The organism is Flavobacteriales bacterium (genome assembly GCA_016713875.1).
Lineage (GTDB): Bacteria > Bacteroidota > Bacteroidia > Flavobacteriales_F > PHOS-HE28 > PHOS-HE28.
The window spans coordinates 2,171,032-2,286,374 of sequence record JADJOI010000003.1; the positions used below are offsets into that span (position 1 = coordinate 2,171,032).

A 115,343-nucleotide genomic window follows, 5' to 3' on the forward strand; every position below is an offset into this window, starting at 1 on the left:
GCTCCCCGCTGCACTGGCGCAACCCACGCCTGGGGGCTGAGGAGGGCAAGGATCAGTACCTGGCGTGGCCACCCCGAACGGGCGAGCGCCAGTGGGAGAGGGAAAGGACGAACGGCGGTGAACGGCATGAGCGTGGACGCTCGCGCCAGAGGGGGGGTGGGATGATCAGCGTTTGGTGAAGCGGACCATCCGCACGCCCGGAAAGGCGGTCAAGGACTCCGCTCCTTCACCGTTCCTACTCCCCGCGTAGCTTCATGATCCGCGAGGCGATGGCCGAAGGCTGCCGTTGAAGCACATCACTGATGGCCAGCCGGGCCATGCCTTTATCCAGCATCTCCAGCACCAGTGCGTCCTCAGCGGCTGTCCAGCGCAGATAGGCGCGCGGATGCTTCCGGCGCACTTTGTCCATCGTGCTGAGTTCAGCGCCTCCAGCCTCGAGTGTTGTGATTATCGCCTGCGCCCGCTGCGCCCATTGCGTGCGCGTGGCCTCCATGCTCCTGTCGGGGATCAGTCCGCGCTTCCGTGCACATGGCCCCATAAGCCTCGACATCCTCCGCAGCGCTCAGCAGGACACCCATCTCCCGGTTGTGCCGCTCCGATCCCCCGAGCAGGTTCAGGCTGGTGATGACGCCCTCCCGTTCGTTGAAGTAGCACTTGGCATGCAGCTCCTTCAGGAAGTAAAGCCGCATGTTCGGCAGTTCGCGCAGGTCGCGGAACACGCCCTGGTCCATGGGCTTCTTGCCGAACAGGATGGTGATCTCCACCCCCCTCTCCGCGGCATCCTGCAGGCGCTGCAGGTGTACGATCCGGGGGAAGACGAAAGCGCTGATGAGCGTGAGCGCTCCGTGTGCATCACGGATCACCCGCTCGATGGCGGCGCTTCTGTCGGTGGCGGTGAGGAAGCGGGCCATGGATCACGGTCGAACGCGATCATCACTTCAGTTCCACCGGACGCACATTGTGATCTTCCATGTACCGCTCCACCTCCTTCACCTCGACGCTGGGCACCACGGTGTATCGACTTTGTGCCCGGAACGCCTTCCAGGTGGCGTGTTGCTTGGGATGCGTGCCAGCGTGCGGTTCATCTCCCACCACATAGGCCTTGCCGAGGCGCTTGCCCTCGCTGATGGCGCGTTGCACATCGTTCAGTTCATACAACTGGTTCTCCAAATGGTAGTTCGGCCGCATGAAGTCCACCACCTCGCCGATGACGTCCAGGTCGTTGCGGCCATGGAAGCCGATGGTGACCGAGGGCATGAGCAAACCAGGCAACTGCGCCTGGGTAAGCGTTACCTCCCATGAAAGCCGATGCGCCGTGCGGGTCCGCAGCCCATCGCGCACATCATCAATGTCCGAGGTCGCAGGTATATTGCCCATCTCCTGGTCATCCACCAGCAGTTTGAAGAGCGCAGCGAACCGAGTTTCATCAGCCTCCACATCAATGCGCGTGACCGGACCGAACGTGAGCAGGTTGCGGCTGTACTTGCTCAAATACTCGAAGTAGGGCTCCTGCAACAATTGCCCGGCGAGCTCTCCGGAGTCCACTTGGCTGAAAAGGCCCGTGCTCAGCTTCGCATCAGCGGTGGTCTCACGAGCGAGGGCTTTAAGGTTCATCACCAGCATGCGGTGGGCATCGCGTCCCAGCAGGTCGCGCACAACGCCCACCCTGTTCCGGCTCCACGCAAAATGAGGCCGTTCGGCACCGCGCATGAAAAGCCCTACCGCGAGCTTATCGCCGGCCACGGGGTTGATCCCGGCGTAGATGATGGAATAGAAGCTGCTCATGAGTTCAGCGCCGAAGCCCGGCGCAGGCATTGGTTCAGCATTGGGCCAACAAGGCGTGGAAATGGTCGAGTACGGCGGAAAAGTGCTGCGGATCGAAGAGCCGATCCTGCAGCCGCTGGCGCAAGTTGGCTACATCGATGCCCCAATCGGCCGGGAGACGGGAAAGGACCTCATCGGTGCGCTGTTCGCAATTGTGCATCCAAAGGTAGGCATCCTGCACCGCATGGGCTACCAGGTTGCCATCCCTGCTGAAGCTTGCACCCAGCAAGGCAGGAAGGACGGAGTGGGCCAACAGGCTGTCCTCCATGGTCAGTAATGGCAGGGGTTTCTCCAGCACGTTGGTGCCGAAGATGGCCTCGTGGTCCATCACCCGGAAGGTGGATCCTTCGGGGTCTGCCGTCACCAGGATGTTCGGGTTGTTCTGTGTACGATCCTCGTTAGCCAGCCAGATGTCGAAGAGGGCGATCCGCAGCAGATCCTCCTTGTTGGCATAGTGCCGCCGTTCGTAGGCATTGGCGGTGCGCAGAAACCGGTTCAGCTCTACTGAGTCCCTGCGAAAGACCGTGGCCCAGCAGGTGGTCTTGAAATAGCCCGGCTGCCGGTCGCCGGCCACAAAGCGACCCACATGGTCAGGATCCACGTCCATAAGTGCTGCCTCCAGCACGGGAAGACCCCAGATCCGTGCGTAATGGTGCGCCAAGAGCTCGTTCACCAAGCGAGAGCATACCCGGTGCCCCCCGCCATGCTTCGCCACGTAAGCACGCAGGTCATCCCCCACCACCAGTATCGGGCGCATACCGGTCTCCCAAGCACCTTGGGCCTCGGTTATGCTATGGCGCAGGGGAAGTGGTTCCATGAGCATCCATGACTTCACACATCCATTCATCCAAAAGGCCAAAGTAGTAGGCTTTGGCTGCTTCGATAAGGCTGATCAACGGCCGGTCACTAGTGATGGTGTACTTCATGAAGAACCCCGGCTTTCCCTGCTTGGAGGCATGCAATGATGGTTCGCATGCTATCCCTGCTTCCTTCCGTAATAGGGACTCAAAACCATCCTGTCTTGCATTCATGTGGAAACTCCCCTCGCCGTTATAGGCGTAGTGTGCAAACTGATTGCGAAGGGTGAGGTAGAACTCAAGCCGTCCCTTCAGCGGGTCGAGTTTGGACGCGGTCTCTCGGGATAGGAATTGGGGTAGGACGCGAAGTGCGCCACCCGTATCGTCGGCATAGCTCACATCCTTCCCAATGATCCTCCCATAGACATCGAGAGACAGCAACGCCCATTGATCGAACTGGGCGAACACATGAATGAACGCATAGCGCACCATATGGCCCATATACGACCGGATGGCATGCAGCTCGGCGATATGTTCATCGGTAGACTCGTGACCCGGATCGGCAATTGCCTGCATTCGTTGATGGGCAGGTATCATTCCGACACTGAGCACCGACAAGAAGTGCTGCAGTTCTGCTTCGAATTGCACCTTCCCGGTCGCAACATGGGTTCTGAAGAACGAGACCCGGTCTTCAATGTCCATCGGCCTGTAATAGATGGCTTGCCTTGGCCGCTTTGAACCCTTCATACCACCCCCACCTTATCCACCTCCTCCATACACCTCCCCGTCTCCGTCAGCGCCACGATCATCCGCTGGTAATGGCGTAGGTCATCCGTTGACAGCACGCGCCCCACCCGGTCCTTCAGCCACTTCTGCGCGGGTTGATAGCCACCGATGTAGAAGTTCCAGGCCACCTCGGGCACGTCGGCGAAGTACTGGTCGTCGTTGATCCAAACCTTGCCCAGGCCCTTTGCCGGTGGACTCATAGCCGGGGCTCTTCGCCGTCATCTTGCGGGTAATGGTGTTGTCGCCCGGTGCGGGGAACTTGGTGATGAACTGCTCCACGGCGGGGTCCTCAAGCAGGTGCAAGCGGCGCAGGCGCGCACCCAGTTGCACCAGCGCGCGGAACTTCTTTGCATCGGTAGGATACGGGATGCGCGGGAAGTCGCTCTTCAGGAACTCCTTGTACTTCTCCCGGTAGGCTGGGCTATGCAGCACCGCGTAGCAGTAGTCCAGAACATCCAAGGGCGTTAAGTCCTTTGCCTTGCCATGCGCCCACAGGTCGTTGGCATCGAAGCGATAGGTGAGCCCCGCGCCCTTGGCCAGCTGCTCCACCAGCTTGGCATCCAGGTTAGGATGAACCTCTTGTACCAATGCACTTGTTTGATTGGTCGTATCGGGAAAACGATATAGTGGGAACAAAAATCCTGAGCCGAATTTTCCCGCCGTCCCAGTCAAGTTGAAATCTGTCATTGCCTTAGTAGCCAAGACATAACGCCATTCATCAGCACATTGAGCTCCAACCGCAAGACCAATGTTCTGGTTGCCGAGAAACTGACGCATGGTGTTCTGCCGCATTCTGAAGACAAGGTTGTCTTGGTAATAGATGTACCTCATTTCAAATGGGCGATAGTAGATCTGCGTGACGAGTTTCTCATCGAACTCAGGCGACATCCGGCGCTGCTCTCCGACCTTCCAGGCGTAGTTCTCCGTGAGGTGATACCTTGCTTGGAACTCTTGGAGAGAGAGCTCCTTAGAGCAGAAGTCCTTAACCCGTTCTATGAGTTGCACTCTTGAGTGATCTGTTGCGAAGTCGTCGCGTGATGTTGTGATACCAGGGGCAGACAGACTGAAAAGTTGATTGATGGGAACAAGTCTTTCATACTCCTCACGGGATGTTTCATCCTTCGGAAGCATGAAATAATAGGGCGGGGTATAGTCAAGTATTTTGAAGTCTAATCCATGCATTAGGCGCTCCTTCAACCCATTGTACTTGCTATCTCTGGTTCCATAGAGCTCGGCATGGTGAACCTTGCCAAGCTGCCCCTTCTTCTTCTGTGCCGTCCGGACGAACAGGTTGATGCTAACACCCTGCTGGATATCGAAGACATTCTCGTCAGCTAAGCCATCTGGTGCTCGTTCGCTCTTAATGCTGTTCCCGTGCAAGTCGATGATGAAGATCTTGTCGAAGGTGTTCAGCAGGTGCCAGCGCATACCCCGGAAGGTGGGGTTGTCCAGGAAGCTATGGTTGTTGATGTACGCCAAAACACCTTCCCCGGTCTTCTCAATGAAGTGCTCACCGTAGCGAATGAACTTCACGTAGTCGTCATTCAGCCAGTGAGTTGCGCTCACCAAAGTGCTCGCCGTCCTGGTTCTTGCTTGTACGGTGCGATAAGCTCATCAACCCACTCGCCCGTTGGTGCTGATGCCGCTGTACGGCGGGTTCCCCAGCACCACCATCACAGGCGTATCGCGCTTCACGGCATTGGCCTCGTTGGCCTCCTGGCTCAGCCAACTGGCGAAGAGGGTGCCGGTATCGGGGTGCGCTTCTTCCAGGCTGTTGGTGAGGAACACGCGCAAGCGCTGCTGCTCCTGTCCGTGGCCCTTGGCCTTGGGCGTGCCGTGCGGCTTGCCCATGTCGTAGCCGGTATCGCGCAGCACCAGGTCCAGCTTCAGGTGGGCCATGGCGTAGCTGGCCATCAGCAGCTCGAAACCGTTGAGGCGCGGGATCAGGTGCTGCTCCACGTATTGCGGCCACATGCCCTCCTGCCCTTGGAACTTGGCATGCACCTGCCGCACCACTTCGGCCAGGAAGGTACCGGTGCCCGTGGCGGGGTCCAGCACCTGCACGCGGTGTACCTCTTCCTCCACCTGCACCTCCTTCACCTTGGCGTTGCCGTGCAGCCCCTGCGTCACCACCTTCCGCTGGATCTTCACGGTGCTGCTATCGGCCAGGCCCATCGGCAGGCCGAACTCGGTCTTCAGGATGTCGTCCACCGCCCGCACGATGAAGCGCACCACGGCATCGGGGGTGTACCACACGCCGCGGCTCTTGCGCAGCTTGGGGTCGTACTGCGCCAGGAAGTCCTCGTAGAAGTGCATGAAGGCATCCTCGCGGCCGCTGCCCTTGCCGAAGCCGCTGAGCAGCCTGGCGATGTCGGTGGCGCGGAAGATGTCCGCCAGCGCATCCACGATCCACACGATGCGCTCATCGAGATCGGGCCCGCTGATGCTGTGGAAGAGCTTGCGCAGGAAGGGGTTGCTCTTGGGGATGAGCACGGCCGCTTCCATGCGGTTGAAGCTGTCCAGGCTGGGGTCGTGCAGCCGCGCGGCGAACATGCCGTAGGCGATGGTCTGCGCGTAGAGGTCGGCGAAGGCCTTGGGCGTGATGTCGTGGATGAGGATGTGCTTGAAGGCTTCCAGCTGGTCCTTGAGGTCGGTGTTGGCGCGGCTTTCCTCGTCGCTGGTCACGGCCTTCTCGATCACATCGGCCAGCAGGCGGGCCTTGCCCGCCATCATGCTCGCCAGTTTCTTGGGGTTGGTGATGGTCTGCCCCTGCCACGCGGCGAAGTCGGCGATGAGGGCGGTGAAGCGGTCGAACTCGGCGGGCAGCGGTTTCACCTTACCGCCGCTCACCTCCCCGATGCGGATGCTGGTGGTGGGCTCTCCGTTGCGGAAGAAGCGGAACACGAGGTAGTCGGTGATGATGAGGTTGTCCAACGAGCCCCGGTAGCGGTCGAACTGCTCCTTCAGGCTCTTGCTGTCCATGTCCACCCCGATGTCCTTGGCCTCGATGTAGCCGACGGGGATATCCTTCTTGGTCAGGATGTAGTCCGGCGCCCCACAGGCAATGCGTTGAGGTTCGTTGGTGACGCTGACGCCGGGGCAGATGGAGGCCAGTAGCTGTTGCAGGTCGCCCCGGTAGCTGTGTTCGGTGGCGCGGCCGCTGGCGTGGAGCTTGGCGAGGGCGGCGAGGTATTCGGGGAGGGTCACGGGGTGAAAATAGGAAGCCCCATCACGTGGGGCTCCCTAGTTGAGCATACCGATCACGAAGATCCGGGTAGGGTTGTTCCGATGCTGCGGGTTCAGGTTGTGGGGGAGGACCGCTGACCACGTGCGAGCAGGAATGCGTTGACCGCGAGCAGAACTTGTTCCAAGGAAAGGGAGGAGTAGAGTTCGGGCAACCAAGGGAGGTTTCCACCAAGGACACTGACCAACTCCTTGGCGATCATGCCGGCGTAGAAGATCGTACCGGCGATGTAGAACCGTTTTGTCCATGTGTCGCTGTGGACCTGCGGCTTTCGACGCACCCGATTGGATGGGCCTCGGCGGGGGGGTGTCTGTTTGAAGACATCAAACCGGCATCCTGAAGAGGTTGCTTGGGCTGATCGAAGTAAGCCGACTGGTGCTCGAGCGAAAAACCACGATGGCCGGTCCGTTAAAAGGCTTCGGTCCCTTCGCCTTCCTTGGTTTGCAGCCCTCCATGGATGGCGTTGAGCCAACGGAATTCGATCGTAGAAGAGCCACGACGACAAAACCGAGGCCGATGGTCCATTCGTCGGGCTGTTTCCTTGATCCGTCCAATTGGTAATGACTTGTCCACTTTCTCACTACCTTGATCGATCCACTCCGGACGAACATCATGTTGATGTCATCGGCATTGTCCAAGGATGAACCTTGGAAGGCAAGTGCCATTTAGAGGTCGCAACAGCACGCGCTCCCGGACCGATCGCCCGGCCCACGCCGTTCTCCCCCTCCCTTCCCGATCTTCGCCCCGCGCCCTGGCCCTGTGCCCTGGCGCAGCACCCATGCCCAAGCTCATCCTCATCACCGGCGCCACCAGCGGCTTCGGTGAGGCCACGGCGCGCCGCTTCGCCGCCGAGGGCCACCGCCTGATCATCACTGGCCGCCGCAAGGAGCGGCTCGAGGCCCTGCGCCAGGAGCTGGAAGGCCTGCACGGCACCCTCGGCGCCCACGACCGCGTGCACGCCCTGCACTTCGACGTGCGCGACCACGACGCCACGGTGCGCGCCATCGCCTCGCTGCCCGCGGCCTGGCACCCCATCGATGTGCTGGTGAACAACGCCGGGCTGGCCGCGGGGCTCGACCCCATCCAGGAGGGGAACCTGCAGGACTGGGAGCGCATGCTGGACACCAACGTGAAGGGCCTGCTGCACGTGACGCGCGCCGTGCTGCCGGGCATGATCGCCGCCGGGACCGGCCACATCATCAACATCGGCAGCACCGCCGGCAAGGAGGTGTACCCCAGGGGCGCCGTGTACTGCGCCAGCAAGCACGCGGTGGACGCCCTCACCAAGGGCCTGCGCCAGGACCTGCTGCCCCACGGCATCAAGGTGACGCAGATCGCGCCCGGCCTGGCCGAAACGGAGTTCAGCGTGGTGCGCTTCCACGGCGACGAGGACCGCGCGAGGCAGGTGTACCACGGCCTGCAGCCGTTGCGCCCCGAGGACATCGCCGAGCTGGTGCACTACGTCACCACCCTGCCGCCCCACGTCTGCGTCAACGACCTGGTGGTGACCCCCACGGCGCAGGCCAACAGCATGGTGGTGCAGCGAACGGGCTGATCCCATGTGCGCATGAGCACATGTGCATACGTGGCCTCCTACCTTCGCCCCACACCCCGTTCCGATGAAGAAAGCGCTGAAGTGGATCCTGCTCGGCCTGGCCGTTGTGCTCATGGTGGTCTTCGCGGGCTTCCAGTTCATGAAGTACAACACGAAGAAGGCGAGCCCCGAGGACCGGGTGCAGTTCACGCAGGGCGACCTGGAGCTGGAGGTCTTCTACAACCGGCCGGGCAAGAAGGGCCGGGTGATCTTCGGCGAGCTGGTGCCCTACGACCAGGTGTGGCGCACGGGGGCCAACGAGGCCACGACCTTCACCACCAACAAGCCCCTCACCATCGATGGCAGGGTGCTGAAGGCCGGGGCCTACACGCTGTGGACCATCCCCGGCCAGGACGGGTGGACGGTGATCTGGAACGACCGCATGTACCCGTGGGGCGTGGACTTCGACCAGAAGGCGCAACGCCGGCCGGAGCACGATGCCCTGCAGGTGCAGGTGCCCGTGGAGCGGCTCGCCGGGCCGGTGGAGCTCTTCACCATCGCCGTGCAGGAGGCGCCGCTGGCGCTGACCCTGAGCTGGGACGATGTGCGGGTGACGGTGCCCATGGCGCACTGAGGGCGGCCGTTCCGCGGCCTACTTTTGCCGGGCATGCAGTTCTCCGCCGGACAGATCGCCGAGTTCCTCCAGGGGGAGGTGGACGGTGATGCGCAGGTGCTGGTGAGCGACATCAGCAAGATCGAGGAGGGCCGCCTGGGCACGCTGAGCTTCCTGGCCAACCCGAAGTACACCGAGCACGTGTACACCACCGCGGCCAGCGTGGTGCTGGTGGAGAAGGGCTTCCACCCCACGCGCCCCATCCCCAAGCATGTGACGCTGATCCGCGTGGCCGACCCGCGCGCCTGCTTCTCGCGCCTGCTGCAGATGCACGACGCGCACCAGTACGAGAAGAAGGGCTATGAGCAGCCCAGCTACATCAGCCCGAAGGCCACCATCGGCAAGGACGTGTACATCGGCACCTTCACCCACATCGGCGACGGGGTGGTGATCGGCGACGGGGTGAAGATCCTGCCCAACTGCACCATCGGCGACAACGTGGTGATCGGGGCGGGCACGCGCATCCACGCCAACGTGGTGGTGTACGGGCGGAGCGTGATCGGCCGGAACTGCATCATCCACAGCGGCACGGTGATCGGCTCGGACGGCTTCGGCTTCACGGTGAACGCTGCCGGCGAGCAGGAGAAGATCCCCCAGATCGGCAACGTGGTGATCGAGGATGACGTGGAGATCGGGGCCAACTGCACCATCGACCGGGCCACGCTGGGCAGCACCATCATCCGCCGGGGCGCCAAGCTGGACAACCTGATCCAGGTGGGGCACAATGCGGAGATCGGGTCGCACACGGTGGTGGTGTCGCAGACGGGCATCGCGGGCAGCAGCCGGGTGGGCGCCCACGCCATGATCGGCGGTCAGGTGGGCATCGCCGGGCACCTCACGGTGGGCGACCGCGTGAAGGTGGCGGCGCAGAGCGGCATCGGGGAGAACATCCCGGACGGGGTCACTGTGCAGGGCAGCCCGGCGTTCGCCATCGGCCCCTACAAGCGCAGCTACGTGGTGTTCCGCAATCTGCCCGAGCTGCAGCGGCGCGTGGCCGAGCTGGAGCGCATGCTGGCGGAGCTCCGCAAGGAGGCCGGCCAGGCGGGCTGAACCCGCGCTTCGCGGCCGCGCCGTAGCTTCGGCCGGCGATCCCGGGGACCGCGACGGCCCGGGCGCGCGAACGCATGAGCGACAAACAACGCACCCTCAAGCAGACCGTCTCCATCACCGGCGTGGGCCTGCACACCGGCGAACCGGTGACGCTGACGCTGAACCCGGCCCCCGAAGGGCACGGCTACAAGTTCCAGCGCATGGACCTGGACGGCGCCCCGGTGATCGAGGCCGACGCCGACCTGGTGGTGAGCACCGACCGTGGCACCACCCTGGGGAAGGACGGCGCCAAGGTGAACACCACCGAGCATGTGCTGGCAGCACTGTACGCCCTTGGGGTGGACAACTGCCTGCTGCAGATCACCGGGCCCGAACTGCCCATCATGGACGGCAGCGCGCTGCCCTTCGTGCTGGCCATCGAGGAGGCCGGCATCGTGGAGCAGAAGGCCGACAAGGACTGGTACGTGCTGAAGGAGCCCATCTGGTTCGAGACCAAGGAGCGCGGCACCGAGATGCTGGGCGTGCCCACCCCGGGCGGCGAGTTCCGGCTGACGGTGATGGTGGACTACAACAGCCCGGTGCTCGGCACGCAGCACGCCAGCATGTACCACACCGGCGAGTTCAAGACGGAGATCGCCCCCTGCCGCACCTTCGTGTTCCTGCGCGAGCTGGAGCAGCTGGCCAAGGCGGGCCTCATCAAGGGCGGCGACCTGGACAACGCCATCGTGATGGAGGACCGCGAAGGCACCAGCAAGGAGCAGCTGCAGGCGCTGGCCAAGCTGCTGGGCAAGGAGTACCGCGACGTGGAGATCCGCCGCAACGGCGTGCTGAACACCACGGACCTGAAGTTCTTCAACGAGCCGGCGCGGCACAAGCTGATGGACATCGTGGGCGACCTGGCCCTGGTGGGCCGACCGATCAAGGGCCACATCCTGGCGGCTCGACCGGGGCACTTCGGCAACACCAGCTTCGCCAAGCGCATCAAGGAGGCGATGCGGCTGGAGCGCAAGGCCGCAGGGTTCCAGTACGACCTGTCGCGTGAACCGCTGTACGACATCAACGCGATCGCGCGGATGCTGCCGCATCGCTACCCCTTCCTGCTGATCGACAAGATCATGGAGATCACGGAGGACACCATCATCGGGGTGAAGAACGTGACCATGAACGAGCCCTTTTTCCAGGGCCATTTCCCGAACAACCCGGTGATGCCCGGGGTGATCCAGATCGAAGCCATGGCACAGGTAGGCGGGGTCTTCGCCCTCAGCCAGGTGCCCGACCCGGAGCACTACACCACCTACTTCCTGAAGATCGACGGCGTGCGCTTCAAGCGCAAGGTGATCCCGGGGGACACGGTGGTGTTCCGCCTGCAGCTGATCACGCCCATCCGGCGCGGCATCGTGCACATGAAAGGCGTGGCCTACGTGAACGGACAGCCGGCGATGGAGGCCGAGATGATGGCCCAGATCGCCCGCGACAAGGCCCCCGAACCCAGGACCAACGCGGACACCCCGGCGCCGAAGACCTCGGCGGTCAACGCATGAGCATCTCCCCCCTCGCCTCCGTGCACCCCGACGCGAAGCTCGGCCGCGACGTGGTGGTGGAGCCCTTCGCCACCATCTACGCCGACGTGACGATCGGCGACGGCACCTGGATCGGGCCCAACGCCGTGCTGATGGACGGTGCCCGCATCGGCAGCCGCTGCCGCATCTTCCCCGGCGCGGTGATCGGCGCCATCCCGCAGGACCTCAAGTTCGCCGGGGAGTACACCACCGCCGAGGTGGGCGACGGCACCACCATCCGCGAGTGCGTCACCATCAACCGCGGCACGGCCGACCGCCAGCGCACCGCCGTGGGCAGCTACTGCCTGCTGATGGCCTATGTGCACCTGGCGCACGACTGCGTGCTGGGCAACAACATCGTCATCGCCAACAGCGTGAACCTGGCCGGCCACGTCACCATCGACGACTGGGCCATCCTGGAGGGCAACGTGGCCGTGCAGCAATTCCTGCACATCGGTGCCCACAGCTTCATCGCCGGCGCCAGCCTGGTGCGCAAGAACGTGCCGCCCTTCGTGAAGGCCGCACGCGAACCCCTGAGCTACGTGGGCGTGAACGTGGTGGGCCTGCGCCGCCGCGGCTACACCGACGAGCAGGTGGCCCGCATCGAGGACATCTACCGCGAGATCTTCGTGCGCAACAACAACGTGGAGCGCGCCGTGCAGAGCGTGGAGCAGACCCTGCCGCGCAGCCCCGAGCGCGGCCAGATCCTGGACTTCATCCGCAACAGCCCCAAGGGCATCATGCGCGGGCTGGCGGAGTAGGCCGCAATGTGGAGATGGGCGAATGTGAACATGTGAAGACCCTCTAATGATCGACCTTCGACGATCGCCACCTCCACTCATTTCCACATTCCTACATTCCCCGTATTCCTCTGAATGGAAGTCGCCCTCCGCTCCGTCACCAAGCGCTTCGGGCGCGAGGTGGTGTTCCGCGAAGTGGAGCACGTCTTCGCCGCCGGCAGCCGCACCGCCTTGCTGGGCCCGAACGGAAGCGGGAAGAGCACCCTGCTGCAGGTGATCGGGGGCGCCCTGTCGGCCACCTCGGGCACGGTGCTGCACCAGCTGGACGGGCGCGTCATCGACCCCGAGGCGGTGTACCGCCAGGTGGCCTTCGCCACCCCCTACCTGGGCCTGTACGAGGACCTGAGCCTGCGCGACACCCTGGCCTTCCACCGGCGCTTCAAGCCCTTCCGGCCGGGCCTTGCCGACGTGGACGTGGCCCGCGCGGCTTATCTGGACAAGGAGCTGGACAAGCCCGTGCGGCAGTTCAGCAGCGGCATGAAGCAGCGCTTGAAGCTGGTGCTGGCCGTGATGAGCGACGTGCCCCTGCTGCTGCTGGACGAACCCACGAGCAACTTGGACGCGCGCGGGACCACCTGGTCCGTCGAGCTGCTGCAGGCCCACGTGGAGGGGCGCACGCTGGTGGTGGCCAGCAACCGCGTGGAGGCCGAGACCGCCCTGTGCACCGCGCAGCTGGACGTGCTGGCGTGGAAGCCCGGCGCCCGGGGCTGAACCGATGTCGCCGGCCTTCGGGCCGATCCCCTATTTTCGCGCCCGCCTTCCGGAAACGAAGGCCGCATCCCATCCCGCCATGGCCACCACCGCTGACGTCAACATCGGCTCTTACATCCGCTTCAACGGCGACATCTGCCAGATCATGGAGTGGCAGCACCGCACGCCGGGCAACCTGCGCGCCTTCTACCAGGGCAAGATGCGCAACCTGCGCAACGGCAAGCTGGCCGAGAACCGCTGGCGCAGCGGCGAAACGATCGAGGTGCTCCGCGTGGAGGTGCACGAACTGCAATACCTCTACCGCGAAGGCGACAACCTGGTGTGCATGGACCAGGAGAGCTTCGAGCAGAAGTACATCCCCGTGGGCCTCTTCGGCGGCGCGCTGGGCTTCATGAAGGAGGAGATGGTGGTGCAGATCGGCTTCGAGAGCGAGCAGCCCATCTTCGCCCGCCCGCCGAAGACGGTGGAACTGAAGGTGGTGTACACCGAGCCCGCCGTGAAGGGCGATACCGCCAACAAGGTGATGAAGCCCGCCAAGCTGGAGACCGGCGTGGAGATCAACGTGCCCATCTTCGTGGAGGAGGGCACCGTGGTGCGGATCGACACCGAGTCAGGGGAGTACATGGACCGCGTCAAGAAGTAGGGACGACGATCGGGTCGCCGCGCACCGACGCGGCTCCTCATCCCCGCCCCGGACCCCGCCCTGCCCCCGCAGCCGGCGGGGTCCGCGTTTCCGGCCCTGAAGGCCGCGCGGTTACCTTCGTGCCGATGGACCTCACCGAGCCCTGCACCGCCGCCGAACTGGCCGCCCTGCTGGGCGTGCGCGTGGCAGGTGACGCCACCCGCACCGTTACCGGCATCAACGAGATCAACCGGGTGCGCACCGGCGACCTGGTGTACGTGGACCATCCCAAGTGGTACGCGAAGGCCCTGGAGAGCGCCGCCACCACGATCCTGATCGACAAGGAGGTGGAGGCCCCGGCGGGCAAGGCCCTGCTGATCAGCATCGATCCCTGCGGTGACTACAACCGGCTGGTGCGGCACTTCAGCCCGCGCAAGGCGTGGAGCAAGGCCCGGCCTGTGGTGGGTGCCGGCACCGAGGTGCACCCCAGCGTGGTCCTCGGCCCCGACGTGCGCATCGGTGCGGACTGCCTGCTGATGCCCGGGGTGGTGATCTACGGTCCTGCCCAGCTCGGCGACCGGGTGACGGTGCACGCCAACACCGTGATCGGCTCCGACCCCTTCTACTACAAGAAGCGCCCCACCGGCTACGACAAGATGGTGCCCTGCGGCAGCGTGCTGATCGAGGACGACGTGGAGATCGGCGCGCTGTGCACGATCGACCGCGGGGTGAGCGCCGACACGCGGATCGGCGCAGGCACCAAGATGGACAACCACGTGCAGGTGGGCCACGACACCCTGATCGGCCGACGCTGCCTGATCGCCGCGCACGTGGCCATCGCCGGCGCCGTGGTGATCGAGGACGAGGTGACGCTGTGGGGCCAGGTGGGCATCCCCAGCAAACTGCGCGTGGGCAAGGGCGCCGTGCTGCTCGGGCAGAGCGGCATCATGAGCGATGTGGAGGGCGGCCGCAGTTACCTGGGCTCCCCGGCCACCGAGGCACGCCAGAAGCTGCGCGAGATCGCCCTGAGCCAGCGCCTACCGGACATCGCGCGCAAGCTGGGGCTGTGAGCATGACCCGCCTCGACCGCCTCACCGAGCGCCTCGGCCTGAAGGAGTTCCAGCTGAAAGCCCTGCTGGAGGTCACCAAGGCCATCAATGGCAACGTGGACCGCGCCGGCCTGCTGCGGCTCTACGGTGGCATCGTGCACCAGGAGCTGGGCATCACCCGCCTGCTGCTGTATGAGCGCACCGACCGCTGGCAGCTGGCGCTGAGCCACGGTGTGGGCCACACGCCCCCGTCCATCGACCTCGATGTGCTGGCCACCGCCGGCGAGGGCATCCACCTTACCACCGCCCAGGAAGAGGACCGCCTCGCCGGCTTCGACGTGGTGGTGCCCGTGTTCCACGAGCAGCGGCCGCTGGCCTACCTGCTCATCGGCGACCTTGACGAGGACGAACAGCGCATGAGCCCCTCGGTGAAGCACCTCAACTTCATCCAGACGCTCACCAACCTGATCGTGGTGGCGCTGGAGAACAAGCGCCTCGCCGCCCAGGCCCTGCAGCAGGAGCGCGACAAGCGCGAGCTGGAGCTGGCCGCCGAGATGCAGGGCATGCTGGTGCCGCAGGAGCTGCCGCGCACCGACCGCTTCGAGGCCGCCGCCTGGTACCTGCCCCACCGCCAGGTGGGCGGCGACCACTACGACGTGGTGCACCGCGGCGACCGCATGGTGCTCGTGGTGGCCGACGTCAGCGGCAAAGGCATGGCCGCCGCGCTGCTGATGAGCAACTTCCAGGCGACGCTGCGCGCGCTGGTGGAGTACTCCAACGATCCCCTCGACGCGCTGGTGCGCGACCTCAACGACAAGGTGTACGGCAACGCCCGCGGCGAGCGCTTCATCACCTGTTTCCTGGCCGACCTCGACCTGCGCACCGGCGCGATGCGCTATGTGAACTCCGGGCACAACCCGGTGCTGTTGCGCACCGCGGAGGGCTTCACGGAGCTTTCCACCGGCAGCATCGCGCTGGGCATGATGCCGAAGTTGCCCTTCCTGCAGGTGGGCGCCACCACCCTGCCGCCCGGCAGCCTGCTGCTCGCCTACACCGACGGTCTCGTGGAGCAGGAGGACGTGCACGGCCAGGCCTTCGAGCTGGACCAGGTGCGCCGCGCGGTGGACGAGGTGCGCCACGCGGGGCCGGGCGCCGTGATCGAAGCGGTGGTGGCGCGTTTCGAGGCGCACCGGGGCGGTCAGCCCTACCTGGACGACATCGCGCTGCTCAGCTGCGCGCTGCGCTGAGCGCTTCACGATCGCGCTGCACCTTCGGGTGGCGCAGGTCGAACAGCACCACCATGGCCGTGAACATCCAGAAGGGCACTGCGGCCTTGTCGGTGTCCAGGAAGTTGTTCAGCGCACCGTGCAGGTAGTAGGTCACCAGGCCCAGAAAGGCCACCACCAGCAGCGTGCGGTCCGGGCCCTTGGGCATGCGCGGATACAGACGCATCACGGTCCACACGGTGACCACCACGAGCAGGACCATGAGCAGCATGCCGGGCACGCCCTGTTCGGCCAGCGGGCCCAGGTACTCGCTGTGCGCATTGCCGCCCGTACCGAAGTTGGTGCTGATGATGGTGCGGTCCTCGCTGGCCTGGAAGGGGGCGTACTGGAACATGTAGGTGCCGGGCCCCCAGCCGAACACCGGCCGCTCCTGCCACATGCGCAGGGCCGAGTTCCACCGGTTGAGGCGCTCCAGGTTGCTGGCGTCGCTGCTGATGTTGCTGATGCTCTGCACGTGCTCCCCCAGGTCGTCGCTGCTCTCCTCGCGGTTGCGTTCCAGCGCCACGGTGATGCGGTCGGCGTTCACGGCATAGAGCGCGCCGCCGGAACCGAGCACCAGCAGGAGCGCCCAGGGGGGGATGCGCAGGCGCAGGACCATCAGCATGCCGAAAGCGCCCACCAGGCTCACCCAGGCGGCACGGGTGTAGCTGAACAACAGCCCCGCTGCGAAGAGCAACAGCATCACCCCCGCATAGCCACGCATCGTGCGTGGCGTCTCCGGCATGAACGGTGCGGCCACCAGGAAGGGCAGGAAGAAGGCGATGATGGCCCCGTAGCTCGTGTGGTCCTTGAAGAAGGGCGTCATCACCCAGTGCGCGGGGTCCTGCTCGAAATGATGTTGCGCGTGGTTGATCAGCGTGTACACGATCACCCCGGCCATGGCGGTGATGAAGAGCCAAATCATGCGCTTCATGTTGCGGCCGTCCTCGAACAGGCGCGTGGCCATGAAGTAGCAGGTGGTGACGAACCACAGGCGGGCCAGGAGGAACTTGAAGCTCACCAGCGGCATCGCGCTGGGCACGATGCACGCCGTCATCCACACCAGCTGGGCCACGATGATGCCGGTGATGGGGTGGCGCAGCACGCCTGGCGCGATCACGCCTTTCTCCAGGGCGACCTTGAGCAGGAAGAGCACGGTGAGCCCCACCATGAGCGGTTCGGTGGGCAGGCTGATGCCGATGCCCCCCAGGTCGAGCTGTTCGAGGTTGATGGACAGCGGCGTGGCGAACACGATGAAGAGCAGCAGCTTGTCGGCCGCGGCCAGCATGGCCCACACGGCGATGAGGGCCGCGGGCAATAGCGCAAGCCAGGGCATGTCGCGGGCCGTCAGCAGCAGGTTGAGCAGCACGAAGGCGGCGCACACCACCATGATCCACTGCCGCTTCAACGCCTGCACCATGGCCTACGGACGATGGCGGAGGGCCAGCAGCACGTAGGCCAGGAAGAGCGCGCTGGCCATGCTGATGAGGACGATGAGCCAGCGCACCGGGAAGACCTTCTTGTCGGCCACCTCGGGGTAGCCCACCACGTTGGTGTAGGTGAGCACCTTGTTCACGTCGGTGCGGGCCTTCTCCACGTCGTTGAGGCGGGCCACGTAATTGTCCCGGAAGATGGTGCTCAGCTCGGTGAGCTGCCGGAACTCACCGCCCTTTTCGCCCAGGGCCTTCAGCAGGCCGCGGGCCTCCTCCCGCGCGGCACCGGAAGCACCGCCGCTCTGCATGCGCAGGTAGCCGCGGGTCACCTCCTCGGTCTGGGCGTCGTAGTCCAGCAGGCCGGTCTCGCGGCGCAGCTGGTCGAGCCTCGTTTCCACGCTGTCCAGCTTGTGCTTGGCGATGGCCATCTCGCGTTCGGAGATGGCGAGCAGTTCGTGCGACTTCTCGCGTTGCAGCCTGCGGGCCAGCAGGTCGGTCTGTCGCAGGATCTCCTGCACCATGTCGCGCGCCAGCTGCGGGTCCTCGTCGGTCACCTCGATCTGCACGCTCTCGAAGCGCGTCTTGCCGATCTCCACGCGGTCGTGGTATTCCGCGTCCAGGTAGAACCGCCCCGGCGGCTTGGTGATGTCGATCTCGTAATGGCGGGCCAGGTCGAAGCGCTGCACGAGGCTGTCGCGGATGCTGTTGCTCTCCAGCAACTGCAGCAGCTGGTCCGTGCGGGTCTCGATGCTGTAGCTCGTGAGGTTCACGGGGAACACCGTGGCGCTGGAGCGGTAGCGCGGGGCGATGAAGGTGGGCCCGCTGAGCACGGCGCTGAGCACCAGGGCCACCAGGGCGGTGAGGGCCATCGTGCGCCAGCCGCGGCGCAGCACGGTCAGCGCATGGGAAAGGTCGAGCTCAGCGGCCATGGTGGGTCTTGATCTTGCGGACGTTCTCCTGCACCACGATCAGCAGCAGGGCCAGGAGGAAGGCGCTGATGGTGCTGACGGCCACCACGAGCCAGCGCACGGGGTAGCTCTTCTTGTCGGCGGGCTGGGCGTGGTTCACCACGAACTTGTGGGGCAGGTCGCTCTCGTGGTCGGCCTGGGCCTGCTCCAGCTTCATGCGCAGCACGCTCAGGCGTTTCACCTCGTTGAACTGGCGGTCCTGCAGGGTGACGTAGGCGCCGCCGTACCGGGCCAGCACCTTGAAGCGCTCCTCGAACTCGCGCACGGCGCGCTGGTCGCCCTTCACGATGGCGGCGCCGAGGTACTCGTTGTAGCGCTCGGTCTGGGTGTGGTAGTCGTGCACGCCCAGCTGGCGCAGCACCCGCATGCTGTCCTCGATGGCGGCGATCTCCCGCTCCAGCATGGTCACCTTCTCGGCCACCAGCTCCAGACCTTTCTCGGCGCGCTCGCGGTTCATGTCCTTCCACACGCTGTCCACCTGCGCGGCGATGTAGTTGGCGATGAGGGCGGCGGTGTCGGGCCGGGGATGCAGCACCTCCACGCGCACGCTGCCGAACTTGGTGTACTCGAAGGTGATGTGGTCCTGGAACGCTTCGCGCAGGTCGGTATTGCGGGTGCGGCTGTCGGGCTTGATGCGGAACGCCCGCATCAGGTCGAAGGTGGTGGAGGTGCGTTCGCGGATGAGGTCGCTGTTGAGCACCTGCAGCAGCTGTTCGGCGTCCTCGGCATCGCCCAGGGCGAGGATGTCGTCGCGGCCGGTGCTCTGCTCGGTGAGCAGCGCCTTGCTCACCGAGTTGGTGATGGCCGGGAAGAGGATGACCTCGCTCTTGTAGAGGGGGCGGATGATGAAGGCGGCGGCCACCCCGGCGACCATCCCCAGCAGGGTGATGCCGAGGATGAGGCGGCGGCGTTCCCAGAGGAAGAGCACCAGGTCGAAGCGGTCGTCCGGCCTGGCGCTGCGGGCGTCGGTCATGGAAGGGGCTTGGAAAAGGAGGCCTAAAGTACGGATCCGGTCCCGCCCGCTGCCGGAGCGCGCAGGCCGCGCAGGTCGGCGGCCCGCAGGGTGCGCGTGGCGAAGGCCAGCAGCAGGGCCGCGGCGGGCACGCCCAGCAGCACGGTGACCGGCGCGGCGTTCGCCGTGCCCAGGCCCAGGGCCACGGCGGCGAGGCCGGCGGCGTAGAGCACGGGACCGCCCCACGCGGACGCTCCGCGGGGCAGGCCGAAGCGACGCGCGGCGAGCACGGCCTGGGCGATGGCCATGGCGGACTGGGTGATGAGGCTGGCCCAGGCGGCGCCGAGCCCCTGGTGGCGGGGGATCAGCCACAGGTTGAGCGCGAGGTTGGCCACCATGCCCGCGGCCGCCAGCCGGTTCAGCGTCCGCAGGTCGCCGCCGGCGGTGAGCAGCGTGCCGAAGACGTAGGTGGTGCACACGGCGACGAAGGAGACGCCGAGCACGGCCAGCACCGGGGCGCTCTCGGCCACGTGGGCGGTGTAGCGCAGGGCCATCACCTCGGGCGCCAGCAGCACGGCCAGCACGGCCAGCGCCACGGTGCCCGCCCACACGAGCCGGAACGCGAGGCTGGTGAGCGGGGCCACCGGGGCGCCGTCGCCCAGCAGGCGGCTGAACATGGGCAGCAGCAGGCCCGCCAGCAGGTAGCCCAGCATGTTGAAGGCCTCGAAGAAGCGGAAGGCCTGCGCGTAGATGCCCGCCTGCAACGGGCCGTCGGGCAGCAGGCGCTCCAGCATCACGGTGTCGGTGCGGTAGTAGAAGGTCATCAGCAGCACCAGCAGGGCGTAGGGGAAGCTGCGGCGCAGCAGGTCGCCGGCGGCGCGGCCCGGCCAGCGGGGACGCAGGGCCCGCGTCTGCCGGCGCACCAGGGCCCAGGCCACGCCCACGGCGACCACGTACACCACGGTCTGCGCCTGCACGAACCACAGGATGGGCAGCGGCGCGTCGGGGCCGCGGCCCCACAGCAGCCAGGCCATGCCGCCGATCAGCAGGGCGCGGTCCAGCACGCTCAGCAGGCTGTCCTGCGCATAGCGCTGCCCGGCGGCCACGGCACCGCGCAGGAAGAGCAGGAGCGCCGCCAGCGCCTGGTTCACGATGAGCCAGCCCAGCAGGTGCAGCTGCAGGCCACCGTAGCCGAGCACCAGGGCGGTGGCGAGGGTCACCACGGCGTACAGCACCACCAGGGCGGCGCGCACGCCCAGCAGGCCGGGCAGCTCGGCGGCCATCGTCCCGGGCTCGCGGGCCAGCCGTCGCGTGGTGTGGTTGGTGAGCCCCAGGTCCAGCAGGATGTTGAGCAGGAAGCTCAGGCTCAGCAGCGCGGCGTAGGTGCCGTAGGCGGCCGCCCCCACCCGCTCCTGCACGGCGGCATCGATGCCCAGGATGTAGAAGGGCTTCACCAGCAGGTTCAGCACCACCACCAGGGCCAGGTTGCGCAGAAAGCGGCCTTGCATCGGGGCGAAGGTGCGAAAGGCGGAGGCAGCATGCACATGGGCACATGCACCGAGGGCCGCCCCGCGATCGCGAAGCGGCCCTCGGCCGGGATCCAGCGAACCACTACCGCGCCACCTTCACGGCCTTCTTCACCACGACGCTGTCGTTGAGGTAGAGCGTGCAGTGGTAGGTTCCGGGCGCCAGATCGGTCGTGTTCCAGTCGTGGGTGTAGCTGCCCACCTCACGCACGGCCTCCTCCAGCACCTCCAGCCGCTTGCCGCTGGCATCGCTCACCTCCAGACGCGTGCGGCCCGGTGCGGCCACCGTGTAGCGCAGCTGCGTGAGGTCCGCCACCGGGTTGGGGATGATGTGCAGGTCGGTGCGCAGGGGGTCGCTTGCGCCTGCCCCTCCACCTGCCCCTGCCCCTGAACCCATGGTGCGCTGGTCGGCATCGCCATGCGCTGCGCAGCAGGTGGCGAGGTCTTGTTGCAGCGCACTGATCTGGGCTTGTTGCGCGTCGTTGGCGGACTTCAGCTCCTGGACCGCTCCGATGAGATAGGGGATGATCCCCTCGTAGTTCACGGTGAGCAGGTCGGCCGCAGCGGAGATGACATTCCCTGCTGTGTCGGTCACCTCCGGGCGATGCGCTTCGCGCACCAGATGCGGCAACACTTGCTGGAGGTCCTGGGCCAGCACACCCGCCTGGTAGCCGGTGGGCAGGTTCATCTCCGGGTGATCCTGCGCTGCGAACTCATACGACTTGGGAGCCAGCTGTTCCACCACATCCAGGCAACCGCCCAAGGGCTCGATGTTCTGCTTGAGCGTGGCATCGCTCGTGACCCACGGACCCAGGGAAAGGTAGCCGTAGCCATCGAACCATGCCGCCCAGCCCGGCCCACCGGACATATCCCGGACGGCCGTGCCCCACACCGCGATCGGGTCCTGCGTGATGTACTCCCCATCGGCGAAGAAATAGCCCGACACCACCGATCCGTTCCAATCACCGGCTCCGGTCAAGGAAGAGACGCCCCAATTGCGGTATGCCCCATCCACCGCCGACCGCAGGCCATAGTTCGCATCTCCCTCCTGCACATTGATGAGGTCCGCGGCGACTTTGGTGCCACCCACCACATCGTTCTGCGCACGGATCACGATGTCCTCCGCCAGCCCCGTGTTGCGGGTCTTCAGCACATCAAGCTTCGCCCCGGGCTCCAACATGCCGATGCCCACCATGTTGCTCTCGTCCGGGCAGCCGCTCAAAGGACCGGGTTGCCAGGCCGTCACGATGTCATCCACGCCGTTGTTCTCCCAGTCGCAGTCCTGCAACGAACTGATGTCGCGCCATTTGATCACGCCGCGTTCCCCGGAAGGGCTTGGGGTGTCGTCCACCACCAGGATCTTGGTCAGCGTATTGTCGGCCGGATCATCCGGTAATTGACGGATCCGCGCACGGCCGTTCAAGAGGTCCAACCGCTCGGTCGGGTCGAGTCCTGTACCTTGAAAGTGGCCCAGGCCGAAGAAGACCTCGTTGCAGGACGTGGCCGGTGTAAATCGTCCTGCCTCCAACCCATCGACCCCAGCGGCCAGCGTGGTGCCCACATTGTTCCGTGTGAAGATGAACCGCAGTTGATCGGGGCCGTCCGGCTCGCCCAACAGGCCGTTGTCCGACCAGGCCAGGGTCAGGTGGTTCCTGTCGCCGGCCTCGGCCTTCAAGCCCAGATAGGCCTGGTCCGAGGTGTAGGTGATGTAGGTGCCCTGTTTCATCCAGGGCCGCCATCCACTGTCCTGGTTGCCCCCGCCGTCCAGGTGCAACATGGCCTGGGGCTTGTCCACCAGCGCGTTCGCGAAGGGCCCGATACCCAGGAAGCCGCTGAGGTTCACCCCGGTGTAGCCGTTCACCGTTTGCCCGGTATACGTGGGCGACAGGGTGACGCGCTGGATCGCATCGGTATACCAGTCGATCGGCTGGTTCGCCCGCGTTTCAATGCGCAACGGGACGATGCTACCGGCATCCGCACCGAACCACTCCGTGGTGCCGACGGTATTGCCATTCGTATCCCATGCCACCTGCGCACTCGCGTGGAGCGTCATGGCCAAGGCTGCCAGGCAGCCCAAAAAGTTCTTCGTCTTCATGGTCTTCGTTGTTGTTGTTCAACCGAAGACCGGATCGCTGCTACCTCATCACTACGAAACGAACGTATCTTCTCGTGGCCCCTTCCAAGCGTAGAACGTACTCCCCAGGCGCCCAATGGTGTACAGGCACTGCCAGCACATCCATCGCGCTTACCCCGGCATCCATCAGCCTGCCCACGGCATCGTAAGCCTGCCATCGTGTACCTGTACCAGCACCCACTTGCACGAGATCCGCTGCTGGATTAGGCCACACGATGGGCCCTTGTTCACCTGGCTCTCCTATGCCCGTGATGAACTCGCAAGGCTGCCCGCTCGGCCGCACGCACACGCCATCCACGAAGTAGTAGGCATCAACATAATCGTCCGATGCCAGATCCATCGTATCCGTGAGCGCATTGCTGAAGAAGTTGCCGATCACCAGGTACGGGTAGGCACTATCGGCCACGAAGCTGCCGCTCACCAAGGTCCAGTTGGCCGTATCGCTGATGATGGCCGTGCTGTGCAGGTGCGCGTAGTTCCGAAGGGCGAAAGGCGGTCCGTTCGACCCGGTCCAGATGTTCGGCTCCATGCTGAAGAGCATACCCATGTTGTTGCACGCTTGGGTAGGTGACCAATAGCTGCCACCGAACGCCACATTGGTGAAGAAACTCAGGTCGTAGCTAGTTCCGACCACGAGTGGTTCCAAGAGCTGACAGCCCACGTACTCCCGATAATTGACACCGCCAGCTAAAGCACCATAGGCCAACATCCCCACATAAGCGTCGCCATGCAAGGCATGCTGGAAACCAAAGCCGTTCAACGGCACGGTGATCAACGTATCCACACCGCCCAATGAGCCGGAGCATGCGTGGAAGTAGTCCGGAGATTCGTTCCACTTCTCCCAGTGGAGCGGCTTGGAAAAGCCTTGAAAGCTGATGGTCACGGGGCAGGCGGTGTTCTCCTCGAAGCTGGGGTTCGGGACGAGGTTCTGGGCAACAACCCGGTTGGGCGCAACGAACGGTGAGCAGCAGCACACCAGCCAGACGGCTGCGTGCCGCCACCCACCATCCGTTGTTCGCAGGGTCATCGTTCGTTCTCGTTCGTGATACACGGTCCGTGTATCGATCCGGTCAAGATCCGCTTCGTTCAAGTCCTTGTCCGTCGCGGGGTGCGGCAAGGCTCCGCTGAGAGACCGTGTCTGCACGGCCCGGTGCTGCCTGGATGGCTCGGCGGTGGCACCTTATCTTCGCGCTGCTCTGTTTCGTTTACCTATTCACCTGGGTTGAGTGGGACATGAGCGACCGAGGCCCTCAGCATCGCAAGTGCTGGGGGCTTCTTCATTCTTGATGGATGTCGTGCGTCTACCTTGGTAGGTCCAGCATCGGACGGCTTGACGGCTTGACGGCTTGACGGCTTGACGGCTTGACGGCTTGACGGCTTGTCGGCTTGTCGGCCTCCTGCCTCCAGCCTCCAGCCGCCAGCTTACGGCTATCGGCCGCCAGCCACAAGCCTCCGGTACGCGACCAGGCATGCGGTGCTTCATGACCTTGGATGGAGGCACGGGACGCATGGGGCATCCAATGTAGTGCACGAACGACGCATTGGTTCCAGCTGTTGAAAAGTCGCGGTTTACAACCGGGAACGGTTCAGGTTCGTCATCTCAAGCTCAACAAAGATTCCTGGTCGCCTTTCCCTTCCCATCAACGCGTTGTGGGCTCGCAGAACTTCGGGATGCTGGGCGGAAGGAACCAGCCCATCCAAGGGAGACTGTCACGGCGCCCAACGCACCACCCACCACAGAGGCGCCTCGCCGTGACGGTGCGGAGGTGATCGGTACGTGAACCGGTCATATCCAACCCGTCATCGCGACGCCTCCGAAGGGGCGGAATCGATCTCTTCGGCTCGCCGAAGCTTCAGCAAAAGCGGCCCTTGGCGGTGAATGGAACTCGTCCACCTCGGGGAGACTGCCACGGCGCCCGGCGCACCACCCACCGCACATTCGCCTCGCAGTGACGGTGCGGAGGTGATCGGTACGTGAACCGGTCATTTCCAACCCGTCATCGCGACGCTCCCGAAGGGGCGGAAGCGATCTCTTCGAAATAGGAACAGATCCCATGCCCACGACCTGCCAGCCAAGGCAAACAATGCTCAACCCAACATCCATGCTCTTCAACGTGATGGACCCGAAGTGAGAACACCACCCGCCGTGCCCTCCTGAGCACATGCGCACATGGGCCCATGTGCACATGGATCCCCTCTGCCCGCGCTGCCGCACCTTTGCCCCATGCGCATCGCGGTGAACACCCGCCTGCTGCTCCGCGACAAGCTGGAGGGCATCGGCTGGTTCGCGCATGAGACGCTCTCGCGCATCGTGCGGGCCCACCCCGAGCACCGCTTCATCTTCCTCTTCGACCGCGCCTACGACCGGCGCTTCCTCTACGCCGACAACGTGGAGGCCGTGGTGCAGGGACCGCCCACCCGCCATCCCCTGCTCTACCGCCTGTGGTTCGACGTGCTGCTGCCGCGCACGCTGCGCCGCGTGAAGGCCGACGCCTTCCTTTCGCCCGATGGTTACCTGGCCCTGCGCAGTGCCGTGCCCACGCTGGCGGTGATCCACGACCTGAACTTCGAGCACCATCCCGAGGACCTGCCCAGGGCCTACCGCGACTTCTACCGCGGCCAGTTCCCGCGCTATGCCCGCCACGCCACGCGCCTGGCCACGGTGAGCGACCATTCGCGGCAGGACATCGTGCGCACCTACGGCATCGCGACGGACCGCATCGACGTGGTGTACAACGGCGTGGGCGCGGTCTTCCGTCCGTTGACGGCCGCCGAGCAGGAGCAGGCGCGCCAGGCGTTCTGCGGCGGCCACCCCTACCTGATCTGCATCGGCTCGCTGAACCCGCGCAAGAACATCGCGCGGTTGCTGCAGGCCTTCGACCGGCTGGTGGACCGCGGTGCCGGCGAGCTGCGGCTGCTGATCGTGGGCGAGCGCATGTGGTGGGACGGCCGCATGGAGGAGGCCTGGCAAGGCATGCGCCACCGCGACCGGGTGGTCTTCACCGGCCGGCTGGACCAGGAGCGGTTGCACCGCGCACTGGGCGGGGCGCTGGCACTGGCCTTCGTGAGCTACTTCGAGGGCTTCGGCATCCCGGTGGCCGAAGCCATGCGCTGCGGAGTGCCCGTGGTGGCCGCGCGCGCCACCAGCCTGCCCGAGGTGGCCGACGATGCCGCTCACTACTGCGACCCCTTCGACGTGGACGACATCGCCCGCGCGCTGCACGAGCTGGTCGCCGATGCGGCCTTGCGCGACCGGCTGGGCCGTGCCGGCATCGCGCGCCGGGCAGTTCACCTGGGAGCGCGCCGCCACGGACCTGTGGGCCTCGTTCGAACGCATGCTGAAGGACGCGGGACGATGAGCCGCCTGGCCGCACAGCACACCCGCGGCCTGGTGGAGGCCGGCTGCGACGAGGCCGGGCGCGGCTGCCTGGCCGGTCCGGTGGTGGCCGCCGCGGTGATCCTTCCGCCGCGCGTGCGCATCCCCGGCCTCGACGACAGCAAGAAACTGAGCGCGGCCCAGCGCGAGGCCCTGCGCCCATTGATCCTGGAGAAGGCGCTGGCGTGGGCCGTGGCCGAAGTGGGCCCCGCCGAGATCGACGCGATGAACATCCTGCGCGCCTCCTTCCTGGCCATGCACCGCGCGATCGCGGCGTTGCAGCAGCGACCACAGCACCTGCTGATCGATGGGAACCGCTTCATCCCCTACCCCGGCGTCCGCCACACCTGCCTGGTGCAGGGCGACGGGCGCTTCCGCAGCATCGCGGCCGCCAGCATCCTGGCCAAGACGCATCGCGATGCCCTGATGGACGGGTTACATGCCGAGCATCCCGCCTACGGCTGGGCGGAGAACAAGGGCTATCCCACCCCGGCCCACCGCGTGGCCATCGCCACGCACGGCCCCACGGTGTGGCACCGCCGCAGCTTCGCGCTGCTGCCTGCGCAGGGCATGTTGTTCTAACAGCACCGTGTGCAAAGGGCACCAGCAATGGCGCGGGGCGCGGGCCGCCTGAGGCCTTGCTTTGTGCGATGCGCCGAGCGGTGATCCTGATGCTGTTGCTGGGCCTCACCGGCTTCGGGGCCTGGCAGTTGCTGCGCGGTCTCCGCCCTACCGCGCCCACGGCCGACCCCTGGCAGCTGCTTCCCGCCGGCACACGCGCGGTGCTCGCCCTCCCGGACGCCAACACCGCCTGGGAGCGCTGGTCGCAGGGCAGCGTGCTCGGCACGGCGATGAAGGACCTGCCCACGTTGAAGGCCCTCGAACGGCTGTCCACCGCGCTGGCACCGGTGCGCGATCGACTTGTTGGAACACCGGTGCTGGCGGCCTGGGGCGATGGCACGGACGGCACGGGCGAAGTGGTGGTGATCGCCACACCGGTCCCGGACGCCCGCGACGCATGGAGGACGCTGCTTGCACGGCAGAGCACGCCCGGCACTCCGGTGGCCCTTGTCGGCGAGGGTATGCCCGAAGGCTGGCACATGGTGGAACATGGCGGGCTGCTGCTCTTCGGTCCCGACGCCGATCGCTTGCGCGCGCTGGTCGCTCGCGACGCCGGCAGTGCCGCAGCGGACAGCCTGCTCCGCGAAGCGCGCGCCACATTGGGCACGCACGCCACCGCGCACCTGCTGTTGCGCTCGGGGCCGGCCCCGGCCTGGGCGAAGGCGGCTCCCTGGGGAGACCTCTTCGGTGCGCTGCCCGCGGAGGCCGGCTGGCTGGCCCTCGACCTGGAGCCGCGCGCCGAAGGCCTGATCGCCGGGGGCGTGCACCTGCCCGGGGCGACCGGTGCTCAAGGGCCTCCCGTGGACCCGCTGCATGTGCTCCGTGTGTTGCCCGCACAGGTGCGCTGGTTCGAGCAGTTGAGCCTGCCGAAGGACAGCACCCTCATCAGCTGGCACGACGCCACCGTGGTGAAGGCCCGCGCCACAGGCCCCACCGGACCGCTGCACTGGACCGTGCTGCACGCCGACGACCCGATGGATGCGGCGCTGGCAGTGGGCGACCTGGCCGCAGGCAACGCCCTGCGCCGCGAGCACCGGGGCAAGTTGATGATGCAGGTGGACGGCCTGCGCGAGCTGGCCGCGCTGCCGGGGGACCGCGCTCCGTGGTGCGTGATGCACGAGAACTGGTGCCTCCTGGCCTCGGACAGCGTGGCCGCCCGGCTGGCCGCGGATGCGCTTGTGGATGGATCGACCCTGGGCAACGACCTGACCGTGGCCGCTGAGCTCGGCGAATTGGCGGCACAGGCGCAACACACCTGGTGGTGCGACTTGGGTGCGGGCGGCCTCGCCCTGCATCGCCGGTCCGCCGACAGCCTCGGCATCGCGCCGCCCTGGAGCGAACTGGGCACCCTCTTCGTTCAGCGGATGCGCACCGCCGGTGGCAGGGCCTACCTCAGCATCGCGGTACGCGCCGGCCGCATGCCGGCGAAGAGCGCACCCGAGTTGACCGCAGCAACAGTGGCCGGACCCGCTGCAGGCTCGGGGATCGCCTGGTCGCAGGCGGTGCGCAACCACGTGAACGGCACGCAGGAACTGTTGGTGCAGGACAGCACGGCCCTGCTGAGCCTGCGCACGCCCGGAGGGCGCCTACTGTGGCAGGTTCCCCTCGATGGCCCGCTGCTGGGACCTGTGTCGCAGGTGGACCGCTACCACAACGGCAAGCTCCAGTTGCTGGCGCTGACGGCCCGGACGCTCTACCTCATCGACCGGAACGGACGTGCTGTGGATGGCTTCCCCGTGAAGCTGGCCGCAGAGGCCTCCGCCCCGGTGGCCTGCTATGACTACGATGGCGATGGGCAACTGCGGATCCTCGTGCCCCTGGCCGACGGCCGCGTGCTGAACCTGGGCGCCGATGGACGTCCGGTGACGGGCTGGGAGACCCCTCAGGCCGCAGCTGACATCGCCAGCCCGGTGCATCACCTGCGGGTGCGTGGCAAGGACCACCTGATCTACACCGATGCCACGGGCACGCTGCACCACCTGGACCGTCGTGGTGCACGCCGCAGCACGCCGAAGCTGAAGCTGCCTGCGGGCGCGCAGCTGGTGGCGGTGGTCACTGGAGCAGCGGACGCACTGACGGCCGTGTGGCGCACTGCGGAAGGATCCGTGCAGGAGGCGGCGCTGGACGGGAAGCCCCGACGGCTGGCCGCGGGCGCGATCGCCACTGGGCAGGTGGTGGACGGCAAGGCGCGGCGGGTGTGGTGGTGCACGGGCGACAGCATGTTCGTGCGCGACCCGGGCGGCAAGCCGAAGGGGGTGTCCACGACAGGTACCGCGGAGGCCGTCCTGATGCTGCCGGTGCGCGACCGTGTGTGGTGGGCCGTGCGGCGTACGGGTGGACCGTGGGCCTTGCTGGACGAGCGTGGTCGCGTGGTGGCCGAGGCGGCGGCGGGTGGTCCGGCGGTGCTCACCGACCTCGAACCCGACGGCACGCCCGACCTGGTGGTGATGCCGGCCGAAGGTTCCCCGGAGGTCGTTCGGCCCGGCCCTGTGACGGCGGATGGTGGCGGCAAGGTCCGCACCCCCTAATTTCGCCCACTTTCCCGGTCCCGGTGAACCGGACCTTGAGCCCCCTTCGTCGTTGGATGCTGCGCACGGTGCTCCGCCGCGAGGTGGTCGCCCTGACGCGCCTGGTGGTGGTGGTGCTCACCATCCTGCTGGCCCTGCTGGAACTGGGCTACCGCGGAGAGGCGCCCACCAGTGGCATGCGGCAGGAGCTGCTCACGGGCCTGATGTTCGCCGCCGGCTTCGTGATGTTCGGGGCCATCCTGCGCACGCTGCTGAAAGGACAGCGCCCACGCAAGGCCGAGATCGCGTGGTTCCTGGTCTGGTGCAGCTTCTTCGCCACCCATCCCATCGGTCTTCCGTTGTGGGAGGGCGTGGGCCTGATGGGCAACCTGATCTTCCTGGGGCTCTTCGTCTTCATCGAGCTCAGCCGCCTGGAACTGGGCGGCGGGTTCACCCTGAGCCCGGCGCTGCTGTTCACCTTCAGCTTCATCCTGCTGATCACGATCGGCACGGCCTTGTTCATGCTTCCGAAGGCGGCCGTACGTCCGCTCGGCCTCATCGAGGCCCTGTTCACCAGCACCAGCGCCGTGTGCGTCACCGGGCTGTCGGTGTTCGACATCGGCACCACGCTGACGCCGATGGGCCTGTGGATCCTGCTCCTCCTGGTGCAGCTGGGCGGCCTGGGCGTGATGACCTTCACGAGCTTCTTCGCCTTCTTCTTCAAGGGCAGCAATTCGCTGGAGGAGCAGCTCCGCATCCGCGATCTCAGCAACACCACGCTGGGCGGCGCACGGCGCTTCATCGTGCAGGTCATCCTCTTCACCCTGGCGGTGGAGGCCATCGGGGCCCTGTTCATCTTCCAGGCGGTGCCCGATGACCAGTTCGCCACCTTCAGCGACCGGCTGTTCTTCTCGGTGTTCCATGCGATCAGCGCCTTCAACAACGCGGGCTTCAGCACCTATGCGAACGGCCTGTACGAGCCTGTGATGCGCTTCAACTACGCGCTGCAATGGGTGCTGGCGCTGATGATCGTGTTCGGCGGCCTGGGCTTCGGCATCATCTTCAACTTCGCCAACTACCTGCGCTTCCGGGTGCGGGCGCGGGTACGGACATGGACCTTGGGTGTGCCCTGCGAGCGCTATCCGCGGGTGGTGACGCTGAGCACCAAGTTGGTCCTCTACACCACGGCGGGCCTGCTGTTTTTCGGCACCATCGCCTTCTGGGTCTTCGAGCGCGACAACGCCCTGCGCGAGCACACCGGCTGGTTCGGGCAGCTCACCACCAGCTTCTTCGGCAGCGTCACCCCGCGCACGGCCGGCTTCAACACGGTGAACTACGGCACCCTCACGGTGCCCACGTTGATGATCACCATCCTGCTGATGTACATCGGGGCCAGCCCGGGCAGCACCGGCGGCGGCATCAAAACGAGCACGGCAGCGGTGGCCCTGTTCAACATCTTCAGCACGGGCCGCGGCCGTGAACGGGTCGAGACCGGCGGCCGCGAGATCGGCGTCATGACGGTCCGCAGGGCCTTCGCCGCCATCGTGCTCTCGCTCATCTTCCTCGGGGTCTCCATCACCGTGGTGGCCTCCCTGGAGAAGGAACATGGCCTGCTGCCCGTCGCCTTCGAGTGTTTCAGCGCCTTCAGCACGGTGGGCCTCTCCACGGGCATCACCGCCGAACTGGACGACGCCGCGCGCGTGGCCCTCACGCTGGTGATGTTCGTCGGCCGCGTCAGCGCCCTCACCCTGCTCATCGGCGTACTGAAGCAGGTGGAGGTGAGCAACTACCGCTACCCCAAGGAGGACATCCTGATCAACTGAACCCAACGCCTGCGCCGGGCTACGGCGCACAACGGATGAAGATCGCAGTCTTCGGCCTCGGCAACTTCGGCAAGAACCTGGCGGTGAAGCTCACCCAGCTGGGCCACGAGGTGATCGCCATCGACCACACCATGGAGAAGGTGGAGAGCCTCAAGAACGACGTGAGCTTCGCGGTGTGCCTGGAGAGCAACGACCCGCTGGCGATGGACTCCCTGCCGTTGGACGAGCTGGACGCCGCCGTGGTGGCCATCGGCGAGAACGAGGGCGCCAACATCATGACCACGGCGCTGCTGGTGAACCGCAAGGTGAAGCGCGTGATCAGCCGCGCCATCAACGACCTGCACGAGATGGTGCTCAACTCCATGGGCGTCACCGAGATCGTGCATCCCGAGGAGAAAGCGGCCGAGGGCCTGGCGCGCAAGCTGAACCTGCGACGCCTGGTGGACCAGTTCGAACTGCCCGGCGGCTTCATGATCGCCGAGGTGGTGGTGCCCGACCGCTACGTGGGCCAACCCGTGGGGCAGATCAACGAGCTGCGCCAGCGGCGCATCGGCCTGGTGACCGTGCTGCGCAAGGAGAGCGAGAAGGGCTTCCTGGGACGGCGCTCCATCAAGCTCGGTGCGCTCGGCGTGGTGGACAATGACTTCGCGCCCGAGAAGGGCGACATCCTGGTGCTCTTCGGCACCAAGGAACAGATGGCCGCCTTCACCGGAGAGAACGAATGAACCCCGGCCTGCTGCCCGATCTGGACCGCCCGGAGCGCAGCGACGCCCTGGTGCTGGCCTTCTACGACCGGGTGCGGCCCGATCCGGTGCTGGCCCCGTGGTTCGCCGAGGTGGACTGGCCGCATCACACCCCGCGCATCCAGGCCTTCTGGAAAGGGCTGCTGCTGGGCCTGCCCGGGTACAGCGGCGAGCCCATGAGCGCCCACATCACCCTGCACCGGCGCCTGCCGCTCAGCGCTTCGCAGTTCGACCGATGGCTGGAGCTGTGGACCTCGGCGGTTCGCGGAAGCTACGCCGGGCCCAAGGCCGAGGAGGCCGTCACCCGCGCGACGAGCATCGCTGCGGTGATGAAGCACAAGGTGCTCAGCGCTTCGGCTTCCGCAGGCTGAGGCGGGTGCCCGGCCGATCGACCGACGTTACGTCGTGCCGGCGTATGGTCCATGTTGTCAGAGGGAGACCCCGGCGCATCGTGAGTTCCCGGTGGGCTTCGGTGGCCCAAGCGGCGGTCATGCGAGGAATATCGGGCAGCTCGGACCCGCTCGCTTGGGTCCTATTCACCTAAGTCGTTCGGCTGAGAGTGCTGGCAGGCTGGGTTGGACAGCCGATGTATGTATGGCCATACATATGTTGACACCAGGCCGTTCACGACCAGGTTTACAATAAACCCTTGTCTTTGAGCATGTTATTCGTTTCTGCGGAACGCTCACGGCCGAAATGATGACCATACACGTGTGGTGGGGTCCAAAGTCGTCTGACCAACATCACCGCCGCCGATCCGCGTGCCTTGCAACGCACTTGAGACGCGCTACGCACGGGGTCGGGAAATATGTATGGCCATACATATGTTCAGAGGCCGTCCGTAAGCTTCGACCTGCTCACCACCGATCCACCTTCCGGTTCCCTCGCACGTACGACCGACACCTCTAGCACCTTTGTTCCTTCCGTGAACAGCGTCTCTGATCGGGGGCACCGCCACTTGACCGACATCGCGTCGTGCCGACCCGTGAGCAAGGCTGTCGGAGGGCCATCGCGGCGCATGGTCAGTTCCTGTGGGTTTCGGCTGGCCTTTGCTGAGGGCAGAAGGAGGCCATCGCCCGCGCGACGAGCATCGCTGCAGTGATGAAGCACAAGGTGCTCAGCGCTTCGGCTTCCGCAGGTTGAGGCGGGTGCCCGGCTTCACCGGGGCATCGGGCGACAGGCCGTTGTAAGCCGCCAGCTTGTCCAGCTTGATCGCGTGCTGCTGGCTGATGCTCCAGAGCGACTCACCGGCCTTCACCGTGTGGGTGGCCGGGTCCTTCACGCTGTTGCGCTTGGGCTGCAGGAAGATCACCTGCCCTTCCTCCAGCGCGGCGCCCTTGGGCAGGTCGTTCCAATGGGCCAGCATCCCCGGGATCTGCCCCAGCTCATCGGCCAGCCGCGTGAAGGTGTCGCCCGGGCGGGCGGTCACCATCTTGATGCGCCCGGCGAACCGTTCCACCGGTCGCGCGGCGCCGATGGTCACCGTCACCTCCTCGCCTTCGCTGCGCCGGGGCGGGCGGCCACCGGCTGCAGGAGGCGGTGCCGGTCTCGCGGCCCTGGCCGGCCGCTGGCCGCTGTCCAGCTTGTTCAGTTCGTAGCGCTCGATGAGGTCGATGAGCTTCTGCGGGTAGCGCGGATCGGTGGCGTAGCCCGCCTTCTTGAGGCCATGGGCCCAACCTTTGTAGTCGGTGGGCTTCAGGGTGAACAGGTCGGCGTAGCGCGGCCGCAGCAGGAAACGGCTGTGGTCCTCGTAGCTGTCCGCCGCATCGCGGTACTTGCGGAAGCAGTCGTTCCTACGGTCGTCGTCGTGGTACACTTTGCCGCCGCGCCAATCGGGGGTGCACTTGATGCCGAAGTGGTTGTTGGCCTCGCGGGCCAGTTCGCTATTGCCGTTGCCGCTCTCCAGCAGCCCTTGCGCCAGGGTGATGCTGGCCGGGATCCCATGCTCCTTCATTTTGGCCACGGCCACCTGCTGCCATTCGGCGATGTACTCCTCGGCGGTGAATGGGCGCTGGGGGGGCTGGCCCTGGGCCGCCGCCGGCAGGACCGGCAGCGCTGCGAGCAGCAGGGTTTTCAACATTTCCACGGTCCTCATGGGCCAACGGGGCGGTCTTCGCCAAGGGCCGAAACTACTGGGACTAGCTGCGGTTGTTCACGATCCATCCACAGGACTGCCCACGGCCGATCGTGAATAGAACGGCGCGGATGATCACGTTCGCGTAACCTTGTCCGATCTTTGTTCTTCAGCGATTGAACGAACTTGCGATCCAGACGTTAGAGCACTGAGAGACAAGGGCATGGACGATAGCAGCCCCCAACCCGAACGGTCGGCGCGCCTGGAGCGGCTCGGCTTGGAGCCCGGTGATTACTACTTCACCGAGGAGGGCTATCTCGTGTTCACCGAGCAGTACCATCGCAAGCGGGGTTACTGCTGCCAGAGCGGTTGCCGGCATTGCCCGTTCGGCTTCAAGGAGAAGGAGGGCAAGGGCCGGTCCCGGTGAGCAGTAGGTTCCGGGCGGGACCGAATGCCAGGCAGCGGTTCATTGCTCCGAGCTATCTTGTTCCAAAGCGAGCGTCCATGCGGAGCATCGTGCTGGCTCTTCTTGTCCCTTGCAGCTGGGGCCTGCATGCCCAGAACTGGGCCCTGGTGAACCCGGCCTACAAGTACAACTTCAGCAACGACGGAACGGACACGATCAGCAACCAGGTCTTCGTCACGCACATCGATACGTTGGGGCCGGATAGTTTCCGGTATGTGTTGAACCGGATCGCGCAACCCTGTTCGAATTGTGGAGATACCTGCAACATCCGGGTCAACCTGCCACAGTTCCTGTTTTTCGAGTGCATATCCAGCGGCGCTGTATTCCACATCGGCAGTGAGCCCGCACTCTTGATCCGAACACAAGCACCATTGGGCGGGACATGGATGTTCGATCCCTTGAACATGACGGAAGGGATGATCACTGATGTCACAGTGATGACCGTTTTCAACGCTTCAGATTCAGTAAAGACCATGACGACGGCTTTGGGTGACACCGTGCGCTGGAGCCGGAACCATGGCATACTGAAATGGCACCTGCACGATGGCCCTTCCAATGACCTTGTTGGTGTTCAGGGACCGGACAACGGGGGGTTGATACCCACTCTCGCTGAGTTCTTTCCTTTCCATCCAGGTGATGTTGTGGAGTATAGCCATGGGAACGGTGATGGCTGGGATTTCTACTCGACCAAAGTCAAACTGTATGTGGATGATCGGGAAGAGAATGACGGCCAACTCATTTTTTCAGGGCAGGCCCACATCCAATACATCGTATCGGGAGTCCCGGTCAGCGATTGGCAGGGACCACAACAGTGGGTTGTGGATACCAACAGCTTGCCTGCTATCAGCGCGATCGGGTCCGCGCCTGGTGCACTGGTGAACATACCCATCACGGGCCAGAGCAATATGTACACCCTGGCCCGGCACCACATCAACAGCAATGGGAGCTATGTGATCCAGGGGGAAGCGATATACCCGGACATGCAGGTATTCACGATGGGTTCCATCGAAGGGCGTACCTGTATCGAAGCCTCCTGGCCGGGCCCATGCGGAACCGGACTGGTCCTTACAGAAGGACTGGGATTACAGTTGTTCGGTTATTGCATCGGCGGAAACGCGTTCGAGTTCTTTTCCACGCAAGGTGCTGTGGTCGATGGAGACACCATCGGTACTGTGCATGATGACTGGCACTTCCATATCGGGATGGACGAGATGGCGGCCGGCATCGGGCTGATGTACCCCAACCCGGCGAGTGACTTTGTCCACATCCCTGGCGCTGAACCATCTACTGGATACCGCTTAGTGGATACTTCGGGCAGACAGATCGCGACGGGCATCTTGTCTGAGCAAAGGGCGATCGATGTACGACTCCTTGAAGAAGGCAGCTATGCTGTCTTCCTGAAAGGGCAGGCCGTACAGCGCTTCATCATCGCACGTCCATGAGGTCAGTTGCCTTGCTTCCCTTGCTGCTCGCCGCATCGGCGAACGCCCAGAACTGGGCCCTGTTGAACCCCGCCTACCGGTACAACTTCAGCAACGACGGAACGGACACGATCAGCAACCAGGTCTTCATCACCCACGTCGACACGCTGGGGCCGGACAGCTTCCGGTATGAGTTGAACGGTGTGGCGGAGGTCTGCGACACCTGCCAAGGGCCCGAACTCCACCTCTGGACAGACCGGCCTCAGTTCCTCCAAGGTGCAGTGAATATGGGCCCGCTGGTCTGGCACTTCCAGGATCCGGGTTCTTTGGTCATCCAACCCCACGCGGGTGTGGGTGCTTCCTGGCTCTTTGATACCATTGCGGGCGTCACTGCGAACGTGCTGCTGGTGGATACCGTGCAGCTGTTCGGCAACGATGTGGAGCGGAAATGGATCGGCCTCTCCGATGGCGGATCGCTCTCGATCTCACCGGACCGCGGTATCCTGACCTGGAACATGCACACCCTGATCGGTGTGCACGGCCCGGACGAGGGGATCCTTGTGCCCACCCTGCGGCAGATGTTGCCCTACGGATCCGATGACGTCGTGGAATACGCCGTCGGCAACGCACAAACGGATGGGGTCTCCTCGGAGTACGGAGATCGACGGCTGTACAAGTTCACGGTGGATACGGGCGCTGTTGTCGAAGGGACCATGGTGTTCTCCGGGGCGATGATCGACCATCGATATGAATGGACGAATTCATGGCTCGGTGGAACGACCGTGACCTTCGGGCATCAGAACATCCTCGGTACCACCTGGATCGCAGGCCGACCGGAATTTCCCTGGGCCGATCTCCTCCTGTCCTATCCCGGACAGGTGATCGGTCATAGGAGCGAACTGCTGGGCGATAGCCTGATCTGCATCGCGGAACATGGATGGGATCCTTCCGGCCGATATACCCTGGGATGCAGGGCCGTACAGGATCCCGGGAACCAGATCGGGCACTTCATGAGCATGACCACTGCGCTTCCGGGCGAACCTCTGACCTGCCAGATCCGCAACTACTGCAGTGGAGGCATCGGCGCTGAATGTGGTGTCGTGTACACGGCCGGTACCGGTCTCAACTGGTACCGGGGCGACTATTTCGAGGCGAACGAGGAGTATATCCTCGTCGGATCGGTGGTGGATGGCGACACGACCGGAACGGTCGATCCGGATGACCACCTCCTCACCTTGAACGTGGATCCGAACGATCGGCCAGTGCTCGAGCTCTTTCCGTCCCCAGCGAGCGATCACTTCACCATGATGAATGCCCCTGCTGGAGCTGTTGTGCGGATGATGGACGGCATGGGGCAGCTGGTCCGCATACAGCTCATCCGGTCGAACGAGGAGTCCATCGACGTGACCGCTCTGGCGCCGGGCATGTACGTGTTGAGCGTGGACGGTATGCGGCCGCAACGGATGTTGATCGCTCGCTAGGCTCTCCCGTCTTCCCCCGAACTTCGCAGCCATGACGACCGCCACCGCCAGCGACCTGGCCCTTTTCCAGCAGACGATCCGCGAAGGCATCCCCGAGGTGCTTCCGCCCGCCCGCCCGCTCGATCCTGGCGTAAGCCACGCGCCCAAGCGCAAGGACATCCTTTCGGTGGAGGAGAAGAAGCTCGCTCTGCGCAATGCGCTGCGCTACTTCCATCCGAAGCACCACGCCACCCTGGCGCCCGAGTTCGCGCAGGAGTTGAAGGAGTACGGCCGCATCTACATGCACCGTCTGCGTCCGGAGCACGCCATGCACGCCCGGCCCATCGACCACTACCCCGCGAAGAGCCGGCAGGCCGCAGCCATCATGCTGATGATCCAGAACAACCTGGACCCGGCCGTGGCCCAGCACCCGCACGAGCTGATCACCTACGGTGGCAACGGAGCGGTGTTCCAGAACTGGGCGCAGTACAGCCTGGTGATGCGGTACCTGAGCGAGATGACCGACGAGCAGACGCTGGTGATGTACAGCGGCCACCCGCTCGGCCTCTTCCCCAGCCACCCCGACGCCCCACGCGTGGTGGTGACCAACGGGATGATGATCCCCAACTACAGCAAACCGGATGACTGGGAGCGCTTCAACGCTCTTGGTGTGACGCAGTACGGTCAGATGACCGCCGGCAGCTACATGTACATCGGTCCGCAGGGCATCGTGCATGGCACCACCATCACCGTGCTCAACGCGTGCCGCATGATCCAGTCGTCTCCAGGCACCAAGGGCAAGCTCTTCGTCACCGCAGGTCTGGGAGGCATGAGCGGCGCGCAGCCCAAGGCCGGCAACATCGCGGGCGTGGTCACCATCTGTGCCGAAGTGAACAGCATAGCTGCTCACAAGCGCCACGCGCAAGGTTGGGTGGATGATGTGATCACCGACGTGGACGCCTGCATCGACGCCGCGCTCGTCTGGCAGCGGAAGTGTGAAGCGCACAGCATCGCGTACCTCGGTAACGTGGTGGACCTGTGGGAGCGCCTCGCCGCACGCCACATCAAGGTGGACCTCGGTAGCGACCAGACGAGCCTGCATAACCCCTGGGCCGGTGGCTACTACCCCGTGGGCTTGAGCTACGAAGAGAGCAACGCACTGATGGTGCAGGACCCCGCCGCCTTCAAGCAGCGCGTGCAGGAGACCCTGCGCCGCCACGTGACCGCCGTGAACAGGCTCGCCGATCAGGGTATGTACTTCTTCGACTATGGGAACGCCTTCCTGCTGGAGGCGGGACGAGCTGGGGCAGACATTTTTTCGAAAGGGCACGGATCACAGATCCGCGCCAGCGAGTTCAGGTATCCGAGTTACGTGGAGGACATCATGGGGCCGATGTGCTTCGACCACGGCTTCGGCCCGTTCCGGTGGGTGTGCACCAGCGGCGATCCGAAGGACCTGGCCATCAGCGACCGCATCGCGGGTGATGTGCTGGAGTCCATGCTGAAGGAGGCACCGGCCGAGATCGGCCAGCAGATCGCCGACAACCTGCACTGGATCCGCAGCGCGCAGCAGAACAAGCTCGTGGTGGGCAGCCAGGCGCGCATCCTGTACGCCGACAGCGAAGGCCGCATCCGCATCGCGCAGGCCTTCAACGAGGCCATCAAGAAGGGCGAGATCAGTGCGCCCATCGTGCTGGGCCGCGACCACCACGACGTGAGCGGCACCGACAGTCCGTACCGCGAGACCAGCAACATCCGCGACGGCAGCCGCTTCACGGCGGACATGGCCGTGCAGAACTTCGTGGGCGATGCCTTCCGCGGCGCCACCTGGATCAGCCTGCACAACGGTGGTGGCGTGGGCTGGGGCGAGGTGATGAACGGCGGCTTCGGCATGGTGCTCGACGGCAGCGCCGACAGCGACCGCCGCCTGCGGAGCATGCTGCACTGGGACGTGAACAACGGCATCGCGCGCCGCGCCTGGGCCCGCAACCCCAACGCGGTGTGGAGCATCGAGCAGGAGATGAAGCGCACCCCGTTGCTGAAGGTGACCCTGCCGAACGAGGCGGAGGATGGCTTGATCGACCGAGCGCTCGCCTGAGCCTGGAGGAACTGGACACCTGGGCGCGGCCGGGTGTAGTTGCATGCGGTGATCGAGATCCCGGCCGGCACGGTGGAGAAGCGGCAATACGATCGAGCGAGCGGCACCTTCCCAGTGGATCGCCGCCACGAAGGCCGCGCCGGCTGGCCTTCCTGCCCTACCCGGCCAACTACGGCTTCGTCCCCGGGACCCGGATGGACAAGGCACAGGGCGGCGATGGCGACGCGGTGGACGTGTTCGTGCTGTGCGAAGCCCTGCCGAGCGGCACCGTGGTCGATGTGGAACCCATTGGGGTGATCGAGCTGCTGGATGCCGGGGAGCGCGATGACAACCTGGTGGCCCTTCCGGTGGACCCCACGTTGCGCAGCGTGGAAGCCCGCGACATGCATGAGCTTCCCGCCGCCGCGCGAGACCTGCTGGTGACCTGCCTGCTGAACTACGATCCCGAGGACCACGCGGAACTCGTGGCCGTCCGAGGTCGACAGGCGGCCCTGGACATGGTCTTCCGCTGGCAGGTGACCTGAGCGAACGGGCCGCTGCCGGCCTAGGGACCCTGCACAAAGCGCAAGGCGCGCGTGCCCTGCGCGGTGGTGAGCAGCAGCGCATAGGCTCCTTCCGTGATCGCCGGCACGCGCAGTTCAAGCGTGGGTCCGGCACCGATCAGCGTGCACGGCATCCGGCGGCCGCCCGCATCGATGAGCTCCACCTCCACATGCCCCTCTGGCAGCCCGGTCACGGTCCATCGGCCATCGCCCCGCACAAGGCGGATGACCCGCGGGCCATGCCGATCCGTTCCGCCGACCGTGCAACTGCCCGTTGGGCACACCAGCACAGCGGGGTCCACGGTGCCGGTGTTCAGGTCGAGGTATGGCCAGGTGAACGAGGTGGGTGTGGCATCGCAGATGGTGAGATCCGGATGAAGGATACCGAGGTTCTCCGCACTGTCCGCGATGCACAGTGTGCCTGGGCCGGCCACCCAACCTTGGTTGCGGAAATGCCCTGTATGGATGCTGCCGCCCTGCACGAAGAAGGTGAGGTGCGGGATCGGGACTTCGACATCGTTGAGGTGCAGGCGTCCGTCCACCTGCAGGTGGGCATCCCACACGTTCAAGCCCCAGCGGATGTCGGCATCGCCCAGCACATGGGTCTCCACAGCGCCGGTGGCCACGTTGAAGTTGCCCGAGCTGCGCACGGCCAGGTGGTCCAACACCCGGCAGGTGCCCACGTTGTGGAACAGGCCCGTGCTGTCCACGATGAGCTCGTAGCTGATGAAGAGCCCGTTGTTCCACAGGAGGCTGTCGCGCACCCAGGTGACCCTGCTGCTGATGGTGGCCTCGTTGTGGAATGAGCAATGGTCGAACACGAGGGAGTCGATCGCGGTGATGACACCAGTGTTGCGACCGCGGCGGCGCACGGCCATGCGTGTGGTGGCGATGGTGCCGCTGTTCAGCAGTGAATCGGTCCAGGCGTTCCCTTCGGGCAGCACCAGGCGATGCACGGACACCTGCCCCGCATTGGTGAACGGTGCGTTGCTCCACAGGCCGCTCGGCCCGGATCCGACCAGTGCGCCTGTGGCGGTGATGCGAATGGCCCCGCCGAGGTGCACCACGTTGCTGGGAAGACCCACGCTGTGCTGAACGACGATGGTATCACCGGTCTGCGGCACACACGCACAGTCCCAGGTGCCGGCGGAGGTCCACGCGCCGGCGGTCACAGAGGACACGGTGCCCTGCGCGCGAAGCAGCGCACCTGAGCAGAACAGGGACAGGAGCAGCAGCGCCCGCATGGAACCAAGGTACAGGGCCCGTCCTGTACATTGATCCCGTGATGACCCAACCTCAAGGGTCATCCCTGCGTGTAGCTGAATGAACAACCCCCTTCCGACCATGCGCACGACCATCAGGACCTTGCTCGCTGCCACCCTTCTTGGTGGGTTCGGCGCGAACGCGCAGAACACCTTGATCATCGAAGGCACCGTTCCTGGGTGCACGCCCCTGCAGCAGGTGACGGTGACCTCACAACCGGGCACCGTGCCGGCCTTCAGCTGGACCTTCGACCTGGACCCGTTCACCTGCGGCTATGACACCATCGTGGCGATCACCAGCCCGAGCGCGGCGGTGGTCGTGAGCACGACCTGCAACGGAACCACGCTGACGGACGGGGATACGGCCACCTTCAACTTCGTGAACGACACGGTGCTGATGGTGATCGACCTGGCCTGCGTCGGCGGCGGTACGCTGGACTGCCAGGGGGTCCTGAACGGTCCGGATCTGCCGGGCACGTCCTGCGATGACGGGGATCCGGGCACCTACAACGACCTGTGGACGGTCAACTGCTCGTGCGTCGGTCAACCGCTTCCGGGCTGTTCGGCCGATTTCACCATCCAACAGCTGGTGGTGAACGGCAACCCCGTGCCCTGGACCGTGACCACCACCAACCTGAGCACCGCGACACCACCCGTGGTCTACACCTGGTGGTATCCCAACGGCACCCAGGCACAGACCTTCGAGACGCAATACACCTTCGGCGCCGCGGGTACTACTCGTTCAGCCTCACATTGGTTGACACATTGGGCTGCACGAGCTACGAACACCAGGATCTGATGATCGACACTGCCGGGATGATCTACACGGGCATCCCGACCTGGGACTGCCTGGGTCAGTTCTTAGGCCCAGCGGTCGCGGGCACGCCTTGCGACGACAACAATCCCATGAGCAGCAACGACCTCTGGGATGCCAACTGCTGGTGCATGGGCGACACCACCGGCACCACGGTGGACTGTCTGGGCGTAGTAGGCGGTTCAACGCTGCCCGGCACGGCCTGTGATGACAACAATAGCTGGACCATCAACGACCTATGGACGGGGTGGTGCGTGTGCGTGGGCGACAGTATTTTCAACACCTACGACTGCCTAGGCATCCTGAACGGACCGAACGTTCCGGGGTCGGCCTGCGACGACAACGACAGCACCACGGTCAACGACACCTGGTCGGTCTGGTGCACCTGTTCCGGCGTGCAGACCTTGGACTGCCAGGGCGTCCCCAACGGACCGGATCTGCCGGGCACGGCCTGCGATGACGGGGATCCGGGCACCTACAACGACCTGTGGACGGCCAACTGCTCGTGCATCGGTCAACCGCTTCCGGGCTGTTCGGCCGATTTCACCATCCAACAACTGGTGGTGAACGGCAACCCCGTACCCTGGACCGTGACCACCACCAACCTGAGCACCGCGACGCCTCCGGTGGTGTACACCTGGTGGTACCCCAACGGCACGAGCGCGCAGACGTTCGAGACGCAATACACCTTCGGTGGCGCTGGCAACTACTGGTTCTCCCTGGTGCTGGTGGACAGCCTGGGCTGCGCCAGCAGCACCTCCCTTGGGGTGATGATCGACACCACCGGGATGATCTTCACCGGCACCCCGACCTGGGACTGCCTGGGGCAATTCATGGGCACGGCGCTCCCGGGCACCCCCTGCGATGATGGCAATCCCATGAGCAGCAATGACCTCTGGGACGCCAACTGCTGGTGCTTCGGCGATACCACGGGCACCACGGTGGACTGCCTGGGCATCACCGGAGGCACGGCGTTGCCGGGCACGGCCTGCGACGACAACAACAGCTGGACGACCAACGACCTGTGGACGGGCTGGTGCGTGTGCGTGGGCGACAGCGTCCTCAACACCTACGATTGCCAGGGCATCCTGAACGGCCCGAACATGCCCGGCGACACGTGCGAATCCTATTTCGGTTCCGGCGTGTTCGGCCTCTGGACCGCCACCTGCACTTGTGACACCATGATCTGGAACACCTGGGACTGCGAGGGCATCCTGAACGGGCCGAGTGTGGCGGGCTCGCCTTGCGACGATGGCGACCCCAACACATTCGGGGATCTGTGGGATGCCAACTGCAACTGCTCCGGCCAGGGCGGTGGTTGGGTGGATTGCCTCGGGATCCCGAACGGGACCGCCATGCCCGGCACTCCGTGCGACGACGGCGACCCCAACACCTTCAACGACACCTGGAACGGCACCTGCACCTGCGTGGGCTCCGGTGGCCTCCCCTGCGAAGCCGACTTCATCGTCACCCAGGCGTACGACAGCCTCCAAGGGCCGATCCCGGGCACCATCTGGGTCTTCTTCCTGAACAACGGCGGCCAGGGCTTCACCTACTCGTGGGACTTCGGTGACGGCACCACCAGCAACGTGCCCTTCCCCACCCACACGTACAGCGGCAACGGCCCCTACCTGCTCTGCCTCACCGTGTCGGGCTTCGGCTGCACGGACACCTTCTGCGACAGCGTGGGCGTGGACGCCAACGGCATCATCCTGCCCATGGGCGCCCAGAGCCAGGGCTTCACCATCAACGTGATGGGCGGCGCCAACTCCATCCATGAGGCAGAGGTCCTCAGTGAGGTGGCCATCGCCCCGAACCCGGTGAACGATGTGCTGACGCTCTCCCTGAACAGCACCCGCTCCGGTCCGCTCCTGGTGGACGTGCTGGATGTCACCGGCAAGCTGATCCACCAACAGCGGGCCAGCCTCATCACCGGGGCCAACACCCTGCGGCTGGACCTGAGCCACCTGGAGGCCGGCTCCTACCTGGTGCGCCTCAACGCCGACGGCACCATCCGCACCGAACGCTTCGTACGGGGGTACTGAACCATGCTCCGTGATCGCAAGGCCCGCCTGAGCTCAGGCGGGCCTTGTCGTTCCAGGCCCACCGAAAAAAATACCTTCACCAACCCAACCCCGAAGCCCACCCTGGCGTGTATGGGTGTGAACGACCAAAACCAGTTCGACCATGAGATCACTTCTTCGCTCCCTCTCCCTCCTCACAGCCCTGGCGTTGGGTGGCGGGACCTTCGCCCAGCTCCAATACTGGGCCTACGTCTACGGCCAGGTTTCGGGCTGCACCCCCGGGCAGGTCATCACCGTGACCACGTCGTTCCAGACGGTGACCGCTACGGTGGATGCCAATTGCTACTACTGGGCAAGCGTGTACACCGCATCGAACCCGGACATCCTCACCGCTTCGACGATGTGCCAGGGCGCGGTCCAGACCGTGACCGACTCGGTCGTGTTCAACGGCATCCTGGATTCGGCGCTGGTGAACATCAACTTCAACTGCGGCGGCGGCGGAACCCCCGACTGCCTGGGGATCCCGGGTGGACCGAACGTGCCCGGATCGCCCTGCGACGATGGCGACCCCAACACCTTCGGGGACGTGTGGGACGCCAACTGTGGCTGCTCTGGCCAGGGCGGCGGATTGGTGGACTGCTTGGGCGTGCCGAACGGACCGGACATGCCGGGTACGGCCTGTGATGACAACGACCCGCTCACGCCTTACAGCTACTGGGCCTGGAACTGCGTGTGCGTGGCCGACACCACCAACGGGTTCCTCTACGACTGCATGGGCGTCTTGAACGGCCCCGCCATGCCGGGTACGCCGTGCGACGATGGCGACCCCAACACCATGGGCGATATGTGGGATGCCAACTGCGGCTGCTCCGGTCAGGGCGGCGGCTTTGTGGATTGCCTGGGTGTGCCCAATGGTCCGGACATGCCGGGTACGGCCTGTGATGACAACGACCCGATGACCTCTTACAGCTTCTGGACCTGGAACTGCGTGTGCGTGGCCGACACCACCAACGGGTTCCTCTACGACTGCATGGGCGTCTTGAACGGCCCCGCCATGCCGGGCACGCCCTGCGACGATGGAGACCCCAACACATCCAACGACACCTGGGACGGCAGCTGCACCTGCGTGGGCTCCGGCAGCCTGCCCTGCGAGGCCGACTTCATCGTCACCCAGGCCTACGACAGCCTGCAAGGTCCCATCCCGGGCACCATCTGGGTCTTCTTCCTGAACAACGGCGGCATGGGCTTCACCTACTCCTGGGACTTCGGTGACGGCACCACCAGCAACGTGCCCTTCCCCACCCATACCTACACCGGCAACGGGCCTTACCTGCTCTGCCTCACCGTGTCGGGCTTCGGCTGCACGGACACCTTCTGCGACAGCGTGGGCGTGGACGCCAACGGCATCATCCTGCCCATGGGCGCCCAGAGCCAGGGCTTCACCATCAACGTGATGGGTGCCACTACCGCCATCGATGAGGTGGAGGCCATCAACGAGCTCGTCGTCGCCCCCAACCCGGTGAACGATGTGCTGACGGTCTCCCTGAACAGCATCCGCTCCGGTGCGCTCATCTTGGAGGTGCTGGATGTCACCGGCAAGCTGATCCACCAGCAGCGCGCCAACCTCGCCGCCGGGGCCAACACCCTGCGCCTGGACCTCGCTCATCTGGAGGCCGGACCTTACCTGCTGCGCCTCAACACCGAGGGCACCATCCGCACCGAACGTTTCGTGCGCGGCCACTGATCCGATCGACCGACCTGCGCAAGGACCCGCCTGACCTCAGGCGGGTCCTTGCCTTGTGGGGCCGGCCGATCCCCTACCTTCCTGCTGAACGGACCCAACCCCCACCCCCTCCGCTGCGTGTATGGGGATGAACAGACCTGTCATGCGACTAGCCCACCGACCGTCCTGCCTGCTGAACAAGGCCATGGTCATCCTTCTGGCCTTTCTGTTGACTACGCCCCTGGCCGTGGCGCAGAACCCGGTGGTCGTGCAGGTGACCGGTCAGGTGGTGCCGTGCACCCCGCAGATCACCACGGTATCAATCGGTTCGATCACCGGAGCGACACCTCCGGTGAACCAGATCGTACCGACGGATACCTCCTGCTCGTTCAGCGCATTCTTCACCATGGACAGCCTGGTGGGCCAATTCCTCGTGTACGTGAACTGCGGTGGCGGGACCGGTGATTCGGATACGGTATCGTACGCCGGGAACTTCCTCGATACGGTCACCGTGAGCGTGGTGCTCACCTGCCCGGGCGTGGTGGACTGTGAGAATGTACTGAACGGTCCTGCCCTTCCCGGCACACCGTGCGACGACAACAACCCCATTACCGTGAACGATACCTGGAACGCGAACTGCGACTGCGTGGGCTCCGTCCCGGGTGCCTGCGATGCGGGCTTCTGGCCCATCCAGGCCTATTTCATCGATTCGCTCACCGGAGACCCCGTGCCGCTGTTCAACGAGGTGTGGTTGATCGATCAGAGCACCAGTTCGGTCGGGGCGGTGGCCTATGCCTGGGACTTCGGTGACGGCACCACGAGCACGGACGCCCAGCCGACGCACGTGTACGGTGGCCCGGGGCCCTACGTCATCTGTCTGGCCATCACCGACACAACGGGCTGCGCCGATCAATACTGCGACAGCGTGACGGTGGACGCCGACGGCCTGTTGAACGGGTTGGTCGGCGGAGACGGCGCGCGGAACGGGTTCACGATCCGGGTGGTGGACCCGCTCACAGTGGCCATCCCCGGACCGGTGGAGCCGACGGAGGTACGGCTGTGGCCGGTGCCGGGCACCGATCGGCAGCAGCTGAGCTTCATCTGTCCCACATCCGGTCCTGCCCAGCTCGATCTGATCGCCATGGACGGACGGATGCTGCTGACGACGGCGATCACGCTCACCCGTGGACACGGCACGCTGGACGTCCCGCTGACCGCGCTTCCCTCGGGCCCTTTCCTGATCCGGCTCACCACCGCGGAGTGGGCCCTGCACCGCCACAGCATGAAGCAATGACCTGAGGAACGCCGGCGACCGGATAGGCCTTGCATAGTAGGCGCCCGGTGCCACATCCCGCATGGTGAGCGAGCAGCTGATAGCACGATGCCTCCGCGAGGAGCCCAAGGCTCAGTACGAGCTGTACAGGGTGTTATACCCCCTGCTCATGGGCATATGCACCCGCTACGAGCGCAACCGGCAGGACGCGGTGGCGCGGATGAACCAAGGCTTCCTGAAGATCCTCACCCACCTGGCCGACCGGCGTCCGGAGGTCCCCTTCGAGCTCTGGTCGCGCCGCATCATGATCAACACCGTGATCGACGACCACCGCCGCCAGAAACAACGCAAGGCCCACGAGACGCTCGAGGCGCCGCCCGAGCGCGTGGACCTCGCCGAAGTGAACAGCTACCTGGGCCACATGGAGGTGCAGGAGCTCGAGCGCATGCTGGAGCGCGTGCCCGCCATGTCGCGGCAGGTGTTCAACCTGTTCGCGATCGACGGCTTCCCGCATGCGGAGATCGCCGGCATGCTCGGGATCAGTGAAGGCACCAGCAAGTGGCATGTATCCAACGCACGGAGCATCCTGCAACAGGCCCTGGCCCGGGCGGTGGCGGTGGACCGTGCACGAACCCCTTCCCGATGAGCGAGCAAGAACGATTCGACGACCTGGTGCGCCGCAAGTTGGAGGAGCGCACCTTTCCCTTCGCGGAAGCGGACTGGCAGGGGGCGGAACGCCTGATCCAGGCTGAGCGTACGCGCCGCCGCCGCCGGCGGTTCTGGCCCTTCGCCGCCGCGCTGCTCATCGGTGGTGCAGGCATCGCATACCTCAACTTCACCGCGGAGGAGCGCACCCAAGACCGCTCCACGAGCGCTGTTCCGATGGACACGACCGGAGCGCACGCGCCGCTGACCTCCACGCCATCGGTCGACGACGTCACCGCTCCGGCACCCGATGCCGCCACCGAAGCCACGACCGCCACCGAGGTTTCCAGCACCAGCACCCCGGCAACGACCACCACGCCAACACCCGTCGCCAGCACGCCGTCCGCCGCTCCGACCCCGGCAACCGCAGCGGTGATCGGAACCCCGACGCCCTCCCTGGCGCAAGGCGGATCCGAGCGCCGGACCCCGGAACCGGTCGGGCGGCACGAAGCCCCGGAGGCACCCAGGACCGCTGTCACGCAGCCTGGACGCAACGGTGAGGAAGTGGCGCGGAACGATGCGCAGTCGACCATGGACCAAGAGGAAAGCGCCACACCGCGACCCACGTCCGAAGCGGCCCGTTCCACCCACGAAGGACAGCCGGAAAGCTCGGCCGGTGCGCCGGCGATCCCGCCGGCAGGGACACAGGTCGCTGCGGTGCCGGCCGCACCGACGATGCCGACGACCTCCGCGGCACCACCGCCTGACGTGCAGCCCGTGGTGGACAGCGGAACGCAGGCGATCGGCGAGCCAGGTCGGACCCTTGAGCCCACGGATCCAGCCGACAGCACCGGGACCCCGCTCGCGGAAGCCGTGGGGGCGGACAGCACCCTCGCGGCGAGCGGGGATACGGCCACCGTGCCGCTGCCGCTCGTGAAGCCGGCCTCGCCCTGGGAACTGAGCACATTGGGCGGCCTGCTCTGGGGCGGAGGCCGGTACAGCGGAGCGCCGCGTGACCTATGGGACGCGGAGGTGAGCAACGGCCTGGGATGGAGCGCCGGCGCCGAGGTGATGCACATGGGCCGCAACGTGGGCATCGGCACGGGAGTGCATTACAGCTCCTACGCCGAACGCCTGCTGGCGCCCGAACAGAGCCTCACCGAACTGGACGTGGAGCGCTTCTACTTCCTCACGCCGGTGGACACCACAGTGACGCTGAGCACGGATACCTTCTCGATCAACGGCCAGCTCTTCCACACCATCATCAGCGTGGACACCACGATCAACGTGCTTGGTGTGGGCTACGACACCACGACGACCGTCACCGTGCTGCGTGCTGCGCGCGAGCAGGTGAACCGCGTGAGCTATTTGGAGGTGCCGCTGCTGCTGGACGCGCACCTCACGCAAGGGCGCTGGATGTTCGGGCTGCGCGGGGGCCCCACGCTGGGTGTGCTGACCGGGCGAAGAGGTGCGCTGCCCGACCCGTCGCAGGACGGGTACATGGACCTCAACGACGTGCAGTTCCGCAGCCTTGTGTTCGGCTACACGGCCCGCGCCTATATCCGCTACCGGTGGAACAGCGCGTGGTCGGTGGGGCTGGAACCGGCGCTGCGCGGGCAGTTCGGGAACAGCCTGGACGGTGAGCTGAAGCGCAGGACGATGGCCTTCGGCGCCCTGCTGAGCCTCACCTACCGGCTGCGCTGACGCTCATCGCGCGAGCAGCACCCGGGTGACCGGGAGCTCCGATGCACCGATCGCCCGCAGCAGATAGGGCCCCGGTGCCAGGTCCGACAGATCGAGGTACAGCCCTTCACCACTGCGGTCGGCGGAAAGGTGGAAGCTGCGCCCGGTCGCATCGGTCAGCAGCACTTCCCGCACCGATCGGGGCACGGGACCTGTCCATACGTGACCTGTGCTGGGCATGGGCCACGCGTTCCATGATCCGACGGGTGCGGGACCTTCGATGCCCACGGGCTGGCAGTGCGGATCGGTGCACCAGGTCACATCCGGGCCCACCACCCCGAGCTGCAGATCCAGGAAAGGCGGTGTGCCCGTGGTCGCGGATCGATCGCACACATCCACGCTGTCGGTGATCACGCCCAGGTTGATCGTGGAGTCGGTGATGCAGACGGCCCCGGCTCCACGCAACAGCCCTTGGATGCGCAGGTCGCCTGCGATGGAGAGGTAGGCACTGTCGGATGCGAGCCACAGATCGCCGTCCAGCCACACGTCCCCTTCCACCAGGATGAGCCCGCTGTCGATGAGCAGCGACTGGATGCGCAGGTCGCCCACGACGGCGATGTCCCCTTGGTTCGTGCTGGTGTACGGCGTGCGGTAGATGCCGCTCCAGGTGATGACGCTGTCGTTCCTGAAGCGTGCGGCGAACAGCCCCGACCCGACCACCGAACCCCGATTGTTCACGAGCCCCGGTCCGGCGAGCCAGCCTGTGGCCACGGACCCCGTTGGGGTGTTCTCCCATTGGACATCCGAGCGGATCGAATCGGCGGTGATGGCGCCGACATTGGCGAATCCATCCCGTTGAACGCCGAGCCGGATGGCGGCCAGGGTGCCGAAGTTCACCGCGTCGGGCTGCAGGAGGCCGGGCCTCAGCTCCAGGGCCTGCAGGGTGATCTCGCCGAAGTTGTAGAAGATCCCCCCGAGCAGCAGGGAGGTCCCGAACAATTGACCATCGCCCTGCACGTACAGGTCGCCGTCGGCCAGGGTGTCGGGCACCGTGATGTTCACGGTGTGGGCCACGGTGACACTGACGACACCCGAAGGGACACAGGCGCAATCCCAGGTGGCCGGGTCGTTCCAATCACCGTCGGCGACGGACGTGATGGGCTGAGCGGCCAGCGGAGCTGCCACGGGCAACATCAAGGCGAGGAGGATCGGGCGCATGCCCGAAAGTAGCGCTGCCCGCCCTTCCGCTGGTTCAGCGCAACAGAACGAACGCGGCCGAGCGCCGATACTTATCCGTCCTCAGGACCGCACGGTACGATCCGTCCGCCAGCCCATGCAGCGGAACACGGACAAGGTCGCTCGCAAGCGGGAGCGGAGGCATCACCCGACGTCCCCGTGCATCGAACAGCTCCAGGACCGCGCCGGCCTCCCCACCGAGCACGGTGAGCACATCACCGGCGACGACCGTCCGCAGCCCGGCGCCACCGCCGGACCCATTGATCCCCGTTGTGCACGGTCCCAGATCACAGAAGGTCACGGTGGGCGCCACTGTACCGGTGTTGCTATCGATGAAGGGCGGCTGTTGGGCCGTGTTGCTCTGATCGCACAGATCAAGCGTACCGCTGATGCTGCCCGTATTGACCACGCTGTCCGTCACACAAACAAAGCCGGAGCCCTGCATCTGGAAGTGGTTCGTGAGGTCTCCCTCCACCTGGATCAACGCACCAGTTCCGTTGATGATGGTGCCGTCGCTGACCAGCTCACCGATGAACTCCGCGAAGTTGTTGTTGGTGAACTGACCGATCATGAGCACCGTTCCGATCATCAGGATGTGACCGTCGTTCAGGAGGTCCGTGGCGATGGTCACTGCCTCCGGAAAGCTCATGGTGATCTCCGCACCCGCGATCACGATCACCTGCGGATGCATGAGCTGGATCGGACCAAGGATCTCCACCGAATGCGCCACCACCACCGTCTGGCCGGGCCCGGGGACACAAGCACAGTCCCAGGTGCTGGGTAAGTTCCAAGGGCCGTTCGTTACGGATTGAACGACCTGCGACGTGGCCATCAGGGAGGTGAGCAGGGCGGAAAGGAGTACGGGTGTCCGCATGTCGTTGGGTGGGTTGCGCAGGAAGGACGTGCACGACCGGCCGGCCGTTGCTTCAGCCACGCACCTTGGCGCCGGTCTCCCGCTCCAAGGCTTCGCGGATGCGCTTCATCGCCTTGTCCACCTGATCGTCGGTGAGCGTGCGCTCGTGATCGAGCAGCGTGAAGCGGAGGGCGTAGCTCTTGCTCCCCGACGGCAGCTTGTCCCCTTCGTACACATCGAAGAGGTCCACCCCGCGTAACAGCTTGCGTTCGGCCTGATGAGCCGTGCGGCGCAGGTCCTCGAACGTGGTCTTCCGATCGAGCACCAGGCTCAGGTCGCGGCGCACGGCGGGGAAGCGTGGCACCTCGGCGAACTGGACGGGAGAGCCGGGCAGGGTCCACAGGGCATCGCTCAGTTCGGCATGGAACACCGGCTGGTCCACGTCATGGGCCTTGGCCACCGCAGGACGCACCGCGCCGCCGAACGCCAGCTGTCCCGCAGGGCCCACCAAGGCGAAGGCGTCATGCAACAGCGGATGCTCGATCGGCCTCACCTGTAGGCGATCGCCGCCATGGGCCCGCTCCACCAGCAGCTCCAGCTCGGCCTGCAGGTCCGCCAGCTCAACAGGCCGTGGACGCTGCCGCCAGCGTTCGCGCACGTTCCTTCCGGTGATCAGCAGGCCGATGCGGGCGTGCTCCGATCGGCGCTCACCGGAGCGCAGGTAGATGCGTCCTTGTTCGAAGAGCCGCAGGTCGCGCTGTTGGCGGGCGAGGTTGTGCGCGGCAGCGCCGAGCAGGCCGAACAGCAGCGATGGACGCAACACATCGAGCTCGGCGCTCAGCGGGTTGAGGAGGCGGATGAGCGTATCGGGGCCGACCGCGCCGAGCCGCTCCAGCATCGCGCCATTGACCAGGGATGGGGTCATCACCTCGCGGAAACCGCGGGCGGCCAGGTGATCGACCGCGGCCTGTGCGGGTTCCTCGGCGCGATGGCCATGCAGCGCGGCGGGTGGTATGGCCAACCGCTCGGGGATAGGCACGCGGTCGAAGCCGTGGATGCGCAGCACCTCTTCCACCAGGTCGGCTTCGCGGTGCACGTCGACGCGGTAGGGCGGCACTTCCACGAGCAGGCTCCGCTCCGACCGCTCGAGGATGCGGCAATCCAGAAGCGCCAGCACGTCCGCAAGCTCCTCCACGCCCATGGAGATCCCAGCGAGTGAGCGCACTACGGCCGGATGCAGCCGCACCTGCCGCCAGGGCTTCGGATGCGGGTACAGGTCCACGAGCGGGCCCGCCAGGCGAGCGCCGCAGTGCTCCACCAGCAACAAGGCCGCGCGCTGCAGGGCCAGCACCGTCATCGCGGGGTCCACACCGCGCTCGAACCGGAACGACGCATCCGTGCGCAGGCCGTGGCGTCGCGCCGTGCGCCGCACGCTCACCGCATCGAAGCAGGCGCTCTCCAGGAAAACGGTGGTGGTGGCCTCCGTGACCCCGCTCCGCAGCCCGCCGAACACCCCGGCGATGCACAGGCCGCCATCCCGGTCGGCGATCATGAGGTCCTCGGCGTCCAGCGTGCGCTCCGCGCCATCCAGCGTGGTGAACCGCATGTCGGCGGCGAGCGGGCCCACGATCACGTGCCGGTCGCGGATGCGATCGGCGTCGAACGCATGCAGCGGCTGGCCCAGCTCGTGCTGCACGTAGTTGGTGATGTCCACCACGTTGTTGATCGGCCGAAGGCCGATGGCCTTGAGCCGCTCAGCCAGCCATTCGGGCGAAGGACCCACGCGGACGCCCGTGAGCGTGACGCCGGCATACCGCGGGCAGGCGTGCGCATCGCGCACCTCCACGGTGACGGCCCCTTCTCCACCACCGTCCGCCTTGAAGGCGGAGGTGTCGGGCATGCGCAGCACGGCACGGGCGCCGGTGCGGTGCACCACGGCGGCGGCCAGGTCGCGCGCCACGCCCAGATGGCTCATCGCGTCCGCTCGGTTGGGCGTGAGCCCGATCTCGAGAACGGAGTCACGGCGAAGACCGAGCTGCTGCGCGGCCGGGGTTCCGGGCGCCGCGTCCGCCGCCAGCACCAGGATGCCGTCGTGGCCCTCGCCCAGCCCGAGCTCATCCTCCGCGCAGATCATGCCGTGGCTCTCCACCCCGCGGATCTTGCTCTTCTTGATGGTGATGGTGCTGCCGTCGCGCAGGTGCAGCGTGCTGCCCACCAAGGCCACAAGCACCTTTTGACCGGCGGCCACGTTCGGTGCCCCACAGACGATCTGCAGGGCCTCCCCCTGACCCACGTCGACGCGCGTAACGCTGAGGCGGTCGGCATCGGGGTGCTTGGCGCGTTCGAGCACGTGGCCCACCACCACACCCGCCAGCATGCCCGGGACCGCCTCCACCTGTTCCACGCGCTCCACCTCCAGGCCGGTGCTGGTGAGCAGGTCGGCGGCGGCGTTCACGTCCAGATCGGTGTCGATCAGGTCACGGAGCCAGTCCCAGGAGATGCGCATGGCGGGCGGATGAAGGGCGGCGAAGATACCAAGCCGCTCCTCCACGGTCGAGCGTCGAGCGCCTTCGTCCGTTCCGGTCCGGTCCGCACCGGCCTAGCTTTGGACCTCGGTCATGGAGTACATCATCCTGTCCATCCCGCTCTTCTTCCTGCTCATGGGCATCGAACTGGCCTGGAGCGCGTGGAGCGGACGGCAGGTGTACCGGCTGAACGACTTCATCGCCAACCTGGGCTGCGGCATCGGATCGCAAGTGGTGGGCGCCTTCACCAAGGCGGTCATCTTCGCGGGGTACCTGTGGACCTATGACCACCTGCGGGTGTTCACGTTGCCCGCCACCGCGCTCACCTGGATCGTCGCGTTCCTGCTGGTGGACCTGCTCTACTACTGGTTCCACCGGCTGAGCCACGAGGTGAACTTCCTGTGGGCCGCGCACATCGTGCACCACCAGAGCGAGGAGTACAACCTGAGCGTGGCCCTGCGGCAAAGCTGGTGGCAGGGCCTGTTCAGCTGGTGGTTCTACGTGCCCATGGCCGTGCTCGGCATCCACCCACTGCTCATCGTCACCGTAGGCGCCTTCAACACGCTGTACCAGTTCTGGATCCACACCAAGGCCATCGGGCGGATGGGTCCGTTGGAGGCGGTGTTCAACACACCCAGCCACCACCGTGTGCACCATGGCAGCGACCCCAAGTACATCGACCGGAACCACGCCGGGACGCTCATCGTGTGGGACCGGTTGTTCGGCACCTTCCAGCGGGAGGAGGAGGAGCCCGTGTACGGCATCACCACCCCGCTCGCCAGCTGGGACCCGGTGAAGGCCAACTTCCACTACTGGGGCGATCTGTTCGGGCTGGCCGGGCGCTGCACGCGGTGGAGCGACAAGCTGCGGGTGTTCCTGAAGCCGCCGGGGTGGCGCCCCGCAGAGCTGGGCGGCTTCCAAGGGCCGCATGCCAAGGACCGCAAGACCTACCGTGTGTTCGACACCTCGGTGGACCGCCGCACGCGCGTGTACACCGGTGCGCAGTTCGCCCTGCTCCTCCTCGTCACCTCGCTGTTCCTGTTCAGGCAACAGCACCTGGCCCCTTGGATGCAAGGCGGTGTGGCCCTGCTGATCATCTGGTGGGTGATGAACATGGGGCTGATGATGGAAGGCGGTCGGCCCGTACTGCTCTCCGAGGCTGCGCGCATCGCGGCGTTCACGGTGCTCGGGGTGGCCACGGCGAAAGCGGCCGCCATCCCGTGGGCCCCGGGGGCGGTGCTCGTCCTGGCCCTGCTCAGTGCGGTCCACCTGGCCTTCATCGCCCTTCGGAAGCACCGATCATGATCCGCCTTCCCATCCCTTCCCTCGACGGACTGACCACGGACCGCCTGACGTTCCGCCGGCTGGTGCCGGAGGACGTGAGCTGGTGGATGGACTACATCGCCAGCGCGGAGGCCATCCGCTTCATGCCCTTCACCGTGGGCAGCCGGTCCGACGCCGAAGCGATGATCCACCGCTCGCTGGACCGCTATGCGGCCGATGGGAGCGGCCTGCATGCGGTGCTGCTGCGCGAGGGCGGCACCCCCGTGGGGCAGGTGGGTCTGTTGACGCAGGAGGTGGACGGGGTGGCCGAGCTCGAGGTGGGCTATCACCTGCGGCCCGGGCACTGGGGGGGCGGATACGCCACCGAGGCCGCGGTGGCCTGCCGGCGCTTCGCCGGAACGCACCGCCTCGCCCCCACGCTCATCTCCCTGATCGACCCGGACAACCACCGCAGTCAGGCGGTCGCGCGGCGCAACGGCATGGCCCCGGAGAAGCGCACGATGCACCGCGGCGTGGAGGCCCTCGTGTTCCGGACGGCCCCCGGCGGGAGGTGAACAGACACGGCGACCGGCCGGCCGTTATCTTGGCGCTCCATCATGGACCCGCGCAAGTCGCTGCTGATCAATGGAGGGCTGTACTTCGCGGCCTTGATGTGCACCCTGTTCGCCCAGGCGCGTGGCCTGCACGTGCTGGAGTTCATCTGCAAGCCGATGCTGCTGCTGGTGCTGTCCAGCTGGTTCTTCTTCAACAGCCGCCGCGTGGGCGATCGCTTCACGCTGCTCGTGCAGGCCGGGCTCTTCTTCTCGCTGGTGGGCGATGTGGCGCTGATGTTCCAGCACCTGGACGAGTTCAACTTCCTGATCGGGCTGGCGGCCTTCCTGGTGGCGCAGATCTGCTATGCGGTCGCCTTCCTGCAGAACGTGGTGGAGGTGGACGGTGCGGAAGGGATGTGGATCTCCCTGCTGATCATGGTCCTGCTGCTGAGCTACGGCTTCTTCTTCGCGTACGACCTGATGCCCTACCTGGACGAGGCCTTGGTGCTTCCGGTGGTGGCGTACGCGATCGCGATCTCCCTCATGGGCGTGGCCGCCGGCTTCCGGTTCCGCCGCACCTTTCCGCGCAGCTTCTGGATGGTCTTCATCGGCGCCCTGCTGTTCATCGCCTCGGACAGCCTGCTGGCCCGGAACCGGTTCGCCCGGCCGGTGCCCATGGGCGAGGTGCTGATCATGGTGACGTATGCCGGGGCGCAGTTCCTCATCGCGGCCGGATGCCTGGTGCACGTGCTCGCACCTGAGGAACGCCGCCGCCGCCAGGCCCTGCGCACCTGAGGCGCTTCAACTGATCCGGCCCCACACGGCCTTGTCCTTGGTGCGATCGTCCAGGGCACGGGCGATGGCCGCCTGAGCGGGATCACGCAGCTCGGGGTCGGCGTCGGTGATGCGGATGGCGGCGGCGCGCGCCTGCTGCAGAAGTTCCACGTCGTGCACCAGGTCGGCCAGGTGCAGCTCCGGCAGCCCGCTCTGCTGGGTGCCCATCAGGTCGCCGGGGCCGCGCAGTCGCAGGTCGGCCTCCGCGATCTCGAAGCCGTCGTTGGTGCGCACCATGGTGCCGATCCGCTCCCGCGCCTCCGACCCGAGCTTCTCGCCGGTCATCAGGATGCAGAAGCTCTGCTCCGCCCCGCGCCCTACCCGGCCGCGCAACTGGTGCAGCTGGCTCAGCCCGAACCGTTCGGCGTTCTCGATCACCATCACGCTCGCGTTCGGCACGTCCACCCCCACCTCGATCACCGTGGTGGCCACCAGGATGCTCGTCTCCCCCTTCTTGAACCGCGCCATCTCGATATCCTTCGTGGGCTGGTCCATGCGGCCGTGCACGATGCTCACCGCGTAGTGCGGAAGCGGGAAGCGGCGAGAGATCGCCTCGAAGCCGTCCGTCAGGTCCTTCAGGTCGCTCTTCTCGCTTTCCTCGATCAACGGATACACCACGTACACCTGCCGCCCCTTGCGGATCTCGTCCTCCAGGAAGGCGAAGACGGCGTTGCGCGCCGAGTCGAAGCGGTGCACGGTCTTCACCGGCCTGCGGCCCGGCGGCAGTTCGTCGATCACGCTCACGTCGAGGTCGCCGTACAGGGTCATCGCCAGGGTGCGCGGGATGGGCGTGGCCGTCATCACCAGCACGTGGGGCGGCACGGTGTTCTTGGCCCAGAGCCGGGCGCGCTGCGCCACCCCGAAGCGGTGCTGCTCATCGATCACCACCAGGCCCAGGTCGTGGAACTGCACGGGGTCCTCCAGCAGCGCGTGCGTGCCGATGAGGATGTGGATGTGACCGCTGCGCAGGGCGGCGAGCAGGCTTCGGCGTTCGGCGGCCTTCGTGCTCCCGGTGAGCAGGCGCACCTCCACGGGCATGTCCTTCAGCATGCGGCCGATGGTGGCGAAGTGCTGCTGGGCCAGGATCTCCGTGGGCGCCATCAGCGCGGCCTGTCGCCCGTTGTCCAGCGCGATGAGCATGCTCAGCAGGGCCACCAGCGTCTTGCCGCTGCCCACGTCGCCCTGCACGAGCCGGTTCATCTGGCGGCCGCTGCCCAGGTCGCGCCGCACCTCCTTCACCACGCGCTTCTGGGCGTTGGTGGGCTCGAAGGGGAGGTGCTCCTTGTAGAAGCGGTTCAACAGCTCACCCACCCGGTCGAAGCGCTGACCTTCCACCCGCTCCTGCACGAGCTTCTTCTGGCGGATGAGCTCCAGTTGGATGAAGAACAGCTCCTCGAACTTCTGCCGACGCGTGGCCAGCGCCAGCTGCTGCGCGTCGGTGGGGGCGTGCAGCTGACGGAAGGCCTGCGCGCGCGGCATGCCGCCCAGCCAGGCCACCAGTTCGGCGCTCAAGGTCTCGGGCAGGTGCAGGTCGGGCAGGTTCACCAGCACCTTGGTGAGCTTGCCGATCGCGCGGCTGTGCAGGCCCTTGGCGGCGGCCTTCTCGGTGGTGCTGTACACCGGCTGGAGGCCCGTGACGCCGCCCACCTGCCAGGCCTCCTCGCTCTCGAGCTCCGGATGCGCGATGTTCGGCCGGCCCTTGAACACGCTCACCTTGCCGTACACCACATAGGGCACGCCTTCGCGCAGCAGCTGCACCAGCCACTTCACGCCCTTGAACCACACCAGCTCGATGCTGCCCGTGCCATCGCTCAGCAACGCGGTGAGCCGCTTGCCCTGCTTCTGCCCCACCTGCTTGATGGCCGTGAGCGTGCCCTTCAGCTGCACCGCCATCCCTTCCTCCACGGCGTCCTTCACCGGGTGGAACTGCGACCGGTCCACGTAGCGGAACGGGAAGTGATGCAACAGGTCGCTGAAGGTGGCGATGCCGAGCTCCTTGCGGAACAGTTCACCGCGCTGAGGCCCCACGCCCTTGAGGTACTCGATGGGGGTCTCGCTCCACGGCTGCATCGCGGCGGACCAAGTTAGGCGCAGGCCCCGTGGTTACCTTCGAGGGATGCCGCTCATCCGCAAGCACAGGTCGCCGCCAGCGGTGGACCGCGTTGTGCAGGACCTGGACCGGGCGCTGGCCGCCACGATCGCGAGCCCGGGTCCGGAGGAGGTGCATGCCCTGCGCGTGGCCCTGAAGCGCGTGCGGTCGCTCCTGCGCTTGGCGCGGCACACACCCGGATGCGGCACCCCGAAGCGCCTGCGGCGTCGCCTGGACCGACTGTTCGACGTGGCCGGCCGCGTGCGCGACCGCCATGTGCTGCTCGCTTTGTTGGCGAACGAGGTTCCGTCCCGCACATCCATCGGCCATTTCCGAACGCGGCTGATGAAGGACGCACCGAAAGCCGATGATCGCCTTCAGCGTGCGCTCCGTCGGCATGAGCGCATGGTGGAAGAGGTGCACGCTGCGCTGGCCGGCGGCCTCGGACGGTCGGGCCCGGCCGCGTGGCGCCGCGCCCTGAATAAGGCCATCAACATCGACCTGCGCGATGCGGCCGAACACCTCCATCGGGACGACGCGGCGGATGCCCTGCACACCGTGCGCAAACGGATCAAGCACGTGGTGCATGCCCTCGACCTCTGGCCGGACCGCCCGCTCCCGCGCGCGCTGGTCCGCTTGCGGCAGCGATGCCGTGGCGCCGAGCAGCTGCTCGGAACGCGGCAGGACCTGGTGATGCTGCGCGACCTGTTGACCGGTACGCGCAAGGGACATGCGGCCGACCCGGTGCTCGCCGCGCGCGTTACAGCCCGGCTGCATCGGATGGAACGCCGCGTGCGCTCCGAACTCAACGCGTTGCTGCCCGAAGGGGCGGATCACTTCGTCCCGAGCACCAGGTCCTCGTCCGCCTTGAGGCCGAAGCGGAAGACCGCATCCGCCGGCAGGGTGGCCGCCGGCCGTTCCACCGTGACCGTGAAGCCCGCTGCGCGCAGGCGGTCGAAGTAATCGCGTCCGTAAAGCCGCACATGATCACGCTGCCCGAAGCGGCGCAGGCGCTCGTCCGGGTCGGTCACCGCAGGGTCCTCGTCGGTGGTGGGTTGCGCGCTCATAGGCACCAGCAGGATGGCCAGCCCACCGGGCTTGAGCACGCGGAAGAGCTCGCGCATCGCGGCCCGGTCGTCGGGCACGTGCTCCAGCACATGCGAGCAGATCACCAGATCGAAATGGTCGTTGGCGAAGGGCATCGCCGTCACGTCCAGGTCCAGCGTACCCGGCGGGTAGGTATAGCCCGGCTCCTTTTTGTCGCCGGCGATGTAGGTGATGCCCGGGACCGCCTGGATCCGTTCGCGGAGGCTGCGGTCGGGCGCCACATGAAGTACACGCTGGCCGGACTTCGGCAGGCCGCGCTGCCTCATGGCCAGGCCCATCATGCGGGTGCGTTCCAACGAACCACAGAAGGGGCACAGGGCGTGCGGCCTGGGCGGAGTGCCGCTGGGCAGGTAGGCCACGGCACCGCGTTCACACAAGGGGCAGCGCACCGCATCGCCGCGCAGCGCACGGTGCCGCAACCAGCGTTTCAGGGCCTTCAGCACGAGCGGCAAGTTACTCGCGCTGATGCACCATCATTGCACGGTGTAACTGCTGAGCTTCTTGCGGAAGCCACCGCCGCTGAAGAGGTACTTCGTTTCGTCCTGCACCAGACCGATGCCAGCGGTGCGATGGGTACGCAACGTGCGCACCGGCAGCCCGGGAAAACTGACCTCCCCTTCCACAACGGCCGTTGCGAACGTACCTGCCGGAACGACCACGGAGGCGGACGCATCCGCCATGCTCCAGGTCCGCGTGCCCGACGGCGGGATCATGGCGGAATACAACGTGACCCCAGGTGAGTTCGCACGGAAGACACAGGTACCCCCAAGCGCAACGATGCAGTCCGCCGAGTCACGCAGGAGCTGTGTGTAGCCGCCGGTCTGTCCGGGGTTGTGGATGCTGCGTGTGCCTTGGAGCACGGACCAGGTGGTTCCGTTCACCAACGAGTCTCCGGTGACGGTGACGACGTCCGTCCAGCTGGTCGGCACCTCGGTATCCAGGCTGTCGAACTGCACGATGTCATAGGTCCATGTGTTGCCAACGGCAAGCTTTGACCACGGCGCGGCCGCCGGGGTCGGGTCCCCGTTGGCGGGTGGGTCACTGGGGTCCTTGCGGCAGGACAGGAACGCGGTCGGCACCAGCAGCGTGAGCAGCATGGGCAGGCTTCGAAGGTGGATGTTCGTTCGGTTCATGCTCCCCGAACGCGTGTGCCGATGGCTTGTTGCCGGATGCCCGAACGGTCCGCCACAGGCGTGGCCACGCCGATGGTGTGCACCTTCGGTTCTTTCATCCGGTGGTGTGCAATGAGGCTGAACACTTCACCATTGGGTACCATGGCCTGCATCCGCCCGCGGCAACCGTGCACCTTGGGCGCCGTCTGTGGGATGTGAACCCCACGACCATGTGTTCGACCTTTCGACCTGCGCTCCTCTTCGTCCCACTGTTCCTCACCGTCCCGTGCGCGGCACAGCTTTCGATCACCTGGCAGCATCTGGCTGACCTGCCCTACGCGGTGCAGAGCCCGTACATGTTCGCGGTGGATGGGCGGATCTTCGTCGGCGACGGCATCACTGAGCACCCGCCTCTGGCGCTGGCCGGCGGAATGCACGAGTACCTCCCCGCCACGGACACATGGGTCACGCGCACGCCCTGCCCGGGCCCTGACCGGTACGGCGCACGGGGCTTCTCCCTGAACGGACTGGGGTACATCACCTGCGGGTGGGCGAACAACAGCCCGGTCATCCAGATCAACGACACGTGGGCGTACGAGCCATCGTCCGACACCTGGACGCCCAAGGCCCCCTTTCCCGGAGGTGAGCGCTATACCGCCATCTCCTGCGCCACGAGCACCAAGGGCTACACCGGCCTGGGCTTCTCCCCCTACTACGATGACTGGTGGGAGTACGACCCCGCTGCGGACCAGTGGACGCAACGCGCATCGTTCCCGGGCGGAGCGCGGCAAAGCGCCATCAGCTTCGTGATCGATGAGCAGGTCTACGTGGGGTGCGGGGCCAGCAGCAACACCAACTTCCTCAGCGACCTCTGGCGCTATGATCCGCAGAGCGACACCTGGACCCCACGTGCGGGCCTGCCCACATCGCGCTATGCTTCCTACGCGTTCACCTACGCCCAGCAGGGCTTCGTGGTCTGTGGTCTCGCACTGGACCCGAACAACAACCCCACCACCATGGCGGAGGTGTGGACCTATGAGCCCGCCACGGACAGCTGGACGCAGCTCGCTGACTTTCCCGGAACCCCGCGCGGGGATGGCGCTTCGTGTTCGGCCGGTGGCATGGGCTACCTGGGCTTCGGACGGTACACCTTCGGGCAGGTGCCGCTATCGGCGAACATGACCAGCGAGTTCTGGCGCATCCGGCAGGCGGAGACCGGGATCGGTGAGGCAGGTGCGGACCCGTTGCTGCATGTCCGCACCGCGGAAGGCACCATGCTGATCACGCAGTCGGGGGCCACGCCCTTGGACATCACGATCACGGACGCCACCGGTCGGCTGGTGGGCTCGGGCACCGTTCCCCCGAAAGGCACGCTCTCCATCCGGATGGACGATCCGAGCACCGGGATCTACCTCGTACAGCCTGCATCGGGCAACGCACAGCGGGTAATGGTGCGGTGAAGCGGCGGGACGTCCGCGCCCATCAGATCGCCCCCATCCCCAACAGCAGCGCCGGTTCTTATGATAGCCCCAAGACGCATGCGTGGATGACGGACAAGAGGGAAAGCACGTTCACTCTACGTTGATCAAGGACAGTATCGAATCGATCCGGGCGAAACTGGCCTGCATCTCCGCATCGGGTTCGGAAACACCTTTCAGCAGTGCGGCCTCCACGAGCTCCATGGTGTGGAGGCGGGCTTCGGCATACACGGTGAACAGGTCGCGCTGTCGGGCCATCTCATGAGAGAGCTCGAGCGTATCCGTCCGGCGCATGAGCTCTACGGCCTCGCGCCAGGCGGGAAGTCCGCTGTCCTGCACAAGGATGAGCTGTGCGTTTGCGGTGGCCACATCGGGCATCTTGAACGGCGCGAGCCCCTTCTCCTCGAGGACTTGGAAAGCGGTGATCTCCTTCTGGAACAAGGCATCGTCCACGGGGATCGAACGCAGCACGAGGCCGGAGCACACCCCCAGCACCAGCAAGGGTGCGCCCCAGGCGGCCAGGTGCAAGCCCGGATGCTCCGGCTTCTTGAGCGCGAAATAGAGGCCTCCACCGAGCGCGAGCCCGCTCGCGAGGCCGCCGATGTGGGCGGCATTGTCCACTCCGCCCTTGAGGCCGTAGATCAGGTTGTACACCACGAAGATGCCGATGCTCTGGAGCAGGTTCTGGCGCACATCCTTGTGGAACAGGTCGGTGAACAACAGGGCCAGGAAAACCCCGTACAGGCCGAAGATGGCCCCCGAGGCACCTGCACTGACCGTATTGTCGTGCCACCAAAGACTGGCCAGGCTGGCGAACACACCCGTGATGCCGTAGAGCGCGAAGATGTGCCACCGGCCCAGGAGCGGCTCCAGATGAAGCCCGATCATGAGCAGGGCGTACATGTTCAAGAGCAGGTGGAACACACCGATGTGTACGAAGCAGCAGGTCAAAAGCCGCCACCATTGACCGTCCAGTGTGTAGGGGCGGTGGTTCGCGCCCCATTCGAGCAGGTCCGCACCGGTGGGAGAAAGCACGTGCACCCCCGAGGCCACCATGGCGATGAAGACGAGCACGCTCGCATCGATCAGCATGGGCGTGGCGAAGAACTCCCTTCGCGGAATGAACATGCTGCCGATATCGCGCCAGTGGAACTCGTTGGCATGGGCCGTGGCCGCATCCTGCTGCATCGCTCCGCTCTCATCCAGCTCCTTCAGTTCCGCGGCCATGATCTCCGGCGTGGTGGACACCCGCGCCTCGGCGAAGGCGTCCATCAGGGCATCGAGGTTGCGTTGATGGCGCTTGCGGCCGGAAACGAAGGTCCATTGCTGGAACTTGCTCACGGCCGTGAACCCTTCATGATCGAGATCAACGACCACTTCCTCGCCATAGGAGAATGCGGACCTCGGCGTGATGGCCACCACCCGCATGGGATGCAGGTGCGCCACGCCCCATTTCATCGTGCGAAAGGCTTGAAAGAGCAGAACGATGACCTCCGCGCGCGACAGGCCTTCGGTGGAACACCGGGCGGTGGGACGTTGGGCAGCCATGCCCGGTCAAGATAGCCCCTGCCCTCGAAAGAGACGCGGCGCTCAGATCGCCCCCATCCCCAGCAGCAGCGCCGGCTCCTCCATCAGCCCCTTGAAGGTGTTGAGGAAGGCCGCGCCGGTGGTGGTCGTACAGGGTGCGGTACATGGTGGTCGAATGCCCTGCCAACGCGCAGCGCACCCGGCCTGGTGCGTGAGCATCATTGTGTGATCAACGGACCGTGCAGAGCACCGTTCGTGACCAACTTGCTGTTGCCAGCACCGTCGTAAAGCTTGCAGTTGAAGGTCACCTTGAAGGTGAAACGGGGACCGAACGGATCGCCGGTCGAAGTGCGCTCGTTGATGCTGAAGTTACTTCCGGTCTGATCCGCAGTACCACGGTCGGTGGACCACTTCACCCCGAGCGCGTCCGTCCATTCCACGCGCACACCATCAACGACCTCGTATGTCAGGGTCGATTGGTTCCACAAGAAGACACCATAGGACCGTGCCCCGAGCGCGACCATGGTGTTCACGCTGTCCACCGAAGGCAAGCTGCCCAAGCCATAGAAGGTCTTGACCAAGCCCACATTCCAGCGGTCGTTCACGTCCACCGAATCGGACACAACGGATTCCTGATAGCTCGTACAGACCGTTAGGCCCATGTTGGTATTGGCCATCGCGCCCGGGACGAAAATGTCCGTCGAGGTGGTCTTCAGTACCGGAATGCCATCCAACTCAAGGCTCAGGGCATACGAGGAACCGTATCCACCACCGTTCGCTGCCGGGGTGGTCGCATCATCCTCCTTCTTGCAACCGGCCATGATCACCAGGACCAGGACCAGCGCACCGCGAACGTTATTGAGCAGGGAGGTCCAGACTTTCATCTCTCGAAGGATGTAACGCCCTCAGATCGCCCCCATCCCCAGCAGCAGCGCCGGCTCCTCCATCAGCCCCTTGAAGGTGTTGAGGAAGGCCGCGCCGGTGGCGCCGTCCACCACGCGGTGGTCGCAGCTGAGGGTCACCTTCATGGTGTGTCCGGGCACGATGGCGCCGTTACGCACCACGGGCTTTTCCATGATGCCGCCCACCGCCAGGATGCACGCATCGGGCGGGTTGATGATGGCGGTGAACTCCTCGATGCCGAACATGCCGAGGTTGGAGATGGTGAAGGTGTTGCCCTCCCAGTCGGCGGGTTGCAGCTTCTTCTCCTTGGCCTTCTTCGCCATGTCGCGCACCTCGGCGCCGATCGTGCGCAGGGGCTTGCCGTCGGCGAAGCGCACCACAGGCACCAGCAGGCCCTCCTCCACCGCCACGGCCACGCCGATGTGCACATGCTCATTGAACCGGATGCGGTCGCCGAGCCAGCTGCTGTTCACCTTGGAGTGCTGCTTCAGGGCCACGGCCGCGGCCTTGATCACCAGGTCGTTGAAGCTGATCTTGTCGGGCGCGATGCTCGCGTTGATCGCCTCGCGGACCTGCATGGCGCGGTCCATCGGGATCTCGAGCGTGAGGTAGAAGTGCGGCGCGCTGAACTTGCTCTCCGCCAGGCGACGCGCGATGGTCTTGCGCATCTGGCTCACGGCCACCTCGGTGAACGACTCCACCTGCGGCGCGGCGTAGGCCAGGCCTCCACCGGTCCAGCCCTCGATGTCGCGCTTGGTCACCCGGCCATCGGGACCGCTGCCCTTCACGCGACCGATGTCGATGCCCTTCTCCTCGGCCAGGCGCTTCGCGAGCGGGCTGGCATGCTTGCGGCCGCTGCCGTTCGCAGCAAGGGCAGGGGCTGGAGCTGATGCGGGCTTCGGTGCTGATGCTACGGGTGCAGGGGCAGGCGCCATGCCTTCGCCGGAGGCTGCGGCAGGCGAGGCAGGGGCAGGGGCAGGGGCGGCACTTTCGGCCAGGATCTTCGTGATGTCCTCGCCCTCCTTGCCGAACACGGCGAGCAGGCTGTCCACCGCCGCGGTCTTGCCCTCGGGCACGCCGATGTGCAGCAGGACGCCGTCATGGAAGCTCTCGAACTCCATGGTGGCCTTGTCGGTCTCGATCTCGGCAAGGATCTCACCGTTCTTCACCTTGTCCCCCACCTTCTTGTGCCACTTCGCCACCACACCCTCGGTCATGGTGTCGCTCAACTTCGGCATGCGTACGATCTCGGCCATGGTCATTTCGTTAGTTCAGGGAACCCCGGTAGACATATTCATCCAGCAACTCGAAGAGTGGTCTGAGGCCCGTGAACTCCAACCTCATGGTGTCCGCTTGGACCTGGAAGGAGCCGCTCAAATAGAAGAATGAGCTCATGGGAAGTGGTGTGTTCGCCGGCCCCACGAACGTGAGATCGGGTGAGAGCTTCATGGTGTCCGCGCTGGAGATGACGATGGAGCTGTCATCCGAGGCATCCAAGGACACGATCGCATCCGATGCCCAGTTCATCGAATCGACCGTGATCCCGAAAGAGGTACGACGGAAAAAGGCGCGACCCGAATAAACCCCGACCACTGCTTCGCGATAATCCGAGGAGGGTGAAGGATCAGGGTCAGGAGGTACGACCTCGTCCGTGCAGCCGATCAACATGCCAAGGCACAAGAGTGACACGAGACACCGCGGCATCGACCATCGGGGGACGGAGGAATGTGCGAATGCCACAGGTCAGTCCGTGATGAAAGGATAATCCGGGGTCTTGTACACGTCCTCCCACAGCTCCTTGGGATCGGGCAGCGGGCTCTCCTCGGCGAACCGCACGGCCTCCTCCACCTCCTTCTTGATGGCTTCGTCCAGCGCCTCCAGTTCGGCCTCGGTGGCCCACTTCTGTTCCAGAAGTTTGGCGCGCACGTCCTCGATGGGGTCCTGCTGCTTGTAGGCCTCCACCTCCTCCTTGCTGCGGTACTTCTGCGGATCGCTCATGCTGTGCCCACGGTACCGGTAGGTGTTGATCTCCAACAGGTAGGGGCCCTGTCCTTCCCGGCAGTGGGCGCAGGCCTTGGCGATGGCGGCATGCACAGCCTCGCACTTCATGCCGTCCACGGGCTCGCCGGGCATGTCGTAGCTCTCGCCCAGGCGGTGCAGCTCGTGCACGTTGCTGGTGCGCTCCACGCTGGTGCCCATGGCGTACTGGTTGTTCTCGATGATGAACACCACCGGGAGCTTCCAGGTCATGGCCATGTTGAAGGTCTCGTGCAGCATGCCCTGCCGCACGGCCCCGTCGCCCATCATGCACAGGGTCACCTGGTCGCCGCCGCGGTATTTGTCGGCGAAGGCGATGCCGGCGCCCAGGCCGATCTGCCCGCCCACGATGCCGTGCCCGCCGAACAGGTTGCGGCCCTTGTCGAAGAAGTGCATGCTGCCGCCCTTGCCCTTGCTGGTGCCGGTGGTGCGGCCATAGAGCTCGGCCATCACGCGGTGCGGCGTTTCGCCCAGCACCAAGGGGTGGCAGTGGTCGCGGTAGCCGGTGATGATGCGGTCGTCCTTGCCCATGGCGGTGACCATGCCCGCGAGGATGGCCTCCTGCCCGATGTAGAGGTGGCAGAAGCCGCCGAACTTCTGCATGGTGTACAACTGGCCGCACTTCTCCTCGAAGCGCCGCATCAGCAGCATGTCCTTGAACCAGCGTTGATAGGTCTCCCTACCGTGGCCACCATCGGCCGGGCGGGCGTTCTTCTTGGCGGGCGGGGCGGTCTTGGTGGGCATGGCGGTGGCGCCCTTCGGGCGGGCCCCAAAGATAGCCCCCGGCCCGATGCCGGTCAGCGCTTCAGGAAGCTGCTGTCGAAGGAGAGCGGCAGCAGGCTTTCGGCGCTGAAGGTCTCCAGGGCGGGTCCGCGAACGATGCCCATCAGCAGGCGCAGCGGGGAACCCTGGCGATGTTCCTGTTCCAGCAGGGCTTGTCGGCAGATGCCACAGGGCGTCACCGGATCACGGCCCTTCACCTGGGGCACCACGATGGCCATGCACTCCACCACCCCCTTCGGCACCACGCTCATGGCCGCGTGCAGCGCGGTGCGCTCCGCGCAGATGCCCGCCGGGAAGCTGGCGTTCTCCTGGTTGCTGCCCGGCACGATCTCGCCGCTCTCCAGCCGCAGCGCCGCGCCCACCTTGAACCGGGAATAGCGCGCGTAGGCGTGGCCGGCAGCCCGCTGGGCCAGCTTCAGCAGCTCCTGGTCCTCCTTGGGCAGGGCGCTCCACGTGGCGTGGTGCATGTACACGGTGGTCACCTTGCGCGTGCTGGACATGGGCCGGGGAAAGGTGGCCGAAGGTAGCGCCCCGGGCGGCTCGCCCCGCGCCCCGCGCACGCGCGGTTCCCTAGATTTGGCGCCCCCGCCATGTCGGACCTGCCATCCCAACTCGAGCGTTTCGCGCCCATCACCCTTGCGGAGATGGACGGGGTGAAGCTGCAGGACCGCATGGACACCAAGTACGTGTTCGGCGAAGCGCTGCTGCCCGAGGTGCTGGAGGACATGCTGCCGCATTACCGCCTGCTGGAGGTGGACGGTGTGCGCGGCAGCCACTACCGCTCGCTGTACTTCGACACGCCGGGGCTGCGCGACTACCACGACCACCACAACGGACGTACGCTGCGCCGCAAGGTGCGCTTCCGCGAATACCTTGGCAGCGGCCTGTGCTTCCTGGAGGTGAAGCGCAAGACCGGGGCCGGCCGCACGGACAAGCATCGCCTGAAGGTCGCCGGCATCCCCGAGGCGCTGGTGGGCGAACAGGCGGCCTTCGTGGCCACGGCCTCCCGGAGCGCCGAACCGCTGGTGCCGGTGATGTGGAACCGCTTCATCCGGCTCACCTTCGTGCACCGCGAGCGGGCGGAGCGCCTCACCCTCGACCTGGGCCTGCGCTTCAGCCTGTTCCACGAACCCGCCCGCGAGGCCGCGCTGAGCGGCATCGTGGTGGCGGAGCTGAAGCAGGGCCGGGCCGACCGCGGTTCGCACTTCGCCCAGGCCATGCGCGCCCACGGCATCCGCCCGGCCGGCATGAGCAAGTACTGCATCGGCCTGCTGCGCCTGTTGCCCTCACTGAAGTACAACCGGTTCAAGGAGGTGCTGCGCCACCTCGACCGCGTGCGACCGGCCGCCTGACCCCCACTGACATGATGACCATGAAGCTCTTCGGCATGCGCGTCTTCCACGAGGACATGTGGGAGCTGCTCTTCAAGTTCGCGCTGGACGCGGCGGTGCTCTTCATCCTCATCCGCCTCATCTACTACCCGATCCACCGGAAGAAGGACTACCTCTTCACCTACTTCCTGTTCAACATCCTGATCTTCTTCCTGTGCGTGCTGCTGAACAACGTGAAGCTGAGCATCGGCTTCGCCTTCGGCCTCTTCGCGATCTTCGGCATCCTGCGCTACCGCACCGAGCAGATCAGCATCAAGGACATGACCTACCTGTTCGCGGTCATCAGCCTGGCGGTGATCAACGCGCTCGTGAGCAAGAAGATCAGCCTGGCCGAACTGCTGTTCACCGATGGCATGATCCTGCTGGTGACCTACGCGCTGGAGCACCTCTGGCTCACCCGGCACGAGGCCATGCGCCAGCTGATCTACGACCGGGTGGACCTCATCCGTCCCGGTCAGCGCGAGGCCCTTCACACCGACCTGAAGCAACGGCTGGGCATCTCCGTGAGCCGCGTGGAGGTGGGCCGCATCGACCTGCTGCGCGACACCGCCCAGCTGCGCGTGTTCTACTACGATGACGAGCAGGCCCCCGGCTCCTTCACGGAGATGGCGGCGGACGACGGGGACGATTAGAAGCCGTCTCGAACTGGTTCTTGGTAGCGAACCGGAGGAGTTCTTCGGCCAGCCGAGGCGAGAGACCCGCGCATAGCAGGACGCTTGGTAAGGGTTGAGGCAACGATGGATGGCCGTAAAAGACCCCGGCGCAGCCCGAGGGACCGGTTCGGGATGGCTTCTCAGTCGGCCTGGATGAGCGCCACGGCGTAGGCGCAGGCGCCTTCCTCGCGGCCCACATAGCCGAGCTTCTCGTTGGTGGTGGCCTTGATGCCCACGGCCTCCTCCTCCACCCCGAGGATCGGCGCGATCACCCGCTTCATGGCCGGGATGTGCGGCTTGATCCGCGGACGTTCCATCACCAGGCTGCAGTCCACGTTGCCCACGCGCCAGCCTTTTACGCCGATGAGGCGCACCACCTCGCGCAGGAGTTCGGTGCTGTCGGCCCCCTTCCAGCGCGCGTCGGTGTCGGGGAAATGATGGCCGATGTCGGGCAGGCCCGCGGCACCCAGCAGCGCGTCGCAGAGCGCATGGAGCAGGACATCGGCATCGCTGTGGCCCAGCAGGCCGGTGTGGTGGTCGATGGCCACGCCGCCCAGGAACAGCGCACGGCCTTCGGCCAGCCTGTGCACGTCGTACCCGAAGCCGACCCGGACGCGCATCACTCGGCCTCCTGCTTCTTCTTCTTGCTCTTGTCGAAGTTGAACCCGAGCGTGAAGCGCAGCGTGTTGGCCAGCGGGCTGCGCTGCGTGTTGGCGATCAGGTAGCTCAGGTCGATCGAGAAGATGCTGTAGCGCACACCGGCGCCCAGGGTGAAGTACTTGCGGTTGCCCTTGGTGTAGTGCTCCCAGAAGTAACCGGCGCGGAAGGCGAACTGCTTGGCGTACCAGTACTCCAGACCACCGCCCAGGTTGATCTCGCGGAACTCCTCCTTGGTCTTGCTGCCGCTCACCAACTGGCCGTTCTGGTCGTACCAGCCCGGTGCATCGCTGAAGCTCTGGAATATTCCCTCCGCCACCCCCACGTTGGGGTCCTTGCCGCTGGCGATAATATTAGTGGTATCGTTGTCATAAATCGGCGGCGTGGGCACCAATAATTTGTTCACATCGAAATGAAAGCTGATGCTGTTGTAGTCGTCGATGTCGTAGGTGAAGCGGGGCCCCAGGCGCAGGTTGATGGGGATGAAATCGCGGCGGGCCGTCTCCGAGTACGACATCTTCGCGCCGATGTTGGAGATGTTGAGGCCGAAGGCGAAGGTGCCGGTGTTGTCGCCGAGCTGCAGGTCGGGCTTCTGGTAGTAGAACGACACGTCCGCGGCCACGGACTGGCCGGCCTTGGTGTTGGCGTTGTTCACGTTGAGGCCGCCGGTGAGGTTGCTGTTCACATAGCGCACGGCGATGCCCCCGCTGAAGAAGTCGCTGAACTGCTGGGCGAACCCGATGTCCACGGCGAACTCCGCGGGCTTGAACTCCCGGATGGGGCTGCCGTTCTGGTCCGTGAACTGGATGCTGCCGAGGTCGAAGTAACGCAGGCTGCCACCGAGAGCGGACTTCTTATTTCTGAGCCGCCCGTATCCGGCCACGTAGGCCAGGCTCATGTCCGGCACCAGGTTGCGCAGCCAGGGGCTGAAGCTGATGTGGAACTCCCCATCGTTCGGCGCGAAGGCGAGCTTCGAGGGGTTCCAATGGATCGAGTTGGCGTCGGGGGAGATGGCCACCCCGGCATCGCCCATGCCCCCCGCCCGGCTGTCGACCGAGATCATCAGGAAGGGCACCGCGGTGGTGATGGTGTTGAGGTCCTGGCCGCAAGGCAAGCCTTGTGGGGTAAAACACTGGTCACCGGCCTGCGCCTGCTGTGCATGAACATCGCATGCGAGGGAAAGGGCCGAGGAAGAGAAGGAACGGCTCAAGGATCAGGGAATGACGCATCAGGGTCGGGGTCTGCGGAAAAAGGACGGCAAATATACGCGGCCTCCCCCCTCGTTATTGTGTGCCGATCACCTGAGGATCACGAGCTTTTCCAACTTCTCGGCCTTGTCGCCCTCGGGGGTCTTCACGTTCAGGCGGTACACATAGACCCCGCGGCCCAGTTTGTCGCCGTAGTCGTCCCGACCATCCCAGGCCAGGGGTTCGCTGCGGAAGCCTTCGCACGCCAGCTGCCGGTTGATGGTCTTCACCAGCCGCCCGGCCACGGTGAACACCTGCACCTGCACGTCCAGCGTGGTGCAGGGCCGGTTGTGCTCGAAGAAGAACCGGGTGTTGGTGGTGAAGGGGTTGGGGTAGTTCAGCACGTGCTCCAACGCAAGCTCGGCGCTGGGGGCCACCACGAACTCGGTGGTCGCTTCGGCGGAGTTGTTGAACACGTCCCAGGCCTTCACTCGCAGCGTGTGCCCGCCTTCGGCCAGGTCGTCGAAGCGGTAACGGGCCGAACCGCTGCGGTAGGTGTCCAGGTCGGCCTCATACTGGTCGTTGAGCACGATGGCCTGGTCGGTGTTCTCGTCCAGCACCGCCACCAGGTCGTGGCCGATGCTGCTGCCCATGGTGTTGATCCCGTTGGCGTCGTACAGCTTCACCAGCAGCAGCGGGTCCTCGTTGGTGATGCCGCCGCGTACGAAACGATCGTCGTTCATGTACACCTGGACGGTGGGACCGTCGTCGTCCGGTGCGACGTTGGTGGCCGCACCACCCACCAGCGGGTCGTTCGTCGCACCACAGCCGTTGGTCTCCATGTTCTCCACGTAACAGCTGATGCGCCCGGGGCCCACCAGGTAGTTGATGTCCTGCGGTACCACGAAGGTGAAGCTGAACAGGCCGCCGGTCACCGTGGCCATGCCGCGGTAGATGATGTTCTTGCGCAGGCTGAACGGGAAGGGCGAGCCACCGTCGTTCGCCAGGGTCTGTTGCTGGACGCGCTTGTCGAACACCGTGGGGATCACCAGGCCGTTCAGCCCGGTCATCAGGTTGCCGCCCGCATCGACCACCTCGCCGTGGATGCGCACGGTGGCGAGCGCGTTCATGGTGTCCACCGGGTTGCCCAACGTGTCGGTGATGGACGTGATGCGCACCTCGTTGCGCGGCATGGCCAGCCGGAGGCTGGGGTCGCCGAGCAGGGAGAAATTGCGGTGGTTGACCTGCGAGGGCTGCGCCGTGGTGATGTCCACCTTGGTGCGGCGGAACACATCACCCAAGGTGGCCGGCCGGCCCTGTTCGTCATACCGCTCCAACACGTGGTCGTAGAAGTCCTGGGACAATGCATAGTTCTGGTTGCTGTACGCGATGCGGGTGGTGGTCATCAGCGCGATGCCACCACCATTGGGGTTCAGCAGCACGTACTCACCGGCCGAGGTCCGCGCCGGATCGTCCCACCGGCTGAACTCGCAGGTCGCCGTCATGAACAGCGGCAGTCGCTCCAGGTTGGTCCACCCCAGGATGGTGGAGTTGTCCAGGAAACGCTCATGCGCCCAGCCCACCTCGCCACCATGGCCCACATAGTTCACCAGCAGCGCACCGCGTTGCACCCCGTCCCGCAGGTCGGCCTGGGCATCGGGGTAGCGCTCGCCACCGGGCGTGCTCGTCTGCTGGTAGGCGTCGAGGTAGACCTTGTTGATGTTGAAGCACGGGAACTCGCTCTCCACCGCCGTGGCCAGGGCATCGCTCTGGCTCATATGGATCGTGCTCTCGAACGTGTCACCCTCCTGGTCGTCGCTGGCGAAGAGCAGCCACGTGCGCCAGTCGTTGATGCCGCCATCGCTGCCCACGGCGCACTGGGCCTCGGTGCCCGAGAGCAGCTGAAGACGATCGTAGTTCAGGATCTTGGTGGCCATCTCCTGCGCTTGGGAGATGGAGCTCACGGGGATGCGGCCCACACCGATGTCCACCAGGTCGCCCTGGTACTCCCCTTCGTCATTGTCCAACAGCCCGAAGTAGTCGTCCGAACAATAGCTGAGGCTCGCATGCCAGGAGTTGGCGGTCTGGTAACTGGGCAGGAAGCTCTGGTTGCTGAGCGCGCGATTGAGGTTGTTGTACGAACCATCGCCGTAGAGCAGCAGGTAGCGCGGCATCAGCGCGGGATCGGTCCCGGCCTTGTCGTACAGCATCTTCATGTACCGCTTGATGGCCGTGGCGTCGCGCATGCCGGAGGAGAACTCGTTGTACACCTCCTGCGGGCTCACCACGGCGACGGTGAGGCCTTCGCTCATACGACGGTCGGCGATCTGTATCGCCGCGGCCCTGAACGCATCGGGCACCACGATCACCAGATCGGTCGGCAGGGCCGTCGCGTGCAGGTCCTGGTTGGGGACCTTCCCAGCGGCGGTCGGGGTGAGCAGGCCCGTGCTGCGGAAGGCGGCGAACTGCCGCAGGCTGTCGGTGCGCAGTCGGAACACCTTCTGGGTGCCGTTGTCCGTCATCGGCACATGCGCTGCGGCCGTGGGGTCGGTGATGTCCCAGATGGTGACGGCCCCGGGAGCCTGGTCCAGCACGAACTCGGTCACCTCGCCCGACCCCACACTGGTGAGGTCGCGGAAGAGCATCTGGTTGCCCACCAGCTTCAGGTCGCGGCGGGCGTTCAGCTCCAGAAAGTTCATCCACCCGATCGACGAGGCGGGGTTGTGCTTGGTGAAGGTGACGATGAACGGCAGGTTGTTCCCCGAGGCATTGAAGCAGAAGGTGTGGCGGGTCGACTTGGCCTGCTCGCCCGTGTAGCCGTTGGGCACCCCCTGCACGGACACGGTGGTGTCCAGGGCTGCCCCGGAGGTCACGCGCCAAGTGCTCGCATTGCCCGTGCCCACCGTGCGGGACAGCACATCCATCACCAGACACGCGGGATCCTGTGACCTCAGAAAGGGTACGCTGAAACTGTAAGGGTAGGTGGTGGTCAGGTCGTAGACATCGCCATAGAGCTCCCGGCCCGACTTCAACAAGGTCACGGCGTCCAACTCGGTGAATTGCCGGTCGTCGAACGAGGTGCTCGTGCGGGTGGCGGGATCGAGCACTTCCGGAAGGGTGCCCACGCGCAGGGCCGGCTCGATCCCGATGCCCACGAAGTAGGAGGCCGAATCGGAGAAGACGTGCTTGGTATGGCGGAAGCGCCCCGAGCCGCTGTCCAGGGTCCACTTGTGGGGGCCGGTGGCGTAGAAGACCACCCGGTCTCCGGGACCGAAGGAACCATCCCCGCCGTCCTCCACCACCACCGCGTTGGGCACCAGGTCCGTGGCGGGCAGCTGGTCGTTCTCGAACGGCAGCATGCCATGGTGGCGGCCAAAGAGGTTCACCTGGTCGCTGGGCACCTCCCCGGCCAGGCCCATGTTCTGGAGCTGCTCATAGGTCAGGGCATACACCCCGTCCTGCGTCACCTGCACCCGGTACCACTCCCCGGAGGCCAATCGCGAGGTGGGCGGGTAGCTCTTGGGCTGAACGGGAGGTCCGCCTCCACGCCCTTCGACGATGGACAGTGTATAAGAGGATAACCGTTCCCACTGACCCGTGCCCGTGTTCCTTCGGTAGGGGTAGATGTCCACTACGGCCATGGGCTGCTTGCGCTGGGTCGCCAACCGGGTCACCACCAGGGGTTGGGTCCAGGCCTCCTCAAGCCCGGGCAGGGCCTCCACCTCCTCCCGGATCATCGGGATGTAGGTGGTGTTGGTGAGGTGGGCGGAAAAGGAGGTCGTGCCCATTCCCAAGGAGCGCACTTCATGGTGGAAGGGTAGGTCCTGCCGGGCCGGGTCCAGGTGCATGGCCCGGGGGGCGGTGGCCGGTGCGCCTCGCTCGGTCACCACCCGCTCGTCCGAACGGCTGTTCTCCGCGCTGCGCGCGGATCGCGCGGCGGGGGTGCCACCCACCATCGGGGTGGTGCGGGCCGGGGTGGGTGTTGTGCGCGTGGGTCCTGTTGGGACGGACCGTTGAGGGGTGCTGTTGCGCTCCTGGGCCGTTGCACTGATACAGGTGAACAGCAGGGCGGCGAGGGGGAGGAGAACAGGGTGGTTCATGAACACTGATCAACAGGTTTTCAACAGGATCGACCGAAAGTACTACCTTCGGCCGTTGCGTTGCGGAGCACCCGCTTCAACGGTACCTGGTCCGGATCATTGCGGACCGGGGTGGGGAACCGCAATGCAATGAGCTACGTATACTTGGCGTTCGCAGCAGAGCTACGGATGATGGGAAGCGTGATCAGGGGCAAGATGCGTCGTGCGGCCATGGTGCTGGCGGGATGCGTGGCAATCATGGGAACAACGCAGGCACAGGACCCGCAGTTCACCCAGTTCTACGCGAATCCGCTGTACCTGAACCCGGCCTTCGCCGGCACGGCGCGCTGCCCGCGTGTGGTGCTCAACTACCGGAACCAATGGCCCGCCCTCACGGGCACCTTCGTCACCACCAGCGCCAGCTACGATCAGCACGTGGACGCCATCCTTGGCGGGCTGGGCGTGCTGGTCACGCACGACCAGGCCGGCAAGGGAACGCTGAACACCACGACGGCCAGCGCCATCTATAGCTATCAGCTCGCGATCAACCGCAAGTTCAGCATGAAGTTCGGGGCCCAGGCCACCTACTTCCAGAAGTCGCTGGACTGGAGCAAGCTCACCTTCGGCGACCAGATCGACCCACGCCGGGGCTTCATCTATACCACCAACGATGTGCCCCGCGGCGGCACGGTGGGCAATGCCGACTTCTCCGCCGGCGTTCTGGGCTACACGGACATCTTCTTCGTGGGCATCGCCGTGCATCACCTCAGCGAACCGAACGAATCGCTCATCGTGGGCACCTCGCGCCTGCCGCGCAAATACACCGCGCACGCGGGTGCGGCCATCCCCATCGGCATGAAGGGCAAGTACGGTGACGCCAAGACGCGCATCTCTCCGAACATCCTCTTCCAGCAGCAGGCCCAGTTCCGCCAGTTGAACCTGGGCTTGTACGTGGACCACGGCCCCATCACCGCGGGCATCTGGTACCGCACGCGCGACGCCTTCATCGCCCTCATCGGGTTCCACACCGAACGCTTCAAGTTCGGGTACAGCTACGACGTCACCACCTCGAAGCTCACCACGGCCACGGCCGGATCGCACGAGGTCAGTGTTCAGCTCCAGTTCAACTGCAAGCCCAAGAAACGCCGCTTCCGTGTGGTCGCCTGCCCCACGTTCTAAGCTGCGCCCCAACCCCCCCCGCCCCATGGACCGCGTTTGGAAGATCGCCCTCCTGGCCGCCCCCGTCGCCCTGCTCAGCTCCTGTCAGTTCGAGAAGAGCGGCGCCACCGGCTGGAACTACAACGATTCCAAGAACGGAGGCTTTGAGAAGGCCCCCTTCGAGGATCAGGAGAACGGCCCGGGCCTCATCCTCGTCGAGGGTGGCCAGTTCACCATGGGCCGCGTCTCCGATGACCTGCTCCACGAGTGGAACCACATCCCCCGCACCGTCACGGTGTCGTCCTTCTACATGGACGAGGTGGAGGTGACCAACTTCTACTGGTTGGAATACCTCTACTGGTTGGAGCGGGTGTTCGCCGCCGACTATCCCGAGATCTACAAGAAGGCCCTGCCCGACACCCTGGTGTGGCGCAGCAAGCTCGCCTTCAATGAACCGTACACGGAGTACTACCTGCGCCACCCCGCCTACCGCGACTATCCGGTGGTGGGCGTCAACTGGCTGCAGGCGAACGACTATTGCGCCTGGCGCACCGACCGGGTCAACGAGATCATCCTCGTCCGCGAAGGCCTCTTCGAACACTACCCCAACCAGATCAACGAGGACCACTTCACCACCGACGCCTACCTGGCCGGCCAGTACGAGAGCGGCAAGAAGGTGGACGGGGTGCAGGACTTCAACCCCAACCGCGACACGCGCAACATCCGCATGGAGGACGGCATCCTGCTGCCCCGCTACCGCCTGCCGACCGAGGCCGAGTGGGAGTTCGCCGCCTTCGGCCTGGTGGGCAACACGGTGGATGAGCGCATCATCGAGCGCCGCATCTACCCCTGGAACGGCCACTGGGTGCGCTACGACAGCCGCAAGAAGGGCGGTGCCTTCTACGGCGACTTCCGCGGCAACTTCATGCGCGGCAAGGGCGATTATATGGGCGTGGCCGGCAGCCTCAACGACAACGCCGACATCACCGCACCCGTGTTCAGCTACTGGCCCAACGACTACGGCCTGTACAACATGGCCGGCAACGTCAGCGAATGGGTGATGGACGTGTACCGCCCGCTGAGCCCCGAGGACAAGGACGACTTCCGCCCCTTCCGCGGCAGCGTCTTCAAGACCAAGGTGCTCAACAGCGACGGCGCCGTGCAGGACAAGCACGACCTGGTGATCTACGACGTGGACGGCATCAAATACTTCCTCACCGAGTTCCAGAAGGAGATGCAGCGCAAGGCCACCCCGGAGGAGGCCAAGCTCATCGACGACCTGCTGGCCGCCATCGACCAGTCCATCGAGTTCAACAACACCCGCAAGAGCGACGCCGCCATGCAGCGCGTGCAGGACATGGTGGACATGATCAAGGGCCAGGACCTGGAGATCAGCCCCAAGCTGCTCAGCGGCATCAGCGACTACCAGGCCGACCAGCCGGGCGACATCCGCATGCGCAACGTCACCGTGGAGGAGAACATCGACCGCCGCAACTACCGGCAGAGCGACAACATCGACTACCGCGACGGCGACATCGAGAGCAGCATCTACTACGAGAACCCCGACTTCGAGGGCAACGCGATGTACGACTGGGGCAAGACCACCCTGGTGAACGACCGTGCCCGCGTGTTCAAGGGGGCCAGCTGGGCCGACCGCATCTACTGGGCCGGTCCCTCCACCCGCCGCTTCCTCGACGAGCGCCAGAGCACGGCCACCATCGGCTTCCGCTGCGCCATGACCCGCGTGGGCAGCCCCGTGGGCCTGGGCGAGGACAAGCGCCGCAAGGGTATCAAGCGTTGAGAGCCTGTTCGGGATCTCTTGAATGATGGGCTCCGAGACCATTTTTTGGTCAGGCGCAGCCGAAAAATGGTCGCATAGCGGTGCCTACGTGAGCGTTTTTCGGCGAAGCATGGCCGGAAAGGGGCCGGAGAGCGCATTTGAAGGGATCCCCGAACGGGCTCTGCGGCGCACCACCGCTACCTTGGGACCCCGGCCGAGCGGCCGGGGTCCTTCGTTTCCATGACCAGCATCGCCCAGCTCCACGACGCCTTCCTGCGCTGCACCGGGGTGTGCACCGACACCCGCGCCCTCGTCCCCGGAAGCCTCTTCGTGGCCCTCAAAGGGCCCAGCTTCAACGCCAACGCCTTCGCCGCACAGGCCCTTGCCGACGGCTGCCGGATGGCCCTGGTGGACGACCCCGCCGTGGCCCTGGACGACCGCTACCTGTTGGTGCCTGACACCTTGAAGGCCCTGCAGGAGCTCGCCCTGCACCACCGCCGCGGGTTCGACATCCCTGTGCTGGCCATCACCGGCAGCAACGGCAAGACCACCACCAAGGAGCTGGTGCATGCGGTGCTGGCCGCGGACCGGCCCACACTGGCCACCGCGGGCAACCTGAACAACCACATCGGCGTGCCCCTCACCCTGCTGCGCCTGCGGGCCGAACACCGCTTCGCCATCATCGAGATGGGAGCCAACCGCCCCGGCGACATCCGCGAGCTGATGGCCCTGGCCGAACCCACCCACGGGCTCATCACCAACATCGGCCGCGCGCACCTGGAGGGCTTCGGCAGCTTCGATGGGGTGGTGCGCACCAAGAGCGAGCTGTACGACCATCTGCGTGCCAGTGGTGGCACCGTGTTCGTGCATACGGACGACAGCCTGTTGATGGAGAAGAGCACCGGGTTGAAACGCGTCACCTACGGCACGACCGCGACGGCGGACCACCGTGTGGAGGCCGGACCGGCCGGCGCCACGCTCGCCCTGGCCTGGACCGGCACCGATGGCGCCCGGCAACAGGTGACCACCCGGTTGATCGGCGGGTACAACCTGCCCAACGCCGCGGCCGCCGTGGCCATCGGGCGGCACTTCGGCGTCCCTGACGATCGCATCGCCGCCGCCCTCTCGGACTACACCCCGTCCAACAACCGCAGCCAGTTCATGGACACCGGCCGCAACCACGTGGTGCTGGATGCCTACAACGCCAACCCCAGCAGCATGAAGGCCGCGCTGGTGCACTTCGCCGCCATGCCGGGCGAGCGGCCCAAGCTGGCCGTGCTGGGCGGCATGAAGGAGCTGGGCGCCGACAGCATCCGCGAGCACGAGGCCGTGGTGGCGCTGGTGCGCAGCCTCGGACTGCAAGCCGTGTTCGTGGGACCCGAGTTCGCCGCGTTGGTCCGTATGGAGGCGAACGCGAAGGACCTCATCGTCCACCCGGACGTCAGCGCCGCGCTGGACGCGTTCACCCGGAACCCGGTGGAGGGGCGACTGGTCCTGGTGAAAGGTTCGCGCGGGACGAAGCTGGAGGGGCTGGTGCCAGCGCTCTAGCCGACCACGCTCCTTCCGATCACGATGCGCTGCACCTCGCTGGTGCCCTCGTAGATCTGCGTGATCTTGGCATCGCGCATCAGGCGCTCCACGTGGTACTCCTTCACGTACCCGTAGCCACCGTGCACCTGAACCGCTTCCACCGTGGTGCGCATGGCCACCTCGCTGGCGAAGAGCTTGGCCATGCTGCCGGCGATCTCGTAGTTGCCGTGGGTGTCCTTCAGCCAGGCGGCCTTCAGGCACAAGAGCCGCGCGGCCTCGATCTCGGTGGCCATGTCGGCCAGCTTGAAAGCGATGGCCTGGTGCTGGTGGATGGGCTTGCCGAAGGCGCTGCGCTCCTTGCTGTAAGCAACGGCCAGTTCGTAGGCGCCACTGGCGATGCCCAGGGCCTGCGCGGCGATGCCGATGCGGCCGCCGCTCAGCGTCTTCATGGCGAACTTGAAACCGAAGCCGTCCTCGCCGATGCGGTTGGCCTTGGGCACCTTCACGTCCTGGAACATCAGCGTGTGCGTGTCGCTGCCGCGGATGCCCAGCTTGTCCTCCTTGGCGCCCACCGTGAAGCCGGGCATGCACTTCTCCACGATGAGGCAGTTGATGCCCTTGTGCCCCTTGGCCACGTCGGTCTGGGCCATCACCAGGTAAGTGCTGGCGGTGCCGCCGTTGGTGATCCAGTTCTTGGTGCCGTTGAGCAGGTAGTGGTCGCCCATGTCCACGGCGGTGGTGCGCTGGCTGGTGGCATCGCTGCCGGCCTCGGGCTCGCTGAGGCAGAAGGCCCCGATCTGCTCGCCCTTGGCCAGGGGCACCAGGTACTTCTGCTTCTGTTCCTCGTTGCCGAAGGTCTCCAGGCCCCAGCACACTAGGCTGTTGTTCACGCTCATCACCACCGAGCAGCTGGCGTCCACCTTGCTGATCTCCTCCATGGCCAGCACGTAGCTCACGGTGTCCATGCCGCCGCCGCCGTACTCAGGGCTCACCATCATCCCCAGGAAGCCCAGTTCACCCAGCTGCCGGATCTCGTCGGCCGGGAAGCGCTGCTCCCGGTCGCGCTCGATCACCCCCGGTTTCAGCACGTTCTGGGCGAAGTCGCGCGCCGCGGCCTGCACGGCCAGTTGTTCCTCGGTGAGCTCGAAGTTCATCGTGGTTCCGGAGAGCACGTCCATGGCTGGGTGGGTGTGGCCGCTGGTGCGGGGGCGCAAAGGTAGCGGATACCTTTGCCGGCATGGTGGGCGATGCCGGCCGGACGGCCCGGGTGATCGGCGTGATGTCCGGCAGTTCGCTGGACGGGCTGGACCTGGCCCTGTGCAGCTTCGAGCGGAACGACGACGGGTGGCAGAGCCGCATCGAGCAGGCGCGTACCGTCCCCTTCCCCCCTGCCCTGCTGGAGCGCCTGCGCCAGGCCATGGACGCCACCGCCTTGGAGGCCGCCCGCCTGCACCGCGACCTGGGCGACCACATCGGCGACGCCTGCCGGACCCTGGCGGACGGACGGCCCGTGGACCTCATCAGCTCACACGGCCACACGCTCTTCCACCGCCCGGAGGAAGGGCTCACCGCGGCCCTGGGCTGCGGGGCGCGGATCGCCGTGCGCGCGGGCATCGCCACGGTGTGCGACCTGCGCACCACGGACGTGGCCCTCGGCGGCCAGGGGGCGCCGCTGGTGCCCCTCGCTGAACGGCTGCTCTTCCCCGGGCAGGAGGCCTTCCTGAACCTGGGCGGCATCGCCAACCTGGCCGTGCACCGCGCGGGCACCGTGGGCTACGACATCGGACCCTGCAACCAGGCGCTGGACCATCTGGCCCGGCAGGCCGGCAGGCCGTACGACGCGGACGGTGCCCTGGCCCGTGCAGGCACGGTGAACGAAGACCTGCTCGCGGCGCTGGAGGCCCTCCCCTTCTACCGCCAGCCCTCGCCGCGGTCGTTGGGGCGTGAGTGGTTCGAGGCGGAGATGCGGCCCCTGATCGACGCGCCCGGGATCCCGCTCACCGACCGCCTGCGCACGGTGAGCGGACACGTGGCCCGCCGCATCGCCGCAGAGCTGGACCGCCACGCGGTGCGCAGCGTATTGGTCACCGGCGGTGGAGCGCACAACGCGCACCTGATCGCCCGGGTGCGCGACCTGAGCGGAGCGGAGCTGCGGGTGCCCGAGGCCCTGCTGGTGGACTTCAAGGAGGCTTACCTGTTCGCCCTTCTCGGGCTGCTGCGCTGGCGGGGCGAGGTGAACGCGCTGGCCACGGTGACCGGCGCACGGCGGGATAGTGCGGGCGGCGCGGTGTACCTCCCCTATTAACACCCGGGGTTGGAAGAGCACCGGCGAAGCAGCGAAGGGCCCGCAGGTGGCCGCATACCTTTGACCGCGCCGCACCCTGGCGGCCCCGGCCTGATGAAGGAGACCCTGCGGCAGTTCGAGCAACGCGCACCCGAGATCGTGTTCGAGTGGAACGATGCGCCCACCGGAGCGCGGGGCTGGGTGGTGATCAACAGCCTGAGGGGAGGCGCGGCCGGTGGTGGCACCCGCATGCGCAAAGGCCTCGACCGCCGCGAGGTGGAGAGCCTGGCCAAGACCATGGAGGTGAAGTTCACCGTGAGCGGTCCGGCCATCGGCGGCGCCAAGAGCGGCATCGACTTCGATCCGACCGACCCGCGCAAACAGGCCGTCCTCGACCGATGGTACAAGGCCGTGATGCCCTTGCTGAAAGCCTATTACGGGACGGGTGGGGACATGAACGTGGATGAGGTCCATGAGGTGATCCCCATCACCGAGCGGTATGGCCTTCGCCATCCGCAGGAGGGCGTGGTGAACGGGCATATCGGCGGGCACGAGGGCATGAAGTTGCAGGCCATCCAACAGTTGCGCACCGGGGTCAGCAAGGTGGTGAATGACACGGCTTTTGTGCCCGTGCCAGGCAAGTACGCCGTTGCCGACATGATCACCGGCTGGGGGGTGAGTGAAAGCGTGCGCCACTACTATGGCATTTACGGTGGTGAGCTCATGGGCAAGCGTGTGATCGTTCAAGGATGGGGCAACGTCGGGGCCGCGGCCGGTTACTACTTATCCCAGCAAGGCGCACGCATCGTGGGCATCATCGATCGCCATGGTGGCGCCTTGATCACCGAAGGCTTCACTACAGAGCAGGTCCGTGACCTCTTCGTGGACAAGGCCGGCAACACCCTGCGAGCGCAGGACATGCTGCCCTTCGATGAAGTGGACGCGCGCATCTGGGACATCGGTGCCGAGGTCTTCATGCCCTGTGCGGCCAGCCGATTGGTGACCAAGCACCAGGTGGACCGCATGGTGGCTGCGGACCTGGAGGTGATCGCCAGCGGTGCCAACGTGCCCTTCGCCGACCCCGAGATCTTCTATGGCCCCATCGCCGAGCACGCGGACGGCCGGGTGAGCGTGATCCCCGACTTCATCGCCAACTGCGGCATGGCGCGCGTGTTCGCCTACTGCATGATGGACGGTGCACAGCTCACCGACCAGGCCATTTTCGGCGACGTCAGCGAGCGCATCGCCGACGCGCTCCGGCGCACCCACGCCCACCACCCTGGTCGTACGCACCTCACCCGCACGGCCTTCGACATCGCCCTCGAACAGCTTACCTGAACAATGCGCGGGCACCGCCCCGCGTTGCCCTAAACACCCCGACCCGCATGCCGATCGAGTTCTTCGCCCAGATCCAGGACGCCACCGACGCGGCCCGCCAGGTGCTTGAGCAGACCGCCACCACCCCTGTGGTACCCCAGGAGACCACGCTCTCCGTGTGGGAGCTGATCAAGATGGGCGGCTGGTACATCATGGGGCCGCTCGGTCTGATGTCCCTGGCGGCCGTCTATATCATCATCGAAAGGAGCATGGCCATCCGGCGTGCGCTGCGCGATGAGAAGGACTTCATGGCCAAGATCCGCGACTACATCCACGAAGGCAAGGTCGACAGCGCCCGCAACCTGTGCCAGACGACCAACACCCCCGTGGCGCGCATGCTGGAGAAGGGCATCAACCGCATCGGCAAGCCGATGAAGGACATCGAGGTGAGCATCGAGAACCAGGGCAAGCTGGAGGTCTACCAGCTGGAGAGCGGCCTGCCCATCCTGGCCACGGTCTCCGGCGCGGCGCCGATGCTGGGCTTCCTGGGCACCGTGGTCGGCATGGTGGTCACCTTCCACACGATGGAGGTGAGCGGCGCCGGGGTGGAATTGAGCCAGCTCAGCGGCGGCATGATGCAGGCCATGATCACCACCGTGGCCGGCCTGGTGATCGGCATCCCGGCCTACATCGGCTACAACCTGCTGGTGGCCCGGGTGAACAAGGTGGTCCAGAAGATGGAATCGCGCACGATCGAATTCATGGAGGTGCTCGAATCGCCCGCCAAGTAAGCCTGCACTGTGGCGCTCCGCTCCAGCAACAAGATCGACGCAGGCTTCAGCCTGAGCAGCATGACCGACCTGGTCTTCCTTCTCCTGATCTTCTTTGTCATCATCAGCACCATGGTGAGCCCCACCACCCTGCCGGTGGACCTGCCCATCAGCGCCAACAAGACCAAGGAAAAGCCGCAGGTGGGCGTGCGCATCGATGCCGACCAACACTTCAGCGTCAACAACGAGCTCATCGATCCCCTGGACCTTGAGGGTGTACTGAAGGACCGGATGGCGGCCGTGGAGGGTGAGAAGAACCTGGTGATCCACGTGGACCAGAGCGTACCGGCCGGTGTCACCGTGGGCGTCATGGAGATCGCCAAGCGCAACCAATGGAAGGTGATCCTGGCCACCCGGCCGAAGTGACCCATGGCGATCCGCAGCACCCATAAGATCGACGCGGGCTTCAGCCTAAGCAGCATGACCGACCTGGTCTTCCTGCTGCTGATCTTCTTCGTGATCGTGAGCACGATGGTGAGCCCCTTCGCGCTGCCGGTGGACCTGCCCAAGGGGCGCACCAAGCCGTCCAAGGAGACGCCCAAGGTGGCCCTGCGGCTGGAGAGCGCGGACAAAGCCCTGCTCAACGGCCAGCCCGTGGACCCGGCCGGGCTGGAACCGGCGTTGATCGCCGAGATGGCCAAGCATGGCGCGCAGGATGCCATCGTGCTGCGCGTGGCCCAGGAGGTGCCCACCGGGGTGATGGTGAACGTGCTCGACATCGCCAAGCGCAACAAGTGGCGCATCGTGCTGGCCGGAGCGCCCACCCCGGCCGCGGCACCTATGGAAGCGCCCACCACACCGGCCGCAGCCCCGATCGCACCATGACCACCGCGGCCCTCCACGCGCAACGGCGCGACCGGACCGCCGGCGCGGTCGCCACCGTCGTGCTTCACGTGCTGTTGCTGCTGCTGTTCCTCTTCGTGGGCCTCACCGAGTACGATCCCCCGATCCCGGAGGAAACGGTGGAGGTGGCCATGGCCGACTTCGGCACCGACCTGGCGGGCAGTGGTAACGTGGAGACCCCCGACCCCGGCGACCAAAGCCAGAGCGCCGCGGCGGCCTCCAGCGAGGACCAGCCCGAGGAGGTGGCCACCGACGAGGCCAGCGACGTGGAGGTGAACAAGCCCAAGGAGAAGCCGAAAGAGAAGCCGAAGGACACGCCCAAGCCCACCAAACCCAAGGAGCCCACCATCAGCACCGGCCTGCAGAACGCGCTGAACCAATGGGGTAACAAAGGCAGTGGAGAGAGTGGCGAAGGGAGCTCCGACCAAAGCGGCAACCAAGGTGTGCCCAGTGGTGTGCCCGACGGGCTGGGCACCTTCCATGGCAACGGCTGGGACATCCGCCTGGGCGGACGCGGCCTGGCCAGAGGCCCGAACATCACCGACAAGCCGAGCGAAGGCGGCAAGGTGGTGCTCCACATCTTCGTGGACCGCACCGGCAAGGTGACGCGCGTGACGCAGAACCTGGACAAGAGCACCACCACGAGCCAGACCCTGTTCAACATCGCCCGCAAGGCCGCCATGGCCTGCGCCTTCACCCCGAAGCCCGATGCGGCCGCCGAACAAAAGGGCGAGATGACCTTCGTGTTCATCCTCGAATAAGGGAGGCATGACCTACCCCGAGACCCTGGCCTACCTGCAGGCCCGCCTGCCCATGTTCCACCGCGTGGGCAAGGCCGCCTACAAGGCCGACCTGCGCACCACCGAAGCTCTCATGGCCGCGTTGGGCCATCCGGAGCGCGGGCTGCGCTGCGTGCACGTGGCCGGCACCAACGGCAAGGGCAGCACCAGCCACATGCTGGCGGCCGTCCTCCAGCACGCCGGCCTGCGCACCGGGCTCACCACCAGCCCGCACCTCACCGACTTTCGTGAGCGGGTGCGGATCAACGGCGCCATGATCACGGAGCAGGACGTGATCCGTTTCGTGGAAGCGCATCGGGCCGTGTTCGAGCCGCTCGCGCCGAGCTTCTTCGAATGGAGCATCGCCCTGGCCTTCGACCACTTCCGCACGCAGCAGGTGGACATCGCCGTGGTGGAGACCGGCCTGGGCGGCCACCTGGACAGCACCAACGTGGTGAGCCCGGACGTGGCCGTGATCACGAACATCGGTTGGGACCACGCGGACCTGCTGGGCGGCACGCTGGAGGCGATCGCCGGCGAGAAGGCCGGCATCATCAAGCCGGGCGTCCCCGTGGTGATCGGCGAGGCCGAAGGGCCGATCGACGCGCTGTTCCGCGTGCGGGCCGCCAGCGTGGGCTCTCCCCTGTTCCACGTGGACCCTGAGCGTCCCCTGCCCGTGCCCCCCGAGCTGGCCGGAGCGCACCAGGAGCGCAACGCCCGGACGGTGCTCACCGTGGTGGACCGGTTGCGCGAGAGCGGCTGGCGGATCCCCGACGAGGCGGTGGTGCGCGGGCTCAACGACGTGGTGGCCACCACCGGGCTGCGTGGCCGCTGGCAGGTGCTGGGCCGATCACCCCTGGTGATCGCCGACGTGGCGCACAATGCGGACGGGCTGGCCACCGTGCGCGCCCTGCTCCAGCGCACACCGCACCGGCACCTGCACGTGGTGCTGGGCATGGTGAACGACAAGGACCTTGGACCGGCACTGCGGCAATTACCAACCACTGCGCACTTCCACTTCTGCAAGGCCGACATTCCGCGCGGGCTGGATGCGGCGGCACTGGCGGAGGAGGCCGCGGCCTTCGGGATGTACGGCCAGGTTCATGCCTCGGTGCGGCAGGCCTTCGAGGCCGCCCACGCGGCCGCCGGTCCGGATGACCTGGTGCTGGTCACCGGTAGCGTATTCGTGGTGGCGGAGGTCTTGTAATGGATGGGGTGGTATCCGGAGCGCCTAGCACCCATCGATCCGTCCAGGAACAAGAACCCCGCCTCGGCGGGGTTTTCGTGGGACCTACTGGATCCGGACCAGTGACCTTCCCGCCTGTGGGCGGGACGCTCTGGACCAGCTGATCCATCCTGGAACAAGAACCCCGCCGAGGCGGGGTTTTCGTGGGACCTACTGGATCCGGACCAGGACCTTCCCGCCTGTGGGCGGGACGCTCTGGACCAGCTGATCCATCCTGGAACAAGAACCCCGCCGAGGCGGGGTTTTCGTGGGACCTACTGGATCCGGACCAGGACCTTCCCGCCTGTGGGCGGGACGCTCTGGACCAGCTGATCCATCCTGGAATAAGAAACCCCGCCGAGGCGGGGTTTTCGTGGGACCTACTGGATTCGAACCAGTGACCTCATGCGTGTGAAGCATGCGCTCTGAACCAGCTGAGCTAAGGTCCCGATCGGGGGCGCGAAAGTAAGAAAGAACGTCGTCGGTGGAAGCAGCCGGATTCGAACCAGCGACCCTCTGCTTGTAAGGCAGATGCTCTGAACCAGCTGAGCTATGCTTCCTAAAAAACGTGGAGGCTTCGCACGACGGTCCAGCGACCCTCCCGCCGCAAGGCGGGATGCTCTGAACCAGCTGAGCTATGCTTCCTAAAGAACGTGGAGGCTTCGCACGACGGTCCAGCGACCCTCCCGCCGCAAGGCGGGATGCTCTGAACCAGCTGAGCTATGCTTCCAAGAGAACGTGGAGCGGCTCTCCGCGGAGCGGGCGCAAAGGTAGGCGCACGCAGCGGATGGAGCATCGCCTGGGCCCGCCGGTCGTTCGGAGGTCCTCCATTGGAGTACGGCCAGACAAGGTGCGGCACCGGTCCGGGCCGTGCGGTACAATAGACCTTGGGTGATCCAGGTCAGAGGCCGAACTGTTCAAATAACATCGGCATCTTATGAACAATCTGACGACCAGGATGCGAACCAGGCGCCACACGCACGACCACAAGCATCTGTTTTTCAAGCCATTATAGCCTGATTGTCAAGGGGTCGTCGAGTTTGTTCAAACATCATACTAAATTTTTGGACAAAAATTTGGAGCGGATCATTCGTCCCTCTACTTTTGTCCAAGTCTTGAACACAAACCTTAAACACACGACCATGTCCACGCTCGAGTTCCAGCAGCAATTGATCGGTCTCCGCCAGCAACTGTATTACTTCGCGTTGAGCCTGACGAAGGACCGCGACGATGCCCTTGACCTCTTGCAGGAGAGTTCGCTGCGCGCGCTCACCTTCCAGGAGAAGTTCAAGGAGAACACCAACTTGAAGGCGTGGTTGTACACCATCATGAAGAACACCTTCATCAACGACCATCGCCGCCAGAAACGCACGCGTGTGCTGATGGACAGCGTGGAGCGGGAGCGGACGACGGTGCGTCGGGTGCAGACCCCGGCGACGGCCGAGAGCCGGATGGTGCGTTCGGAGCTGGATCGGAGCCTGGACCAGTTGGACACGACCTTCCGTGAGCCGTTCGTGATGCACCATGAAGGATACAAGTACCACGAGATCGCAGACCACCTAAGCATTCCGGTGGGCACGGTGAAGAGCAGGATCCACCAAGCCCGGCAGCGCCTCATGCGCATGCTGACGGACAAACCGCTGGCCGCTTGAGCCGCTCCGCCCTCGTCATCGGTGCCGGTTTCGCCGGCATCTCCGCGGCCGCCGACCTGGCCAAGCGCGGCTTCTCCGTCACCGTGGTGGAGAAGAACGCCACGCCGGGCGGTCGGGCGAGGGTGTTGCGCGAGAACGGATACGTGTTCGACATGGGGCCCAGCTGGTACTGGATGCCCGAGGTGTTCGAACAGTGGTTCGCCCACTTCGGCCAGCACGTGAGCGACCACTACGATCTGGTGCGGCTGGACCCGTCGTACCAGGTGATCTTCGGCGACAACGACGCCTGGTCGATCCCCGCCACGCGCCCGGCCCTGCGGGCTTTCTTCGAACAGGTGGAGCCCGGCGCGGGCGCTCAGCTGGACCGGTTCCTGGAGGAGGCCGGCGTGAAGTACGAACTGGGCATGCACGAACTCGTGCACCGCCCGAGCCTGAGCTGGGGCGAATACGCGCATCCCAAGCTCATCAGCGGCATCCTGCGCAGTGCGGTGTTCCGCTCGCTCCGCGCCCACGTGGCGGACCACTTCCAGAGCCCACGTTTGCGGCAGCTCATGGAGTTCCCGGTGCTGTTCCTGGGGGCCACACCTGCCCGGACGCCGGCCCTTTACAGCCTGATGAACTACGCGGACATGGCGTTGGGCACCTGGTACCCGATGGGCGGCATGGGCCGCATCGTGGAAGGCATGGTGAGGGTGGCCGAAGCGCAGGGAGCTCGCTTCCTCTACGACCATCCGGTGCAGCAGGTGCTCGTGCGGAACGGGCGGGCCGTCGGCGTGCGCACCGCGCACAGCGAGCTTTTCGCGGACGTGGTGGTGGCCGGCGCGGACTACCACCATGTGGACCAGCATCTGCTTGCCGAAGAGCTTCGAGCCTACTCACCATCCTACTGGGAGAAGCGCGTGATGGCCCCGTCCTCCCTGCTCTTCTACCTCGGCTTCGACACCCGGCTGAAGAAGCTCCTTCACCACAGCCTGTTCTTCGACGAGGACCTGGACCGGCACGCCAGCGAGATCTACGATGCGCCGCAATGGCCGAGCAGGCCGCTGATGTACGTATCGGCCCCGTCGGTCACCGACCCGGGCATCGCACCTCCCGGCCACGAGAACGTCGTCACGCTCATCCCCATCGCACCCGGCCTGTCCGATGAACCGGAGGTGCGGCAGCGCTACCTGGACCTGGTGCTCGACCGCCTGACCCGCCACACCGGCCAGGACCTGCGGCGCCACCTGGTGCATCAGCGCAGCTACTGCATCGCCGATTTCGAGCAGGACTATAACGCGTTCCGGGGCAACGCGTACGGCCTTGCGAACACCTTGCTGCAGACCGCTGTTCTGAAGCCCAGGATGAAGAGCCGCAAAGTGGCCGGGCTTTATTACACCGGGCAGCTCACCGTGCCCGGGCCCGGTGTACCGCCGTCCATCATCAGCGGCCAGGTGGTGGCCGGTCTGGTGGACAAGGATCTCCAACGCATGCACACATGAACACGATCGCCCTGTACGATGCGGTGTGCCTGAAGGCCAGCCGGCATACCACATACAGCTACAGCACATCATTCTCGCTGGGGATCCGCTCCCTCGATAGGCGCTACCACGACCCCATCCACGCCATCTACGGCTTCGTGCGCTTCGCCGACGAGATCGTGGACACCTTCCACACGCATGACAAGGCCACCCTGCTCCAACGGTTCCGCCACGACACCTACACGGCCATCGCCGAAGGCATCAGCCTGAACCCCATCCTGCACAGCTTCCAGAAGGTGGTGAACCGCTACGGCATCGAACGCGAGCTGTACGACACCTTTCTGAACAGCATGGACATGGACCTGCGGGACACCACGCACGACCGCGGGAGCTACGAGCAGTACATCCTGGGCAGCGCGGAGGTGGTGGGGCTGATGTGCCTACGGGTGTTCTGCGAGGGCGACAACGCACTGTACGACCGGTTGCGCACCCCGGCCATGCGTCTGGGCGCGGCCTTCCAGAAGGTGAATTTCCTGCGCGACCTGAAGGACGACCACCACAACCTGGGCCGCACCTACTTCCCGGGCGTGGACGTGAGCCGGATGGACGACACGACGAAACGCGCGATCGAGGCCGACATCGCGGCGGACTTCGACGCGGCCATCCTGGGCATCCGTCAGCTGCCGCGCGGCGCGCGCTTCGGGGTGTACATCGCCTACGTGTACTACCTCAACCTCTTCCGGAAGATCAAGGCGCTGCCCACCGAGCGCATCCTGCGCGAACGCGTGCGTGTGCGCAACCGACGCAAACTCGCGCTGCTCACCACGAGCTATCTCCGCCACAGCTTCGGTCTGCTCTGATGGTGACCGTGCGCGACCTGAAGGACCTTGTCGTGCTCGTGGACGAGCAGGATGTGCCCATCGGCACCCGCAGCAAGTTGGAGGTGCACCGGAGCGGCGAGCTGCATCGCGCCTTCTCGGTCTTCGTCTTCGACGCGCAGGACCGTCTGATCCTGCAGCAGCGGGCGCTGGGCAAGTACCATAGCGGTGGCCTGTGGACGAACACCTGTTGCAGCCACCCGCGCCCCGGCGAACCGGTGGCCGAGGCGGCCGTCCGCCGTCTGCGCGAGGAGATGGGCATTGTCTGCCAGGGCCTTGAGCATCAGTTCAGCTTCATCTACCGCGCCGAGGTGGGCAACGGCTTGGTGGAGCACGAGCTCGACCACGTGCTCTTCGCCCGGCACAGCGGAGATGTGCGGCCCGACCCACGCGAGGCCATGGCCTGGCGTGCGATGACCGATGAGGAGCTGGACCATGAACTCAGGACCGGGCCCGACCGGTTCACCGCATGGCTCAGGAGCTGCTGGCCCTTGGTGAAAGAGCGTCGGGGTGCCGGGTTGCGCCACGCGGTGTGACCCCGTCCCGTCCATCACCTGCGCACTGTTCCGATGAGCACGACCCGCCCTGCCGTTTGCATCCATTGGTTCCGACGCGACCTGCGGCTGGAGGACAACCACGGGCTCTTCCGCGCATTGAGCGAACACGGCGAGGTGTTGCCCCTGTTCATCCTTGACACGGACATCCTGGACCGGCTCGAGGACAGGCATGACCGCCGGGTGGACTTCATCCACCGCGCCCTGGCCGGACTTCAGGACCAACTGGTGAAGTACGGGTCCATGATGCTGGTGGAGCACGGCCGCCCCATCGAGGTGTGGAAGCGCGTGCTGGACCGGTTCGACGTGAAGGCCGTCACCGCCAACCACGACCACGAACCCTACGGCAATGCGCGGGACAAGGCCGTGGGCGAATTGATGGTCTCGCGCGGCATACCGTTCCGCACCTTCAAGGACATCAGCATCTTCGAGCGCGGCGAGGTGGTGAAGGATGACGGCGGCCCATACACCGTGTACACACCGTACATGCGAAAATGGAGGAGCCTGTTCAGGCCTGAACTGGCCGATGCGTTCCCGAGCGGCAGGCATACCGATCGGTTCCACCGGACGGAACCGCTGCCCATGCCCACGCTGGAGCGGATCGGGTTCGCACCGACGGACCTTCGCATCCCTCCGGCTCACGTGAGCGACGACCTTCTGCGCCATTACGAACGGACGCGGGACGTACCGGCCATCGCGGGCACGAGCCGCATGAGCGTTCATCTACGCTTCGGCACGGTAAGCGTGCGCGAACTGGTGCGCAGGTCGTTCAGCACGAGCCCCAAATACCTGAACGAGCTCATCTGGCGCGAGTTCTACATGCAGGTGCTCTGGCATCACCCGCACGCCGTGGAACGGGCCATCAAGCCCGGCTACGACCGGATCGCCTGGCGGAAGGACGAACAAGAGCTCATGTTGTGGGCCCAGGGGCGCACCGGCTACCCGCTGGTGGATGCGGGCATGCGCGAGCTGAACGCCACGGGGTTGATGCACAACCGGGTGCGCATGGTGGTGGCCAGCTTCCTCACCAAGCACCTGCTCATCGACTGGCGCTGGGGCGAGTCGGTCTTCGCCGCCAGGCTGCTGGACTTCGAGCTTAGCAGCAACAACGGTGGCTGGCAATGGGCGAGCGGATCGGGCTGCGATGCCGCCCCGTACTTCCGCGTCTTCAACCCGGCCTTGCAGCAGCAGAAATTCGACCCGCAGTTAAAATATGTGAAGCACTGGGTACCCGAGGTGGGTTCGGCAAACTATGTGCAGCCCATGGTCGTTCATGAAGTGGCCCGGCAACGCGCGCTGAAAGCATACGCCGAAGCGCTGCGGGAAGGGCCACGACGAACCGAAGCACGACCTCAACTGTTCAACTGAACGACCATGCCACGCAAAAAGAAAGCCCTCATCCTCGCCCAACCGGTCCGCGAAGGGATCGAGCGCATCAAGGTTCGCCTCGACGCCCGGACGGTGATCACGCTGGCCAGCCTCAAGGCGCTGGAGTTCTGGAAACAACGATATCCCAAGGCCGAGGTCATCGGTTGATGCCATGAAGATGCATGTGCTGGAACGGACCCAGGTGCTGCCGATCCCCATCGATCAGGCTTGGGCGTTCTTCAGCACCCCTCGGAATCTGGCGCTCATCACACCACCGGAGTTGGGCCTTCGCATCCGCGAGCCCTTCGACGACCGATCCGCGTACGACGGCCAGCTCATCCGGTACGCGGTGCGTCCGTTGCTGGGGATCCCCCTTCCGTGGCTCACACGCATCGAACGGGTGAACGCCCCGGGGCACTTCGCGGACACCCAGCTCAGTGGACCTTACGCCCGCTGGTACCACGAGCACCGGTTCGAAGCTGTCCCCGAGGGCACGCGCATGCATGACCGGGTGGAATATGCCTTACCGCTGGGCCCGCTGGGGGAACTGATGCATCGGCTGCTCGTGCGCCGCCGGTTGGAGCGCATCTTCGAGTTCCGACGCCACGTGCTGGAGGGTCTGTTCCCCGAGCCACTGGTGCTTCATCCGCGTATCGCCGCCGCATGAGCACGTGGATGGTCCTGCTGGTGATCACCGCCACCTTCGTCGCTATGGAGGCGGTGGCCTGGGCCACACACAAGTACGTCATGCACGGACTGCTCTGGTCCCTGCACAAGGACCATCATCATAAGGATCACCGCAGCACGCTCGAGCGCAACGATTGGTTCTTCGTGATCTTCGCCGTTCCTTCGATGGCCTTGTTCATTCTCGGCGGCCAGTTGGGGGCTCACACGCCCTGGGGATGGATGGGCTTGGGGATCCTGCTTTACGGCATCGCCTACTTCTTGGTCCACGAGGTGTTCATCCACCGGAGGCTGCCGTGGTTCCGTGATACGCGGAACGCTTATCTGTTGGCCGCGCGTCGTGCGCACAAGATGCATCACAAGCACCTGGGCCGCGAGCACGGTGAATGCTTCGGCATGCTCGTGTTCCCGTTCCGGTTCCTTCGCGAGATGCGGCGCGGCCGCAACACTTCGGGCGCTCAGCCTCAGGGACAGGCCTCCATGCGCATGGGCACCTCCACGTCGGGCGGGCTGAGATAAGGGATGTCCAGCGCCAATCCGCGGATGAGCAGGAGGGCCGCCATGAGCGCATAGCCTGCGGGCGCCCAGCGCGTGAGGCGTGCCCTGAACCGAGCTCCGAACGATGCCCCGGCCGATCGCACGGCGAACAAGGCCGGCCAGGTGCCCAGCCCGAAACCGGCCATGAACAGGGCTCCATCCAAGGAGCCTTCCTGCGCGAGCGCGCCGGCCACGGCCACGTACACCATTCCGCATGGCAGCAGACCATTGAGCATTCCGGTGATGAGCACGGCCGGCGCGCTGCTGCGACGGAGTCGGCGTGCGACAGCGGACCTCAGGCGTGCCACCCAGGCCGAAGGCACCACAGGGCGATGCAGGCGCGCAGCCGTGGCGGGAACCACCAAGGCTGCGAGCATGAGCACGGCCAGCGCGATCGCCACCACCTGCTGGACCCCGGCCAGGCCCAGTCCGCGACCGAACAGGCCGAACAGGGCACCGATGACCATGTAGGTGAGCACCCGGCCGGTGTTGAGGAGCACGGTGGTCCGCACCGGGGCGCCCCCTTGCCCCACGGCCAGATGCAGCGGGCCGCACATGGCCACGCAGTGGGCGCTGCCCAGCCCCCCCAGGACGAACGCGGAGATGATCAGGGCGATCATGGCACCACGATCCGTTCCTCGACCAGACCGACTCCTGCAGGACCGGTCCATTCCAGCTCGGCCTTGTACATCCCCCGTAGGAGGTCGGTCACCGGCACAGCGCACCGGCCATCCGCCCGGCAAAGCACCTCGAACGCCCGGTCCGCACGTTCATCGGACGGTCGCTGTAGACGCAGGGTGGCGCGCGCCGGCGGGTCGCCTTGGAACGCGATGAGGAGCGAATCGCCCTCCACCTGGAAGGTCACTCGGTCAACGCCCGCACGGTGGATCTTGTCCATCCGATCCTGGTAACGAAGCTCCTGGGCGTAATAATCCTCGGCCACGAGCTCTTCCTGTTCCTGGATGGCCTTGATCATGAATCCCGCCATGAGCGCGATGAAGGCCATCATGGTGAGCGTGACCCCTGTTCCCCAGCTGAACTTCATGGTGTGGTGATGTTGATGGGCCCCACAAAGGTGGTGGACACGTCCTCCAGCAGGCGGTCACCGGAGAAAACCCCGATGTTGACCTCGGTCTTCATGCCGCTCATGGCGGACCGGTCGAGGATGATGAACAGGCTGCCCTGGGCCAGCATGGCCGGTTGCAGCTCGATCTCCTTTCCGACCAGCTCGATGGAACCGTGCACGTTCTCCAGCACGAAGCGGATGGGGATGTCGCGGGAGGTCTTGTTCACGACCTTGTAGTTGTAAAGATTGCTGATGCGACCGTCCGGACGGGTCTGATACAGCATGCCGGGGGTGCGCAGCACGGTGGTCTCCACATCGCTGCGCAGCATGATCAGGGTGAAGATGACGGCGATGAGGACGGTGAGCACGGCGCTGTAAGCCTTCATGCGGGTGGTCCACCGGAAGGGCTTCCGGTCCGAGATCTCCTCCTCGCTCGCATAGCGGATCAACCCCTTCGGCAGGCCGATGGCGCCCATCATGTGGTCACAGGCATCGATGCAGGCGGTACAGTTCACGCATTCGAGCTGGGTGCCGTTCCGGATGTCGATCCCTGTAGGGCAGACGTGCACACAGGCCTTGCAGTCGATGCAGTCGCCCTTGCCCGCCGATCCGCGGTCCTCGCCCTTGCGGAAATGGGCACGCTGTTCGCCACGCATGCGGTCGTAGGCGATCACCACCGACTGGCGGTCGAGCAACACACCCTGCAGCCGGCCATAGGGACAGACCGTGGTGCATACCTGCTCCCGCATGAAGGCGAAGACCCCGTAGAACACCAGGGAAAAGCCGAACATGGCGGCAAGGCCGCCCAGGTGCCGCCCGGGCGGCTCGGTGACGATCTGGATCAGCCGGTCGCTGCCGATGATGTATCCGAGGAAGGTATTGCCGATGACGAAGGCCACCAGGAAGAACAGGGCGTGCTTGGCCGACTTGCGGATCAACTTGTCCACGTCCAGCACGCGCTTGTTCAGGGCCTGCTGCTGCTTCCAGTCACCCTCGATCCAGTACTCGATGCGGCGGTACACCAGTTCCATGAACACGGTCTGCGGGCAAGCCCATCCGCAGAACAGGCGCCCGAAGGCCACGGTGAACAGGGCGATGAAGACGATGCTGGCGATGAAACCGAGGACGAAGAGATGGATGTCCTGCGGCCAGAAGGTCTGGCCGAGGATGACGAAGCGGCGACCAAGCACATCCAACTGCAACAGCGGCTCACCGCCGATGCGCAGGAAGGGCCCCACCAAAAGGAAGGCGAGCAATGTGTAACCGAACGCCACGCGTCGGTTGAACCACTTGCCGCCCGGTTTCTTCGGGTAGATCCAGACCCGCCTTCCCTGCTTGTCGACCGTCGCGATGGAATCGCGGAAGCTCTCGTCGACGGCCGGGTGCCCCTCTTTGACCATCATCTCATCGGATGGCCGCTACAGCGGCACTATCCGTCGGCAGGGACGGTACGGTATCGGATGCCGAAGGTGTGGCAGCGGCACCCCAGGGTTCACCTTCCGGCGCCTTGGCGTTCGGCGGGTTGGTGCCGTGCAGCTTCAGGATGTAGCTGGTCACGGCCTGCATCTCCGCGGGTTTGAGCTGCGCCTTCCACGCGATCATGCCCTTTTCCGCCACCCCGTAGTTGATGGTCTTGAACACGTTCTGCACCCCTCCTCCATGGATCCAATGATCATCGGTGAGGTTGGGACCGACGCCTCCTTCCCCGGCGCCACCATGGCAGGCCTTGCAGTAGGCATCGAACGTGGCCCGCCCCCCGGCGATCGCGGCCTCATCGGTGAGCGCCGTCACGTTGTTCTCATCCACCATGCCTGCGAACTGAGCCAGATAAGCGTCCACATCAGCCTTGGCCTGGGCCATCTCCTGGCGGTACTCCTCCTCCTGCGTGGGCCAGATGTCGAGAACGTGGACGTTGAGCAGGAACACCACGCTCCAGATCACCGTGCCATAGAACAGCCAGAGCCACCATGGCGGCAGTACGTTGTCCAACTCGCGGATCCCATCATACTCATGATGCATGAGCACGTCCTTCTCCTGCTCCACCTTCACGGAACGGGTGAGGCGCTGGAGAATGTTGTCGGCGAAGGTGGGACCCTCGACGACGGTCGGCGCATCGACCTCCTCTTTGCCTGAGAGCGTGCGGGCCATGCCGCGCACCGCGGAGAACTGGCCGAGGATGATGGCGAACAGGATCACATTGATACCGATCATCCACCACACCAGGGCGTTCACGGAGATGAGCGCGGTGGCCATGCCCGTGGCCGCATGCAGATCGGCGGAGGCACCGAGCCCGAGCAGGGCGAGCACCCCGGCGGCCCGGCGGCCTTTCACGTAATCGGCCCACACGGTGCCCGTGCCGCCCAGGGTGCGCAGGATGCCGGACAACGAGAGGATGATGACCACCTGCAGCACGGCGACGGCCAGCAGCAGGTAGACGGTCTCCATGGATGCCGGTGCGGGCGCGGCGGCGACGGCGGCCTGCGCCGAAGCCACGGAGGTGCTGAGCATGGCTGCTCCGAGCGGGAGCAGGCGTTCCTTCCAGGAGGTCATGGTCTTCATGGATGAAGCGTTCGGTCGGTGGGGATGTCGGAGAAGGGCAGCTCCTCCAGGTGCTTGATGCGGCGCCGGTCGCTCGTGAGCACCAGCAGGCTGGCGGCGATGAACACCGTCAGGAAGATGACGAAGGCCAGGAGCGGGAAGAGGTCCACGCCCTCGATCGCGTTCAGATGGTGCTTGATGAACTTGAGCATTGCCGCTGGTGTCTTGCGCGTTGATCACTTGGCGGCCGTGGCCTGTGCGGATGCCTCAGGACGGATGTCGGTGCCCAGACGCTGCAGGTAGGCGATCAGTGCCACGATCTCCAGTTCGGGGTTCGTCTCGATCTTGTCCTTCTTCAGGCCGGCCGCGATGGCATCGGCCTGGGCTGAGAGGTCGTCGTTCGCCTGGTCCGCGTAGCCTTCGGGATACGGCACACCGAGGGTCTGCATCGCGCGGATCTTGGCGGGTGTGCTGGCCACATCGATCGGCTTCTCGTACAGCCAGGGATAGGCCGGCATCAAGGAGCCGGCGCTCATGCTGGTGGGGTCGAACATGTGGTAATAATGCCAGCTATCGGGGTACTTCCCTCCTACCCGATGCAGGTCCGGCCCCGTGCGTTTGCTGCCCCATTGGAAGGGGTGGTCGTAGACGAACTCGCCCGCCTTGCTGTATTCCCCATAGCGCTCCGTCTCGCTGCGGAAAGGCCGCACCATCTGGGAGTGGCACGTGTAGCAGCCTTCGCGGACGTAGATGTCCCTGCCTTGGAGCTCGAGCGGCGTATAGGGTTTCACGCTGGCGATGGTGGGCACGTTGCTCTTGATGAGGAAGGTCGGCACCAGCTCGAACACACCGCCGATGGCCACGAGCACGAGGCTCACCACGAGCATCTGGATGGGGCGCCGTTCGATCCAGCGGTGCCAGTGACCGGTGCTCTCACCGGCATACTCCTTCTCCAAGGCCGGGGCCTCGGCCTCCTCGTCCTTGATGAGCCGGCCAGCGGCCACCGTGCGCCACACGTTGTACACCATCAGCAGCGCACCGGTCAGGTAGAGCGTTCCGCCAAGTCCGCGCAGCCAGTAGGCGTATTTGATCTGCAGCACGGTGTCCAGGAAGTTCTTGTAGACGAGGTAGCCGTCCGGAGTGAACTGCTTCCACATGAGGCTCTGGGTGAATCCGGCGAAGTACAGCGGCACCGCGTAGAAAACGATGCCCAGGGTGCCGATCCAGAAGTGCGCGTTGGCCAGGCCCTTGCTGTACAGCTTCGTGCCGAAGAGGCGTGGCACCATCCAGTACACCATGCCGAAGGTGAAGAAGCCGTTCCAGCCCAGGCCGCCGACATGCACGTGCGCGATGGTCCAGTCCGTGAAGTGGCTGATGCTGTTGAAGAACTTGGTGCTGAGCAGCGGGCCTTCAAGCGTGGCCATGCCGTAGCAGGTGATGGCCACCACGAAGAACTTCAGGATGGGGTCCTCGCGCACCCGGTCCCACGCCCCGCGCAGGGTGAGCAGACCATTGAGCATGCCGCCCCAGCTGGGTGCGATGAGCATGATACTGAAGACCGTGCCAAGGCTCTGCGCCCAGTCCGGGAGCGAACTGTAGAGCAGGTGGTGCGGGCCGGCCCAGATGTAGATGAAGATGAGGGCCCAGAAGTGGATGATCGAGAGTTTGTAGCTGTACACCGGCCGGTTGGCCGCCTTGGGCATGAAGTAGTACATCAGCCCCAGGTAGGGCGTGGTGAGGAAGAAGGCCACGGCGTTGTGGCCGTACCACCACTGCACGAGCGCATCCTGCACGCCAGCGTACCAGCTGTAGCTCTTGAAGAGGTTCACCGGCACCTCGAAGCTGTTCACGATGTGCAGCATGGCCACGGTGACCCAGGTGGCGACGTAGAACCAGATGGCCACGTAGAGGTGGCGCTCCCGGCGCTTGAGGATGGTGCCGAACATGTTGATGCCGAACACGACCCAGATGAGCGTGATGGCGATGTCGATGGGCCACTCCAGTTCGGCGTACTCCTTGCCGGTGGTGAGGCCAAGGGGCAGGCTGATGGCGGCGGCGACGATGATCAGCTGCCAGCCCCAGAAGTGCACCCAGCTCAGCAGGTCGCTGAACATGCGCGCCTTCACCAGACGCTGCAGGCTGTAGTAGACGCCGGCGTAGATGCCGTTGCCCACGAAGGCGAAGATCACCGCGTTGGTGTGCAGCGGGCGCAGGCGGCCGAAGGAGAGCCACTCGGCGATGTTCCAGGAGGGGATCACCATCTGGAAGGCCGCCGTGAGCCCGACGAGCATGCCCACGACTCCGAAGATGATCGTGGCCATCAGGAAGGCGTTCACGATCTTGTTGTCATACTTGAAACGCTCGATCATCGCTTCACTTGGTGTTGTTCGACGGGTTGGTGGGCACGGTCGGCCGGTCATCGCCCAGCATGCGCACGGCGGGCGACCGGTCGTCCTCGTACTGGCCGGAGCGCACTGCCCAGGTGAAGGCGGCCAGGAACACCACCGCCACGATGGTGCTGGCCGCGATCAGGAGGAAGATGACGCTCATGGGGCTGGGTCCGGGCCCAAAAGTCACGGATGTGTCATGAGCCAGGGCTGACGGTCCTCACCGGGCCGACTGACTTTCGTCAGTTCCGCGCACTGAGGCCGAGGCGGCGGGCCCGGATCCACACGGAAAGGGACACGAAACCGACCACCGTCACCGAACTGAGGGGCATCAGGATCGCGGCGATCAGGGGGGTGAGCTGACCGCTCACCGCGAAACTGACCCCGGTGATGTTGTAGCCCAGGGAGAGCAGCAGGCTGGCCCTCACGATCCGACGCGCGCTGCGTGCCAGTCGCAGGGCGCCAGGCAGGTCGCCGAAGGCCCGCACATCGAGGATCGCGTCGCTGGCCGGGGTGAGGGCGGCGCTGGTCTCGCTCACGGTGATGCCCACGTCGCTCTGCCGCAAGGCTCCGGCATCGTTCAAGCCGTCGCCGACCATCATCACGCGCCGCCCCTTGGCCTGCAGGCCACGGACGAACACCGCTTTGCCGGCGGGTGAGCAGCCGGTGCGCACCTGATGCGGAGCGAAGACCCCGGCGATGTCCTGGTCCACGGACAGGTCTCCGGTGAGCAGGTAGGTGTCCGTGAGGCAGGCCGCAGCCGCCACAGTGCCGGCCATGCCGGTGCGGGGGCGTTTGCTGATCTCGAAATGCCCCAGATGGGCACCATCGACGGACACATGCACATGGGCGGCCCCGTGGGACCGTGGGCGTTCCTCCCCAGCGGCGAAGGTGGCCGAGCCGATCCGCACCACGTGGCCATCGACCTCGCCGCGGATGCCTGCACCGACCTCCTCGGCCACCCCGGTCGCGGGGCCGGCCTGCCCACGGAGATGGTGGAACAGCACGGTACTGAGCGGATGCAGGCTGTTGTGGGCCAGGCTTCGAACGCAGGCCAGGATCGCCGGGTCAGGCGCAGGACCGATGAACCTGACGGCGTGGGCCTCGCGCTCGGTGAGGGTGCCCGTCTTGTCGAACACGACGGTGTCCACGGACGCGATCCGCTCCACCACTTCCGCATCGCGCAGGAAGAGACCGCGGCGGCCCAGCAAACGGATGGTGTGCCCATAGGTGAAGGGCATGCTCAGGGCCAGGGCGCACGGACAGGCCACGATGAGCACGGCGGTCACCACCGGCCACACCTGGGAGGTATCGCGCCCCCACCAGTAGAGACCGGCGCCCACGGCCAGCAGCACCACGGCCACGGTGAACCGCCGGGCCACCGCATCGATGAGCCGTGGCATACCAGGACGTTCGGCCCCTGCGGCGTGCTCCTCCCAGAGGCGCTTCAGATGGCTGTCCGCGAAGGCCCGTAGCACCTGCAACTCGATGGCGGCCCCGCGCTGGCGACCGCCCGCTTTCACCACATCCCCCACGGCACGACGCACGGGCAGTGGCTCGCCGGTGATGAAGCTGTTGTCGATGTGCCCCTCGCCCGCCAAGAGCACCGCATCCACGGGGACCAGCTCCTGGTCGCGCACCACGATGCGGTTCCCCGGTCGCAGGTCACCGACGGCCACGGGCTGCTCCGCATCACCGGTCCTGCGCAGCACCACCAAGGGAAGGAAGTCGTTAAGTCCCCGGTCGAAGCTCAAGGCGCCGTAGGTGTACGCCTGATACCATCGGCCCACGAGCAGGAAGAACAGCAGGCCGGCGAGCGAGTCGAAGTAACCCGGTCCGATGGCCATCACCACGTCCCACACGCTGCGTGCGAACAGCGCGATGATGCCCAGCGCGATGGGCTGATCGATGTTCACCTGCCGCGTACGCAGCCCGGCCCAGGCCGAACGGAAATAGTCGGTGCTGCTGAAGAACACCACCGGCAGCGCGAACACCAGGCTCAGGAACTGGAACCCCCGCTTCAACTGATCGTCGCTCGCATCGGCGCCGAGGTATTCCGGGAAGCTGAAGAGCATGATGTTCCCGAACGCGAAGGCGGCGATGCCCAACCGGAGATACAGGAGCCGCGGGACCCCGGAGGCGCGTTCGCCCGGGGCGGTCTTCCCACGGCCGTCCAACGATGGACCGTAGCCCAGGCGGCGCAGCAGCTCCACCAGCCCCCGCAGGCTCAGCCGCTCTTCGCGGAACGTGACGGTGATCTCTTTGCTGGTGAAGCGGACGCGGGACCGGAGCACCGCCGCATCGATGCGTTGAAGGTGCTCCAGCAGCCAGATGCAGCTGCTGCAGTGCATCTGGGGGATGTGGAACGTGACCCGGATGATGCCGTCCTCCCTGTACTCCACCAGCCGGTCGCGCACCTCGGGAAGGTCGAACAGCTCGGCCCGCATGGCCTGGCCTTCGTGCTCCACCTTCGCCCCGGGCCGCTCGCTGAGGGCGTAATAATCGCAAAGCCCGCTCTCCTGCAACAATCCGTAGACGGCATGGCAGCCCTGACAACAGAAGTCGTGGTCCTCCGCCCTCAGGTGATCGCCTCCACACACATCACCGCAGTGGTAACAGCGCACCACCTCCCCCACCTGCTGCGGCATGGCGCGAAGGTCGGACCGGGGTGGCGGCGCCGGACCTGACGAGCGTCATTCCACGTGGTCCGCACACGATCACCTGTGAACCCGAGCCCCGAGGAGCAAGGGCGGTCGTACCGGAGCTCGGGTACCTTTGTGGTCCGGACCCCATGGAACAGCACCTCCAGCGCATCGGCAGCTACCTGAACCACTTGGTCCATGCACGAGGTCCGCATGGCATCCATTCTCCGTTCGTGTACACACTGATCACCGAGGTGCTCAGGAACGACCATGAACGCCCGGAATTCGAAGACATCGAGCAACTGCGGGAGGAGCTGCTGTCGAGCGAGCGCACCATCGAGGTGAACGACCTCGGGGCGGGCTCACGCGTGCTCGACCAGCCCGTGCGCCACGTGGCCGACATGGCGCGCACGGCGATGAAGCCACCACGCCAGGCCCGTCTGCTGTTCCGACTGGCCCGCTACTTCGACCCCACCACGGTGCTGGAACTGGGCACCTCGTTCGGCCTAACCACGCTCTACCTCGGCCTCGGGGCGGAGAACGGCGAGGTGACGACGATCGAGGGCTGCCCGCGGACCTTCCAGATCGCCCAGCATCACGTCGAGCGGTCGGGCCTGCAGAACATCCGGCCGGTGCTCGGCGCGTTCAGGACGCGGCTCCCGGACGTCCTGCGCGGGATGGATCGGCTCGACCTGGTCTTCATCGACGGTCATCACGAGAAGGCGGCCACGCTGGACCTGTTCGAGCGCTGCCTGACGAAGGCCCATCCCGGGTCGTTGTTCATCCTGGACGACATCCACTGGAGCCGCGGCATGGAGGAGGCCTGGGAGGTCGTGAAGGCCCATCCCCGGGTGACCGTGACCATCGACCTGTTCGACCTCGGGCTGGTCTTCTTCCGCACCGAACAAGCCCCCCAGCATTTCCGTTCCCGCTACTGACCGCACGCGTCCGGCCTTCCGGCGCTCCACACGAACAGAACGCCATCGCTCATGAAGATCTACACGCGCACCGGGGACAAAGGCGAGACCGGGCTGTTGGGCGGGGAGCGCGTGGCCAAGTACGACGGGCGCATCGAGGCGTACGGCACGGTGGACGAACTGAACAGCCACCTCGGCCTGCTGCGCGACCAGGCCCCCGAAGAGCACAGGGCGTTGCTCGAGCGCATCCAGGACACCCTCTTCGCGCTGGGATCGCGCCTGGCCTGCGCGTCGGATGGGGACGCCGAGCGGTTCAAGCTCCCCCACCTGACCGATGCCCAGGTGAAGGCCTTGGAGGAAGCCATGGATTCGATGGACCGCGAACTGCCACCGATGCGGCACTTCATCCTGCCGGGCGGCCACCCCTGCGTGTCGCAGGCCCACATCTGCCGCACGGTATGCCGCCGGGCCGAACGACGGGTGGTGGAGCTCGCGACGGCGGCCCCGATCCCTCTCGTGATGGTGGAGTACCTGAACCGGCTCAGCGATCTGCTGTTCGTCCTCGCCCGGCACATCGGCATGCGGCTGAACGTGGTGGAAACCCCGTGGAAGCCGCGCGGCTGAAGGGCTGAGGCCGGGGATCACCGCAGGCGTGCCGGGCGGTTGAAAACTACCCGGTCGCGGGTGGGGCATCCGGTTATATTTGCGCCCGTTTTACCGGAACGAGCAACCCGCGCCCGATGTATTGGACACTGGAACTGGCCTCCTACCTGGAGGATGCGCCCTGGCCCGCCACCAAGGATGAGCTCATCGATTTCGCGATGCGCACAGGGGCACCCCTCGAAGTGGTGGAGAACCTGCAGGCCATTGAGGACGATGAGGAGGTGTTCGAGAGCATCGAGGACATCTGGCCGGACTATCCCTCGAAGGAGGATTTCTTCTTCAACGAGGACGAGTACTGAGCGGACCACCCCCGCCTGAGGACCCCCGGAGCACCCGGGGGTCTTTCGTTGTCGGCTGCCAGATCGGCGTGGTACGCCCGACGGCATGGTCCGTGCTCGCCGCATCACCCCTAACTTCGCGCGCTTCCGCCCGGCCCCCCGGGTCCGAAAGGCGGTCCCATCCCTGCATCGAGCCATGATCGGAGCCTTCAACAAAGCCATCAAGTCCATTTTCGGTGATAAGGCCACGCGCGACCTCAAGGAGGTGGCCCCGCTGGTCGAGCAGGTGAAAGCCCGCTACGCTGAGCTTGCGACGCTGGACCATGACGGGCTTCGCGCACGTACGAACGCCCTGCGCGAACGCATCCGCGATCGGATCAAGGAGGATCAGCAACAGGCCGATGCACTGCGGGCGGAGATCGATGCCGAACCGGGCATGGACATCCACGCGCGTGAGGAGCGCTACCAGCGCATCGACAAGCTGGAGGCTTCCATGGTGGCCGCCATCGAGGAAGTGCTCGCCGAGATCCTGCCCGAGGCGTTCGCCATCGTGAAGGACACCGCGCGCCGCTTCAAGGAGAACCAGGAGCTTCGGGTGACGGCCACCGCGATGGACCGCGAGCTCGCCGCCGTGAAGGACGGGGTGCGCATCGAGGGCGACCAGGCCATCTGGCGGAACAGCTGGACGGCCGCGGGCGCCACCATCACCTGGGACATGGTGCACTACGACGTGCAGTTGATCGGCGGCACCGCTCTGCACAAGGGGCGCATCGCGGAGATGGGCACCGGCGAGGGCAAGACCCTGGTGGCCACGCTGCCGGTCTTCCTCAACGCCCTGGCCGGACGCGGAGTCCACGTGGTCACCGTCAACGACTACTTGAGCAAGCGTGACAGCGAGTGGATGGGGCCGATCTACGAGTTCCATGGGTTAAGCGTGGACTGCATCGACAAGCACCAGCCCAACAGCGCCGAGCGCCGCAAGGCCTACCTGGCCGATATCACCTTCGGCACCAACAACGAGTTCGGTTTCGACTACCTGCGAGACAACATGGCCCATGCGCCCAGTGCGCAGGTGCAGCGCAAGCACCATTTCGCCATCGTGGACGAGGTGGACAGCGTGCTCATCGACGATGCCCGGACACCGCTCATCATCAGCGGCCCCACGCCCAAAGGCGAGGTGCATCAGTTCGATGAGTACAAGCCCCGCGTGGAGCGCCTCTACGCGGCGCAGAAGCAGCTGGTGACCAAACTGCTCGCCGAGGCCAAGGAGCTGCTGAAGGGGCTGGGCGAGGGCAGCGTGAACAAGGAGGCCCAGGAACGAGGCGGCATGGCCTTGCTGCGGGCGCACCGCGGCCTGCCGAAGAACTCGGCCCTGATCAAGTTCCTCAGCGAGCCCGGCGTCCGGGCCCTTCTTCAGCGCACCGAGAACCACTACCTGCAGGACCAGGCGAAGGAGATGCCGAAGGTGGACCAGGAGCTCTACTTCGTCATCGAGGAGAAGCACAACCAGATCGAGCTCACCGAGAAGGGCGTGGACCTGATCAGTGGCGATGTGCAGGACGCCCACTTCTTCATCCTGCCCGACGTGGGCGCCACCATCGCGGAGATCGAACGAAGCGGCGCCGCCCTGGAGGAGAAGGCCCGGCGGAAGGACGATCTGCTGCGGGAGTTCGGCATCAAGAGCGAACGCATCCACACGGTGAACCAGCTGATCCGCGCCTACGCCCTGTTCGAGAAGGACGTGGAGTACGTGGTGATGGACGGCAAGGTGAAGATCGTGGACGAACAGACCGGCCGCATCATGGAGGGCCGCCGCTACAGCGATGGACTTCACCAGGCCATCGAGAGCAAGGAGAAGGTGAAGGTGGAGGCCGCCACGCAGACCTACGCCACCATCACCCTGCAGAACTACTTCCGCATGTACCACAAGCTGGCCGGGATGACCGGTACGGCCGAAACGGAGGCGCAGGAGTTCTGGGACATCTACAAGCTCGACGTGATGGTGATCCCCACCAACCGCCCCGTGGTCCGCAAGGACAACGAGGACATGGTGTTCAAGACCAAGCGCGAGAAGTACACGGCGGTGATCGACGAGATCGTGAAGCTGCAGAGCGAGGGGCGGCCCGTGCTGGTGGGCACCACCAGCGTGGAGGTGAGCGAACTGATGAGCAAGATGCTCACCATGCGGGGCATCAAGCACAACGTGCTCAATGCCAAACAGCACGCCCGCGAGGCCGAGATCGTGGCGCACGCGGGCCTGCCGGGCACCGTGACGATCGCCACCAACATGGCGGGCCGCGGCACGGACATCAAGCTCGGCCCCGGCGTGAAGGAGGCCGGCGGTCTGGCCATCATCGGCACGGAGAAGCACGAGAGCCGAAGGGTGGACCGCCAGCTGCGCGGCCGCAGCGGCCGCCAGGGCGACCCGGGATCATCCCAGTTCTACATCAGCCTGGAGGATGACCTCATGCGCCTGTTCGGCAGCGAGCGCATCGCCAAGCTGATGGACACCCTGGGCCTCAAGGAGGGCGAGGTGATCCAGCACGCGATGGTGACACGCAGCATCGAGCGTGCCCAGAAGAAGGTGGAGGAGAACAACTTCGGCATCCGCAAGCGGCTGCTGGAGTACGATGACGTGATGAACAGCCAGCGCACGGTGATCTACAAGCGCCGCAACCATGCGCTCTTCGGCGAACGCCTCAAGCTGGACATCCTGAACATGTTCCACGACGTGGCCCAGGGCATCGTGGACCAATACCATGAGGCCGGTGATCACGAGGGGTTCCAACTGGAGCTCTTCCGGCGTCTGCACTGCGAAAGTCCCGTGCAGACCGAAGCCTTCCGGAAGGCCGACCGCGACACCCTGGTGGACCAGGTGATGGAAGCGGCGCTGGCCGCCTACGGCCGGCGCACCAACGAGCTCGCCCGCCAGGCGCTGCCGGTGATCAGCGATGTGTTCCTCAACCAGGGCGCGCAGTACGAGAACATCGTGGTGCCGATCACGGACGGCATCAAGACCATGCAGGTGGTGGCCAACCTGGAACGGTGCTACCGGTCCGAGGGTCGGGAGCTTTCGGCCAGCGTGGAGAAGTACATCACCCTGGCGGTGATCGACCACGAATGGAAGGAGCACCTGCGGGAGATGGACGACCTGCGCCGCAACGTGCAGAACGCGAGCCTCGAACAGAAGGACCCGCTGCTCATCTACAAGCTGGAGAGCTTCAACCTGTTCAAGGACATGGTGGAGCGCATCAACGGCGACGTCATCGGCTTCCTCAGCGGAGCGGGTCTGCCCACCGCACAGCCCAACGTGCAACAGGCCCAGGCCCCCCGCCCTCCACAGCAGCGCTTGCAGACCAGCCGCACGGACGTGCCCAGCTATGCCGGCAGCAGCAGCAGCGCCGCGCCAAGGAACGCCCCGCCCCCGCAACGCGTCGCACCGCCACCAGCGCAGGCCGGACCGCCGCGCCCGGTGCAGCCCGTTCGCGTGGAGAAGAAGGTGGGACGCAACGACCCCTGCCCCTGCGGAAGTGGCAAGAAGTTCAAGAAGTGCCACGGCAAGGAGGCCTGACCGCAGCCCCCTGAACGCGGCGAAGGCCCCGGGGATCCCGAGGCCTTCCACCTATGGTATGGCGTCTGGTTCGTTCAGAATTCCACGGGCAGTTGCATCTGCACCCGCACGGGTCGACCCTTCTCACGGCCGGGGTCCCAGGCCGGCGTGGACCTCAGGGCGTCCACGACCTTCTCATCCATGATGGGGTCCTCCCCCTTCACCACCTTCACCTCGGACAATTCCCCGTTCTTCTCCACGATGAAGCTGGCCGTAACTTGCGTCTTCACGCGCTGCCCATCCTCTCCGACGACCTTTGACCGGATGTAGCGTACCAGTTCCTTGTCCCCTCCGGGATAGCGGGGCATCGTTTGGGCGCGGGTGTACACGATATCGGCCAAGGGTTCGGGGTCGTACACCTTCTCGGCCAGGGGCCGGCCCCATCCGTCGAATCGTTGCCATACACCGGCTTTGAGCCCCTCGGCGTAGTCGCCGGAGCTTTCCACCTTTCCGTTGGCGTGGTAGAACGTGAAATGCCCGTGCTCGACCGTGAGCTGCTCGTCGAGGTAGCGGCCCTCGGCCTTCAACTTGCCGTCCATCGAATAGGTGCGGCCGATGAAGTGCTGGCCCTCCATCCCTTCCCAGATGCGGTAGAACGTGGCCTTTCGGCCGGTGGTGCGTTCCAGGTGCTCGTTCAAGAAGATGCGCTCCGGGTCCTGCGCGGCCGCGCCCGTCAAGGACAGCAGCAAGGCCGCGATGGTGGCGGAGGACAAGGAAAGCAGCGTGGTGCGCACGGCGGTGAGGTTGATGCCCGGACGTTCCGGACGTTCCCTCATACGCGCCACCGGCGCCAGGGTTACGCCGGGCGTCAGCCCGCCCAGCCCTCACGGTCCAGGCTGCGGTATTGGATGGCCTCGGCCAGGTGCTCGGTGCGGATGTCCGGGCTGTCGGCCAGGTCGGCGATGGTGCGCGCCACCTTCAGGATGCGGTCGTAGGCCCGTGCGCTTAGGCCGAGCCGTTCCATGGCCCGCTCCAGCAAGGCCTTGCCGGCCTCGTCGATGCGGCAGATGCTGCGCAGCTGCTGGCTGCTCATCTGGGCATTGCTGTGCAGCCCGATGCCGGCGAACCTCCGCTGCTGCACCTCGCGCGCCCGCACCACGCGCTGCCGCACCTCGGCGCTCCGCTCCGTGCTGCGCTCGGCGCTCAGTTCGCTGAAGGGCACCGGCGTCACCTCGATGTGGATGTCGATGCGGTCGAGCAGCGGGCCGCTGATGCGCGTGAGGTACTTCTGCACCACGCCCGGCGCGCACACGCACTCCTTTTCCGGATGGTTGTGGAAACCGCACGGGCAGGGGTTCATCGCCGCCACCAGCATGAAGCTCGCCGGGTACTCCACCGTGAAGCGGGCGCGGGAGATGGTGACCACGCGGTCCTCGAGCGGCTGGCGGAGCACCTCGAGCACGGTGCGCTTGAACTCGGGCAGCTCGTCCAGGAAGAGCACCCCGTTGTGCGCCAGGCTGATCTCGCCGGGCTGCGGATGGCTGCCGCCGCCCACGAGCGCCACATCGCTGATGGTGTGGTGCGGCGAGCGGAAGGGGCGCACACTGAGCAGGCTGTCCTCCTTGCGCAGCTTGCCGGCCACGCTGTGGATCTTGGTGGTCTCCAGCGCCTCGGCGATGTGCAGCGGCGGCAGGATGGTGGGCAGCCGCTTGGCCAGCATGGTCTTGCCCGCTCCCGGAGGGCCGATCAGGATGATGTTGTGCCCACCGGCGGCGGCGATCTCGAACGCGCGCTTGATGTTCTCCTGCCCCTTCACGTCGGCGATGTCCACCGGGTACGAGCGGCTGCTGGCCGCGAACTCGGCAGCGATATCCACGTGCTCGGGCGCCACCGTGGGCTCGCCTTCCAGGATGCCGATCACCTCACGCAAGTGGGTGACGCCGTAGACCGTGAGGCCTTCCACGATCGCCGCCTCGCGACCGTTCTCCTTGGGCACGATCACGCCCTTGAAGCCGCTGCGCTTGGCCTCGATGGCGATGGGCAGGGCGCCCTTGATCGGGCGGACACCGCCGTCCATGGACAGCTCGCCCATGATGAGGAAATCGGCGAAACGGTCCGTGGGGATCTGACCGGTGCTGCCCAGGATGCCCACGGCCATGGGCAGGTCGTAGGCCGAACCTTCCTTGTGGACATCGGCCGGGGCCAGGTTGATCACCGTGCGCTTGCCGCGTGGGAAATCGAGGCCGCAGCTACGCACCGCGTTGTCCATGCGGTGATAGCTCTCCTTCACGGCGTTGTCCGGCAACCCCACCAGGTAGAACTTCACCCCCTTGGTGACGTTGACCTCGGCCGTGACGATGGTGGCGTTGATGCCGAAGACCGCGCTGCCGAAGACCTTGACCAGCATGCCGTTCAGTTCAGTTCCCGCTCGATGTGGTCGATGAAGGCGTGTATCACCTTGATGTGCACCTCCTGGATCCGGTCGGCGTAGCCGTGGTGTGGCACACGCACCTCCACGGTGCAGAGATCGGCCAGCCCGCCACCGTCCTTGCCGGTGAGGCCGATGACGTGCATGCCCTTCTCGCGGGCCACCTCGGCGGCGCGCAGCACGTTGGGGCTGTTGCCGCTGGTGCTGATGGCGAGCAGCACATCACCCTCGCGACCGTGGGCCAGCACGAACCGCGCGAACACCTGCTCGAAGCCGTGGTCATTGCCCACGCAGGTGAGGTGGCTGGGGTCGCTGATGCTCAGGGCGGCGATGGGCGGTCGGTCGTCGCGGTAGCGGCCGGTGAGCTCCTCGGCGAAGTGCATGGCATCGCACATGCTGCCGCCGTTGCCACAGCTGATCACCTTGGCACCCTGCTTCAGGCAATAGGACATGAAGGCGGCGGCCTGTTCCACGGCGACGAGGTTGGCCGGGTCGGCCAGAAAGCGCCCGAGCACGTCGGCGGCTTCGGTGAAGTGGGCGCGGATGCGGTCGTGGCTCATGGGACCAAAGATGCGGCAGATCGGTCGGCCCATCGGGGTACCGACGCCCGTGTCAGGGGATCGGCGGAGCGCCAGTGGGAAGGACCTCCATCAGCTACCAGGGCGACCATCGGGCGATCCGACCGACGTAATAACCGTCAAGTCGAAGATCGGAAAGATGACAAAGAGGAAGCCGATCCGCAAGTTCACCCCGAACCCTCAGCGGCTGGCCCGCTGGTCGAGGAGCTGCATGGCCTCGATGCCGCGTTCCAGGAAGGCCTGGTACTCGGCCACGTCCGGGGTGTAGGCCACTGGATCAGTGAGCAGCTCCCCCTCCGGGCTCAGCAACGCATAGAAGGGCTGGGAGCTGATGCGGAAGGTCTCGGCCTGAACCGTGCTCCACTTGTTGCCCATGGTCACGATGGGCTTCTGCTTCCCCGAAGAGGTCAGGTAGATGTGCTGCTGGTCCTTGGGCAATTCCTGTTTGTCGTCCACATAGAGGGATACCAGCACATAGCGGTCCTTGATCAGCTCGTACACCTCCGGCTCGGGCCAGACGTGCTCCTCCATCTTGCGGCAGTTCACGCAGGCATATCCGGTGAAGTCGAGCAGCAGTGGTTTGCCCGTGGCCTGCGCCTGGGCCTGTGCGGCATCGAGGTCGTGGTAGCAATCCAGGTTGTGCGGGCAGTGCTTGGGGAATATCCAGCTATAGCCGACGGGCGGGGCAAGGCCGCTCATGAGCTTGAGCGTGTGGAAGGTGTTCGTGTCCGCATTGTAGCGGAAGCCCATGGCGAGGTAGCCGGTGGTGACGGCGAACAGGGCGGTGAAGGCCCAGCGCAGTCCGGACCGCTTGGTGACCGGGCTGTCGTGCGGGAAGCGGATCAGTCCGAGGAGGTAGAGGACGATGCCCAAGGCACAGAGGACCCAAACGGCCATGAACAGCTCATAGCGCACCACCCCCCAATGCTTCACGAGGTCCGCATTGCTCAGGAACTTGAAGGCGAGGGCCACCTCGGCGAACCCGAGCACCACCTTCACACTGTTGAGCCAGCTACCGCTGCGCGGAAGGCTGTTGAGCCAGCTGGGGAACATGGCGAAGAGGGCGAAGGGCAGGGCGAGGGCCATGCCGAAGCCGCCCAATCCGGCCGTGAGCTGCCAGGCACCACCATCGGCCGTGAGGGCGCCGGCGAGCAAGGAGCCCAGGATCGGTCCGGTGCAGCTGAACGACACCAGGGCCAGGGTGAGGGCCATGAAGAAGATGCCGACCAGCCCGCCGAACCGCGAGGCCTTCTGGTCCATGCTGTTCACCCAGCTACTGGGCAGAGTGATCTCGAAATAGCCGAAGAAGCTGACGGCGAAGACCAGGAAGATGACGAAGAAGAAGACGTTGAGCCAGGGGTTCGTGCTGATCTCGTTGAAGATCTCCGGGTTCACCGAGCCGAGCAGATGGAAGGGGAGGCTGAAGATCAGGTAGATCAGCAGGATGAACCCCCCGTACGTGAGCGCGTTGCGCAGGCCCTTGCCGCGGTCCTCGCTGCCCTTGGTGAAGAAGCTGACGGTGAGCGGGATCATCGGGAAGACGCACGGCGTGAGCAGCGCGAGCAAGCCGCCGACGAAACCGAGCAGGAAGATCCGCCACAGCGAGGTGGTGGAGCGCAGCTCGGCCACCTCGCCCGCCGACGCCTTGAGCACCGGGGCGTTCAGGTCCACCTTGGGCAGCTTGTACATGGGCCCGTCGACCAGCGCGAGGTCGGAGCCGGAGGCGCTGCCGCCCAGGACAGCGGCACCGGTCGCCGGCACGATGGAGAAGACCAACGGATCGGGGAACACGCAGGCCTCGTCGTTGCAGCTCATGTAATTGATGCTGCCGGTCACGGGCCGTTGCGGATCATCGACCCGGACCGTCCGTGTGAACACGACCGTGCCTTTGAACTTCCGCACGGTCATCTCGAAGATGGGATCGTGGCCCTCCACCTTTCCCGCACCCGACTCAGTGGGCTCGCCTTCGGCGGCGAAATGGGGCACGGTGTCGAGGACGATGCTTGTGGGGATGGGACCGTCGCCGAAGGCTTCCTGGCTGTACACGTACCAGCCTTCCCGCACGGTGGCGGTGAAGGCGAGCGCCCAGCGCCCGGAGCCGAGGTCGCGCGCGGACAGGTTCCACTGCACGGGCTCATCGCTGGCGGCGGAAGCCTGGGTGAAGGGGACCGGCCCCATTTCCGCACGGTCGGCCGCAGGTGAGATCCGGAAGTGGATGGGATCCGGGAAGATGCATGCGCGATCATCGCAGCTCATGTACTCCAACCGCCCAGTGATGGGCGATCCCGGATCGCTGAGCGTGACCCGCTGGGTGAAGAGCGCATAGCCCTTGAACTTCTTCACCTGCATGTCGAACACGGCATCGTGTCCCTGGACCACATGCGCACCGGTCTCGGCAGCATTGCCGGCGAGGGTCACATGCGGAAGCGTATCGAACACCAGGGTGGTGGGCATGGGTCCGGCATCGCCGAAGCTCTGCTGGGAATACACGTACCAGCCGTCGATGATGTCGGCGCGGAAGATGAGGTCCCATTGCGCGCCCTCCACCTGCACCATGCTGATGCTCCATGTGACCGGATCGGCCGGGGCGGGGTCGGCTCCACCGGGCAGTTGAGCGGAAGCGCTCAAGGCCAAGGCGCCGGTGAGGAAGGAAAGGGCTCTGAGCATGGGATCACTTCGATGCGGAGGGGACCTCCAGCGCGAACGGTACGGCGACCGGAGGCAGGCAGGTGCGGTCGTTGCACAGCATGTACTCCACCTCTCCGGCCAAGGTGAACGCCGCATCGGAGGTCCGGGTGGTCGCCGCATGGAACACCGGCTCACCGGAGTGGTGCCGCACGAGCATGGCGAAGTTGGGGTCCATTTCCTCCACGGGCTCAGGCTCGGAGACCTTCAGCAGGCCTGTGTGGCCCGCCGTGGAGGTGAGTCGGATGACCGTTGGCAGCGGTCCGTCCTCCCGGGGAAGCTGAAGGGCGTAGAGGTGCCATCCGGGTTCCAAGGTCGCCTGCAAGTTCACCTGCACACGCCCCTCTTCGCCCGTTTCTACGGAGAAGGACCATCTCGCCGGACCGGTCGGACCGGACTGCAGCACGAGGAGCAAAGGGATCACCGCGGTGAAGGACATGGCCTGGAGGAGCGCACAAAAGTAGCAGGCCCGTACCTGGGAGGGACGGGCCATCTTACCCATCGCTTGCGATCCTGATGGATCACAGCGGCATCCCGATGTCGATGACCCTGCCGAGCGGGATGGTGGCCCCGTACTTCAGCACAAGGGTCCGGTCATCCGCCGACCAGATGGTGGTCTCCACGGCCTTCAGCCCTTCGGCGTCCCGGAAGAGGATCCGGCATTTGCCATGCTCCCCGTTGCCGAGCTGCACGGCGCGGGCCACCTTCTGCTTGAGCTCCGCGCGATGTGCATCGGAAAGCAGCACGGCCTCGTGCGGGAACCGGATGCGTTCCAGATCCTCCTTGGCGATCACTTGAGCGGCGGTCGGTTTCATGGGTTCTGGAAGGTGAGGGCCTGAAGATACGCTCGATCATTGGACCGGCACACCGAAGATCACGTCGCCCATCCCGGGCTGAGCGGCGAAGCCTTCGGCCAGGCGATGACCGACCACCCAGGCGATCTCGTCCGCGGCGCACAGGACATACACGGCGCCCTTTCGGT

Annotated in this window: 99 protein-coding genes, 2 tRNA genes and 2 pseudogenes (2 of these 103 only partly in view); 55 read left to right on the top strand and 48 right to left on the bottom strand. The window is 65.5% G+C overall.

Annotated elements, in window-relative coordinates; translation table 11 throughout:
- A protein-coding gene (locus IPJ87_10815; GenBank protein MBK7942345.1) for a Fic family protein crosses the window boundary here: on the top strand, window positions 1–40 show its 3' portion. Its footprint begins 758 nt before the window's first position; only the last 40 of its 798 coding nucleotides appear in the window; its start codon lies off the left edge, out of view; it ends in the stop codon at window positions 38–40.
- 195 nt (window positions 41–235) lie between these two features.
- Here IPJ87_10815 and IPJ87_10820 read toward each other — a convergent pair whose 3' ends face one another.
- From IPJ87_10820 to IPJ87_10850, 7 genes and pseudogenes are all read right to left on the bottom strand, one after another.
- A complete protein-coding gene (locus tag IPJ87_10820) occupies window positions 236–409 on the bottom strand; it encodes a hypothetical protein (GenBank protein MBK7942346.1) in 174 nt (57 codons plus the stop codon).
- Between the two features lie 10 nt (window positions 410–419).
- Entirely contained in the window at window positions 420–911 is a 492-nt protein-coding gene (locus IPJ87_10825) for a hypothetical protein (protein MBK7942347.1), read from the bottom strand.
- A 22-nt stretch (window positions 912–933) separates the two neighbouring features.
- Entirely contained in the window at window positions 934–1,785 is an 852-nt protein-coding gene (locus IPJ87_10830) for a hypothetical protein (protein MBK7942348.1), read from the bottom strand.
- A 34-nt stretch (window positions 1,786–1,819) separates the two neighbouring features.
- Window positions 1,820–2,497: a hypothetical protein gene (locus IPJ87_10835; GenBank protein MBK7942349.1), complete on the bottom strand. Its 678-nt coding sequence runs from the start codon at window positions 2,495–2,497 to the stop codon at window positions 1,820–1,822.
- Between the two features lie 118 nt (window positions 2,498–2,615).
- Complete coding sequence (locus IPJ87_10840) at window positions 2,616–3,323, bottom strand: hypothetical protein (GenBank protein MBK7942350.1); 708 nt, start codon at window positions 3,321–3,323, stop codon at window positions 2,616–2,618.
- 41 nt (window positions 3,324–3,364) lie between these two features.
- Window positions 3,365–6,614: pseudogene (locus tag IPJ87_10845) on the bottom strand (N-6 DNA methylase).
- 92 nt (window positions 6,615–6,706) lie between these two features.
- A complete protein-coding gene (locus IPJ87_10850) occupies window positions 6,707–6,853 on the bottom strand; it encodes a hypothetical protein (protein MBK7942351.1) in 147 nt (48 codons plus the stop codon).
- 576 nt (window positions 6,854–7,429) lie between these two features.
- On the opposite strand from IPJ87_10850, the gene IPJ87_10855 reads away from it, so the two are divergent.
- From IPJ87_10855 to IPJ87_10895, 9 genes are all read left to right on the top strand, one after another.
- Window positions 7,430–8,206, top strand: a complete 777-nt coding sequence (locus tag IPJ87_10855; GenBank protein ID MBK7942352.1) for an SDR family oxidoreductase — start codon at window positions 7,430–7,432, stop codon at window positions 8,204–8,206.
- A gap of 64 nt (window positions 8,207–8,270) precedes the next feature.
- Window positions 8,271–8,819, top strand: coding sequence for a DUF2911 domain-containing protein (locus IPJ87_10860; GenBank protein MBK7942353.1), 549 nt, complete (start codon window positions 8,271–8,273; stop codon window positions 8,817–8,819).
- A 33-nt stretch (window positions 8,820–8,852) separates the two neighbouring features.
- A complete protein-coding gene (gene lpxD / locus IPJ87_10865; protein MBK7942354.1) occupies window positions 8,853–9,908 on the top strand; it encodes a UDP-3-O-(3-hydroxymyristoyl)glucosamine N-acyltransferase in 1,056 nt (351 codons plus the stop codon).
- A 74-nt stretch (window positions 9,909–9,982) separates the two neighbouring features.
- Window positions 9,983–11,449: a bifunctional UDP-3-O-[3-hydroxymyristoyl] N-acetylglucosamine deacetylase/3-hydroxyacyl-ACP dehydratase gene (locus tag IPJ87_10870; protein ID MBK7942355.1), complete on the top strand. Its 1,467-nt coding sequence runs from the start codon at window positions 9,983–9,985 to the stop codon at window positions 11,447–11,449.
- Window positions 11,446–12,228 (top strand): acyl-ACP--UDP-N-acetylglucosamine O-acyltransferase, encoded by a 783-nt coding sequence (gene lpxA, locus IPJ87_10875; protein ID MBK7942356.1) that lies wholly within the window; start codon window positions 11,446–11,448, stop codon window positions 12,226–12,228. Before IPJ87_10870 ends, lpxA begins: the two co-directional genes overlap by 4 nt.
- A gap of 114 nt (window positions 12,229–12,342) precedes the next feature.
- A complete protein-coding gene (locus IPJ87_10880; protein MBK7942357.1) occupies window positions 12,343–12,978 on the top strand; it encodes an ABC transporter ATP-binding protein in 636 nt (211 codons plus the stop codon).
- Window positions 12,979–13,057: 79 nt separating this feature from the next.
- Entirely contained in the window at window positions 13,058–13,621 is a 564-nt protein-coding gene (gene efp, locus IPJ87_10885; GenBank protein MBK7942358.1) for an elongation factor P, read from the top strand.
- Between the two features lie 125 nt (window positions 13,622–13,746).
- The gene (locus tag IPJ87_10890) at window positions 13,747–14,670 is read left to right on the top strand and encodes a UDP-3-O-(3-hydroxymyristoyl)glucosamine N-acyltransferase (protein ID MBK7942359.1); all 924 of its coding nucleotides are present in this window, start codon (window positions 13,747–13,749) and stop codon (window positions 14,668–14,670) included.
- A gap of 2 nt (window positions 14,671–14,672) precedes the next feature.
- A complete protein-coding gene (locus tag IPJ87_10895) occupies window positions 14,673–15,896 on the top strand; it encodes a SpoIIE family protein phosphatase (protein MBK7942360.1) in 1,224 nt (407 codons plus the stop codon).
- Here the strand turns inward: IPJ87_10895 and IPJ87_10900 are convergent.
- From IPJ87_10900 to IPJ87_10925, 6 genes are all read right to left on the bottom strand, one after another.
- Entirely contained in the window at window positions 15,877–17,334 is a 1,458-nt protein-coding gene (locus tag IPJ87_10900) for an O-antigen ligase family protein (GenBank protein MBK7942361.1), read from the bottom strand. The genes IPJ87_10895 and IPJ87_10900 overlap by 20 nt on opposite strands.
- Before the next feature lie 3 nt (window positions 17,335–17,337).
- Window positions 17,338–18,276 carry a hypothetical protein gene (locus IPJ87_10905; protein MBK7942362.1) on the bottom strand — a complete coding sequence of 313 codons (939 nt, stop codon included), beginning with the start codon at window positions 18,274–18,276 and terminating at the stop codon, window positions 17,338–17,340.
- A complete protein-coding gene (locus IPJ87_10910; GenBank protein ID MBK7942363.1) occupies window positions 18,266–19,288 on the bottom strand; it encodes a hypothetical protein in 1,023 nt (340 codons plus the stop codon). Before IPJ87_10910 ends, IPJ87_10905 begins: the two co-directional genes overlap by 11 nt.
- A 23-nt stretch (window positions 19,289–19,311) precedes the next feature.
- The gene (locus tag IPJ87_10915) at window positions 19,312–20,775 is read right to left on the bottom strand and encodes a polysaccharide biosynthesis C-terminal domain-containing protein (protein ID MBK7942364.1); all 1,464 of its coding nucleotides are present in this window, start codon (window positions 20,773–20,775) and stop codon (window positions 19,312–19,314) included.
- Between the two features lie 103 nt (window positions 20,776–20,878).
- Window positions 20,879–22,888, bottom strand: coding sequence for a tail fiber domain-containing protein (locus tag IPJ87_10920; GenBank protein MBK7942365.1), 2,010 nt, complete (start codon window positions 22,886–22,888; stop codon window positions 20,879–20,881).
- Between the two features lie 40 nt (window positions 22,889–22,928).
- The gene (locus tag IPJ87_10925; GenBank protein ID MBK7942366.1) at window positions 22,929–23,954 is read right to left on the bottom strand and encodes a hypothetical protein; all 1,026 of its coding nucleotides are present in this window, start codon (window positions 23,952–23,954) and stop codon (window positions 22,929–22,931) included.
- A 1,197-nt stretch (window positions 23,955–25,151) separates the two neighbouring features.
- Here IPJ87_10925 and IPJ87_10930 point away from each other — a divergent pair.
- The 5 genes from IPJ87_10930 (at window position 25,152) to IPJ87_10950 (ending at window position 32,368) form a co-directional block, all read left to right on the top strand.
- Window positions 25,152–26,885, top strand: coding sequence for a ribonuclease HII (locus tag IPJ87_10930; protein ID MBK7942367.1), 1,734 nt, complete (start codon window positions 25,152–25,154; stop codon window positions 26,883–26,885).
- Between the two features lie 68 nt (window positions 26,886–26,953).
- Complete coding sequence (locus IPJ87_10935) at window positions 26,954–29,452, top strand: hypothetical protein (GenBank protein ID MBK7942368.1); 2,499 nt, start codon at window positions 26,954–26,956, stop codon at window positions 29,450–29,452.
- A 56-nt stretch (window positions 29,453–29,508) separates the two neighbouring features.
- Window positions 29,509–31,254, top strand: a complete 1,746-nt coding sequence (locus IPJ87_10940) for an ATPase (protein MBK7942369.1) — start codon at window positions 29,509–29,511, stop codon at window positions 31,252–31,254.
- A 35-nt stretch (window positions 31,255–31,289) separates the two neighbouring features.
- Entirely contained in the window at window positions 31,290–31,979 is a 690-nt protein-coding gene (locus IPJ87_10945) for a TrkA family potassium uptake protein (protein ID MBK7942370.1), read from the top strand.
- Window positions 31,976–32,368, top strand: coding sequence for a group III truncated hemoglobin (locus tag IPJ87_10950; GenBank protein MBK7942371.1), 393 nt, complete (start codon window positions 31,976–31,978; stop codon window positions 32,366–32,368). Before IPJ87_10945 ends, IPJ87_10950 begins: the two co-directional genes overlap by 4 nt.
- A 746-nt stretch (window positions 32,369–33,114) precedes the next feature.
- Here IPJ87_10950 and IPJ87_10955 read toward each other — a convergent pair.
- Window positions 33,115–34,092, bottom strand: coding sequence for a glucosaminidase domain-containing protein (locus IPJ87_10955; protein ID MBK7942372.1), 978 nt, complete (start codon window positions 34,090–34,092; stop codon window positions 33,115–33,117).
- 202 nt (window positions 34,093–34,294) lie between these two features.
- Between IPJ87_10955 and IPJ87_10960 the strand changes: the two genes are divergently transcribed.
- The 5 genes from IPJ87_10960 to IPJ87_10980 all read left to right on the top strand — a co-directional run bounded on the left by IPJ87_10960 (window position 34,295) and on the right by IPJ87_10980 (window position 40,040).
- Window positions 34,295–34,498: a hypothetical protein gene (locus IPJ87_10960; protein ID MBK7942373.1), complete on the top strand. Its 204-nt coding sequence runs from the start codon at window positions 34,295–34,297 to the stop codon at window positions 34,496–34,498.
- Window positions 34,499–34,575: 77 nt separating this feature from the next.
- A complete protein-coding gene (locus tag IPJ87_10965; protein MBK7942374.1) occupies window positions 34,576–35,979 on the top strand; it encodes a T9SS type A sorting domain-containing protein in 1,404 nt (467 codons plus the stop codon).
- Entirely contained in the window at window positions 35,976–37,439 is a 1,464-nt protein-coding gene (locus IPJ87_10970; protein ID MBK7942375.1) for a T9SS type A sorting domain-containing protein, read from the top strand. Before IPJ87_10965 ends, IPJ87_10970 begins: the two co-directional genes overlap by 4 nt.
- Window positions 37,440–37,470: 31 nt before the next feature.
- On the top strand, window positions 37,471–39,516 hold the full coding sequence (locus IPJ87_10975; GenBank protein ID MBK7942376.1) for a urocanate hydratase: 2,046 nt from the start codon (window positions 37,471–37,473) through the stop codon (window positions 39,514–39,516).
- Complete coding sequence (locus tag IPJ87_10980; protein MBK7942377.1) at window positions 39,420–40,040, top strand: inorganic diphosphatase; 621 nt, start codon at window positions 39,420–39,422, stop codon at window positions 40,038–40,040. The genes IPJ87_10975 and IPJ87_10980 overlap by 97 nt, the downstream gene beginning before the upstream one ends.
- Window positions 40,041–40,060: 20 nt before the next feature.
- Here IPJ87_10980 and IPJ87_10985 read toward each other — a convergent pair whose 3' ends face one another.
- Entirely contained in the window at window positions 40,061–41,302 is a 1,242-nt protein-coding gene (locus tag IPJ87_10985; GenBank protein MBK7942378.1) for a hypothetical protein, read from the bottom strand.
- Between the two features lie 100 nt (window positions 41,303–41,402).
- Between IPJ87_10985 and IPJ87_10990 the strand changes: the two genes are divergently transcribed.
- The 6 genes from IPJ87_10990 to IPJ87_11015 all read left to right on the top strand — a co-directional run bounded on the left by IPJ87_10990 (window position 41,403) and on the right by IPJ87_11015 (window position 49,503).
- Entirely contained in the window at window positions 41,403–42,119 is a 717-nt protein-coding gene (locus IPJ87_10990) for a hypothetical protein (protein ID MBK7942379.1), read from the top strand.
- Window positions 42,119–44,179: a T9SS type A sorting domain-containing protein gene (locus IPJ87_10995; GenBank protein ID MBK7942380.1), complete on the top strand. Its 2,061-nt coding sequence runs from the start codon at window positions 42,119–42,121 to the stop codon at window positions 44,177–44,179. The genes IPJ87_10990 and IPJ87_10995 overlap by 1 nt, the downstream gene beginning before the upstream one ends.
- Before the next feature lie 142 nt (window positions 44,180–44,321).
- On the top strand, window positions 44,322–45,902 hold the full coding sequence (locus tag IPJ87_11000; protein MBK7942381.1) for a T9SS type A sorting domain-containing protein: 1,581 nt from the start codon (window positions 44,322–44,324) through the stop codon (window positions 45,900–45,902).
- A 121-nt stretch (window positions 45,903–46,023) separates the two neighbouring features.
- Window positions 46,024–47,175 (top strand): PKD domain-containing protein, encoded by a 1,152-nt coding sequence (locus tag IPJ87_11005; GenBank protein ID MBK7942382.1) that lies wholly within the window; start codon window positions 46,024–46,026, stop codon window positions 47,173–47,175.
- A 148-nt stretch (window positions 47,176–47,323) separates the two neighbouring features.
- Window positions 47,324–47,800 carry a sigma-70 family RNA polymerase sigma factor gene (locus tag IPJ87_11010; protein ID MBK7942383.1) on the top strand — a complete coding sequence of 159 codons (477 nt, stop codon included), beginning with the start codon at window positions 47,324–47,326 and terminating at the stop codon, window positions 47,798–47,800.
- Window positions 47,797–49,503, top strand: a complete 1,707-nt coding sequence (locus tag IPJ87_11015; GenBank protein ID MBK7942384.1) for a hypothetical protein — start codon at window positions 47,797–47,799, stop codon at window positions 49,501–49,503. The genes IPJ87_11010 and IPJ87_11015 overlap by 4 nt, the downstream gene beginning before the upstream one ends.
- A gap of 3 nt (window positions 49,504–49,506) precedes the next feature.
- Here IPJ87_11015 and IPJ87_11020 read toward each other — a convergent pair whose 3' ends face one another.
- The 3 genes from IPJ87_11020 to IPJ87_11030 are packed head-to-tail and all read right to left on the bottom strand — an operon-like array spanning window position 49,507 to window position 54,077.
- Window positions 49,507–50,700 (bottom strand): hypothetical protein, encoded by a 1,194-nt coding sequence (locus IPJ87_11020; protein ID MBK7942385.1) that lies wholly within the window; start codon window positions 50,698–50,700, stop codon window positions 49,507–49,509.
- A 34-nt stretch (window positions 50,701–50,734) separates the two neighbouring features.
- Window positions 50,735–51,592: a hypothetical protein gene (locus IPJ87_11025; GenBank protein MBK7942386.1), complete on the bottom strand. Its 858-nt coding sequence runs from the start codon at window positions 51,590–51,592 to the stop codon at window positions 50,735–50,737.
- A gap of 52 nt (window positions 51,593–51,644) precedes the next feature.
- Entirely contained in the window at window positions 51,645–54,077 is a 2,433-nt protein-coding gene (locus tag IPJ87_11030; GenBank protein MBK7942387.1) for a phenylalanine--tRNA ligase subunit beta, read from the bottom strand.
- 112 nt (window positions 54,078–54,189) lie between these two features.
- On the opposite strand from IPJ87_11030, the gene IPJ87_11035 reads away from it, so the two are divergent.
- From IPJ87_11035 to IPJ87_11045, 3 genes are read left to right on the top strand one after another with little or no spacing between them, the layout of a single operon-like run.
- Window positions 54,190–55,401 (top strand): sterol desaturase family protein, encoded by a 1,212-nt coding sequence (locus IPJ87_11035; protein MBK7942388.1) that lies wholly within the window; start codon window positions 54,190–54,192, stop codon window positions 55,399–55,401.
- On the top strand, window positions 55,398–55,934 hold the full coding sequence (locus IPJ87_11040) for a GNAT family N-acetyltransferase (GenBank protein ID MBK7942389.1): 537 nt from the start codon (window positions 55,398–55,400) through the stop codon (window positions 55,932–55,934). Before IPJ87_11035 ends, IPJ87_11040 begins: the two co-directional genes overlap by 4 nt.
- Before the next feature lie 42 nt (window positions 55,935–55,976).
- A complete protein-coding gene (locus IPJ87_11045; GenBank protein MBK7942390.1) occupies window positions 55,977–56,708 on the top strand; it encodes a lysoplasmalogenase in 732 nt (243 codons plus the stop codon).
- 6 nt (window positions 56,709–56,714) lie between these two features.
- Here the strand turns inward: IPJ87_11045 and recG are convergent, their stop codons facing one another.
- Window positions 56,715–58,817, bottom strand: a complete 2,103-nt coding sequence (gene recG, locus IPJ87_11050; GenBank protein ID MBK7942391.1) for an ATP-dependent DNA helicase RecG — start codon at window positions 58,815–58,817, stop codon at window positions 56,715–56,717.
- Window positions 58,818–58,863: 46 nt separating this feature from the next.
- Between recG and IPJ87_11055 the strand changes: the two genes are divergently transcribed.
- A complete protein-coding gene (locus IPJ87_11055) occupies window positions 58,864–59,799 on the top strand; it encodes a CHAD domain-containing protein (GenBank protein ID MBK7942392.1) in 936 nt (311 codons plus the stop codon).
- Between the two features lie 617 nt (window positions 59,800–60,416).
- Here IPJ87_11055 and IPJ87_11060 read toward each other — a convergent pair.
- Window positions 60,417–61,040, bottom strand: coding sequence for a hypothetical protein (locus tag IPJ87_11060; protein ID MBK7942393.1), 624 nt, complete (start codon window positions 61,038–61,040; stop codon window positions 60,417–60,419).
- 245 nt (window positions 61,041–61,285) lie between these two features.
- On the opposite strand from IPJ87_11060, the gene IPJ87_11065 reads away from it, so the two are divergent.
- Window positions 61,286–62,515: a hypothetical protein gene (locus tag IPJ87_11065; GenBank protein MBK7942394.1), complete on the top strand. Its 1,230-nt coding sequence runs from the start codon at window positions 61,286–61,288 to the stop codon at window positions 62,513–62,515.
- Window positions 62,516–62,626: 111 nt separating this feature from the next.
- On the opposite strand, the gene IPJ87_11070 is transcribed toward IPJ87_11065, so the two are convergent.
- The 7 genes from IPJ87_11070 to IPJ87_11100 all read right to left on the bottom strand — a co-directional run bounded on the left by IPJ87_11070 (window position 62,627) and on the right by IPJ87_11100 (window position 68,250).
- Window positions 62,627–64,081, bottom strand: coding sequence for a rhomboid family intramembrane serine protease (locus IPJ87_11070; GenBank protein MBK7942395.1), 1,455 nt, complete (start codon window positions 64,079–64,081; stop codon window positions 62,627–62,629).
- A 42-nt stretch (window positions 64,082–64,123) separates the two neighbouring features.
- A complete protein-coding gene (locus IPJ87_11075) occupies window positions 64,124–64,282 on the bottom strand; it encodes a hypothetical protein (protein MBK7942396.1) in 159 nt (52 codons plus the stop codon).
- The gene (locus IPJ87_11080) at window positions 64,279–64,944 is read right to left on the bottom strand and encodes a hypothetical protein (GenBank protein ID MBK7942397.1); all 666 of its coding nucleotides are present in this window, start codon (window positions 64,942–64,944) and stop codon (window positions 64,279–64,281) included. The genes IPJ87_11075 and IPJ87_11080 overlap by 4 nt, the downstream gene beginning before the upstream one ends.
- Window positions 64,945–64,965: 21 nt before the next feature.
- Complete coding sequence (locus tag IPJ87_11085) at window positions 64,966–66,219, bottom strand: pyruvate dehydrogenase complex dihydrolipoamide acetyltransferase (protein MBK7942398.1); 1,254 nt, start codon at window positions 66,217–66,219, stop codon at window positions 64,966–64,968.
- Window positions 66,220–66,229: 10 nt separating this feature from the next.
- Window positions 66,230–66,631 (bottom strand): hypothetical protein, encoded by a 402-nt coding sequence (locus tag IPJ87_11090; protein ID MBK7942399.1) that lies wholly within the window; start codon window positions 66,629–66,631, stop codon window positions 66,230–66,232.
- Window positions 66,632–66,706: 75 nt separating this feature from the next.
- The gene (pdhA, locus tag IPJ87_11095; GenBank protein ID MBK7942400.1) at window positions 66,707–67,744 is read right to left on the bottom strand and encodes a pyruvate dehydrogenase (acetyl-transferring) E1 component subunit alpha; all 1,038 of its coding nucleotides are present in this window, start codon (window positions 67,742–67,744) and stop codon (window positions 66,707–66,709) included.
- 53 nt (window positions 67,745–67,797) lie between these two features.
- Window positions 67,798–68,250, bottom strand: a complete 453-nt coding sequence (locus IPJ87_11100) for a cytidine deaminase (protein MBK7942401.1) — start codon at window positions 68,248–68,250, stop codon at window positions 67,798–67,800.
- Window positions 68,251–68,373: 123 nt separating this feature from the next.
- On the opposite strand from IPJ87_11100, the gene IPJ87_11105 reads away from it, so the two are divergent.
- On the top strand, window positions 68,374–69,135 hold the full coding sequence (locus IPJ87_11105) for a polyphosphate polymerase domain-containing protein (GenBank protein ID MBK7942402.1): 762 nt from the start codon (window positions 68,374–68,376) through the stop codon (window positions 69,133–69,135).
- 11 nt (window positions 69,136–69,146) lie between these two features.
- Window positions 69,147–69,806 carry a DUF4956 domain-containing protein gene (locus tag IPJ87_11110; protein MBK7942403.1) on the top strand — a complete coding sequence of 220 codons (660 nt, stop codon included), beginning with the start codon at window positions 69,147–69,149 and terminating at the stop codon, window positions 69,804–69,806.
- 161 nt (window positions 69,807–69,967) lie between these two features.
- On the opposite strand, the gene IPJ87_11115 is transcribed toward IPJ87_11110, so the two are convergent.
- From IPJ87_11115 to porU, 3 genes are all read right to left on the bottom strand, one after another.
- Window positions 69,968–70,447, bottom strand: coding sequence for a 2-C-methyl-D-erythritol 2,4-cyclodiphosphate synthase (locus tag IPJ87_11115; GenBank protein MBK7942404.1), 480 nt, complete (start codon window positions 70,445–70,447; stop codon window positions 69,968–69,970).
- Window positions 70,447–71,598, bottom strand: a complete 1,152-nt coding sequence (porV, locus tag IPJ87_11120; GenBank protein MBK7942405.1) for a type IX secretion system outer membrane channel protein PorV — start codon at window positions 71,596–71,598, stop codon at window positions 70,447–70,449. The genes IPJ87_11115 and porV overlap by 1 nt, the downstream gene beginning before the upstream one ends.
- A 183-nt stretch (window positions 71,599–71,781) precedes the next feature.
- On the bottom strand, window positions 71,782–75,771 hold the full coding sequence (gene porU, locus IPJ87_11125) for a type IX secretion system sortase PorU (GenBank protein ID MBK7942406.1): 3,990 nt from the start codon (window positions 75,769–75,771) through the stop codon (window positions 71,782–71,784).
- A gap of 237 nt (window positions 75,772–76,008) precedes the next feature.
- On the opposite strand from porU, the gene IPJ87_11130 reads away from it, so the two are divergent.
- The 3 genes and pseudogenes from IPJ87_11130 (at window position 76,009) to IPJ87_11140 (ending at window position 80,236) form a co-directional block, all read left to right on the top strand.
- Entirely contained in the window at window positions 76,009–76,929 is a 921-nt protein-coding gene (locus IPJ87_11130) for a type IX secretion system membrane protein PorP/SprF (protein MBK7942407.1), read from the top strand.
- A gap of 25 nt (window positions 76,930–76,954) precedes the next feature.
- A pseudogene (locus IPJ87_11135) lies at window positions 76,955–78,076 on the top strand (SUMF1/EgtB/PvdO family nonheme iron enzyme).
- Between the two features lie 852 nt (window positions 78,077–78,928).
- The gene (locus IPJ87_11140) at window positions 78,929–80,236 is read left to right on the top strand and encodes a UDP-N-acetylmuramoyl-tripeptide--D-alanyl-D-alanine ligase (GenBank protein ID MBK7942408.1); all 1,308 of its coding nucleotides are present in this window, start codon (window positions 78,929–78,931) and stop codon (window positions 80,234–80,236) included.
- Here the strand turns inward: IPJ87_11140 and IPJ87_11145 are convergent.
- The gene (locus IPJ87_11145) at window positions 80,233–81,372 is read right to left on the bottom strand and encodes an acyl-CoA dehydrogenase (protein MBK7942409.1); all 1,140 of its coding nucleotides are present in this window, start codon (window positions 81,370–81,372) and stop codon (window positions 80,233–80,235) included. The genes IPJ87_11140 and IPJ87_11145 overlap by 4 nt on opposite strands.
- An 83-nt stretch (window positions 81,373–81,455) precedes the next feature.
- On the opposite strand from IPJ87_11145, the gene IPJ87_11150 reads away from it, so the two are divergent.
- The 7 genes from IPJ87_11150 (at window position 81,456) to IPJ87_11180 (ending at window position 87,478) form a co-directional block, all read left to right on the top strand.
- Complete coding sequence (locus IPJ87_11150) at window positions 81,456–82,523, top strand: anhydro-N-acetylmuramic acid kinase (GenBank protein MBK7942410.1); 1,068 nt, start codon at window positions 81,456–81,458, stop codon at window positions 82,521–82,523.
- 93 nt (window positions 82,524–82,616) lie between these two features.
- Window positions 82,617–83,840 (top strand): amino acid dehydrogenase, encoded by a 1,224-nt coding sequence (locus IPJ87_11155; protein ID MBK7942411.1) that lies wholly within the window; start codon window positions 82,617–82,619, stop codon window positions 83,838–83,840.
- A gap of 47 nt (window positions 83,841–83,887) precedes the next feature.
- A complete protein-coding gene (locus IPJ87_11160) occupies window positions 83,888–84,610 on the top strand; it encodes a MotA/TolQ/ExbB proton channel family protein (GenBank protein ID MBK7942412.1) in 723 nt (240 codons plus the stop codon).
- A gap of 9 nt (window positions 84,611–84,619) precedes the next feature.
- Window positions 84,620–85,015 (top strand): biopolymer transporter ExbD, encoded by a 396-nt coding sequence (locus IPJ87_11165; protein ID MBK7942413.1) that lies wholly within the window; start codon window positions 84,620–84,622, stop codon window positions 85,013–85,015.
- Between the two features lie 3 nt (window positions 85,016–85,018).
- Window positions 85,019–85,474, top strand: a complete 456-nt coding sequence (locus IPJ87_11170; protein ID MBK7942414.1) for a biopolymer transporter ExbD — start codon at window positions 85,019–85,021, stop codon at window positions 85,472–85,474.
- Complete coding sequence (locus IPJ87_11175) at window positions 85,471–86,253, top strand: hypothetical protein (protein MBK7942415.1); 783 nt, start codon at window positions 85,471–85,473, stop codon at window positions 86,251–86,253. Before IPJ87_11170 ends, IPJ87_11175 begins: the two co-directional genes overlap by 4 nt.
- A 7-nt stretch (window positions 86,254–86,260) precedes the next feature.
- Window positions 86,261–87,478, top strand: a complete 1,218-nt coding sequence (locus IPJ87_11180; GenBank protein ID MBK7942416.1) for a bifunctional folylpolyglutamate synthase/dihydrofolate synthase — start codon at window positions 86,261–86,263, stop codon at window positions 87,476–87,478.
- Window positions 87,479–87,870: 392 nt separating this feature from the next.
- On the opposite strand, the gene IPJ87_11185 is transcribed toward IPJ87_11180, so the two are convergent.
- Window positions 87,871–87,945, bottom strand: a tRNA-Val gene (locus IPJ87_11185).
- Window positions 87,946–87,981: 36 nt separating this feature from the next.
- Window positions 87,982–88,056 (bottom strand) — tRNA-Val (locus tag IPJ87_11190).
- Between the two features lie 582 nt (window positions 88,057–88,638).
- On the opposite strand from IPJ87_11190, the gene IPJ87_11195 reads away from it, so the two are divergent.
- From IPJ87_11195 to IPJ87_11230, 8 genes are read left to right on the top strand one after another with little or no spacing between them, the layout of a single operon-like run.
- A complete protein-coding gene (locus tag IPJ87_11195; protein MBK7942417.1) occupies window positions 88,639–89,148 on the top strand; it encodes an RNA polymerase sigma factor in 510 nt (169 codons plus the stop codon).
- Entirely contained in the window at window positions 89,145–90,629 is a 1,485-nt protein-coding gene (gene crtI, locus IPJ87_11200) for a phytoene desaturase (GenBank protein MBK7942418.1), read from the top strand. Before IPJ87_11195 ends, crtI begins: the two co-directional genes overlap by 4 nt.
- Complete coding sequence (locus IPJ87_11205) at window positions 90,626–91,468, top strand: squalene/phytoene synthase family protein (GenBank protein MBK7942419.1); 843 nt, start codon at window positions 90,626–90,628, stop codon at window positions 91,466–91,468. The genes crtI and IPJ87_11205 overlap by 4 nt, the downstream gene beginning before the upstream one ends.
- Before the next feature lie 17 nt (window positions 91,469–91,485).
- Entirely contained in the window at window positions 91,486–92,022 is a 537-nt protein-coding gene (idi, locus tag IPJ87_11210) for an isopentenyl-diphosphate Delta-isomerase (GenBank protein ID MBK7942420.1), read from the top strand.
- A 33-nt stretch (window positions 92,023–92,055) separates the two neighbouring features.
- Window positions 92,056–93,408, top strand: a complete 1,353-nt coding sequence (locus IPJ87_11215) for a deoxyribodipyrimidine photo-lyase (GenBank protein MBK7942421.1) — start codon at window positions 92,056–92,058, stop codon at window positions 93,406–93,408.
- A gap of 6 nt (window positions 93,409–93,414) precedes the next feature.
- On the top strand, window positions 93,415–93,576 hold the full coding sequence (locus IPJ87_11220; protein MBK7942422.1) for a hypothetical protein: 162 nt from the start codon (window positions 93,415–93,417) through the stop codon (window positions 93,574–93,576).
- A 10-nt stretch (window positions 93,577–93,586) separates the two neighbouring features.
- Window positions 93,587–94,075 carry an SRPBCC family protein gene (locus IPJ87_11225; GenBank protein MBK7942423.1) on the top strand — a complete coding sequence of 163 codons (489 nt, stop codon included), beginning with the start codon at window positions 93,587–93,589 and terminating at the stop codon, window positions 94,073–94,075.
- A complete protein-coding gene (locus IPJ87_11230; protein MBK7942424.1) occupies window positions 94,072–94,611 on the top strand; it encodes a sterol desaturase family protein in 540 nt (179 codons plus the stop codon). Before IPJ87_11225 ends, IPJ87_11230 begins: the two co-directional genes overlap by 4 nt.
- Here the strand turns inward: IPJ87_11230 and IPJ87_11235 are convergent.
- The 8 genes from IPJ87_11235 to IPJ87_11270 form a co-directional block, all read right to left on the bottom strand.
- The gene (locus tag IPJ87_11235; protein ID MBK7942425.1) at window positions 94,557–95,249 is read right to left on the bottom strand and encodes a sulfite exporter TauE/SafE family protein; all 693 of its coding nucleotides are present in this window, start codon (window positions 95,247–95,249) and stop codon (window positions 94,557–94,559) included. The two genes, IPJ87_11230 and IPJ87_11235, sit on opposite strands and share 55 nt — an antisense overlap.
- Entirely contained in the window at window positions 95,246–95,674 is a 429-nt protein-coding gene (locus tag IPJ87_11240; GenBank protein ID MBK7942426.1) for a FixH family protein, read from the bottom strand. Before IPJ87_11240 ends, IPJ87_11235 begins: the two co-directional genes overlap by 4 nt.
- Window positions 95,671–97,095 carry a cytochrome c oxidase accessory protein CcoG gene (ccoG, locus tag IPJ87_11245; GenBank protein MBK7942427.1) on the bottom strand — a complete coding sequence of 475 codons (1,425 nt, stop codon included), beginning with the start codon at window positions 97,093–97,095 and terminating at the stop codon, window positions 95,671–95,673. Before ccoG ends, IPJ87_11240 begins: the two co-directional genes overlap by 4 nt.
- 4 nt (window positions 97,096–97,099) lie before the next feature.
- Entirely contained in the window at window positions 97,100–97,948 is an 849-nt protein-coding gene (locus tag IPJ87_11250; GenBank protein ID MBK7942428.1) for a c-type cytochrome, read from the bottom strand.
- Window positions 97,949–98,250: 302 nt separating this feature from the next.
- A complete protein-coding gene (locus IPJ87_11255; protein ID MBK7942429.1) occupies window positions 98,251–98,445 on the bottom strand; it encodes a CcoQ/FixQ family Cbb3-type cytochrome c oxidase assembly chaperone in 195 nt (64 codons plus the stop codon).
- Window positions 98,446–98,469: 24 nt separating this feature from the next.
- A complete protein-coding gene (ccoN, locus tag IPJ87_11260) occupies window positions 98,470–100,602 on the bottom strand; it encodes a cytochrome-c oxidase, cbb3-type subunit I (protein ID MBK7942430.1) in 2,133 nt (710 codons plus the stop codon).
- Between the two features lie 4 nt (window positions 100,603–100,606).
- The gene (ccoS, locus tag IPJ87_11265) at window positions 100,607–100,783 is read right to left on the bottom strand and encodes a cbb3-type cytochrome oxidase assembly protein CcoS (protein MBK7942431.1); all 177 of its coding nucleotides are present in this window, start codon (window positions 100,781–100,783) and stop codon (window positions 100,607–100,609) included.
- 79 nt (window positions 100,784–100,862) lie between these two features.
- Window positions 100,863–103,268: a heavy metal translocating P-type ATPase gene (locus IPJ87_11270; protein MBK7942432.1), complete on the bottom strand. Its 2,406-nt coding sequence runs from the start codon at window positions 103,266–103,268 to the stop codon at window positions 100,863–100,865.
- Window positions 103,269–103,411: 143 nt separating this feature from the next.
- Between IPJ87_11270 and IPJ87_11275 the strand changes: the two genes are divergently transcribed.
- The 4 genes from IPJ87_11275 to secA all read left to right on the top strand — a co-directional run bounded on the left by IPJ87_11275 (window position 103,412) and on the right by secA (window position 108,691).
- Window positions 103,412–104,200: a class I SAM-dependent methyltransferase gene (locus IPJ87_11275; GenBank protein ID MBK7942433.1), complete on the top strand. Its 789-nt coding sequence runs from the start codon at window positions 103,412–103,414 to the stop codon at window positions 104,198–104,200.
- 51 nt (window positions 104,201–104,251) lie between these two features.
- Complete coding sequence (locus tag IPJ87_11280; GenBank protein MBK7942434.1) at window positions 104,252–104,803, top strand: cob(I)yrinic acid a,c-diamide adenosyltransferase; 552 nt, start codon at window positions 104,252–104,254, stop codon at window positions 104,801–104,803.
- Window positions 104,804–104,919: 116 nt separating this feature from the next.
- The gene (locus IPJ87_11285; protein MBK7942435.1) at window positions 104,920–105,141 is read left to right on the top strand and encodes a DUF2795 domain-containing protein; all 222 of its coding nucleotides are present in this window, start codon (window positions 104,920–104,922) and stop codon (window positions 105,139–105,141) included.
- Between the two features lie 175 nt (window positions 105,142–105,316).
- Window positions 105,317–108,691: a preprotein translocase subunit SecA gene (gene secA / locus IPJ87_11290; protein ID MBK7942436.1), complete on the top strand. Its 3,375-nt coding sequence runs from the start codon at window positions 105,317–105,319 to the stop codon at window positions 108,689–108,691.
- A gap of 74 nt (window positions 108,692–108,765) precedes the next feature.
- On the opposite strand, the gene IPJ87_11295 is transcribed toward secA, so the two are convergent.
- The 7 genes from IPJ87_11295 to tilS form a co-directional block, all read right to left on the bottom strand.
- Window positions 108,766–109,464, bottom strand: coding sequence for an energy transducer TonB (locus IPJ87_11295; GenBank protein ID MBK7942437.1), 699 nt, complete (start codon window positions 109,462–109,464; stop codon window positions 108,766–108,768).
- Between the two features lie 74 nt (window positions 109,465–109,538).
- The gene (locus IPJ87_11300) at window positions 109,539–111,077 is read right to left on the bottom strand and encodes a YifB family Mg chelatase-like AAA ATPase (protein ID MBK7942438.1); all 1,539 of its coding nucleotides are present in this window, start codon (window positions 111,075–111,077) and stop codon (window positions 109,539–109,541) included.
- Window positions 111,078–111,082: 5 nt separating this feature from the next.
- Window positions 111,083–111,658 (bottom strand): D-sedoheptulose 7-phosphate isomerase, encoded by a 576-nt coding sequence (gene lpcA / locus IPJ87_11305; GenBank protein ID MBK7942439.1) that lies wholly within the window; start codon window positions 111,656–111,658, stop codon window positions 111,083–111,085.
- A 198-nt stretch (window positions 111,659–111,856) separates the two neighbouring features.
- Window positions 111,857–114,343 (bottom strand): thioredoxin family protein, encoded by a 2,487-nt coding sequence (locus tag IPJ87_11310; GenBank protein MBK7942440.1) that lies wholly within the window; start codon window positions 114,341–114,343, stop codon window positions 111,857–111,859.
- 4 nt (window positions 114,344–114,347) lie between these two features.
- The gene (locus IPJ87_11315) at window positions 114,348–114,800 is read right to left on the bottom strand and encodes a hypothetical protein (GenBank protein ID MBK7942441.1); all 453 of its coding nucleotides are present in this window, start codon (window positions 114,798–114,800) and stop codon (window positions 114,348–114,350) included.
- A gap of 82 nt (window positions 114,801–114,882) precedes the next feature.
- Window positions 114,883–115,176 carry a hypothetical protein gene (locus IPJ87_11320; protein MBK7942442.1) on the bottom strand — a complete coding sequence of 98 codons (294 nt, stop codon included), beginning with the start codon at window positions 115,174–115,176 and terminating at the stop codon, window positions 114,883–114,885.
- 36 nt (window positions 115,177–115,212) lie between these two features.
- On the bottom strand, window positions 115,213–115,343 hold the 3' end of the coding sequence (gene tilS, locus IPJ87_11325) for a tRNA lysidine(34) synthetase TilS (GenBank protein MBK7942443.1). The gene runs 1,165 nt beyond the window's last position; 131 of the gene's 1,296 nt are visible here — the last part of the coding sequence; its start codon lies off the right edge, out of view; it ends in the stop codon at window positions 115,213–115,215.

What these genes read in the sequence shown, in the direction of transcription:
- IPJ87_10820 (MBK7942346.1), bottom strand. Translation starts at nt 409, where the DNA reads ATGGACAAAGTGCGCCGGAAGCATCCGCGCGCCTATCTGCGCTGGACA.
- IPJ87_10825 (MBK7942347.1), bottom strand. Translation starts at nt 911, where the DNA reads ATGGCCCGCTTCCTCACCGCCACCGACAGAAGCGCCGCCATCGAGCGG.
- IPJ87_10830 (MBK7942348.1), bottom strand. Translation starts at nt 1,785, where the DNA reads ATGAGCAGCTTCTATTCCATCATCTACGCCGGGATCAACCCCGTGGCC.
- IPJ87_10840 (MBK7942350.1), bottom strand. Translation starts at nt 3,323, where the DNA reads ATGGACATTGAAGACCGGGTCTCGTTCTTCAGAACCCATGTTGCGACC.
- IPJ87_10850 (MBK7942351.1), bottom strand. Translation starts at nt 6,853, where the DNA reads ATGATCGCCAAGGAGTTGGTCAGTGTCCTTGGTGGAAACCTCCCTTGG.
- IPJ87_10855 (MBK7942352.1), top strand. Translation starts at nt 7,430, where the DNA reads ATGCCCAAGCTCATCCTCATCACCGGCGCCACCAGCGGCTTCGGTGAG.
- IPJ87_10860 (MBK7942353.1), top strand. Translation starts at nt 8,271, where the DNA reads ATGAAGAAAGCGCTGAAGTGGATCCTGCTCGGCCTGGCCGTTGTGCTC.
- lpxD (MBK7942354.1), top strand. Translation starts at nt 8,853, where the DNA reads ATGCAGTTCTCCGCCGGACAGATCGCCGAGTTCCTCCAGGGGGAGGTG.
- IPJ87_10870 (MBK7942355.1), top strand. Translation starts at nt 9,983, where the DNA reads ATGAGCGACAAACAACGCACCCTCAAGCAGACCGTCTCCATCACCGGC.
- lpxA (MBK7942356.1), top strand. Translation starts at nt 11,446, where the DNA reads ATGAGCATCTCCCCCCTCGCCTCCGTGCACCCCGACGCGAAGCTCGGC.
- IPJ87_10880 (MBK7942357.1), top strand. Translation starts at nt 12,343, where the DNA reads ATGGAAGTCGCCCTCCGCTCCGTCACCAAGCGCTTCGGGCGCGAGGTG.
- efp (MBK7942358.1), top strand. Translation starts at nt 13,058, where the DNA reads ATGGCCACCACCGCTGACGTCAACATCGGCTCTTACATCCGCTTCAAC.
- IPJ87_10890 (MBK7942359.1), top strand. Translation starts at nt 13,747, where the DNA reads ATGGACCTCACCGAGCCCTGCACCGCCGCCGAACTGGCCGCCCTGCTG.
- IPJ87_10895 (MBK7942360.1), top strand. Translation starts at nt 14,673, where the DNA reads ATGACCCGCCTCGACCGCCTCACCGAGCGCCTCGGCCTGAAGGAGTTC.
- IPJ87_10900 (MBK7942361.1), bottom strand. Translation starts at nt 17,334, where the DNA reads ATGGTGCAGGCGTTGAAGCGGCAGTGGATCATGGTGGTGTGCGCCGCC.
- IPJ87_10905 (MBK7942362.1), bottom strand. Translation starts at nt 18,276, where the DNA reads ATGGCCGCTGAGCTCGACCTTTCCCATGCGCTGACCGTGCTGCGCCGC.
- IPJ87_10910 (MBK7942363.1), bottom strand. Translation starts at nt 19,288, where the DNA reads ATGACCGACGCCCGCAGCGCCAGGCCGGACGACCGCTTCGACCTGGTG.
- IPJ87_10915 (MBK7942364.1), bottom strand. Translation starts at nt 20,775, where the DNA reads ATGCAAGGCCGCTTTCTGCGCAACCTGGCCCTGGTGGTGGTGCTGAAC.
- IPJ87_10920 (MBK7942365.1), bottom strand. Translation starts at nt 22,888, where the DNA reads ATGAAGACGAAGAACTTTTTGGGCTGCCTGGCAGCCTTGGCCATGACG.
- IPJ87_10925 (MBK7942366.1), bottom strand. Translation starts at nt 23,954, where the DNA reads ATGACCCTGCGAACAACGGATGGTGGGTGGCGGCACGCAGCCGTCTGG.
- IPJ87_10930 (MBK7942367.1), top strand. Translation starts at nt 25,152, where the DNA reads ATGCGCATCGCGGTGAACACCCGCCTGCTGCTCCGCGACAAGCTGGAG.
- IPJ87_10935 (MBK7942368.1), top strand. Translation starts at nt 26,954, where the DNA reads ATGCGCCGAGCGGTGATCCTGATGCTGTTGCTGGGCCTCACCGGCTTC.
- IPJ87_10940 (MBK7942369.1), top strand. Translation starts at nt 29,509, where the DNA reads ATGCTGCGCACGGTGCTCCGCCGCGAGGTGGTCGCCCTGACGCGCCTG.
- IPJ87_10945 (MBK7942370.1), top strand. Translation starts at nt 31,290, where the DNA reads ATGAAGATCGCAGTCTTCGGCCTCGGCAACTTCGGCAAGAACCTGGCG.
- IPJ87_10950 (MBK7942371.1), top strand. Translation starts at nt 31,976, where the DNA reads ATGAACCCCGGCCTGCTGCCCGATCTGGACCGCCCGGAGCGCAGCGAC.
- IPJ87_10955 (MBK7942372.1), bottom strand. Translation starts at nt 34,092, where the DNA reads ATGAGGACCGTGGAAATGTTGAAAACCCTGCTGCTCGCAGCGCTGCCG.
- IPJ87_10960 (MBK7942373.1), top strand. Translation starts at nt 34,295, where the DNA reads ATGGACGATAGCAGCCCCCAACCCGAACGGTCGGCGCGCCTGGAGCGG.
- IPJ87_10965 (MBK7942374.1), top strand. Translation starts at nt 34,576, where the DNA reads ATGCGGAGCATCGTGCTGGCTCTTCTTGTCCCTTGCAGCTGGGGCCTG.
- IPJ87_10970 (MBK7942375.1), top strand. Translation starts at nt 35,976, where the DNA reads ATGAGGTCAGTTGCCTTGCTTCCCTTGCTGCTCGCCGCATCGGCGAAC.
- IPJ87_10975 (MBK7942376.1), top strand. Translation starts at nt 37,471, where the DNA reads ATGACGACCGCCACCGCCAGCGACCTGGCCCTTTTCCAGCAGACGATC.
- IPJ87_10985 (MBK7942378.1), bottom strand. Translation starts at nt 41,302, where the DNA reads ATGCGGGCGCTGCTGCTCCTGTCCCTGTTCTGCTCAGGTGCGCTGCTT.
- IPJ87_10990 (MBK7942379.1), top strand. Translation starts at nt 41,403, where the DNA reads ATGCGCACGACCATCAGGACCTTGCTCGCTGCCACCCTTCTTGGTGGG.
- IPJ87_10995 (MBK7942380.1), top strand. Translation starts at nt 42,119, where the DNA reads ATGATCGACACTGCCGGGATGATCTACACGGGCATCCCGACCTGGGAC.
- IPJ87_11000 (MBK7942381.1), top strand. Translation starts at nt 44,322, where the DNA reads ATGAGATCACTTCTTCGCTCCCTCTCCCTCCTCACAGCCCTGGCGTTG.
- IPJ87_11005 (MBK7942382.1), top strand. Translation starts at nt 46,024, where the DNA reads ATGGGGATGAACAGACCTGTCATGCGACTAGCCCACCGACCGTCCTGC.
- IPJ87_11010 (MBK7942383.1), top strand. Translation starts at nt 47,324, where the DNA reads ATGGGCATATGCACCCGCTACGAGCGCAACCGGCAGGACGCGGTGGCG.
- IPJ87_11015 (MBK7942384.1), top strand. Translation starts at nt 47,797, where the DNA reads ATGAGCGAGCAAGAACGATTCGACGACCTGGTGCGCCGCAAGTTGGAG.
- IPJ87_11020 (MBK7942385.1), bottom strand. Translation starts at nt 50,700, where the DNA reads ATGCGCCCGATCCTCCTCGCCTTGATGTTGCCCGTGGCAGCTCCGCTG.
- IPJ87_11025 (MBK7942386.1), bottom strand. Translation starts at nt 51,592, where the DNA reads ATGCGGACACCCGTACTCCTTTCCGCCCTGCTCACCTCCCTGATGGCC.
- IPJ87_11030 (MBK7942387.1), bottom strand. Translation starts at nt 54,077, where the DNA reads ATGCGCATCTCCTGGGACTGGCTCCGTGACCTGATCGACACCGATCTG.
- IPJ87_11035 (MBK7942388.1), top strand. Translation starts at nt 54,190, where the DNA reads ATGGAGTACATCATCCTGTCCATCCCGCTCTTCTTCCTGCTCATGGGC.
- IPJ87_11040 (MBK7942389.1), top strand. Translation starts at nt 55,398, where the DNA reads ATGATCCGCCTTCCCATCCCTTCCCTCGACGGACTGACCACGGACCGC.
- IPJ87_11045 (MBK7942390.1), top strand. Translation starts at nt 55,977, where the DNA reads ATGGACCCGCGCAAGTCGCTGCTGATCAATGGAGGGCTGTACTTCGCG.
- recG (MBK7942391.1), bottom strand. Translation starts at nt 58,817, where the DNA reads ATGCAGCCGTGGAGCGAGACCCCCATCGAGTACCTCAAGGGCGTGGGG.
- IPJ87_11055 (MBK7942392.1), top strand. Translation starts at nt 58,864, where the DNA reads ATGCCGCTCATCCGCAAGCACAGGTCGCCGCCAGCGGTGGACCGCGTT.
- IPJ87_11060 (MBK7942393.1), bottom strand. Translation starts at nt 61,040, where the DNA reads ATGCTGCTCACGCTGCTGGTGCCGACCGCGTTCCTGTCCTGCCGCAAG.
- IPJ87_11065 (MBK7942394.1), top strand. Translation starts at nt 61,286, where the DNA reads ATGTGTTCGACCTTTCGACCTGCGCTCCTCTTCGTCCCACTGTTCCTC.
- IPJ87_11070 (MBK7942395.1), bottom strand. Translation starts at nt 64,081, where the DNA reads ATGGCTGCCCAACGTCCCACCGCCCGGTGTTCCACCGAAGGCCTGTCG.
- IPJ87_11075 (MBK7942396.1), bottom strand. Translation starts at nt 64,282, where the DNA reads ATGATGCTCACGCACCAGGCCGGGTGCGCTGCGCGTTGGCAGGGCATT.
- IPJ87_11080 (MBK7942397.1), bottom strand. Translation starts at nt 64,944, where the DNA reads ATGAAAGTCTGGACCTCCCTGCTCAATAACGTTCGCGGTGCGCTGGTC.
- IPJ87_11085 (MBK7942398.1), bottom strand. Translation starts at nt 66,219, where the DNA reads ATGGCCGAGATCGTACGCATGCCGAAGTTGAGCGACACCATGACCGAG.
- IPJ87_11090 (MBK7942399.1), bottom strand. Translation starts at nt 66,631, where the DNA reads ATGTTGATCGGCTGCACGGACGAGGTCGTACCTCCTGACCCTGATCCT.
- pdhA (MBK7942400.1), bottom strand. Translation starts at nt 67,744, where the DNA reads ATGCCCACCAAGACCGCCCCGCCCGCCAAGAAGAACGCCCGCCCGGCC.
- IPJ87_11100 (MBK7942401.1), bottom strand. Translation starts at nt 68,250, where the DNA reads ATGCACCACGCCACGTGGAGCGCCCTGCCCAAGGAGGACCAGGAGCTG.
- IPJ87_11105 (MBK7942402.1), top strand. Translation starts at nt 68,374, where the DNA reads ATGTCGGACCTGCCATCCCAACTCGAGCGTTTCGCGCCCATCACCCTT.
- IPJ87_11110 (MBK7942403.1), top strand. Translation starts at nt 69,147, where the DNA reads ATGATGACCATGAAGCTCTTCGGCATGCGCGTCTTCCACGAGGACATG.
- IPJ87_11115 (MBK7942404.1), bottom strand. Translation starts at nt 70,447, where the DNA reads ATGCGCGTCCGGGTCGGCTTCGGGTACGACGTGCACAGGCTGGCCGAA.
- porU (MBK7942406.1), bottom strand. Translation starts at nt 75,771, where the DNA reads ATGAACCACCCTGTTCTCCTCCCCCTCGCCGCCCTGCTGTTCACCTGT.
- IPJ87_11130 (MBK7942407.1), top strand. Translation starts at nt 76,009, where the DNA reads ATGGGAACAACGCAGGCACAGGACCCGCAGTTCACCCAGTTCTACGCG.
- IPJ87_11140 (MBK7942408.1), top strand. Translation starts at nt 78,929, where the DNA reads ATGACCAGCATCGCCCAGCTCCACGACGCCTTCCTGCGCTGCACCGGG.
- IPJ87_11145 (MBK7942409.1), bottom strand. Translation starts at nt 81,372, where the DNA reads ATGAACTTCGAGCTCACCGAGGAACAACTGGCCGTGCAGGCCGCGGCG.
- IPJ87_11150 (MBK7942410.1), top strand. Translation starts at nt 81,456, where the DNA reads ATGGTGGGCGATGCCGGCCGGACGGCCCGGGTGATCGGCGTGATGTCC.
- IPJ87_11155 (MBK7942411.1), top strand. Translation starts at nt 82,617, where the DNA reads ATGAAGGAGACCCTGCGGCAGTTCGAGCAACGCGCACCCGAGATCGTG.
- IPJ87_11160 (MBK7942412.1), top strand. Translation starts at nt 83,888, where the DNA reads ATGCCGATCGAGTTCTTCGCCCAGATCCAGGACGCCACCGACGCGGCC.
- IPJ87_11170 (MBK7942414.1), top strand. Translation starts at nt 85,019, where the DNA reads ATGGCGATCCGCAGCACCCATAAGATCGACGCGGGCTTCAGCCTAAGC.
- IPJ87_11175 (MBK7942415.1), top strand. Translation starts at nt 85,471, where the DNA reads ATGACCACCGCGGCCCTCCACGCGCAACGGCGCGACCGGACCGCCGGC.
- IPJ87_11180 (MBK7942416.1), top strand. Translation starts at nt 86,261, where the DNA reads ATGACCTACCCCGAGACCCTGGCCTACCTGCAGGCCCGCCTGCCCATG.
- IPJ87_11195 (MBK7942417.1), top strand. Translation starts at nt 88,639, where the DNA reads ATGTCCACGCTCGAGTTCCAGCAGCAATTGATCGGTCTCCGCCAGCAA.
- IPJ87_11205 (MBK7942419.1), top strand. Translation starts at nt 90,626, where the DNA reads ATGAACACGATCGCCCTGTACGATGCGGTGTGCCTGAAGGCCAGCCGG.
- IPJ87_11215 (MBK7942421.1), top strand. Translation starts at nt 92,056, where the DNA reads ATGAGCACGACCCGCCCTGCCGTTTGCATCCATTGGTTCCGACGCGAC.
- IPJ87_11220 (MBK7942422.1), top strand. Translation starts at nt 93,415, where the DNA reads ATGCCACGCAAAAAGAAAGCCCTCATCCTCGCCCAACCGGTCCGCGAA.
- IPJ87_11225 (MBK7942423.1), top strand. Translation starts at nt 93,587, where the DNA reads ATGCATGTGCTGGAACGGACCCAGGTGCTGCCGATCCCCATCGATCAG.
- IPJ87_11230 (MBK7942424.1), top strand. Translation starts at nt 94,072, where the DNA reads ATGAGCACGTGGATGGTCCTGCTGGTGATCACCGCCACCTTCGTCGCT.
- IPJ87_11235 (MBK7942425.1), bottom strand. Translation starts at nt 95,249, where the DNA reads ATGATCGCCCTGATCATCTCCGCGTTCGTCCTGGGGGGGCTGGGCAGC.
- IPJ87_11240 (MBK7942426.1), bottom strand. Translation starts at nt 95,674, where the DNA reads ATGAAGTTCAGCTGGGGAACAGGGGTCACGCTCACCATGATGGCCTTC.
- ccoG (MBK7942427.1), bottom strand. Translation starts at nt 97,095, where the DNA reads ATGGTCAAAGAGGGGCACCCGGCCGTCGACGAGAGCTTCCGCGATTCC.
- IPJ87_11250 (MBK7942428.1), bottom strand. Translation starts at nt 97,948, where the DNA reads ATGGCCACCGCGCTCATCTCCGTGAACGCCCTGGTGTGGTGGATGATC.
- IPJ87_11255 (MBK7942429.1), bottom strand. Translation starts at nt 98,445, where the DNA reads ATGCTCAAGTTCATCAAGCACCATCTGAACGCGATCGAGGGCGTGGAC.
- ccoN (MBK7942430.1), bottom strand. Translation starts at nt 100,602, where the DNA reads ATGATCGAGCGTTTCAAGTATGACAACAAGATCGTGAACGCCTTCCTG.
- ccoS (MBK7942431.1), bottom strand. Translation starts at nt 100,783, where the DNA reads ATGAGCGTCATCTTCCTCCTGATCGCGGCCAGCACCATCGTGGCGGTG.
- IPJ87_11270 (MBK7942432.1), bottom strand. Translation starts at nt 103,268, where the DNA reads ATGCCGCAGCAGGTGGGGGAGGTGGTGCGCTGTTACCACTGCGGTGAT.
- IPJ87_11275 (MBK7942433.1), top strand. Translation starts at nt 103,412, where the DNA reads ATGGAACAGCACCTCCAGCGCATCGGCAGCTACCTGAACCACTTGGTC.
- IPJ87_11280 (MBK7942434.1), top strand. Translation starts at nt 104,252, where the DNA reads ATGAAGATCTACACGCGCACCGGGGACAAAGGCGAGACCGGGCTGTTG.
- IPJ87_11285 (MBK7942435.1), top strand. Translation starts at nt 104,920, where the DNA reads ATGTATTGGACACTGGAACTGGCCTCCTACCTGGAGGATGCGCCCTGG.
- secA (MBK7942436.1), top strand. Translation starts at nt 105,317, where the DNA reads ATGATCGGAGCCTTCAACAAAGCCATCAAGTCCATTTTCGGTGATAAG.
- IPJ87_11300 (MBK7942438.1), bottom strand. Translation starts at nt 111,077, where the DNA reads ATGCTGGTCAAGGTCTTCGGCAGCGCGGTCTTCGGCATCAACGCCACC.
- lpcA (MBK7942439.1), bottom strand. Translation starts at nt 111,658, where the DNA reads ATGAGCCACGACCGCATCCGCGCCCACTTCACCGAAGCCGCCGACGTG.
- IPJ87_11310 (MBK7942440.1), bottom strand. Translation starts at nt 114,343, where the DNA reads ATGCTCAGAGCCCTTTCCTTCCTCACCGGCGCCTTGGCCTTGAGCGCT.
- IPJ87_11315 (MBK7942441.1), bottom strand. Translation starts at nt 114,800, where the DNA reads ATGTCCTTCACCGCGGTGATCCCTTTGCTCCTCGTGCTGCAGTCCGGT.
- IPJ87_11320 (MBK7942442.1), bottom strand. Translation starts at nt 115,176, where the DNA reads ATGAAACCGACCGCCGCTCAAGTGATCGCCAAGGAGGATCTGGAACGC.